Annotated in this window: 72 protein-coding genes and 1 pseudogene; 34 read left to right on the forward strand and 39 right to left on the reverse strand. The window is 52.4% G+C overall.

What is annotated here, in order from left to right:
- The first annotated feature begins 191 nt into the window (after window positions 1-191).
- From FCL42_RS02570 to FCL42_RS02615, 10 genes are all read left to right on the forward strand, one after another.
- A complete protein-coding gene (locus FCL42_RS02570) occupies window positions 192-1,229 on the forward strand; it encodes a DcaP family trimeric outer membrane transporter (protein WP_136861798.1) in 1,038 nt (345 codons plus the stop codon).
- Window positions 1,230-1,306: 77 nt separating this feature from the next.
- Window positions 1,307-2,104: an ABC transporter ATP-binding protein gene (locus FCL42_RS02575; RefSeq protein WP_136861799.1), complete on the forward strand. Its 798-nt coding sequence runs from the start codon at window positions 1,307-1,309 to the stop codon at window positions 2,102-2,104.
- Window positions 2,104-4,074, forward strand: a complete 1,971-nt coding sequence (locus tag FCL42_RS02580) for a long-chain fatty acid--CoA ligase (protein WP_136861800.1) — start codon at window positions 2,104-2,106, stop codon at window positions 4,072-4,074. Before FCL42_RS02575 ends, FCL42_RS02580 begins: the two co-directional genes overlap by 1 nt.
- Complete coding sequence (locus tag FCL42_RS02585) at window positions 4,071-4,964, forward strand: branched-chain amino acid ABC transporter permease (protein ID WP_136861801.1); 894 nt, start codon at window positions 4,071-4,073, stop codon at window positions 4,962-4,964. Before FCL42_RS02580 ends, FCL42_RS02585 begins: the two co-directional genes overlap by 4 nt.
- A gap of 10 nt (window positions 4,965-4,974) precedes the next feature.
- Window positions 4,975-6,048: a branched-chain amino acid ABC transporter permease gene (locus FCL42_RS02590; protein WP_136861802.1), complete on the forward strand. Its 1,074-nt coding sequence runs from the start codon at window positions 4,975-4,977 to the stop codon at window positions 6,046-6,048.
- Between the two features lie 153 nt (window positions 6,049-6,201).
- Window positions 6,202-7,419, forward strand: a complete 1,218-nt coding sequence (locus FCL42_RS02595; protein ID WP_205729212.1) for an ABC transporter substrate-binding protein — start codon at window positions 6,202-6,204, stop codon at window positions 7,417-7,419.
- A 103-nt stretch (window positions 7,420-7,522) separates the two neighbouring features.
- Window positions 7,523-8,338 carry an ABC transporter ATP-binding protein gene (locus tag FCL42_RS02600; protein ID WP_136861804.1) on the forward strand — a complete coding sequence of 272 codons (816 nt, stop codon included), beginning with the start codon at window positions 7,523-7,525 and terminating at the stop codon, window positions 8,336-8,338.
- A 9-nt stretch (window positions 8,339-8,347) separates the two neighbouring features.
- Window positions 8,348-9,571, forward strand: coding sequence for a phenylacetate--CoA ligase family protein (locus tag FCL42_RS02605; protein ID WP_136861805.1), 1,224 nt, complete (start codon window positions 8,348-8,350; stop codon window positions 9,569-9,571).
- Between the two features lie 224 nt (window positions 9,572-9,795).
- Entirely contained in the window at window positions 9,796-10,656 is an 861-nt protein-coding gene (locus FCL42_RS02610) for a hypothetical protein (protein WP_136861806.1), read from the forward strand.
- A gap of 362 nt (window positions 10,657-11,018) precedes the next feature.
- Complete coding sequence (locus FCL42_RS02615; RefSeq protein WP_136861807.1) at window positions 11,019-11,921, forward strand: hypothetical protein; 903 nt, start codon at window positions 11,019-11,021, stop codon at window positions 11,919-11,921.
- Window positions 11,922-12,135: 214 nt separating this feature from the next.
- Here the strand turns inward: FCL42_RS02615 and FCL42_RS02620 are convergent, their stop codons facing one another.
- On the reverse strand, window positions 12,136-12,579 hold the full coding sequence (locus FCL42_RS02620; protein WP_136861808.1) for a phosphate-starvation-inducible PsiE family protein: 444 nt from the start codon (window positions 12,577-12,579) through the stop codon (window positions 12,136-12,138).
- 2 nt (window positions 12,580-12,581) lie between these two features.
- Entirely contained in the window at window positions 12,582-13,523 is a 942-nt protein-coding gene (locus tag FCL42_RS02625) for a universal stress protein (protein ID WP_136861809.1), read from the reverse strand.
- A 109-nt stretch (window positions 13,524-13,632) separates the two neighbouring features.
- Here FCL42_RS02625 and FCL42_RS02630 point away from each other — a divergent pair, with 109 nt between their 5' ends.
- Window positions 13,633-14,574 (forward strand): LysR family transcriptional regulator, encoded by a 942-nt coding sequence (locus FCL42_RS02630; RefSeq protein WP_169308258.1) that lies wholly within the window; start codon window positions 13,633-13,635, stop codon window positions 14,572-14,574.
- 415 nt (window positions 14,575-14,989) lie between these two features.
- Here the strand turns inward: FCL42_RS02630 and FCL42_RS02635 are convergent, their stop codons facing one another.
- On the reverse strand, window positions 14,990-17,038 hold the full coding sequence (locus FCL42_RS02635) for a TonB-dependent receptor (protein ID WP_136861811.1): 2,049 nt from the start codon (window positions 17,036-17,038) through the stop codon (window positions 14,990-14,992).
- Between the two features lie 229 nt (window positions 17,039-17,267).
- On the opposite strand from FCL42_RS02635, the gene FCL42_RS02640 reads away from it, so the two are divergent.
- The 3 genes from FCL42_RS02640 to FCL42_RS02650 are packed head-to-tail and all read left to right on the forward strand — an operon-like array spanning window position 17,268 to window position 19,418.
- Window positions 17,268-17,543: a hypothetical protein gene (locus FCL42_RS02640; protein WP_136861812.1), complete on the forward strand. Its 276-nt coding sequence runs from the start codon at window positions 17,268-17,270 to the stop codon at window positions 17,541-17,543.
- Complete coding sequence (locus FCL42_RS02645) at window positions 17,533-17,817, forward strand: hypothetical protein (RefSeq protein ID WP_136861813.1); 285 nt, start codon at window positions 17,533-17,535, stop codon at window positions 17,815-17,817. The genes FCL42_RS02640 and FCL42_RS02645 overlap by 11 nt, the downstream gene beginning before the upstream one ends.
- Window positions 17,814-19,418, forward strand: coding sequence for a PepSY-associated TM helix domain-containing protein (locus FCL42_RS02650; protein ID WP_136861814.1), 1,605 nt, complete (start codon window positions 17,814-17,816; stop codon window positions 19,416-19,418). Before FCL42_RS02645 ends, FCL42_RS02650 begins: the two co-directional genes overlap by 4 nt.
- Before the next feature lie 83 nt (window positions 19,419-19,501).
- Here FCL42_RS02650 and FCL42_RS02655 read toward each other — a convergent pair whose 3' ends face one another.
- Window positions 19,502-19,981 (reverse strand): GNAT family N-acetyltransferase, encoded by a 480-nt coding sequence (locus tag FCL42_RS02655; protein ID WP_169308259.1) that lies wholly within the window; start codon window positions 19,979-19,981, stop codon window positions 19,502-19,504.
- Window positions 19,982-20,173: 192 nt separating this feature from the next.
- On the opposite strand from FCL42_RS02655, the gene FCL42_RS02660 reads away from it, so the two are divergent.
- Entirely contained in the window at window positions 20,174-20,851 is a 678-nt protein-coding gene (locus FCL42_RS02660) for a sterol desaturase family protein (protein ID WP_169308260.1), read from the forward strand.
- Here the strand turns inward: FCL42_RS02660 and FCL42_RS02665 are convergent.
- The 3 genes from FCL42_RS02665 to FCL42_RS02675 form a co-directional block, all read right to left on the reverse strand.
- Window positions 20,848-21,282, reverse strand: coding sequence for a GNAT family N-acetyltransferase (locus FCL42_RS02665; RefSeq protein WP_136861817.1), 435 nt, complete (start codon window positions 21,280-21,282; stop codon window positions 20,848-20,850). The genes FCL42_RS02660 and FCL42_RS02665 overlap by 4 nt on opposite strands.
- A gap of 66 nt (window positions 21,283-21,348) precedes the next feature.
- Window positions 21,349-21,717 (reverse strand): Cif family virulence factor, encoded by a 369-nt coding sequence (locus FCL42_RS02670; RefSeq protein ID WP_136861818.1) that lies wholly within the window; start codon window positions 21,715-21,717, stop codon window positions 21,349-21,351.
- A gap of 138 nt (window positions 21,718-21,855) precedes the next feature.
- On the reverse strand, window positions 21,856-22,857 hold the full coding sequence (locus tag FCL42_RS02675) for an NADP-dependent oxidoreductase (RefSeq protein ID WP_136861819.1): 1,002 nt from the start codon (window positions 22,855-22,857) through the stop codon (window positions 21,856-21,858).
- A 152-nt stretch (window positions 22,858-23,009) separates the two neighbouring features.
- Between FCL42_RS02675 and FCL42_RS02680 the strand changes: the two genes are divergently transcribed.
- Window positions 23,010-23,453, forward strand: coding sequence for a MarR family winged helix-turn-helix transcriptional regulator (locus FCL42_RS02680; RefSeq protein WP_136861820.1), 444 nt, complete (start codon window positions 23,010-23,012; stop codon window positions 23,451-23,453).
- Entirely contained in the window at window positions 23,450-23,725 is a 276-nt protein-coding gene (locus FCL42_RS02685) for a hypothetical protein (RefSeq protein WP_169308261.1), read from the forward strand. Before FCL42_RS02680 ends, FCL42_RS02685 begins: the two co-directional genes overlap by 4 nt.
- 73 nt (window positions 23,726-23,798) lie before the next feature.
- Here FCL42_RS02685 and FCL42_RS02690 read toward each other — a convergent pair whose 3' ends face one another.
- The gene (locus tag FCL42_RS02690; RefSeq protein ID WP_136861821.1) at window positions 23,799-24,644 is read right to left on the reverse strand and encodes a LysR family transcriptional regulator; all 846 of its coding nucleotides are present in this window, start codon (window positions 24,642-24,644) and stop codon (window positions 23,799-23,801) included.
- Between the two features lie 103 nt (window positions 24,645-24,747).
- On the opposite strand from FCL42_RS02690, the gene FCL42_RS02695 reads away from it, so the two are divergent.
- Complete coding sequence (locus FCL42_RS02695; RefSeq protein ID WP_136861822.1) at window positions 24,748-25,062, forward strand: putative quinol monooxygenase; 315 nt, start codon at window positions 24,748-24,750, stop codon at window positions 25,060-25,062.
- Window positions 25,059-26,048, forward strand: coding sequence for a Gfo/Idh/MocA family protein (locus tag FCL42_RS02700; RefSeq protein WP_205729207.1), 990 nt, complete (start codon window positions 25,059-25,061; stop codon window positions 26,046-26,048). Before FCL42_RS02695 ends, FCL42_RS02700 begins: the two co-directional genes overlap by 4 nt.
- Before the next feature lie 46 nt (window positions 26,049-26,094).
- On the opposite strand, the gene FCL42_RS02705 is transcribed toward FCL42_RS02700, so the two are convergent.
- Both FCL42_RS02705 and nhaC read right to left on the reverse strand, forming a co-directional pair.
- The gene (locus FCL42_RS02705) at window positions 26,095-27,204 is read right to left on the reverse strand and encodes an NADH:flavin oxidoreductase (protein WP_136861823.1); all 1,110 of its coding nucleotides are present in this window, start codon (window positions 27,202-27,204) and stop codon (window positions 26,095-26,097) included.
- A gap of 230 nt (window positions 27,205-27,434) precedes the next feature.
- Window positions 27,435-28,976 (reverse strand): Na+/H+ antiporter NhaC, encoded by a 1,542-nt coding sequence (gene nhaC / locus FCL42_RS02710; RefSeq protein ID WP_136861824.1) that lies wholly within the window; start codon window positions 28,974-28,976, stop codon window positions 27,435-27,437.
- A 334-nt stretch (window positions 28,977-29,310) separates the two neighbouring features.
- On the opposite strand from nhaC, the gene FCL42_RS02715 reads away from it, so the two are divergent.
- From FCL42_RS02715 to FCL42_RS02730, 4 genes are all read left to right on the forward strand, one after another.
- The gene (locus FCL42_RS02715; protein WP_136861894.1) at window positions 29,311-29,853 is read left to right on the forward strand and encodes a hypothetical protein; all 543 of its coding nucleotides are present in this window, start codon (window positions 29,311-29,313) and stop codon (window positions 29,851-29,853) included.
- A 385-nt stretch (window positions 29,854-30,238) separates the two neighbouring features.
- The gene (locus FCL42_RS02720) at window positions 30,239-30,811 is read left to right on the forward strand and encodes a hypothetical protein (protein ID WP_136861825.1); all 573 of its coding nucleotides are present in this window, start codon (window positions 30,239-30,241) and stop codon (window positions 30,809-30,811) included.
- 188 nt (window positions 30,812-30,999) lie between these two features.
- Window positions 31,000-32,517 (forward strand): winged helix-turn-helix domain-containing protein, encoded by a 1,518-nt coding sequence (locus tag FCL42_RS02725; protein ID WP_136861826.1) that lies wholly within the window; start codon window positions 31,000-31,002, stop codon window positions 32,515-32,517.
- A 138-nt stretch (window positions 32,518-32,655) separates the two neighbouring features.
- The gene (locus tag FCL42_RS02730; RefSeq protein WP_136861827.1) at window positions 32,656-33,558 is read left to right on the forward strand and encodes a hypothetical protein; all 903 of its coding nucleotides are present in this window, start codon (window positions 32,656-32,658) and stop codon (window positions 33,556-33,558) included.
- A 59-nt stretch (window positions 33,559-33,617) separates the two neighbouring features.
- On the opposite strand, the gene FCL42_RS02735 is transcribed toward FCL42_RS02730, so the two are convergent.
- The 15 genes from FCL42_RS02735 to FCL42_RS02805 form a co-directional block, all read right to left on the reverse strand.
- On the reverse strand, window positions 33,618-34,793 hold the full coding sequence (locus tag FCL42_RS02735; protein ID WP_136861828.1) for a tetratricopeptide repeat protein: 1,176 nt from the start codon (window positions 34,791-34,793) through the stop codon (window positions 33,618-33,620).
- Window positions 34,794-34,842: 49 nt separating this feature from the next.
- Window positions 34,843-35,475 (reverse strand): energy transducer TonB, encoded by a 633-nt coding sequence (locus tag FCL42_RS02740; protein ID WP_136861829.1) that lies wholly within the window; start codon window positions 35,473-35,475, stop codon window positions 34,843-34,845.
- Window positions 35,472-35,885 (reverse strand): ExbD/TolR family protein, encoded by a 414-nt coding sequence (locus tag FCL42_RS02745; protein WP_136861830.1) that lies wholly within the window; start codon window positions 35,883-35,885, stop codon window positions 35,472-35,474. Before FCL42_RS02745 ends, FCL42_RS02740 begins: the two co-directional genes overlap by 4 nt.
- A complete protein-coding gene (locus tag FCL42_RS02750) occupies window positions 35,875-36,402 on the reverse strand; it encodes a MotA/TolQ/ExbB proton channel family protein (RefSeq protein ID WP_136861831.1) in 528 nt (175 codons plus the stop codon). Before FCL42_RS02750 ends, FCL42_RS02745 begins: the two co-directional genes overlap by 11 nt.
- Window positions 36,399-37,799: a MotA/TolQ/ExbB proton channel family protein gene (locus tag FCL42_RS02755; RefSeq protein WP_169308262.1), complete on the reverse strand. Its 1,401-nt coding sequence runs from the start codon at window positions 37,797-37,799 to the stop codon at window positions 36,399-36,401. Before FCL42_RS02755 ends, FCL42_RS02750 begins: the two co-directional genes overlap by 4 nt.
- Window positions 37,799-38,530 (reverse strand): DUF3450 domain-containing protein, encoded by a 732-nt coding sequence (locus FCL42_RS02760; RefSeq protein WP_136861833.1) that lies wholly within the window; start codon window positions 38,528-38,530, stop codon window positions 37,799-37,801. Before FCL42_RS02760 ends, FCL42_RS02755 begins: the two co-directional genes overlap by 1 nt.
- On the reverse strand, window positions 38,524-39,354 hold the full coding sequence (locus FCL42_RS02765; RefSeq protein ID WP_136861834.1) for a hypothetical protein: 831 nt from the start codon (window positions 39,352-39,354) through the stop codon (window positions 38,524-38,526). Before FCL42_RS02765 ends, FCL42_RS02760 begins: the two co-directional genes overlap by 7 nt.
- On the reverse strand, window positions 39,351-40,061 hold the full coding sequence (locus tag FCL42_RS02770; protein WP_136861835.1) for a hypothetical protein: 711 nt from the start codon (window positions 40,059-40,061) through the stop codon (window positions 39,351-39,353). The genes FCL42_RS02765 and FCL42_RS02770 overlap by 4 nt, the downstream gene beginning before the upstream one ends.
- The gene (locus FCL42_RS02775) at window positions 40,058-41,359 is read right to left on the reverse strand and encodes an ATP-binding cassette domain-containing protein (protein ID WP_136861836.1); all 1,302 of its coding nucleotides are present in this window, start codon (window positions 41,357-41,359) and stop codon (window positions 40,058-40,060) included. Before FCL42_RS02775 ends, FCL42_RS02770 begins: the two co-directional genes overlap by 4 nt.
- Window positions 41,352-42,401 (reverse strand): FecCD family ABC transporter permease, encoded by a 1,050-nt coding sequence (locus FCL42_RS02780; RefSeq protein ID WP_136861837.1) that lies wholly within the window; start codon window positions 42,399-42,401, stop codon window positions 41,352-41,354. Before FCL42_RS02780 ends, FCL42_RS02775 begins: the two co-directional genes overlap by 8 nt.
- The gene (locus tag FCL42_RS02785; RefSeq protein ID WP_136861838.1) at window positions 42,386-43,396 is read right to left on the reverse strand and encodes an ABC transporter substrate-binding protein; all 1,011 of its coding nucleotides are present in this window, start codon (window positions 43,394-43,396) and stop codon (window positions 42,386-42,388) included. The genes FCL42_RS02780 and FCL42_RS02785 overlap by 16 nt, the downstream gene beginning before the upstream one ends.
- A gap of 18 nt (window positions 43,397-43,414) precedes the next feature.
- Complete coding sequence (locus FCL42_RS02790) at window positions 43,415-45,475, reverse strand: TonB-dependent receptor plug domain-containing protein (RefSeq protein WP_136861839.1); 2,061 nt, start codon at window positions 45,473-45,475, stop codon at window positions 43,415-43,417.
- Between the two features lie 320 nt (window positions 45,476-45,795).
- Window positions 45,796-46,425, reverse strand: coding sequence for a hypothetical protein (locus FCL42_RS02795; protein ID WP_136861840.1), 630 nt, complete (start codon window positions 46,423-46,425; stop codon window positions 45,796-45,798).
- Window positions 46,426-46,427: 2 nt separating this feature from the next.
- Window positions 46,428-46,679, reverse strand: coding sequence for a hypothetical protein (locus tag FCL42_RS02800; RefSeq protein WP_136861841.1), 252 nt, complete (start codon window positions 46,677-46,679; stop codon window positions 46,428-46,430).
- Window positions 46,680-46,697: 18 nt separating this feature from the next.
- Window positions 46,698-46,961: a helix-turn-helix domain-containing protein gene (locus FCL42_RS02805; RefSeq protein WP_169308263.1), complete on the reverse strand. Its 264-nt coding sequence runs from the start codon at window positions 46,959-46,961 to the stop codon at window positions 46,698-46,700.
- Window positions 46,962-47,419: 458 nt separating this feature from the next.
- On the opposite strand from FCL42_RS02805, the gene FCL42_RS02810 reads away from it, so the two are divergent.
- Complete coding sequence (locus tag FCL42_RS02810) at window positions 47,420-47,824, forward strand: DUF2057 family protein (protein ID WP_136861843.1); 405 nt, start codon at window positions 47,420-47,422, stop codon at window positions 47,822-47,824.
- Between the two features lie 96 nt (window positions 47,825-47,920).
- Here FCL42_RS02810 and FCL42_RS02815 read toward each other — a convergent pair whose 3' ends face one another.
- Both FCL42_RS02815 and FCL42_RS02820 read right to left on the reverse strand, forming a co-directional pair.
- Window positions 47,921-48,439 carry a YbjN domain-containing protein gene (locus FCL42_RS02815; RefSeq protein ID WP_136861844.1) on the reverse strand — a complete coding sequence of 173 codons (519 nt, stop codon included), beginning with the start codon at window positions 48,437-48,439 and terminating at the stop codon, window positions 47,921-47,923.
- Between the two features lie 105 nt (window positions 48,440-48,544).
- Window positions 48,545-49,588 (reverse strand): Glu/Leu/Phe/Val dehydrogenase dimerization domain-containing protein, encoded by a 1,044-nt coding sequence (locus FCL42_RS02820; RefSeq protein WP_136861845.1) that lies wholly within the window; start codon window positions 49,586-49,588, stop codon window positions 48,545-48,547.
- A 197-nt stretch (window positions 49,589-49,785) separates the two neighbouring features.
- Here FCL42_RS02820 and FCL42_RS02825 point away from each other — a divergent pair, with 197 nt between their 5' ends.
- Window positions 49,786-50,199, forward strand: a complete 414-nt coding sequence (locus FCL42_RS02825) for a DUF4826 family protein (protein WP_136861846.1) — start codon at window positions 49,786-49,788, stop codon at window positions 50,197-50,199.
- Window positions 50,200-50,279: 80 nt separating this feature from the next.
- Here FCL42_RS02825 and FCL42_RS02830 read toward each other — a convergent pair whose 3' ends face one another.
- The 3 genes from FCL42_RS02830 to FCL42_RS02840 form a co-directional block, all read right to left on the reverse strand.
- On the reverse strand, window positions 50,280-51,647 hold the full coding sequence (locus tag FCL42_RS02830; RefSeq protein ID WP_136861847.1) for a sigma-54-dependent transcriptional regulator: 1,368 nt from the start codon (window positions 51,645-51,647) through the stop codon (window positions 50,280-50,282).
- Complete coding sequence (locus FCL42_RS02835; RefSeq protein ID WP_136861848.1) at window positions 51,644-53,611, reverse strand: ATP-binding protein; 1,968 nt, start codon at window positions 53,609-53,611, stop codon at window positions 51,644-51,646. Before FCL42_RS02835 ends, FCL42_RS02830 begins: the two co-directional genes overlap by 4 nt.
- 194 nt (window positions 53,612-53,805) lie before the next feature.
- Window positions 53,806-54,864, reverse strand: a complete 1,059-nt coding sequence (locus FCL42_RS02840; protein ID WP_136861849.1) for a porin — start codon at window positions 54,862-54,864, stop codon at window positions 53,806-53,808.
- Window positions 54,865-55,261: 397 nt separating this feature from the next.
- On the opposite strand from FCL42_RS02840, the gene FCL42_RS02845 reads away from it, so the two are divergent.
- The gene (locus FCL42_RS02845; protein ID WP_136861850.1) at window positions 55,262-57,049 is read left to right on the forward strand and encodes a flavocytochrome c; all 1,788 of its coding nucleotides are present in this window, start codon (window positions 55,262-55,264) and stop codon (window positions 57,047-57,049) included.
- A 302-nt stretch (window positions 57,050-57,351) separates the two neighbouring features.
- On the opposite strand, the gene FCL42_RS21865 is transcribed toward FCL42_RS02845, so the two are convergent.
- Window positions 57,352-59,571 (reverse strand): saccharopine dehydrogenase C-terminal domain-containing protein, encoded by a 2,220-nt coding sequence (locus FCL42_RS21865; protein WP_229359752.1) that lies wholly within the window; start codon window positions 59,569-59,571, stop codon window positions 57,352-57,354.
- A 234-nt stretch (window positions 59,572-59,805) separates the two neighbouring features.
- Between FCL42_RS21865 and FCL42_RS02860 the strand changes: the two genes are divergently transcribed.
- The gene (locus FCL42_RS02860; protein ID WP_136861851.1) at window positions 59,806-62,133 is read left to right on the forward strand and encodes an aminotransferase class III-fold pyridoxal phosphate-dependent enzyme; all 2,328 of its coding nucleotides are present in this window, start codon (window positions 59,806-59,808) and stop codon (window positions 62,131-62,133) included.
- A 66-nt stretch (window positions 62,134-62,199) separates the two neighbouring features.
- On the opposite strand, the gene FCL42_RS02865 is transcribed toward FCL42_RS02860, so the two are convergent.
- From FCL42_RS02865 to acs, 7 genes are all read right to left on the reverse strand, one after another.
- On the reverse strand, window positions 62,200-62,463 hold the full coding sequence (locus FCL42_RS02865) for a GrxA family glutaredoxin (protein ID WP_136861852.1): 264 nt from the start codon (window positions 62,461-62,463) through the stop codon (window positions 62,200-62,202).
- A gap of 533 nt (window positions 62,464-62,996) precedes the next feature.
- Window positions 62,997-64,757: a DEAD/DEAH box helicase gene (locus FCL42_RS02870; protein ID WP_136861853.1), complete on the reverse strand. Its 1,761-nt coding sequence runs from the start codon at window positions 64,755-64,757 to the stop codon at window positions 62,997-62,999.
- Window positions 64,758-64,851: 94 nt separating this feature from the next.
- Window positions 64,852-65,112: a DUF5062 family protein gene (locus tag FCL42_RS02875; RefSeq protein ID WP_136861854.1), complete on the reverse strand. Its 261-nt coding sequence runs from the start codon at window positions 65,110-65,112 to the stop codon at window positions 64,852-64,854.
- 116 nt (window positions 65,113-65,228) lie between these two features.
- The gene (gene chrA, locus FCL42_RS02880) at window positions 65,229-66,392 is read right to left on the reverse strand and encodes a chromate efflux transporter (protein ID WP_136861855.1); all 1,164 of its coding nucleotides are present in this window, start codon (window positions 66,390-66,392) and stop codon (window positions 65,229-65,231) included.
- A 125-nt stretch (window positions 66,393-66,517) separates the two neighbouring features.
- Window positions 66,518-67,768 carry a PepSY-associated TM helix domain-containing protein gene (locus FCL42_RS02885; RefSeq protein ID WP_136861856.1) on the reverse strand — a complete coding sequence of 417 codons (1,251 nt, stop codon included), beginning with the start codon at window positions 67,766-67,768 and terminating at the stop codon, window positions 66,518-66,520.
- A gap of 74 nt (window positions 67,769-67,842) precedes the next feature.
- The gene (locus tag FCL42_RS02890) at window positions 67,843-69,975 is read right to left on the reverse strand and encodes a TonB-dependent siderophore receptor (RefSeq protein WP_407644357.1); all 2,133 of its coding nucleotides are present in this window, start codon (window positions 69,973-69,975) and stop codon (window positions 67,843-67,845) included.
- Between the two features lie 161 nt (window positions 69,976-70,136).
- On the reverse strand, window positions 70,137-72,092 hold the full coding sequence (gene acs, locus FCL42_RS02895) for an acetate--CoA ligase (protein ID WP_136861857.1): 1,956 nt from the start codon (window positions 72,090-72,092) through the stop codon (window positions 70,137-70,139).
- A gap of 430 nt (window positions 72,093-72,522) precedes the next feature.
- Here acs and FCL42_RS02900 point away from each other — a divergent pair, with 430 nt between their 5' ends.
- The 7 genes from FCL42_RS02900 (at window position 72,523) to FCL42_RS02930 (ending at window position 80,677) form a co-directional block, all read left to right on the forward strand.
- Window positions 72,523-72,957, forward strand: a complete 435-nt coding sequence (locus tag FCL42_RS02900) for a hypothetical protein (protein WP_169308264.1) — start codon at window positions 72,523-72,525, stop codon at window positions 72,955-72,957.
- 93 nt (window positions 72,958-73,050) lie between these two features.
- Window positions 73,051-76,461, forward strand: coding sequence for a hybrid sensor histidine kinase/response regulator (locus tag FCL42_RS02905; RefSeq protein WP_136861859.1), 3,411 nt, complete (start codon window positions 73,051-73,053; stop codon window positions 76,459-76,461).
- An 84-nt stretch (window positions 76,462-76,545) separates the two neighbouring features.
- A complete protein-coding gene (locus FCL42_RS02910) occupies window positions 76,546-77,235 on the forward strand; it encodes a DNA-3-methyladenine glycosylase I (RefSeq protein ID WP_136861860.1) in 690 nt (229 codons plus the stop codon).
- Window positions 77,236-77,277: 42 nt separating this feature from the next.
- Window positions 77,278-77,769, forward strand: coding sequence for a GNAT family N-acetyltransferase (locus FCL42_RS02915; RefSeq protein ID WP_229359753.1), 492 nt, complete (start codon window positions 77,278-77,280; stop codon window positions 77,767-77,769).
- Window positions 77,770-78,405: 636 nt separating this feature from the next.
- Window positions 78,406-78,600 (forward strand): hypothetical protein, encoded by a 195-nt coding sequence (locus FCL42_RS02920; protein WP_136861861.1) that lies wholly within the window; start codon window positions 78,406-78,408, stop codon window positions 78,598-78,600.
- 995 nt (window positions 78,601-79,595) lie between these two features.
- On the forward strand, window positions 79,596-80,279 hold the full coding sequence (locus tag FCL42_RS02925) for a hypothetical protein (protein ID WP_136861862.1): 684 nt from the start codon (window positions 79,596-79,598) through the stop codon (window positions 80,277-80,279).
- Between the two features lie 95 nt (window positions 80,280-80,374).
- On the forward strand, window positions 80,375-80,677 hold the full coding sequence (locus tag FCL42_RS02930) for a hypothetical protein (protein WP_136861863.1): 303 nt from the start codon (window positions 80,375-80,377) through the stop codon (window positions 80,675-80,677).
- Between the two features lie 15 nt (window positions 80,678-80,692).
- On the opposite strand, the pseudogene FCL42_RS02935 reads toward FCL42_RS02930, so the two are convergent.
- A pseudogene (locus FCL42_RS02935) lies at window positions 80,693-80,831 on the reverse strand (IS110 family transposase); the annotation flags it as partial.

The raw sequence follows: 80,831 nt of genomic DNA on the forward strand, positions 1-80,831 counted from the left end.
CTTTGTATTCAAGATTTAAGCGTCCTGCTCAAGCCTATAAATACCATAAAAACCGAGTCTTAATCGAAATGGGGACTGCGACTTTAGTATTAACACCAGCGAATTAAGTCAGATTCATTAATACCTATTCCCAATTGAGGCCAGAGGCGCTTTTTCCGATGTTGACCCCACTACTTAACAGGGGACACATCATGCTCAACGCTAAATCTCACTTGGTTGTACTCGCCGGTACATTGCTGTTTTCTGGTTCGGCGCTTTCAGGGTTTGAAATCGATCTCGGGGACGACAAAAAGATCACCTTCGGCGGCTACATCAAGGTGGATGGCCGCTATGTGGATGGCGATATCGCCTACCGTGACTTTTGGATCGGCAATGGCACCCCCATGGAGGAAGATGCCTCTCAGTTCCGAATCTTTGCCAACGAGACCCGCTTCAACACCAAATATCAACACGGGGATCTCACCGGCTTTATCGAGATGGATTTCTACGGCGGTGGCGGTAATGAGGTGATCTCAAACTCCTACCACCCTCGAATTCGCCACGCCTTTATTCGTTATCAAGGGGTAACCGCAGGCCAAACCTGGTCGACGCTGATGAATACCAGCGCCATTCCTGAAACCGCCGATTTTGCTGGGGCGACGGTGGGATTGGCGTTCATTCGTCAAGGGCAGGTTCGTTATGAAAACGGCGGTTTTGCGGTGTCCATCGAAAACCCCGAATCATTTGGCGGCGACACCAGTAACGACGCCATCCCCGATGTGATTGCCAAATACACCTTCAAGCAGGACTGGGGCAACGTCTCGCTGGCGGGAATTGGCCGTGAACTAAACACCAACGGCGGTGACAGCGAAACCGCTTTCGGCTTCTCGCTGGCGGGCAAAATCAATCTGTTTGATAAAGACGATTTCCGGTTTCAGGTGCATCAGGGTGAGCTTGGCCGCTACGTAGGCGTCACGGCTGCGGCGGATCTCGTCGGCGAAGAGGTGGAGACCACCACCGCCTACCTCGCAGCCTATCGCCACTATTGGACGGATACTCTGCGCAGCACCTTCCTTTATGGCCGGGTGGAAACCGATGAAGCCGATACCGACAACAGTCAGTGGAGCGTCAACCTATTCACCAACTTGACTACTGAATTGGCCGTGGGCTTTGAGTTTGGTGAATTTGAGATGCACAGCTCTAACGCCAGCTCCTTCTATGGCCAGTTTTCCGCACGCTATGCCTTGTAATCCCAACCCTTTGGCCGCGCAAGCGGCCTTTTCTGGGCCGACGTTGCCCGCTCGTATTGTGATTTAGGAGTGAGGGTATGACCAAACCCATTTTGCAGGTTGAACAGATCTCCCTGGCCTTTGGCGGGGTGAAAGCGCTCACCGATGTCAGTTTTGAGGTGCCCACCGGTTCGGTGTTCTCCATTATCGGCCCTAACGGTGCCGGCAAAACCTCGATGCTCAACTGCATCTCTGGGCGCTATCGCCCCAACCAAGGTCGCATCCATTTTGATGGCCGTGATGTGACCAAGTTAAAGCCTAATGATCGGGCCGACCTTGGCATCGGCCGTACTTTCCAAAACCTAGCGCTGTTTGGCCACATGTCAGTGCTGGACAACATCATGGTTGGCCGCCATCACCTGATGAAAAATAACTGGCTGACCGGACCGCTGTACTGGGCATCGCCTGCGCAGAAAGAGGAGCTGGCCCATCGCCGAGAGGTGGAGGAGATCATCGATTTTCTCGATATCACCCATGTGCGCAAATCCGTGGCGGGGACCCTCTCTTATGGCCTGCGCAAGCGGGTTGAGTTGGCTCGAGCCATGGCGTTAAAGCCCAAGCTGATTCTGCTGGATGAGCCGATGGCGGGCATGAACTTGGAAGAAAAGGAGGACATGGCCCGCTACATCTGCGACCTCAACGAGGAGTTTGGCATTACCGTGGTGATGATTGAGCACGACATGGGGGTGGTAATGGACATCTCCCATCAGGTGATGGTGCTGGATTTTGGCAAGAAGTTGATCACAGGTTTGCCTGAGCAGGTGATGCAGGATGAGCACGTGAAGCGCGCCTATTTAGGGTTGGAAGAGGACGACATCATGCAGGAGGCCGGCTAATGGAACAGCCTTGGATCGCCGCCGAAAACGGCTTTGAGATGGGCGCACTGGATACCTTTCCAAAGATATTGCGCCATAACGCCCAGCATTGGCCCGGCGAGGTGTCGATGCGAGAGAAGGAGTTTGGCATCTGGAATGAGTTCAGCTGGCTGGATTACTTCAACCGGGTGAAGTGGTTATCGCTGTCGCTGACCAAACTTGGCATCAAGGGGGAGGACACCATTGCCCTACTGGGGGACAACCGACCCGAGTGGGTATGGGGTGAAGTTGCCGCCCATGCCATGGGCTGCTACTCCCTTGGGGTTTATCAAGACTCGCTTCATGAGGAGGTGGCTTATCTGCTTAATTTAAGCGGCGCCTCTGTGGTGATCGCCGAAGATGAGGAGCAGTGCGATAAGCTGCTGGAGCTAGAAGACGCCATTCCTAGCGTCAAATACATCATCTACTGCGACCCTCGGGGCATGCGTAAGTACAGCGACTCTCGACTAATCTGCGTCGACACCCTGTATGAGATGGGCCAAGAGATCGACCGAGCCGAGCCACAGCTGTTTGATGTCATGGTGGACGCCGGCTCACCAGATAAAGTGGCCATCTACTGCACCACCTCAGGAACCACCTCCAAGCCAAAAATTGCCCTACTTAAAGGGGGCAATTTCATCAGCCACTGCAGCGCCTATCTGCGCGCTGACCCTCGCATTCCGGGAGACAATTACGTTTCGGTGTTGCCGCTGCCGTGGATCATGGAGCAGGTCTATGCGGTGGGCCAAGCGCTGATCGCCCGCTTGGTGGTCAACTTTGTCGAAGAGCAGGAGACCATGATGGCCGACCTGCGAGAGATTGGCCCCAGCTTCGTGTTGCTGGCACCTCGGGTGTGGGAAGGGATTCTGGCAGACGTTCAAGCTCGGATGATGGACTCCTCACCTCTTAAACAGAAGTTATTCAACTTCGCCATGGACCGAGCCCAGCAGGCGCTGGATAACGGCAAGCAGTCAACGCTGGCGGATTATCTGTTGATGAAAGCACTGCGGGACCGCTTAGGGTTTTCCTTCCTGAAATCCGCCGCCACTGGTGGCGCAGCCATGGGGCCGGATACTTTCCGATTCTTCCAAGCCATCGGCGTGCCGCTACGTCAGCTCTATGGCCAGACCGAGATGGGCGGTGCTTACACCATCCACCATGCCGAGGACGTAGATTACGACAGCGTTGGCGTGGCTTTCGACAATGCCAAGGTCAAGGTGATCAACGCCGATTCTGAAGGCTTAGGGGAGGTGGTGGCGCAGACACAAGGGATGTTCTGCGGTTATCTGGGCAATCAGGCCGCCTATGACGAAGATGTGCAAGATGGCTGGATGCACACCGGGGATGCGGGCTACTTCAAGCCTTCAGGCCATCTGGTGGTGATCGACCGAATAAAGGATCTGGCCCACACCAGCGGCGGCATTCAGTACTCGCCTCAATACATCGAAAACAAGCTGAAGTTCTCCTCCTTCGTGGGCGAGGCGGTGGTGCTTGGTAAAGACCGGCCCTATCTGGCAGCGCTGCTGTGCATCCGCTTCAGCATCGTGGCTAAGTGGGCGGAGCAGCGAGGGCTGGCGTTTACCAACTACACCAATTTGGCAACCCTGCCTGAGGTGTACGCCAAGTTGGCCGAGGAGGTGGAGAAGGTCAATGCCAGCTTGCCATTGGCTCAGCGTATCCATCAGTTCGTGCTGCTCTACAAGGAGCTTGATGCCGACGACGGCGAACTGACCCGAACTCGCAAGGTGCGTCGCGGCGTCATTGCAGATAAGTACGGCGACATCATCGATGCCATCTACGACGGCGATGAGCAGGTGGATATCGACACTGTCATCACCTTCCAAGATGGCAGTAACTCTCGGGTTCAGACCCAACTTAAGGTGGCAACGCTGATTGAACCGGAGGCGACCAAGGGGTCAGCTTCGCCACAGACGCAACGGAGAGCATCATGAATTTCGAACTGCTGCTGCAACTGATCGTTAACGGCCTGATTGTGGGCCTTCTCTATGGGGTGGTGGGCATGTGCTTCGTGCTGGTCTACAAGTCCACCCAGATCGTTAACTTTGCCCAAGGTGAGTTTTTGCTGGTGGGGGCTTGGGTGTGCTGGGCGCTGCTGGTGTATCTGCAACTGCCATTCTTTGTGGGCTTTTTAATGAGTCTCGCCTTCATGGCCCTGTTCGGGGTGGCGCTGCAGATGATTGTGCTAAGGCCGATGATTGGCGAGCCGATCATCTCGGTGATCATGGTGACTATCGGCCTGTCGATGTTCTTCCAGTCATTGACCAAGTGGATCTTCGGTGTAGCACCGGAGAGCTATCCGGCGGTGTTTGATAACCAGAGCCTGTCAATCTTCGGCCTTAACATCGAGCTGGCGTATCTGATGAGTACGGTGATTGCGCTGATCATCATGGTGGGTTTCTACCTGTTCTTTAAACACTCCAAACATGGACTGGCTATGCGAGCCACCGCCTTCGACCAACAGGTGGCTCAGAGCTTGGGAATTTCCGTAAAGCAGGTGTTTGCCATGAGTTGGGGCATTGCCGCTACGGTATCGGCCACCGCCGGTGTGGTGATTGGCATGGTCAACGGCGTATCCGATTCACTGTCGGCCATCGGCATTAAGGTGTTCCCTGCGGTGATTCTGGGGGGACTTGATTCCATCGTTGGCGCCATTGTGGGCGGCATCACCATCGGCGTACTGGAAAATCTGGCGGAGTTTTTCGATAGCCAGTATCTGCATTTCGGCAACATGTATGACATTGCGCCATTTTACGTCCTGCTGATCATCCTGTGGTTTAAGCCATACGGGTTGTTCGGGACAAAAGACATTGAACGGATCTAAGGAGTAGACCATGTCCAGTTTGTCTATGCGTCCCTGCGGCGACTTTCGTACCAGCTATAAGCAGGACAACACCATCTATGAAACCAAGACCATCCGCCGTTTCGCCATAGTCGTGATTGCGCTGGCCTGCGGCGCACCTTGGGTGCTCGATGCTTACTATTTGACGCTGTTTATTCAGATCTCCTATCTGGGAATTGCCGCCTTGGGTTTGAACATCTTGGTGGGTTTTACCGGCCAGATCTCCCTTGGTCACGGTGCGTTTTTCGGTTTTGGCGCCTTTGCCTCGGCGTGGATGAATCAAAGCTTTGGCATTCCGGTGTTTCTCTGCATTCCGTTGGCGGGCTTTCTGACCATGGCGGTCGGCATGATGTTCGGCATGCCGGCGGCGCGGATTAAGGGGCTCTATCTGGCCATCGCCACCTTGGCGGCTCAGTTCATTATTGAGGATTTCTTCGGCCGTGCAGAATGGTTCTCCGGTGGCAGCGCCGGCTCAATGGCTGAGCCCATCAGCCTGTTTGGGCTGGTGTTCGACACCGACGAGAAGTTCTATTTCATTGCGCTGTTTGCACTGGTGTTCATGTACATCTGGGGCTGCAACCTGATGCGCAGCCGTGACGGCCGCGCCTTCGTGGCGGTGCGAGATCACTACCTGTCAGCGGAGATCATGGGGGTGAAGCTCAATAAATATCGTTTGCTCTCCTTTGGGATCTCCTCGTTTTATGCGGGCATCGGTGGAGCCCTGTACGCCCACTATCTGGGTTACGTCTCCGCCGAGGGCTTCACCATCTTCATGTCGGTGCAGTTTCTGGCCATGGTGATCATCGGCGGTTTGGGCTCCATCAAGGGCACCCTGATGGGCGTGGTTTTTATGGTGCTGTTGCCTGAGGCGCTGGAAGGGGGCGTTGGCCTAATGAAAGCCACCGATTGGGGCAACATCCCCATGGTGGTGGACGGCCTGGCTTACATCAAAGAGATGGCCATTGGCCTGGTGATCATCCTGTTTCTGATCTTTGAACCTCAAGGGCTGGCGCACCGTTGGCAGCAGATCAAAAACTACTGGAAGTTTTACCCATTTTCTTACTAACGGGTCAGCTGTAAGGCCTAGGGCTTGAGTGCGCTGTTACTAGAGCTGTTTGCGGCGCCGAGCCTGACTTTTATCGCAAAGGAACCGAGGCATCTGGCCTCATATAAGGAGAATTCCATGTTTACGACTCGTTTAAAGACGTTAACTGCTGCCATGGCACTTACCACCACTGCGTCGTTTGGTGTCAGTGCCGGTGAAGATTCGGTGTTTGTTGGCCATCTGGCAGACATGTCCGGGCCAACCGCCTTTGTTGGTAAGGTGTACGCCGATGGCGTTCGCGATTCACTGGCGTACATCAATGCCAACGGTGGCATTAATGGCACCAATTTGGAGTTTGAAACCATCGATTACGCCTACAAGGTGCCTCAGGCGATCGCCTCCTACAAAAAGTGGAAGTCCCGCAAGGGCATGGTGGCCATGCAGGGCTGGGGCACCGCCGATACCGAAGCGCTGATCTCCTTTGTGGCCAAGGACAAGATGCCGCTGTTCTCCGCTTCCTATTCTGGCCATTTGACCGACCCTCAGGGCAAAAACCCGAAAACCAAAAAACCGGCGCCCTATAACTTCTTCTACGGCGCATCCTACTCCGATTCGTGCCGAGGTCTGGTGCAGTGGGCCGCCGAGGATTGGAAGGCCAAAGGCAAATCGGGCAAGCCAAAATTTACCCACATCGGTGCCAACCATCCCTATCCCAATGCCCCAAAAGCCGCCTGCGCCGCCTATGCCAAGGAGCTTGGGTTTGAGGTGATGCCGCCGGTGGTGATCTCCATGAAACCTGGGGATTTTAAGGCGCAGTGCTTAACCCTTAAGAGCTCCGGCAGCAACTATGGCTACATCGGCAATTTGGGCGGCTCGGTGCTCTCGTTGGTGAAGTCTTGCAACACCGTCGGCACCGACATTCAGTTTATGTCCAACATCTGGGGCGGCGATAAGAAGGTGTTTGAGGCTGCCGGTGAGGGGATCAAAGATTACATCTTCCCAACCATGACACCGTTCTGGAGTGATGAAGCACCGGGCATGAAGCTGGTGCGTGAAGTCTCCAAGATGTCCGATCCTAGCGGCGAGCAGCCACGACTGCACCATTACATCCGTGGGGTGTGCTCTGCGTTCTTTATGAAAGAGGCGATGGAGTGGGCGAAGGACAATGGCGGCATCACCGGTGAGAACATCAAAAAAGGCATGTATGTGAAAGACAACTGGGTGCCACAAGGACTGGAAGGGGTGTGTTTGGCCGCCAACTGGAAGGCCGACGATCACCGGGGCGTCAATCAGGTCAATATCTATAAAGGCAATTACAACAATGGCGACGTGCAGATTGAGCGTGTTAGCCAGATGACTCTGGAGCGCCGTTCCGATTGGCTGGGTTTTTGATGGAAAGTTTAAGTTAGCCACTTGTTGGGGCCGCTGTGCCCCTTTTTTTCAGTTTCCTCCGCTTTGTCGTTACCAAGGCGATTATAGATAACAGGGAGTTAGTATGACCCAAGCGGCGTTAAAGACGGCAGAGCCTCTGCTGGCCATTAATAACATTGAAGTGGTGTACGACGAAGTGATTCAGGTGCTTCGAGGGGTGAGCATTGAGGTGCCCGAGGGGCAGATTGTGACTCTGCTTGGGCCTAATGGTGCCGGTAAGTCCACCACCTTAAAGGCGATCTCTGGATTGTTAAAAAGTGAAGATGGTGAAGTGACCCGAGGGGACATCCACTTTGGTACCCAGCGCATCGATACCCAATCGCCGGAGCAGATTGTGCGCAGTGGCCTGTTTCAGGTGATGGAGGGGCGACGCATTGTTGAAGACATGACGGTGATTGAAAACCTCAAACTGGGCGCCTACACCCGCAGTGACAATGAGATCAACGACGACATCGAGATGGTGTTTCGCTACTTCCCCCGCTTGAAAGAGCGCACCGGATTGGCGGGCTATCTTTCTGGCGGCGAGCAGCAGATGTTGGCCATCGGCCGCGCATTGATGGCTCGGCCGAAGATGATCTGTCTGGATGAGCCCTCCATGGGGCTGTCGCCGCTGCTGGTGAAAGAGGTGTTTGCCATCATCGATAAGATCAACAAGGAGCAGGGGATCACCATGCTGCTGGTGGAGCAAAATGCCAACTATGCCCTAAAGGCGGCAGATTACGGATACATTCTGGAATCGGGAAAAATCGTGCTGGATGGCACTCGAGAACAGCTGCTGAACAACGAGGACGTTAAGGAGTTCTATTTGGGGGGCGGCAGTGACGAGCGCAAGAGCTTTAAAAACCTCAAATCCTATAAACGTCGTAAGCGTTGGCTGTAGGAGGGTGGAATGAGCGCTTTTGTTGAATACTACTTTGACCATCTCGAAACCCAGCCCAATGATGAGCGAGAAGCCAATCTGTTTGAGCAGCTTCCCCATCTGTTAACCCACGTGGCCCAGACTAGCCCCTATTATCGACAGGCACTCGCTGGCATTGAGTTTGGCGGCATCTCCAACCGTCAGGCACTGACGCAGTTGCCGGTGCTGAGAAAGTCGGATCTGATGTCGCTGCAAACCGATGATTCGGTGTTGGCTGGGATTGAGCCTAGCTTTGACGAGATAGACCGCCTGTTTGTCTCCCCTGGGCCAATTTGTGAGCCGGAGAGCAATCAGGAGGATTGGTGGAGGATGGGACGGGCGTTTCATGCTGCCGGTTTCGAAGCTGGGGATCGGGTGCAAAACTGCTTTTCCTATCACATGACCCCCGGCGGATTGATGATGGACTCAGGCGCAAGAGCCTGCGGCTGCGTGGTCATTCCTGCAGGCCCTGGCAGTACTGAGCAGCAGTTGGCGGTTAATGCTCGGCTGCGGCCTCGAGGCTATTGCGGCACGCCGTCGTTTCTAAAGATCCTTATTGATAAAGCCAAAGCCTGCGGCCAGAGCTTGTCGTTTGAGGTGGCACTGGTCAGTGGTGAAGCGGTGACCGAGCCACTAAAACAGGCCTTTGCTGAGGCGGGCATTCGGGTGCATCAAGCCTACGCCACCGCCGATCTTGGTCTTATCGCCTATGAAAGTGAGCCGGGGCAGGGATTGGTGGTTGCCGAACATATTCTGGTGGAGGTATTGCGCCCAGGCAGCGGCGAGCCGGTGGCCGAGGGGGAAGTTGGTGAAGTGGTGGTCACCAATTTTAATTTGGAGTATCCGCTGATTCGCTTTGCAACTGGGGATCTGTCTTCGGTTCTGCCGCAAGCGAGCCTGTGTGGCCGCACCAATGTTCGCCTTCGAGGCTGGCAGGGCAGGGCGGATCAAAGCACTAAGGTTAAAGGGCTATTTGTGCATCCGCAGCAGCTTGAACAGATAAGGCGTCGTCATCCCGAGCTGACTAAGCTTCGCCTGATTGTTACCCATGAAGGTGGCAACGATAAGATGCTGCTTAGGTGCCAGCACTCGGGGGCTGGATTTGATGCCAGCGCCATTGCCGAGACGCTCAAGGCCGTAACTAAGTTGTCTGGTGAGGTGATAAGCACCACCGATATTGCCGATGATGGCGTGGTAATTGAGGACAGACGTTAGCTGTAGCGGCTATTGTGACGTTGACCTACATCTGACACAGAAAGCGAGGCAATGCCTCGCTTTTGTGCAGTTAGCTGCAATATTTATGCTTAGTTGGTTCTGTTGTGGATATATAGCTGTGAAAAATCGCAAATGTGTCGATATCTCTCTGGATTATTTTTTTCTATTTGATTAGCTTAATCAGATAGATACGAAAATAAATCACCAATCATTAAGGGAAGTCAATGGAAGACTCGAACAGTAAGAAAAATACCGTATTAATTGCAGTGGCTGCGGTTCTCGTTGCCAGCGTTGGTGTCGATATTTACGCGGATAGCGTTGCAGAAGAAAAGGTTGATCAGTTCATTGCCGAGAAGGGTTTAAACATTACCTATGATGGTGTGGAAGCGAATATTGTGGGCAGTGGCATCACCCTTGAAGAGGTCCGTATTGATGATTCGCTTTATATTGAATCTGTGAGCATCAATGGTTATGACTCCAGTCTTGGCAATCTACAAACCGAGTTGGAATTTGCTATCGAAGGTGCAGAGATCCCGTCAGAGGAGCTGCCTCGCGATTATCGCCGGATGTACGATCAACTGGGATTCGACAGTCCGGTTAAGCTGAACGCGACTGCGGCTTATCACTATGATGAGTCCAACCGCACGTTGTTTTTAGATGAGCTGTCAGCCAGTGCTGATGACGTCGGTGGCGTTAGCCTTTCATTTGCGGTGGCAGATATGGACTTCTCTGAAGCGGGGCTGTCGTCTCTGCTGTTTACTTGGCAGCAGTTGAAGTTGGCTGAGGCGGAGGTGGTTTTTGACAACGATGAGCTGATGGAGCGAACTTATGAGCTGATTGGCCGTGAGCAAGGAATCTCAGCCGATGAAGCCAAAGACGCGCTGATCGCTCAGGTAAAAAGTCAGGGTAATCCGCAAACAGATTTCCAGGAAGATGCTTTTGAGGAGCTGATCGATTTCATCGACAGTCCGGGGGAGTTATCTATTGAAGTTTCCCCGAAAGAACCGGTTTCTTTCGGTCAACTGATGCGTATTAATCGCCCGGCAGAGATGGTTGAGTTGCTGCAACTGGAAGTTGACGGTTAAGGTTTAGCTTCAAGCAAATTGGCGTAAGGCAGTGCCTTAACGCCAATTTGAAATACGATACCTTTGGGAGTAGTTGGTGCCTCTCGGATTTTGGCACCTTGAGTTACGGCTCCCTGTTTTCCCCTACCATTTGGCCTGTCACCACCTCTTTGCAATTATGAATTCAGGGCTCACTTAAACTTTGCTTTTGTCAGAGGCTTGTGAGACTCCGGGCGCCAGAGTAGGCTTCGTTTTAGTGGGGCTGGTAATGGCGAAAACGATGACACAAGCTCTAGTTCAAATCGTGGCTGGCAGTGAATCAACTCCATTGATAAGCTGCAAAGTAAAATCCTTTCCAATAACAATAAAACGGATCGTATTACATGGGTGTGTTAACCGAGAAACCCTCAGTTTGGCAGAGGTTTAAGACTGGGGTACGGACATTTTTCGCCGCATTAACCCTTCCTGAGAAGCTGTATGTCACCGCGCCTCTAATTTGGATTTTGGCTGGAGGCGATCCACTCTGGCCTAGTTTAATGACCCTAGTGGCACTGCTGCTGGAGTTTTGGCCTCGTTTTACCCATTGGTGGGAATCCCTGGCGGGGAAAGCGGTCATTCTGTTGTTCTATGGCGTGATTACTAATTTTGCCTTAGCCAGTGCCGCCGGCGTCGTGAATGAGGTGACAGGGGTTTCTGCGAGCCATTTTAACTATACCCACAACTTTGCGTTGATGATGCTTTTGCCAATCTGGTTTGCGGTTTCCAGTGGAATAGCACTGCTGATGTTCCAAGTGGTGGCCCCGTTTTATCTGTTGCTTATTCTGCTTCTTAAGCCGTTCGGAGTGAAACTGGTTCGTCATGTGTCCAAAAGCGCATACCCGTTTACCACCAATGCGCTGAGGTTTTGCTTGTCGGTATTGCTGTTGGTTCAATGTTTGACCTTACTTGACTCCCAAAGCTCAGGCTTGGCGACTGAGTTCGTTAATGGCGAGGTGGCTCAGATAGATGTGGGTAATGGTGAGGTTTCCGCACAGGTGCTGGTTGATGAGCTGTTACTAGAGGATTACGAGAAGAACATCCGTATCGCCGTGGCGCAGTTTGCTTTTAACCAAGAGGCGGACACCCGTTCTCGTTGTCAGTTGGAGGCGCATACTCGGGCGGTTGAACTGAATGACTATGAAATCTTAACCATCTCACACAATGATCAAGCCGATTTTGGTTTTGACTTTGTGGTCAAGCGCTGCGTATCGCCAGCATTTCCAGCGGTGGAGGAAAAAGCCCTGTGACAAAGTTAAAGGATTTTGAGTCACGAAGTTTTTGATGCATCGGCATTTTAAATGCAAAGGGCGTGATGCAGGTTATCTAGGAGCAGCGTGAAGTTAGCAATGGCGATAGTGCATGCCTTAGCCTAGGAGCGACAGAGAGCCAGTTGCTACAGCAACTGGCGTCACTCAACAGGGTTGGTCCATTTCAAAAGAGACCCTACAGCGAGTGTAAACATTACTCCTCCATGTGACTCTCTCTGGGTAACTGGTGAATTAGCCAGTAGCCAATACTCATTGCCACCACCACCACTCCTATCGCGAATACGTAAGTGGCTTCAGTTGTCTCCATATCGATGATGATGACTTTTCGAGCGATGGCCATCAGTGCCGTGGCCATGACGATTTTGACGTGGATAACATTGTCACGGAGGTAGATGGTGATATTGATGAAGATCTCTATCGCGATCAGTACCGCCATGAAGGCGCCAAATGTGGCCAGCATGTCTGAAATAGTGAGAATAAATCGTGGCGGAGTCAGTAGCCGCTCATATAGAGTCCACGCCACATCGAGCACGCCCATTACGATAACGAATAGCATCAACAGAGAGAGCGCTCGAACTGACCAGTGAATCACCCGTTGTAGCTCTGCCTGCATTCTGTCGCTTGGGTCGATTTTCATTGCTATTCCCTTCCTATTACTGGTGAATGGAATCCATCGGGTTTAAGGGTTACGACAGAGCAATGCAGCGCGTCGAGCAGTCGTTCCGCGGTGTTGCCGATAATGAATCCGGCGATGCCACTGCGGCATAAGGTACCCATAACCAATTGGTCGACCCCTTCCTGCTCCACCAGTTCCGGTACGACGGTGTCGGTGTTTCCTTCAAGCTGCTCAACTCGAACTTTGTCGGACGGGATACCTGATTGGGTTATTAGAGATTCCAAGCGTTGCAGTCGTTGCTGACGTTCGCTCTGTGCGGCTTTGGCGATTTCGGTGTCATTCCAGCGAGCCCAGTTACGCAGGTAGCCTTCTGCCTCTAGTCGCCAGGCGTGGCAGAGGATCAGTTCAGCGTCCATGACCTGTGCTATTTGAGACGCTCGCTGCAGAATGTGTTTGTTCAAACGCTGAGTTTCCGGCTCGGAACTGGCCACATCGACGGCGGCCACCACTCGACGAACTCGATGTTGGGGTTGAGGTTGCAGTGACCAAACTGGAATTGCCGACTTACGCATTAAATGTCTGGTGGTGCTGCCGTACTGACAGGATGAGTCTTTGTGTGCTCGGCGTGCGTCGATGCCAATCAGATCGCAGCTGATGTTTTCAGCGTATTTGACGATTTCGATAAAAGGCGTGCCACTTACCACGTCGGTGGATGGGATTAGGCTGGGGTAGCTTTTGTTGATCTCTTGAGACAGCGTTGCCAACTGCTGCCGCTGTTGTTCAATAGTGCGTTCCAATATCGTTAAGGGCGTGTAGTTGGCTCGCCAGGCCATATCGAGTTTCTCTACGACAGATAGCAGAATCAGCTTAGATCGAGACCGCTCGGCATAGTTGAGTAAAGGAGCCATAACCGGTTCAATCTGTTGCCCCGGTGCTACTGGAACTAAGATGGTTTCGTTACGCATGATTACCTCCGGATTCTTGGGATTCCGCAAATACTTTGCCCAGTTGCTATCATTTACAGAACTAAATTTTTGTTATGTGGTTTATAGCCATTTGGCTATGGAGGCGTACATGCCTTTGAAACTGAGAGCGGCAACTCTACGGCAGTTGGAAGTATTTCTTGAGGTTTATCAAAGTGGTTCTTTAACCCAGGCGGCGCAGAGAATGCACCTGAGCCAGCCAACGGTTTCCATTCAACTTAAGAGGTTATCCGAAGCTCTGGGAGTAACGCTCTACCATTTTCGAGGGCGACAACTGCTGTTTACCGAAAGTGCACGTTTGTTGGCTCAATGTGCTTCTGAAGTGCTGCGCTGTGGGGAACGCTTTGAGATGGCTTTGGCTGATCTGCATCAATTAAAAAGCGGAACACTGCGCATAGCCGTGGTTACCAGTGCAAAATACTTTGTGCCTCATATTATTGGCCCCTTTTGTCGACAATACCCCCTGATCGACATTCGTCTTAAAATTGGCAACCGAGCTCAAATTCGTCAGCGTCTTCAGCAAGGTCTTGATGATATTTATGTGTTCAGCCAGATCCCAGACCATCCACCTGTTCACAGTCGACCACTGCTGGATAATCCGTTGGTGGTGGTTGCTGCGAGCGATGATTCGTTGTTTCAGCAAAGTAAACTGACGTTGGCCAAACTGGCATCGCGCCCTTTTTTGATGCGAGAGCGTGACTCTGGCACTCGACAGGCTATAGAACGCCATCTGCGCGCGCATAACATTGAACTGAATGTGCGGATGGAGATAGAGAGTAACGAAGCGATTAAACACTGTGTGGCGGAAGGCTTGGGGTTGTCTATTTTGTCGCAGCATACGTTGACCCTCGATCCGGTTCCCGCCATTGGTGTGCTGCCCGTTGATGGATTACCGATTCAGACTCAGTGGCATACACTCTGGTTAGCGGATCAAGCGTTGTCGGTGGCGGCGAAAGCATTTCTCGAGTACACCGAAAACCACCCTCTAGTCCTGCCGTCGGCTGGATGGGGAAGTGGTGAAGGTGTGCATTAAGTGAAAGGTGAGCAATCCCTTTACTCGTTTTAGCCGCTGAACCATCAATACTTTGAGCCCAAAGAGTGAGTTAATCAGCCTGAAACCAACAAGAAAAGCCCCATGACATTGCAATCATGAGGCTTTGACAGCGGCCCTTTTCGGCAGCAATAGGATAGTGGGCATTACGAGTGTTGGCTAAGGCAACTTAACATTGAAGTTAAGCCCATAGCGTTTGGATAGGTGCCTCAACCGCCATCCACTTAGCCCTTGGGGGCATCTTGCTGCTGCCAGATAGGACCATCCACTGCTTAGCGATGTCTTAGTCTGCTTTGATTTCGATGTGATGGAAAGGCGGCAAAACCCTGCATCGTCATTCAAGGCAATCTGTGACTTATACCCTAAGCAGTTGGATTCCTAAGGTGCAGTTTCACCGTTAAAAACGGTAGATCACATTGGCACCGAAGTTCTGTGGGTCGATAACCGCCACGTAGCCGTGTTCATAGCTTCTCCCTGGTGGTTCATTAACCGTCAGACCACGCTCATCAAACAGGTTGTTGGCGTAAACCGACACTCGCCACGCATCGTATTGATAATCCAGGGTCAGACCAGCCACGGTGTAGTCGCCGGCTTTACGGCTATCGGAGTTATTGATATCACCGTAGTACTCGCCAACGTAGTTGCCGTTGATGCCCACGGTAAACTCATTGGTCAGCCAGTATTTGAAGCCCAGATTGGCGGTTAGGTTTGGCGCAGAGTTGAGCTCGTTGCCCACGATGTCACCAAAGCTGACATCGGCTTTGTCGATTTCTGAGCTGAGTAAACCTAGGCCCGCCATCATCTGCAGATCATTTGAGAGCATGGCATCCACTTCCACCTCAAGACCGTAGGTGGTGGCCTGTTCGATGTTGGTGATGGTGCGTGTGGCGTCACTGCCTTGATAGTCTTTGTAATCGTTGTAGAACAGGTTGGCGGCAAGGTTGAGATCGCCGTCCATCAGGCCACTACGTACGCTGAATTCGTAGGCGTTTACGTACTCGGCGTCATAGGTGTAATACTCTTGAGCGTTAAAGGAGATGGTACCGCCACCGGAGTTGTAGCCTTGACGTGCGCTAAGACCCAAGGTGGTGGTGTCGGTAATCATGTACTGAAGCACCAATTTCGGCAGGGCGATGGTATCGTCGTTGTCTAAGCGTTCGCTTAACGTGCTGCCGCCGAACAGCATATTAAAGTCTCGTACCTGCTCCTCTTTTTGGATACGGCCGCCAGCGGTAAGCTTAATTTTATCTGTGATGGCATAGGTCATTTCGCCGTAGGTGGCATAGGACTTACTGCTATCGACACCGTCGTAGACAGAGCCGCCAACACTGTTGAAATCCTGATCGCGTTCGAAGTACGCCAACGCGATGAAACCGTTGAATGTATCGGAATCAAGGCCGAAACTGAACTTGGCATCCAAGGTCAGATCTTCCTCTAGCATGGTTACATCGGCGTCCATGGCTGGGTTGGCTTCAAAGCTCAGCATCTTCCAGTCGTAGTCGACGAAAGCTGCAAGAAAATCAAACGCGTAGGAGCTGCTTGGTTTGTAGTGAGCTTCAAAGGAACTGGTGTTGGACTTGGTGTCCATAAAGCGGTCAAACAGGGAGTCGAAGGCGTCGTGATCTTTGCCGACGTAGTAGTTACGGCCGGAGTCACCCTCTTCGTTGTTGTGGGAGAAGTTCAGTTGGAACTTCAGATCGCTGTCGCCGGTGGGTTGCCATAGCAGCTTTCCCCGTAGACGCTGGGTGGTGAGGTCGTTTTGGTCAAATCGAGGCTCTCGTCCAGCTTGGGTGATGCCCTTATTAAAGGTTTCCCCATCAAGATATTGGCCACTTAAACGAAATGCCAGTACGTCATCGATCAGCGGGCCAGTCAATGCAAAGGCGGTGTCTACAAAGTTATCTTCGGTGCGATAGCCCGCCATGGCGGCGCCTTCCCAGTCAAAGCTAGGGTCCTTGGTATTGATGACCAAGGCCCCACCAATGCTGTTTCGGCCATTACTGGTGGATTGCGGGCCACGAAATACTTCAATCTGCTCGATATCCCACAGGCCGGTATTACCAGTGAGGTCGGCGACGAAGGGTTCGGCAACGCCGTCGGTAATGGTGGCCACTCGGGTGTTGGCTCCGCCGGCAAAGGAGTGGAAACCGGTTGCTGCACCGTTACCGGATACCCCGCGGATGTCGGGCACGGCACCGGTCAGGGTAACGACATTAGGGATGTCATCAATGGCGCCATTCACCGATTGGTGAATGCCACTTTCCAGCTCCTCTGAATCGACAACCGACACCGACGAGGTGGTGTCTTTTAGGCTTCGTTCGAATTTTTCTCCAGTCACGGTGATCACTTCGATGGAGGTCAGTTCGCCCTTGTCATCATCGGCGACCGCAGCACCGGCGGAGAACAGCCCCATCAACACAACAGTGATAGCGTTGAACTTGTACATCTTTTTTCCCTGTTTTTATCATCTCAAAGTACGGAATGATCGACCCATTTTGTAAATGATAACCATTCCTATTTATAGGTTTTACGAAATGATAATATTTTTCAACAACTTTCTTCGAAACTGAGTCAGTTGTGTAACCGATGTCAAATTTGATGCACTTGCGAATTACAATGATTCTCATTTGGTGTATTATCCCGCCCCTGACCGAGAAGTAATTACAAGGGAAGGTATGTTGGTTCAATTCGTCGCCTTAGCGCTCACCTTGCTAGGCTGCTGTCTCATCTATCTGTGCTCGAAGCATCAGAAGCCGCTTAAGCGTCCGCTGTCTCCGGTCGCAGGTTATATGGGGTCAGGGATGATCTTGATGGCGCTATTTGGATTCAGTTTTCGATTGGCACCTCTGTCGGCGTTCTACGTTTGGTTGGCACTGCTGATGGTGCTAATGACCTCGATTCCATTTCTGTTCGCGGTGTATGCCGGTAGAGGAGCAAAACATGGCGGTTAATGTGGCAAACCATTGGGGAAGAAAGGTGTTTGCCGGCTTAGTGTTGGGATTGACCCTAGGGTTTGGCGTCGTCGCCAGCTTCGCTTGGTTTACCCCTGGTGACATGACCGAACAGGGCAAAGTGATGTTGACCATCTGGGTGGTGGCCTTGGTTTGGTTAGTAAGTCTGTCGACCTGTTTTAGCTTTGCCAATGGCAACCGAGCCATTGGCATGATGTTGGCGGCAAATCTGGTGGTTTACGCTCTGTTCTTTGGTTTGAAGGCGGTTGTATGAGAGTGTCTCCGCGAATTCTTCGCAGTTATCAGTCGGTGCATACGTGGACCGGCATCCTCGCGGGATTGTTGCTGTTCATCGGTTTTTTTGCCGGAGCATTAAGCCTGTTTAAACCCGCGTTCAATGATTGGGCTACACCAAGCCAACATACGCTCGAGCCGGTTGCTGCGGATAAGCGTCAGCAATTAGTGGATCGGGTGCTGTCTGAATTTCCTGCGGCAAACGACGGCTTTAGGCTCTCCTATGAGCCAGGCGCAGCCCCCATCTCTTGGCACCCCAGTGGACCTGGGCCGCGCCAGAAAAGCGTTAACCTCAATGAAGTGATCAGTTATGCCACCCTTACCGCAGATGATCAGCTGCAGATCGAGCAAGGGCAGAAGAACCAGCTCGGAGGGCTAATTGATCAGCTTCATCGTACGGCGGGCATCCCCGGCAATCTTGGTCATGAGCAGATCGGCGTTTTGGTGATGGGAGTGGCGTCCACACTCTATTTTATCGCGTTGGTGTCTGGGCTGATTTTACTGCTTCCAACCCTAAAAAAGACTCTGTTTGCGCTGCGAACTCATAAAGGGTCGGCTCGATTCTGGCTGGACAGCCACAACCTCTCTGGCGTATTCAGCCTGCCGTATCATCTGATTATCGCGTGGACCGTGGTGATCTTTGCCTTTCATGATGTGCTCTATGGCGGCATGAAACTGGTGTATCAAGACAAGCCACTTTTCGATTTTCCTAAGCCTGCGGCGGCGGAGTTTCAGATTGAACAGCTGCCTAAAATTGAAACCTTTGAGGCGTTGGCGCAGCGTCTGGCTCCGGGCCATGAGCTGATGTCTTTGGAGTTTGGCCGCCTACATTCTAAGTCGCCCACGCTGGTGATGGAGCTTAATAACCCTAACGGCATGATGCGCGGTGCCTATTTTGATGTGATCTACCTAAACCCCTATACACAGGAAGTGGCCTTTGGCAGTGTGCAGCAAACGGTCTACGGAGAGGTGGTTAAGAACCTCTTTGCCTTCCATTTCGGGAATTTTGGTGGCGATTTTGGACGCTGGATCTTCTTTGTATTAGGCGTAGGCGGTGCGTTCCTGTTTTATAGCGGCAACCTGTTATGGCTGGAGAAACGCCGCCAGAAAGTGGGGCCACAGCGTAAAGATGTGCGGGTGTTAGCGGGGTTAACCGTAGGCGTTAGCTTTGGTGCAATGCTTGGCGCTGCGGTGGCTATTGCGGCGACTAAGTGGCTGTACCTATTCGATATCTCTATTAACCACGCTTATTTATGGATCTACTACGGTTGCTTTGGTGGGGCGCTTTTCAGTTGCGTTTTACTGGGTGCGGCAAGAGCGGCGGTATTGCTGCAAGCCGGTTTGGCGTTGGCGTGCTTAATGATTCCAGCCACGACGGTGATTGCTGGAGCACTGCCATCACTAGGTTTGGACTTTAAGTGGTCCGGCGCCACCTTGATTTTGGAGGCTGTGGCGCTGCTGATGGGGCTGGTTTTTGCTGTCACCGCCAAACGCACTTTAGCGCGAGGCCGCCACGGCGATGCCAACAGTGTGTGGGCGTTTCCCCAAACTGCCCCTAAGGCTGAGCAGGTATCTGCGTAGTCGGCAGGGGGCGCACTTTAATCAAATCTTAAGGGCTTCGAAACCTGGGGAGGCGTCGAGGCCCTTTTCTTTATCCGCTTCAGCTAATGGTTGAGTACTCTTTCCATCAACTGTGCCCCGCTACCATAGCAGGTCGGCGCTGATTTGAGCCGAATAAATTGGTGTTTTTGCCAGTAACTGCTGGCATTTTGCACCGCAATCAATTGCATTTTTGAGAACTCATCAGCCGCGTTAAGTAGCGCTGCAAACAGCGCCTTTCCTGCGCCCTGGCCTTTAAGTGTTGGGCTAACCGCCAAATCGTGCAGATAGAGGCAATCGCCCTTTACCAACTCTGTAGATAGGGTTTGGTCTAGGTGGGGTGGGGAGTCTCCCTGCCACGGATGGCTGAGCAGATAGGCTAGGGCTTGTCCCAACTCATTTCGAACCACAAAACAGGTCTCTGGGCTTAGTTGCCACTTTTGTTGTAAGACGCAAAGCCGCTCTGGTTCGAATTCGGTGTAGACCTGAGCTTGGATGGCAACAATGTGTGGCCAGTCGTCACTGCGGATGGAATCGATAAACATGCCAAAAACTAATGTTAAAAAACGCCTAGCCATTATCTCACAAGAATTGAATATCGGCGCTTAACTTGAGGCGATAAGTTGTGAATGACCATCAATTGCTGAGGTTGAAATCATCTTCGACTTGAATTGAGCGGGGGAGACCGATAACTTGAACCTAAATCAGTTGGTTGAAAAATGATCAGGGCAGGCTCAATGGACAGATTAGTGCAGCAGCGTCAGTTTCAGCAACGGTATCGTCAAGGGATTGGTCCTCATTATCACGGCTATGGTCATGGGATTTGTGTCTTGGCCATTGGCCTTGGGATCATCGGTTATTGTGTGTGGAAGTTGGAGCTGACCAATTGCCAGCCGTTGCTGACGGTGGTAGCTGCGCTGATCATTGCCAATGGTTTGGAGTATTTTGCCCATCGCCAGCTTGGACACAAACGAACTCGAATATTGCCGCTGTTTTATGAACGTCACAGTGGCGAACATCATCGATTTTTTACTCACCTCGATCCCCTGTGGCGAGATCATCGCGACTGGCGGGTGGTGCTGTTTCCCCTGTATCTGATCGTGGCGGTAGCGACCGCCAATGGTGCAGTGGCGTGGGGGTTGTCACTGCTGTTCGGTCCTGCGGTGGGGTATTTGTGGCTGATGACAACGGTGGCCGCCTACTTGTGGTATGAGGTGGCTCATTTCTGCTGGCACCTGCCTGAGCAGAGCTGGGTGTTTCGAATTGGTTTTTTACGCAGGATGCGGTTGCGGCACCTGATTCATCACCACCCATCGATGATGAATCGAGTCAATTTTAATATCACCTGGCCGCTATTTGACTACTTGTTAGGTACCGACAGTTTGAATTCGCAGATGATGAACACCAAGGGCTAGACCTCGGCGTGCAGCTCCTTTTTCAGGAAAAAGCTGGTGTAGCCAGGGGGCATGTCATCGAGCTGAGCAAACTTGTGATAGCTCATCTGTTGGTAGAACTCTAAAGCGAGGTAATTGGTGGTTTTGATGAAGATGCCGTGGGCACCTCTGGCATCGGCGAAGGCTTCAAGTTGCGCCAGCAGCCGCGCTCCGACGCCTTGACGACGAAGATGCTCCAACACCCAGATGCCGTCGATATGTAACCAGCCAAGCTTGAGCTCGCCAGCGATACCGCCACAGATCTGCCCTTGTTCATCTTTGACGAAACAGGAGATGGTTTCGTGTTGAAGGCTGCCTGCAACGGCGTCATTAAAGCCGATAAGTCCCTGCTTTAGTGCATCGACTTCATCGGTGTTTGGCGGAGCAACCGGAGTAAACTGCAAACAATCCATGTGGCTTCTTATCGTAGCTATCCAAAGCTCTAAACTAACCACAGTCGCCCAAGGTTGCAAATCTGGTCAGTTTGTCTGCAATGAAAATTGGTCGTAAATCAGTTTCCAATGGCCATCATTTTGCCGTTGCCAATGTTCCAAGGTGATGACGCCGTAGCCGATATTCATTTGCCAATTGGCACCCAGATGAGCGTTATCGTCATCGATCAATTTAATCCAAGTTTGCTGGTAGTGAAGGTCGTAGGCACCGGAATCCAGAATGCCTTGCCAAAAGTCATGAATGGCCTGACGTCCTTGAAATTCTCCCAGTGGCGTTACTTTTAAGATGGCGTTTTCGGTGTAGCTGGCAGCGCAGTAGCTGATATTTTGATGATTGAATTGATTGATCCAGTTCTGGCTGGCCTTGATGACGTTGAGCAGGGCGTGATGATGCATAACCCACTCCAGAGATGACGAAGTTTGAGTTAATTGTAGAACTTTGGCGGGCGGTGTGGTGGAAGGGACAAGGGGACCAGTCACTCAGGCCGGGAAGGAAGGAGCAGCCCGAGTGACCAGTCGATAACTCAATGCAATTTATGGATTCAGTTGTACCAGCATTTTGCCGGTGTTTTTACCGGAAAACAGGCCAATGAAAGCCTCTGCGGCGTTTTCCAAACCCTGATAAACGGTCTCTTCGCTTTTTACTTTACCTTCGGCCAACCATTGACCCATCTGGGCGGCAAATTCGCCATAGTGCTGCCAATGGTCGAAGACAATGAAGCCCTCAATTTTTAGCTTTTTGATGATGAGGTTAGCCAGGTTGGTCGGGCCAGCTTGAGGCTCCATGGCGTTGTAGTGGGCAATCATGCCGCACAGGGCAATGCGGCCATAATCGTTCATGTGGTTTAGCGCCGCTTCTAGATGCTCGCCACCCACATTCTCAAAGTAGACGTCGATGCCGTTTGGGGCCGCTTCACCAAGGGCGACATTGAGATCCTCTACCTGCTTGTAGTTGATTACCTTATCAACACCCAGGGACTTCAGCAGTTCTACTTTATCAGCTGAGCCGGTAGATCCGATGACCGTGGCACCTTGGAGTTTGGCGATTTGACACACGGCGCTGCCAACGGCGCCGGAAGCGGCAGATACAAATACGGTATCGCCAGCTTTTAGCTCGGCAATCTTATTCAGGCCGACCCAAGCGGTCATGCCTGGCATGCCCATGATGCCAAGGAAATACTGCAGCGGCAGGCCGGTTTCTGGCACTTTGGTGAGGCCTTCGCCGTCGCTGATAAAGTGGTTACGCCAGCCCAGCATGCTGCTGACCTTGTCGCCAACGGCAAAATCGCTGTGGTTCGAGGCGATCACTTCACCGATGGCACCGCCCTCTAAGGCTTCGCCGATGGCGAATGGGGCGATGTAGCTTTTACGGTCGATCATGCGGCCGCGCATGTAAGGGTCAACGGACATCCACAGGTTTTTTACCAGTAATTGACCGTCAGCCAGCTCAGGTAGTGATTGGGATTGCAGTTCGAAGTGCTCTGAATTTGGCAGGCCTTGTGGGCGCTGTTTAAGGGTAACCACTTGAGTTTGCATCGAATATCCTTATCAGAAATTAAATGTTTTGTGCGCTAATTAATTGAGAGCATCCTAAGTCAATTTAGGTTTGCGATCAAATGGTTTGTGCGCTAACTATTTTGTTTGCCCGATGAATTTGGTTACACTGTGGCGCCAATCAAGGAGAGCTCATGAAACCGAAACTGTCTGATAACCTCTGTTTTGCTATCTACAGCGCCAGCAATGCCATCACTCGAGCCTACCGCCCCCTTCTGGAGCAGTTTGATCTAACCTACTCCCAGTATCTGGTGCTGCAAAGCTTGTGGTTGGAAGATGGGGTTAGCCTCAAGTCTTTATCGGAACAGGTGATGCTTGACCCTGGCAGTTTGACGCCGGTGGTGAAACGCCTCGAAGCCAAAGGCATGCTATCGCGCCGAATCAGTGAGCAGGATGAGCGGCGTAAGGTGATCGCGTTGACTGAGTCGGGCAGAGCACTAAAACAGCAAGCCTGCCAATTGAAATCTCAGTTGGAAGCCAAAGCGGGAATTGAATCTGCTCAGCTGGATCAGTTACGGGATCAATGTTGGATGGTGGTTGAGCGATTGAACCGAGCTGGCAATGAGGGGGATGCGTGAGCAAGCAGGTAGATAAGATGCTGGCCAGTCACAAGCAGTTGGTTCACAGCGCGTTTCAAAAAGTTAGCTCCCACGTTCAGCGCCAGCAGGATGAGTGGTACCTCAATACCTTAATGATTGAGGGCCACAACGTGCCCTTTAAGTACAAGCGCAAGCAGCCCTATCAAAGCCTCAAAGGGGCGCGGATGAATTTGACCTATTATCCCACCACCGAGTCGGTTGCCGGAATGGAGATCGAAGTGATGAAAGTGGTGCGCCTTAAGCGCAGCTGATTGGCGAGTTGTCTGTTCTCATCATTCGTTGTCACTCTCTAGTCATTTAGGCTCAGAGCAGGGAAGTCTTGGCTCAGTGATTGCCTAAACGGTCCATCAAAAACTCGATAACGGTAAGGTTTTTTAGGGGCTGCTGCCCCGGTTGATACAACAGATTTATCGGCATCGGAGCCGGTGCATAATCGCTAAGAATCTCCACCAGTTCGCCACTGTCCAGTGCATCCTGAAGCAGTAACTTAGGCTGAAGGATTACGCCGCCCCCTGCTAATGCCGCTTGTTTTAAGACATTGCCACTGTTGGTGGTGAGTCGAGGCCGAGGTAACAAACGCTGGCCGCTGCCGCCATCGAAGCCAAGGCAGTGATGCTCCACAAGCATTTTGGTGTGGCTCGGTACGCCGTGTTGTTTGAGGTACTGTGGCGATGCGCAATAGCAAAGTGGGTAGTAGCCTAGAGGTCGAGCAATAAGGGCGGTTTCCCCTAACTCACCGATGCGAATCAATAGGTCAACCTGTTCATCGAACTTGATGCGGGCATTATCCAGTTGCAGCTCGATATCAATCTTTGGATGCTGAGCCAGTAAGTCGGCCATCAGCGGGGCAATCACCAAGTTGCCATAGGTAACTGGGGCGTTCAGTCGGACTAGGCCCCTAGGCTGTTTGGTAATGCGCTGCAGTTCCTCTTCCACCTGTTGCATCTTTTCCAACATCTGTCGACACTCAGCAAGGTAGAATTGACCCGCTTCCGTTAAGGTTTGTCGCCGTGTTGTACGGCTAATCAAGCTGGTGCCAAGGCGCTGTTCTAGGCTGCGGATGTGTTTGCCAACCATGGTGGCACTGAGGTTGAACTGCTCGGCAACGCGAGCAAAGTTGCGCTGCTCGGCCACCGCCACAAACACCTTCATACTGTGGATCTTATCCATGATTAAACACTATTGGTTTATAAAGTTGGTAACCAATAATGGTTTTTCTACTGGGGGCAGTCAATTAATCTGGTGCTATTGAGCCATCAGTGAGAGTCAAATCATGTCCAATCCCATCAGTCTGACCGCAAAATTGCGGTTATTGCCCGAGGTTGACCTTCAGCAAGGCCTTGAAGCCATTAGTCAGTTTTGCGCTGATATGCGCAGCGAACTCGGCTGTGGTTTTGCTCATGCCATGCAAGAGGCCAGTGACCCCAGATCGGTGATTCTTTGGGAGCAGTATCGAGATGCTGAGGCGCAGCAAGCTCATTTTGCTGCAGAGCACACCCAAGCCTTTATCGAGTCTGGCATTACCGAGCTGGTGTCGGTGTCAGAAGGCACGCTGATCAGTACGGACTATTTAGGAGCACAGTCATGAGTCAATCACTGCGCTGGGGCCTAGTGGGCACCAGTTTTATCTCCGGTGTGATGGCCGATGCCATCCGCCTAGAGGGACGAAGCGAGATCACCGCAGTCGCTGGCCGCAATGAGGAGCGCTTGACTGAGTTCGCCAATCAGCATCAGATTGCAGGGCGCTACACCGATTATGAGGCGCTTATTCGCAGTGATGAGGTCGACATTGTTTACATCGCGCTGCCCAATCACCTGCATACTGACTACGTCATCATGGCGGCCAATGCGGGCAAGGCGATTGTGTGCGAAAAGTCATTGTCTGTGGATGTGGTTAGCGCCAAGGCGGCTCTGGCTGCGGTGGAACAGGCTCAGGTATTTTTCGCCGAGGGCTTGATGTATCTAAATCATCCGCTGGTGGCAGAGCTGCTCAATCAGTTAGATTCTGGAGTCATTGGTGAACTTAAGAGCGTTCAAGCCAGTTACAGCGCGGCGATCTCTCAGTTCACCAACCCCGGCAGTAAAGGCGCGCTGTTTAACCTTGGTTGTTACCCATTGTCGCTGCTGCACCGAGTTCTGAGTCACCTCAACGTGACCACCAAAGCGCTACCAGAGCTAACGGGATTTGGTCGAATTGGTGAGGATGGCAATGTGGTCGAGTCCAATGTGGCGCTGCAGTTTGATTGCGGCGTGGTCGCCCAGCTTCACACCGCCGAAGACTACGGCCTTAAGCATCAGTTTGAGCTGCTCGGTAGCAAAGGGTACCTGCGCTGTGACAGCAATCCGTGGTTGCCGGCGGCAAACAATCGCTTAGTGGTGGCTGAGTATGAACAGCCAGAGCGAGTCGTAGAGGTGGATGCACAGGGCGATGCGTTTTTGTATCAGGTTCGTCACGTCATTGATGCCCTTGAGGGGGGCGAGATTGAACTCTGCTACCCAGCGGCCAACCGTGACGATTCCATGGCGATCATGAAGATGTTGTGTCGCTGGCATGAGAGGGTAGAAACGGAATAGCAAAACGGCCGCATGATGCGGCCGTTGGTTTAGTTAGCGGGGGAACTCAGCCAAACAGCGCCTTTTTGCGGGCTTTATTGACGATGCAGAAGTTGCCCCGTTTGGTACGGCATTTAGAGCAGCGCTCGCACTCAATGGCAGAGAAATCCCCTTGTTGCCAGCGCTGAATCAGTTTGGGCTCAGATAGCAGTGGCCGCGATAGGGCAAACATCTGAATGTTAGAGCTTGTTGCCAACTGTTCGATGGCATTGAAGTCTTTTAGACCGCCGACGGTGACCACCGGAATGGTCAACTCCTGACTGACTACTTCGCCATATTCTCGGAAATAACCTTCGCCTTGCAGGGTATGGCCATCGAATTTTTGGCCCACCATGGTGTCTGCTTTGCCGTGAATGTTACCGGAGAGCACAATGGCGTCGACGCCGACCTGCTCCAACTTTCTGCAGATAATTCGAGTTTCCTCAAAGGTGAGGCCGCCATCAAAGAATTCGCTGGCGGTCAGTTTCACCAGAATTGGGAACCTGTTGCCAACCAGTTTGCGGGATTCTTGGTAGATCTCCATCAGAAAACGCATGCGGTTTTCTAAGCTGCCGCCATACTCATCTTGTCTGCGATTGTAGTAGGGGCTGAGAAACTGGTTGATAAGATAGGTATGAGCCCCGTGGATCTCGACACCATCAAACCCCGCGTCTTTGGCACGTTTACAGGCATTGGCAAAGGCGGTCACAATGTAGTGAATCTCCTCTTTGGTCATCGCCTTCCCTTGGGTTTGGGTGCCGCGCTCAGGGACGTCACTTGGGGCGAAAATGGTGCGCTCGCCAACCTCAAAGGTGGTTTTGGTGCCACCATAAGCGATCTGCTTGACGATCTTGGTACCATATTGGTGCACCAAGTCGGTCAACTTTTTATAGCCCTCTATGAAGGAGTCATCGTAGATCCCCATCATGCCTGCATTGGGCTTTTCCTCTTTGACCACATTGGCGTAACCGGTGACGATCAGGCCCACTTCCCCTTGGGCCAACTCTTCATAGATGTCATACAGGGTGTCGGTCATGTGACCGTCCTCTGTCGCCATATTTTCCCAGGTTGCACTGCGGACAAAACGGTTCTTCAGCGTCATGTTGCCGATGCGAGTTTCTGAAAACAAAATGCTCAAGGTGGTGTTCTCACTGGTTGCTGGAGGAAGGGCGCCGTTATCGAATCGGCGAGGGCGGCGAGTCTACCCTAAAGCATGAAAAAATGCGGCAAAGATAGGGGCGTCAATGGTGCCATAAGCAGCTGAGATGCCAATTTTGAGTGGAAGGGCGCTTTTTGGAATTCATTCCTATGGACTTTAACACTCACCACGCCATTAGGTTGTGGCGTGGTGAGCAACAGGGCAAAGGGTTAGGCGGAGGCGGGATTTTGGTTGCCAGTCGAGCGCTGCTGTAACTGCTCAAGGCCAGCTTTGGCTTGAGGCAGTTTAAGCACTTTCCAGCCAAACAGGGCGCAGACAATGCCCACCAGCGGGCTTAGCCAGTTAAAGAACGCGTAGAGCGCATACTCCAGCGGCCCCACCCCCAATACCGAATGCATGTAGGCACCACAGGTATTCCACGGGATCAGCGCTGAGGTGACGGTGCCGCCATCTTCAATAGCACGGGAGAGGTTCTCTGGCGCTAAGTCGCGCTCCCCATAAGCCCCTTTGAACATGCGTGCTGGCATGACTACCGAGATGTACTGATCCGCAGAGATAACATTGACCCCAAAGGCGGTGAAGATGGTGGTGACGATCAGTCGGCCGCCACTGTGTGCTGCGGCAATCAGCCCCTCAACTAAGCGCTTAAGCAGCCCAGTGGTCTCCATCACTGAGCCAAAATACATGGCGGTCATGATAAGCCACACGGTGCCGAGCATGGAGCCCATGCCACCGCCACTGACCAGATCGTTCAGATCGCTATTACCAGTATCAATGCTGACACCTTGATAGAGAGCCTGCCAGATCACCATCACGTTCTGTTGCCATGTTGGGCCCTCGGCAGCCAAGTTTGCGATCAGCTGCTGCTGAAACAGCAGAGCCCAGAAGCCACCGACGATGGCACCGATGCTGATGGCAGCAAAGGCAGGTACCTTGGCCAGAGCCAGCCCTAAGGTGATCACCAGTGGTAGCAGCAGATGCCAACCCAGGGCAAAGTGTTGCTCTAACCCCTGAGTCAGTTGATTAAGGCGCTCTGGAGAGAAGTCGCCACCGTCTTGCAGACCAAGCAGGGTAAACAGCAGCAGACTGACCAGAAAAGCCGGAACCGTGCTCCAAAGCATGTGACGAATGTGGCTGAACAGATCGGCGCCGGCAATGGCGGGGGCAAGGTTGGTGGTATCGGAAAGCGGTGACAGCTTATCGCCAAAGTACGCGCCGCTGACGATGGCACCTGCGGTAATCACCGGTGAAAGGTTCATGCCGGTAGCCACGCCTATTAGGGCGACACCAATGGTGGCGGCCACGGTCCAGCTGCTGCCGATGCACAGCGCGACCACGGCGCATAGAATGCAGCTGGAGACATAAAACAGATCCGGATTAAGTAGCTGCAGGCCGAAGTAGATCATGCTGGGTACGGTGCCCGCCAGTAGCCAGGTTCCAATTAATGCGCCAATGGAGAACAGAATTAAAAACGCCCCTAGAGTCAGGCTCATGCCCTTAGTGACACCGGCTTCAATATCGGCCCAGCGGTAGCCATTTTTAAGACCAATCAGGGTGGCTAAACCGCCACCTAGCATCAGAGCAATCTGGTTCGCGCCAGAGGAGGAGTCGTCGCCAAATAGGTATACCGACAGTGCCAATAAGAGAATCAACACCACAACTGGCAGTAGGGCATCGATTAGGCTTGCGGATTTGCGGGTGGATGCTGTCGAGCCGACCGGGCTTGGCGATGGGGAATCGTTGCGGGTCATATCAATCCTTTACGTTCAGGGGCCGCCATTGACGCTTGCTTGCGTGATGTAGGCTGCCGTCGGCAGAATTTCCCTCTGCCGTGTTTTCGTTATTGTTATCAGTTTGTTGCTTCACAACACTCTACGGTAATTGTTGGGTTGAAGAAACCTTTTGCTGGGAGTTGGCTCAGGCCCAGTTGGAAACTTAATTGCGCAGCTGACTGGGTAACTTCCATATTTTCATTGGCTTATGCTAAGTTAGCGCTTCACTTATCAGGGCCTGTTCGCCCAAGGATGGAGAATAACAATAATGACAATCCAAGCTTTTCCTGCGCTTTGTAGCGCCATTATTGGTATGGCAATGGTGAGCTCTGCGGCGGCCACCACCAGTGAGCAAAACCAGTTTTTTGAGGCGTTATCGGCCCATTGTGGTAACGCCTATGAAGGCGTGGTAACCGCTGGCAACAGTCATGATTCCGCTTTCAGCAGTCAAGTGTTGGTGATGCACGTGCGCGAATGCAGTGATGAAGTGATTAAGGTGCCATTTCACGTGGGAGAGGATCACTCTCGAACCTGGGTAATCAGTAAAACGCCCTATGGCTTACATTTGGCCCACGACCATCGACATCAAGATGGCAGTGAAGACAAGGTGACGATGTATGGCGGCATGACCGCAACCATGGGCAGCGCCAACGAACAGTCGTTTCCAGTTGATGCACATTCGATTAATAACTTTCGCGAAAACGGCCTTGAGGCCTCCATCACCAATGTGTGGCACCTGTATCTGACCAACGATGAGTTTAGCTATCGCCTAACCAGAGAAAACCGATACTTTCGGGTCGACTTTGATCTGACGAAACCGGTTGCGCTGCCGCCGGTACCATGGGGGCACCAATAACCAGCGTCACTTACGTAAACCTTTTTCACACCCGACCCCTAGTCGGGTGTTTTATTCTCTGCGCCCAGTATTGCTGCTCTCTGAATTTCCCTTCGCCTCCCTCGTGAAGGACGTCGGTGCTCTCGCTTGCACTTTGCTTTAACAGCGACTTATGTGCCTACTTTGACTCAACGCCAGTGACACCGGCTCGATTGCAACCTGGCACCAGTGATGAGTCATGCCCTGTTCCATTAACGCAATTCGATTTCGAACGTGATTCTCAGTATTAGGTGGAGAACCATTTCTGAGGGGTTGATCACCTTTAGTGATTTGATGATCTGGAAATGGTTGCAATTTGAGTTGCTGGCAACTAAGTTGTTCGCAATCTAATTAAAAGGAACGTTTTATGAAATCGCTAATGACCTTGGCTTTAGGTGCCCTTATCAGTGTCAGTGGGGTAGCGGCCGAACTTGAGGTTAATGCAGAAGACTTTCAGTGCATTACCGATATGACACCGGTTCGTGGCTTTTACGTTGATAACCTCATTGAGGGCAAGTTGGCCGATACCGTGGCCATCGCCGAGGCGGAGCAGGGCGTTTATCCTCCTGGCTCTGTGGTGCAGCTGGTTCCTACTGAGGTGATGGTTAAGCACCCCAAGGGCTTTAGTGCAGCAACTAACGATTGGGAATTTTTTGAGCTAAATGTCTCTCCAGAAGGCTCCGTTATTCATAAGCGCGGCTTTGTTGACGTGGAAAATCGCTTTGGCGGCAACTGCTTCGCTTGCCATATTAAGGCCGAGCCTAAATACGATTTCGTATGTGAAAGTGACCATGGCTGTGACCCGATTCCGCTGTCGCTGGAGGTCAAACGCCTGCTGCAAAAACTCGATCCACGCTGTGAAATCAAATATCAGCCAACCCCTGAAGAGATGGACGCACTGCAGAAGTTTCGAGCTTCATTGACCGCCAATCGCGGATAAATGCCATTTCGGGTACTGGCTACACACTATCGCGGTGGGCAATCAGGCCTGCGGCGCGTGGGGTACCAAAATAAGCTGGTACCCCATGTTTTTCATCTAAGTTTTGTGAGGCGATTAAAGACGGCCTCAAGATTTTTGCAGGCAATCGCTTTATACTGTGCCGTCACGTTTAACTCTCCAGTGATGGCATGCACAACCTCCTCGAACAAGCAAAATCCAGCGGCAGCTCAATTGCGATTGCCCAACTGATCTATCACCCGAAAACGCAAACGTTGTCAAAACAGGGGCAGCCCATTGATCTGGAGCCGCGCACCCTTGAGTTGCTTGAGTTGCTGCTCACTAGCGTTGGCCAGCCCATGGCCTCCAGTGACATTATTGATGCCATCTGGCAGAGTAAGTACATCTCTAAGAATGTACTCACCAACCGCATCAGTACTTTAAGAGCGATCTTTCAAGAGCAGATGCCCGATGAAGATGCCGCTAAATTGCTGGTTACCTATCCCCGTAAGGGTTACTTTCTCAATCCTGCCAGTGTTGGCCTTAATCAATCCTTGCCTCAGAAAACGCCAGCGGCAGAGCCTGTGGCCGAAAGCCAAACTGAACCTTCTCGTCGCCAGCTTAAGTTGGCGTACGGTTGCTGCCTCGCGTTACTTTGCTGTGTGGTAGCACTTTTAGCCGTGGTGTGGCAGCAGCAAGGGGTCTCCTCACAAGAGGCGAGAACTCAGTCCCTCATTCCTAAGGTGGAGCTGCTGCTAAATCGCATAGATGTGCTTGGACCTACGGCAACGGCATATCGTACTGCTGTGAAAGCCATCTTGCTTCAGCAACAGGTGGAATACCCGTACACAGACATCGCCAACCAGGATGCGCCCAGCTACTTTTTGGATCCGTTAACACAAACACCGTTTTTCCCCGGTGCTCGAAATATGCGAACCAGCGATTACCTGGTGAATCTGGAGCTGAAAGATGGCTCGGAGGCTGGAATCTTAAAAGCGCAGCTTAGCGTGATAAACCCGTCATCGGACAAACTGGCATTTCGCCATCAGTATCGAATTCGAGTGGCAGAATTGCAGTCGGATCTATTTCGGATTCACGCAGATATGGTCGCCTACTTTAATTTGCCGAAGCCATCTAAGAGTCATTGGCAGTTATCTGAGAAGCATACTGATTTGCTGATGAGAGGAGAGGTGTCACTGGATCAAATCTCGACAATGGATGAGTTTACCGCCAATACATTGGCTCGCCATTTGGCCCTGTTTGAGCGTGATGATGCGGTCATTGAAACGTTCATTGATAAAACGCAATTGGCGTTTGATATTTTGCCAGATGAACTCAGCTTATGGATGGGATTATTGCATTATAAAGTGGGTAAGTTGGATAAGGCGAAGGCTCTGCTGACGACGCCTCTTGGGGATTCATTAATCCAAAATGCGCTCATCTACACCTTTGTTTCCCATATTGCATTTAAGCAAAATAAACTGGACCAGTTTCGCCTTAATTATATGGAGTCCTTGGTGGCTTTACTTCGGGTGATGCCGTCCGAGGCGCTGTTTGAGCGTTTGTCTCAGCCGGAGTCGAAACAAACCTGTTTGAAGCCATGGACCGAGCTTAAGATAAGCGTTAAAGATGAGGTGTTGGTACGACGCTGGCGCAGCCTGATTGAGGAGCATTGCTCCAATGTGGGGTCGATAACCAACCCTAATTAAATCAGTGGTATAAGTACAAAATTAGGCTTTTGTTACTCCCCGTTTGTTTTTGTTTTTTGCCCTGATTGAGATGGCGACCCTAAGATGCGTGCAAACGTCAATTCCCCGCCTAGGGGACTCAATTAGGATTGCCACACTATGCGAAAAACGCTCTCGATTCTTGCCATTGCCACCCTAACTTTATACGGCTGTGGCGGAGGCTCCTCCGGTTCCTCCGGTTCCTCCGGTGGGGATAAAGGCACAAAGGTGACGGTTGATTACCCAATAAAAAATGCCAAGTTTGCGCCAACTCTTACTGAGAAATGGAGTTATGAGCTGAGTCGCAATAAAGCGACACCCAATAAGTTTGACATTGCATATAAGGTATTAACCAGCGAACAACTGCTCGAAGTTCTAGAGCAGTCTGAAGATGCCAAGCTGTTTATCCCCATCGTTAATGATCTCGTGAATTTCGGTGTTAAAAAGTTCTACTTTAGCGATGAGAACAACGGCGGTGAGATTAGCCATTCACTGTATTTCGCAGGGACCGATGGCGCGCTGCATGAAATCGATGACGCTTATGTTGCTGGTCGAAATGCGTTTAAGATGGTCGATTTGATGAAGACCAGCCCGTTATTTCGCTTGAGCGGTGATGACGTCAAAGAGAATGATCCAAACATCTCAATCGGTGGTGATACCATTTCAGAATCTCTGACATTGAGCGGTGGGCTAATTAAAGTGATGCTGGAAGATTTTGAAGGCTACGAATGGCTGGACAATCTCCCTGATACTGCGGTGTGCAAAACCCACTGGCAGCAAAGCATTAATGAAACTGGGGTTCGTAAAACCCTTAGCGTGTCTGGTAAGAAGGTTGAAACGGCCTATCTGGAAGAGAAAAATACCTACAATTTGCGTTGTGATGAGATGGACTCCATGGAGTTCTCCAGCAAGGCTACCCGTTGGTTTAATCCTCGTTTAGGCATCGTTGAGCAGTCGGAAACCTTCGATGCCAATCAGGTAACCATCGAAGCTCAAGAGTTGACGCTTTCTGCGTTTAAGTAAACGAGGCAGATAATAAGATTGGGCCGCAGAGGCAACTCTGCGGCCTTTTTCCGTTGTGGCTATTGCGGCTGAGTGTAGTAGTTCAGCGCGCGAATCAGGCTGGTGGCGGTACTGTGGTAACCGCTGAGTTGGCCTAGCTCTCGGTAGCTCAGCTCAGCTTCAGGCCATTGGCCGCTAAGCCAATGACTTTGGGCGATGGCCAGCAGCGCTTGAGCACGGTGTCGTAGCCGTTGCTGACGCTGAGTTTTTAAGGTGTTAGCGTCTCGCCCAGACAAGGTGCCAATGCCTACCTGTTGCCATTTGGCTCGCGCTTGTGTGGCTTTGCCTAATGCCGCCAGTAATTGCCCTTGCAGCAGTGTGAGTTGATCTTGCTCTGTTGACGTTAATTCCTGCCCCTTTGCCATGCGTTCGCTGGCATCAAAGCTTTGCTGGTAATGACCAGACCACAGCCCAAAGTAGAGGCAGTTGAGGCTCAGAGCGTCACCAGAAAGGGCTAAGCATTCTGATGCTAGGTCAAAAGCGTGCAGTTGTCCGTAGAGTGGAAACAGCGCCTTTTGATGAAGTTGAGAGTGTGGCTGCAGCAGGCGTACGGTTTCCAGCGCCGCCGCCGCTTGAGTGAAATGCTGCTGTTGCAGATGGCTTTGAGCCAGCAATTGCCAAGCCTGAAGCTCATCACTGTGGCTCAAATTGGGCTGCGACAACCATGCCTTAAGTAGTTGATTAAGCCCTTGCCAACGCTCCAGTGCCAATAGGGCGTAGGCTTTGATGGGCCACCAATGGTAAGGCTGCTGGGTCTTGCCTTGGGGGTTATTGTCCAGAGTCAGCACCGATAGGGTTTTGGCGTACTCGTTGAGTTGATATAGGGCATAGCCATGCAGGTAACGCAGGGCCAGATCCTGTTTCGCCCTGGGTACCCTAGACAGCAGCTTGGCCACCTCGGCAAAGCGTTGCTGGCCAAGCCAAAGTTCGGCTAGCGATTGAATGATCAGTGGGTCATGAGGATGATGCCTATGCCCCTGTTGCCAGCAGCGACTAGCACTGTCTCGGTTGTTCGCTTCTTGATAGGCGCGGCAGCCATAGTGAAACAGAGGGGCGGGCACCGAGGCCTTATCCAAGTGCGGGGCGATAAGCTCTGCAGCCAGTAGAGGCTCTCCTTGCTCGAGCAGCTTTGACGCCTGTTTTACCACTTGATATTGAAGCCCTGACAGACCTTGGGGAGTGGCAACGACAGGCAAGCACCACCCAAGTAAGGCTGCGCTTATCCATGCCCTGATCCAGCGAGCATTAGTTAAGTTGAAAATTGATGGGCACATCTACATACACCGATACGGCTTGTTGATTGATCTCCGCCGGCTTAAATCGCCAGCGTTTGGCGGCGGTGAGCGCCGCTTGGTCGAATAGGTGCTCAGGCTCAGCGGCTTGCACTTCTGCCTCCATCACCTCTCCGGTTTCGCTGACGACCAACCTTAAGGTGACTTTGCCAGCAATGCCTTGGCTGCGAGCGGCCACAGGCATTTGCGGTGCCACGTAATGAAGCAACTTGGGTGGACTGTCCACATCCTGAAGGCTGGCCAATCCCTGTGTTAACGGCGGGGCAGTGAGCTGAGTTAACCTCGGTTCAATCAGGGCAATGGGGGCCATTTCAACGACCACGGTCGACGTTTGGGTCAAGGTTGGGCTTAACGCCAGTGGCTGCGGCTTAGTATTGATTTTTACCTGCTTGGGCGTGACCGGTTTGGGCTTTTGCTTCGGTGCTGGCGGCGGCAATGTGATGGGGGTAATCGATCTACTTGTCGCGGCTTGCGGCGCGACCTGCTGGCTGTGGTTGAGCGCTTGGGGCAGATAGATGACCAGCAAATAGCACAGGGGCAGCGCCAACATTAATCGGCCCAAGACATTGACCAGCTTAGAGATCATGGACGGCTACCTACAGGCTCTGTGGCCACCGAGCTGTTGCTAATGCCCGCTTGCTTGGCGATGTCCAGCGCCTTGATGGTGACGCCAGTTGGTGTGCGGCTGTCTGCCACAATCAGCAGCTGTGCATGGCTGGTGGTGACTGCGACCTGTTTTAGAGTGGCGGGCAAATAGTAGATGTCCAGCTCCTGCTGTTGCCAATAGAGGCGGCCACTGGCATCGATGGTTAATATCAGCGGCGTGCCCGGTGTCGCTTCACTGCTGCTCGCTTTGGGACGGTCAATGTCAATGTTGTGCAGGCGGACAAAACTGGTGGAGACGATAAAAAAGATCAGCAAGATAAACACCACATCCAGCATCGGGGTCATGTTTATCTCGTTATCACTGTTTTGAGTAAAGCGGTTACTTAACATGATGTGGCTCCGAAGTGGTTGGGCAACTGAGTCTGGCCCATTGGCTGCGGGTCTTGGCCAAGCGCCGACGCCACAAAAACGCCATCAAAAGCCCAGGGGCACCAATAAGCAGGCCGGTCTGAGTGGTGATCATCGCCATGGCGATGCCATCGGACAGGGCTTTTCCATCGTGCAGACCGGTGTAGGAGAGGGCACTGAACATGGTGATCATGCCATTGACTGTGCCCAGCAGCCCCAACAGCGGCGCGGTTGTTGCCAGCAAGGTAATGGCCTGCAGTTGTCCCTGTTGGTGCCACAGTGCCGACTCGAGATTGAGCTTATCAAGGCGCTGCTCCAACCAACCCAATTCACCATTTGTTGTGTGGCTGGGAAGCTTGTCGGCGCTTTGGGAAAACAACATGTCGGCGGCCAGGTAGAGCATGGCAAAACAGCACAGCAGCAGCGGCCACATGACCGGGCCGCCTTGCTGCAAGTAAGACAGTAGCGCCGCCGATTGATGATGGAGCCAGTGATTCATCTGCGAGGTCCCTCAGCCGCTGCTGCGCGGGCTTCTGGTTCGGCCAGCCCTTTGGCCCGCTGAGCCAGCAACCACGCGCAGTGGCGCTCCATGTCCAGGGTCAGTCGCTGGGCTCGGCGCTTGAGTGGGTGCAGCAGCAGTAGCAGGGGAATTGCCACCACCAAACCGACTTCAGTGGTAATCAGCGCCTTACTGATGCCGCTGGACAGCAGTTTAGGTTCGCTGTTACCAAACTGAGTTAGGCTTTGAAAGGTCTCTATCATGCCGCTAACGGTGCCTAAAAGCCCCAACATGGGCGCCAATGCGGCGAGCAGGCCAATTAAGCCTAGCCCTCGCTCAAATCGACCTACCTGATGCAACATCCCCTGTTTAAGGGCGTAGTCCATCCCCTGAAGCTCCTGATGACAGGCTCCCTGTGCCAGCACCCATTTGGCCGGGGTTCGTCTGTCATGATTCTCTGTCAGAACCTGTGGTTCATGTTGCTCTTCTTTGTCGCCGATGGGGCGCCAATAGAACAGCCGTGCCGCGCACCACATTAGCGTCAGCATGCCAGCGGCAGCTACCGCGAGCAGTGGCCACAGCAGTTCGCCCCCCTGTTTGATGGTGTGCAGCAGCCCTTGAGGCTCAGCCAGAAATGGCAGCAGTGCCCCTTGGCTGATGTCCATCATGAGGGTGTCGCCACCACCTAGCCACTGGTGGTTTATGGCGGCGGCATCACCATCGATGGCGATAAATCGGTTTTCGTTATCCACCAGACCAATGTCACTGCCTTGGGTAGCCATAATCATGGCGGTGCCCAGCAAGGTCAGTGTGGCATTGGCGCTTTGACCATTACGGTTAATTACTGTGGCGTCTTGCGTTTCGATGGCTGCGCTGGCGCGAATGTCTGCCATGGCGTAGTCGATTAAGGTGCTGAGCTCGTTGATGGCGGGGAAGTGAGGGGCTGCCAGTTGTTGCGTCAACCAAGGCTGTCTTTGAGGCATCAGCTGGGCGGTGGTGCTGTGTTGCCAACGTTGACCTAGGCCAGAAAGGGCCTGCTGATAGCTACTTTGGACCAACTCAAGATCCGCTTCGGCCTGCTGTTTTTTCTGCTTTAGCTGCTGTTTTTGTTGCTGCAGCTGTGCAAGCGTATTCTGCAGTTGCTTGAGCTTGGCTTGTTTACTCGCTAGGTCGGTTTTCAGAGAGGCTGTGGTGGCTTGAGTTTGTTGCTGCTCTTGGGTTAACCGCTGTTGCCACTGTTGGTTACTCGCCCGCATGTTTAAGGCTTTAGCGTTGACCTGCGCTTCCAGAGAGGGCTCTTCTGGCTGTTTTGGGGCGGAGCCAGTTTGACCATGGCTGGCAGTGGCAACCACAGTGAAGACTGCTGCAATCAAACAGAAGCGGTAATTTGAGCTCATCATTGCTCCCCTTTATGTGGCAGCGGAAGGGCCAGCAATTCGGCGCGCTGCTGGTTTTTGCTGATGGCGATGGCGTCCTTGATGGCGCTGGCGTAACGAGGATCTAGGGTTTTCCAGCCGCCGAATGCAGTATCGAAATAGGCATTCACACTGCCATCTTGGCTTTGAGCTAACCACAGCAGGCGACCCAAGCGGAAACTGGTGACCTGAATGTTTTGCCCTTGCAATTGGATGGGGTGATTGGCCACTACGCTGCCATAGCCCTGATCCACTTCTATTTGGATCACCTCCATGAGGCGACGAAATCGCTCCGCCTGAGGGATGTCGGCGTTATCGAGACTTTGGCGGAAAAAGCGTAAGCGGCGCTGGCGCTCCTCGGTAAGAAACGGCATGTCTGCGGCCACCAGCCGCTCTAGCTCGGCGTACCACACCTCCAAACTCGGCTCCAACTGCTGAGCAATGGCATCAATGTTGTTGAGCTCGTCGGTTAGCGTTGCAATTTGCTGTTGCTGCTCGGTGACTTGACGTTCCAGTTTGGCGATTTGAAACTCGGTCCAATACAGCTCGGCCAGCGCCTGCTGCTGTTCGCTGTGTTCAATCGCTTTTTGTTGTTGCCACTGTTTGGCTTTAACGCCGATGGCGGCAGATTCAGCAATCGGTGCACTGAGGGTGTCGGTGATGGTATCCACATTAACGCCAGTGGCGGCGCAAAAAATGAGAGCCGTTAACATCTGGCTTTCTCCGAGGGTGAGGAAAACAGGACTAAATGGGCTAGATGCAAAATCAGGCTAATAAGCAGCGCCAGATAACAACCTAGAAACCAGCCACTGAGGGGATTGTTGGTCAGAGTTAGGCTAACCGTGAGAGCATCATCTTCTTGGCCAAATGGCACGTAGAAATCGGTCAGCGTGATGCTGCGATTGCCAAAGGTCAGTGGCGTCAAAAAGCCCGCTTGACCATGAATGGGTCGAATGGAGCCTTCTTGGATAATGCGCAAAAATGCCCAATTGAGGTTGGGATCAAACTGCTCTAGGCTTCGACGGGTGATTCGCCCCGCGGCGGTGTGCCCGGATTGGTCTTGACGAATCAAGGCCAGATCGTTGCCATACTCAATTTGGGTTAGCTCAATTTGATGGCCTTCAAACCGGGCCGATTCTCCCACCTTGAGCTGCACGTGTTGCGGATGGTGAGCCCAGAGGATATCCAAGCCGTGGCAGGCAAACACCAGCAGCGTGAACAGATGAATGGGCAGCAGCATGAAGTGGCGATGACGCAGCTTCTTTCGGCGCCACAATGGCCACAGCGTTTTGTAGCTGCAGACCAAGGTGTTGATGCCCAGCAGGGCAAACAGTGACACTAGGCTTAGTAACCAGAGAAGCAAAACCGGATTGTCCTGCATCAACGGCCCCCACTGGATCAGTGGCATCTGATTCAGCTGTTTTAATGGCCAGCGATAGCCCCAAAGATCGGCAAGCCCCATCCCAAGGGCAAACCAGAGGGCGGCCAACACCAGCAGCGCGCAACCAAGGCGCATCGAACTAAAAAGGCGCATCATAGTAATCGATATCCCAGCTGCAGCAGGGCGATGAAGCTCAGTAGCATCGCCTTAGCTCGGTTTTGTTGCTGCTGGGTTCGCATCCAACGAGTCGGAAAATGAAACACCAAAATCAGTAACAGGTAGAACAGGGCGGAGAAGAAGAAGTGACTGCTCCAGCTCCAGCTGTGTCCCCAACCTTGCATGGCCCAGTAGCTTCCGGCGATCTCACCTGCCAGGAACAGCGTGCCGGAGAGCAGCGCCAGTAAGTGACAGTTAAAACTCAGCTCTGAATCCGGGTGACTTTGCAGCAGCCAATAGCCGACGGCGCTGGCGATAACGCAGCCCAGAGTCAGTGGCCGAGATAGGAAAAACAACTGAGCCCACAGATAATCGCCCATGGCGCTGGTCTCTGAAGGAGTGGTAAAGCTGGCAGCGATGACCAGCAGTGCCAAGGCGACTCCTGCGGTTACCATCAGAAACTTTCGGTGTGCTCGGCCTCCAGCTAAGGGCAGTACACTCAGTGCGCACAGCAAGCCTGCTGAGATCAGCAGCAGGCATTGGGTGCTGCTGACGGGAAATTGCGGCAGCGTGAGCGCTAAGTGCAGCAGCCAGATGCCAGAAAACAGAGCCAGTAGAACATTGACAGTCCAAGGCCAGTATCTCGCCAGAGGCAGCGCTCGGGTCAAGCGAGCCCGTTGATTAGGATGGGCGTGGTGTGGGCTCATGAGCGGCAAAACTCCTGCAATAAGGCATAGGCATTGGGATCGCTCGCTTCGACGACGCTGGGGTTGCCCAACTGCCAATACTCAATGGCTTTTTCGATCAGTGATGGGCGAACCACCCAGATCTGCTTGCGTTTTGGCTCCGAGAGTAGGGCGGCGATGGCTTTGGCAAAACCGCCGTTTTTAAACTCCATCGGCCCAATTTCATCCACTAACCACACCCCCATATGGGAGGCACTTTGCGGTGTTAAGGCATCCAGACCCAGCTCAAGTCCGGCTTTCGAAAATTGAAACCGGGTGTTGGTGGTGGGGTCGAATTGGTCGCGGCGCTGGCCAAATTGGGTTCTGGCGAGAGTGCGAACATTGATGATGTCGCTACTGAAACGGCGGCCATCCCGCATCTCTCCAGGGCAGATGATGCCGTTAAGGTCGAGGTCGCCATCGACGTTTTCAGTAATAAGCTTTTCAAGCAGCGTGGTTTTTCCGCTGCCCGATTCACCGGTCAATAGCAGCAAGTTTGGCGCTTCTGAACAGAGCAGATGTTGGGGCATGAAGACCTCCTGATGAGCAATGGCGGCGGATGCGGTGGTTAGGCCATAGAGGCGACTAAGGTTGTAGGGCGTCATTACGTCGCTGGTGTTGCCGAACGCCAATGGAGAGCCGTGGTCCATCATCAGCACCTTGTCAGCAAACAGCTGAGCCAGGTTGGGATCGTGCAGGATGGCCACCACGCAGGTCTGCTTCTTCAGACAAGCCTGTTTGACAAGATTCAGCATGCGGTAGCGGTTGCGATAATCCAGATGGTTGGTGGGCTCATCCAGCAGCAGCAATTGCTGACTTTGCACCATGGCCCTGGCAAGCAGTAACAGCTGGCGCTCGCCGCCGCTGAGTTGGTTGTATTGACGCTTTGCCAGATGGGAAATGCCAAGTTCGGCCATCTGCGTTCGCGCGTGAGCGTGATGGGCAGAGTTGGGGCTTGCGAAGGCACTAAGATAGGGAGTGACGCCCATCAGCACCATATCCAGCCCGCTAAAGGCAAACGCCGTGTCTTGCTGCTGGGGCACTAAGGCAACCCGTTTTGCCAGCTCTCTTGGTGCCAGCTCCTTAAGGCTTTGCTTGCCGATGCGGATTTCGCCACAGGCGATGTCGCGCTGGCCTAACAGGCAGTCAAACAGGGTGGATTTGCCGACACCATTGGCGCCGAGGATAGCAACAAACTCTCCGGGCTTGGCTGAGAAGCTCAGCGCATTAAGCAGAAGCTTGTCTTCCACGTGGCACTGTAGGTTTGACACATCAAGCATGATGACCTCGATGCCAAGAGGTGCGATACAGCAGATAGGCGAACAGGGGCGCGCCAATAATTGAGGTTACAATGCCGACGGGCAGCTCCATGCTGAAGCTGCTACGAGCAATGCCGTCAGCCACCACCATAAAACAGGCGCCGGTTAGCGTGCTAAGGGGCAACAGTTTGAGGTGATCCGCACCGGTGAGGGTTCGAACCATGTGGGGTACCACCAGTCCGATCCACGCCACTTGGCCTACCACGCTGACGCAAGCCGCCACCACAAATGAACTGATCACCGTCAGTATCAGCCTTAACCTCGCGGGAGACAGGCCTAAACTTTGGCTCTGTTTGTCGCCCAAGCAGAGCACATTGAGCTGATAGCGCAGCAGATGGGCGATTAGGTAACCGATGATGATGGCGGGTAGCAATTTGCCAACGCTACCCCAGCTGCTGGTGGAGAGCGAGCCCATCAGCCAAAAGACGATGGCGGGCAGTTGGCCGTAGGGATCCGCCAGTATTTTTAGAATCATCAACGCGGCCCCGAACAGGGAGCCAACGATGATGCCGGTCATGATCATCACCAGCAGGCTGTTATTGCCCACTTTTTTTGCCATGGTGATGGCGATGGCCGCCGCCGCCAAACCGAAACCAAAGGCCAAAACTTGTACCGTTAACCAGCTGCTAAAGGGCAACAATAAGCCGAGGGCGGCACCAAACATGCAGCCGGAGGTAACACCGAGAATGTCTGGTGACACCAGTGGGTTACGAAACACACCTTGATACAAGGTGCCAGCCATGGCCAATCCGGCGCCGATAAGCAGCGCCATTAGCAACCTAGGTAGACGAACCAGTAGGATCACCTGTTGCTCTGGGCTGAGGTCAACCGGCAGAGGCGAACCGGTAATCAGCGCCCAAAGTACCTCTGGCAGTCGGCTTAAGGTCGACAGAGAGTCCGCAGCCGTCACGCCAAATCGACCACAAAGCAGCGCCGCGATGGCGATGATCGTGGTTAACAGCAATAAACTCGACAGCTGGCTGAGCTTTAATCGTGCTTGCATGGTGCTCCGGTGGCCGGGTCTTTGGTATCTGGTAGCGGCGATAGGCAGGCCTGACCCAATAGCTGCTGGTAGAAGTCCGCAACAACGGCGCTGACGTCGGTGTCGTTAAATTGCTGAGGGTGTACCTGACTGGCGAGGTAGTAGGCTCCGGCAACGGCCACCGGCGAGGGCATGTGCCACAGTGCACCGGAGGGGAGGGTGACTCGGGGAAGCTTGGACAGGTAGGCCAGCTCGGTGGCGTTAAGCTGCTGTGCTAGGCGGCCATTCTTGCCCTGTTCCAAAACCAGCATCTCTGGCTGCCAGCGCAGCAGTTGCTCAAGGTTAATTTTGGGGTAAAAGCCGGGAACGTCGGCGGCAACGTTGGTGATGCCGGCCAGCTCCAGCAGCTGATGTTGATACATCTGGGCATTGACGCTGCGATACAGGTCGCCGCCATTGCCATAGTACCCACGAACTGGGGTTGTGGAGGCGAGTTTGCGAGTTAGCTCATCAATGAGTTGGCCGCTGAGCTGCTGATAGCGCAGTGCCTGGGCTTGATGGCCGGTGGCTTTGGCGATAAGGTCCATCGCTTGTTGCACCTGCTCTAACGACTCGGCTTTGATCAGCAGCGCGGCAATGCCAAGTTGTTGCAGCTGTTCGGCCAGACGAGCGCCGTCCTTTTTGTCGTTAATCAGCACCAGATCCGGTTTTAAACCGATGATGGTTTCAAGGTTGATGCCAGCGGAGCGACTGCCTACCTGAACTGGCGAGCGGCCAGCAAGTAACCCTTTGACCAGCGACTGACGTTGATCCTGATTGGAGATCCCCACCAACTGATCCTGAAGGCCAAGGCTTAGGGTAAAGATGGTGGCGGGCATGTAGGTGGTGACTAGGCGCTTGGCTGGAGCAGACAGGACGACGGTGCGTCCTGTCATGTCGGTAAGCTGGAGCGGCGCTGCCGCTCCAGTGGATACCAGACTCCATAGGCAAAGCCCAATAAGGAGTGTTTTGTTCATGATGCTCAATTGGCAATATTAGAAGCGATAGGTCAGGCCCACTTCGAAGTTACGGCCTTCGTTAGCTTGGCCATCACCTTCGTAGAAGTTTTCATCCAGCAGATTGTTCACGTTGAAGTACGCGGTAAGTTGCTGGTTGTAGAAATCTTTACGGGCGCCGATGTCCATGGTGAATACATCTTTTTCCCATAAGGTGTCCTCACCGTCCCAGTACACCATGAACTTATCTTTGTAGTTCATGCGTAGGTTGGCACTGATGCCGGTTACGGCTTCGTCCCAGATCAGAATGGCGGTGAACTCGTTACGTGGCAGATCGCGCAGGTACTCGGTTTCCGCGTCATCAGACTTATCACGAGCGTGGGTATAGGTGTGATCTAGGCTGTAACGAAGGGCATCGGTTAGATCGCCCGAGAGTGAGATCTCGCTGCCGTAGTATTCTGCGGTGCCGATGTTCACCGGAGTGGCGATGTAGCAGTAGCCATCATCTGGGTCGCGGTCGATGCATAGCTCACCGATACGGTCATCAACGTCATGGTAGAAACCGCTGATGTTCAGCTGATTAAGCCAGCCCTTACCCAGATCGGCTTCCCAACCGGCGGCGTAACTTAGGCTGCGTTCTGGATCCAGTTTGTACAGCTTGCCATCGTCGGCTTTCATGTCTTGGAAGGTGGCAAAGCGGGTCTTTTTCGCAACCGAGGCAAATACGCGGCTGCCGTTGTTGAGGGCGTAGCTTGCGCCAAGCATTGGATCTAGGGTGTCGGACTCATCGGCATTGCCATTGCCTAGGGTATCTCCTGCGGATTGGCCCTGGAAGTCGATAACGGTTTGCTGGTGCCAGGCTAGGCCAGCGACGACTGTCAGTCTGCCAAAGCGCATGGTGTCTTCCATGGCCAGACTGTAGGTTTCCAGCTCAGAGCGCTCGGTCGGCGAAGACAGAGAGGAGTCCAGTGCGTGATCGACCCACTTCTTGTGCACGTCAGACTTGTAGTTGGCGGATACGCTCAGATCGTTCCAGTCATTGATGCTAATGTCACCAAACAGCGCGCCACCAAAAGTGTAGTCGTCGTAGGAGCTGTCGCCCATTTTTACGGCTTGCTCTGGGGTTTCATAGAAACTCAGGGTGTCCGTGTGGGTGTGGTAGTAGGCCAGTGCCCGCAGGGTCACTCGGTCATTCAGCTTATGGCTGGCGTTCAGGTCGATACCTTGGTCTTTGTACTCTGAGATATCAGAGAAGGTAGAGTAGGTATCGAAGACCTTGTTGTAGCTGTCGTGGAATGGCAGGCCCCGCTCGGTATCGAAGTGGTACACGCTGGCGTACACCTCGGTGGTGTCGTTGCTGTAACCGGCACGCAGGCGCGCGTTGATGCTTTCCAGATCGGAGTTTACGCGCTTGCCACCATCTTCCACTTCCATGAACTTCGGCAAATCGCCCCAGCGGTCCTTGACGTAAGACTCCACCGGTTTGTAATCGTCAGACAGGCTAAACGCATCGCGGCCGGTGTGTTCAACGGTGCCAAACAGGGTGAATCCACCTTGGCCGTAGCTCAGAGACGCGGATTGATGGTTCTGACCGTATTCGCCGAAATTGGCATCCAGTTTTCCGGAGATTCCCTGCTGACCCTTATGGGTGATGATGTTGATCACACCGCCCATGCCGTTGGGGCCGTAAAGGACCGATGAGGCACCTTTTGATACTTCGACTTTGGCGATGATGTTGGCTGGGATCTGGTTCAGGTCCAGCTGGCCATAGTTGGTTTCGTAGTAAGGAACGCCGTCCAGAAGAATCAGGATTTTATCCTGCTCGAAGCCCTGCATTGTCAGGAACTTTTCGCCCTTGTTGGATTGGGTGATGTGAACGCCGGGAATGTACTCTAAGGCATCGGCGGCGGTTCTGGCGCCGATCATCTCGATGGTTTCTTCTGTGAGCACGTTGTGGATGGCGATGTCACGGACACCGGTGGTTTCCGCCACCACAATCTCACCTAGGGAAAAGACCTCTTTGTCATCCGCTTGAGCAGATGGAGCCGATAGAGTGGCAGCAACCATTAGGGCTACTGGGGTTAGACGCAAAGCGTTCACGATGCTCTCCTAAACTAAGGTTTTGTTGTTGAGCTGCCATAGGCAGTCTTATGATTAGGACAGCAAGGCTATCAAAGCTTTGGTTGTAATATTGGCGATAAAGTTGGGATTTAAGGAGGTGATCACGGTCAAAATACCCCATTCGCACTTAACAGAGAAAAAATGACTGCGATTTAGGACAGTTTGTCTTTTTGGTTCAAATTGTCTGTTTACTGCGAAAAGCCACAGAAGGCGATGGTGACGAGGCTCACAAATCAAGGGGGATTGGCAAGTAAATGGGGTTCAATTTGTTGCTGGTGTGTTGCGCTGGCCTAGCTGAGTTAGACCTTCAGCACCTGCTTAACGTGCTCAGGATCGGCAACGAACGACCAAGTGGCGATGGCACCTAAAAAGAAGATTGTGTGCTTTACTAGAGGGAACATATCGTAGAGCGGATAAACGGTTATTACACCGTAGTATTCAAGCCACGTTTCGAAGATCACAAATAGATTGTAGATAACACTGGCCTTAGATAGCCAGATTAGAAGCCACTCCTGAGGCAGCAGTCGATACTCGGCTACCGCCTTATTCAGATAGGGTTTGATGAACAGCTTATCAGGGCAGACGGAGGCCAGTTTGTGGGTGATGGTTAACCGATACTGAATGGTTTTAAGCCAGGCAATGTCGCACAGGGATACGCAAAGAAGGTAATTGACGAGTTTAAATTCAAAAGCGATGGGTACAATGAAAAAGCTAGCAATTCGCCAAAAAGCCCACACGGCCAGAAAGCCATAGATGTTGCTGTGGCGTGGAGCAAATACCAATACCGCTGCCCACAGGCACAGATCCACGTAGGCATGTGAGCCGGAGAATAGCTCTCGGGCTGCTGGCACCACTGCAAGGGCGCCCATTACAAGAAATATAGGGACAATCGTAAGTGCAGTGCGATATTGGCTGACTTGGTAGAGCATTTTTACTTTCTTGGGGGCAATCTTACCCCTGCATCAAAAACATTTTGAGCTTCGACTGTCGACCCATAGGCGCTAACACCAGTTTTCTTACCGCTAGATACCGCGCTTTCGGTGCTGTTCAGGGTTACGGTATCGCTGGAGCTGCTGGGCTTGACCTCAGCGGTGGATTCCGCTTTTGCGGTGGTGTTACTGCTGGTCACTGTAGCAGTAGCGCTGCCCTGATTTAGGTTTATTAGGCTGTTGTTAACGTCCATGTTTTTTATCCCTAGTATTTATCGTTTCCACGCACTCAATTCACCCAGAAACTGGGGAAACAAGATACTTAGGAAGCTCTTTAGGTTGGGTTCGGTGGCGTCGAGCCACTTCTGAGCCGCTTCAATGGTCAGTGAGGCGGTGCCATCTTCGATGTAGTAGATTTGGCGCTTACTGACGCCCACGATTTCGGCCATCTCTGCCGGAGTGATTTTTGCTCTGAGCCTAAGGCGCTTGAGATACTCGGCGTTGTTGATGACCGGATGATCTATCTCTGTGCTCACAGGATTCACTCCGTCGATCGGTTTTACGTTCCATGTTGGCAAACTCCATTGCCGTAGCACCATGGTAATGATCTGGATGAAGAGGTATGCAAAACAAGCTCTCGCTGATGTGTGCGAGATCTGCCATTACTGGTGTAAGTCGCTGAAATTTTGTTGGTAAATTCTAGGATTTGCTCTACCGCCGCAGTGAGTGTCATTAGGAAGCGAGCCAGAGCGCGTTCTAATAGTGGATTTTTCTTTGAGTAGGGAGAGGTCTGAACTCTGTTTTTCTATTGCGGTTTTAGTGACTTTGATCGGTTTCAAACACCGCAAACTGAGAGGATCGTTGGCTGGGTTGTTGCTTCACCCTATCTTTCGCTTATGTTAAAAATACTCAGTGTGATCTTGGTCACAAATGGTGTTAAAACTTAATAATGAAATAGATGATTAAAACACTAGGTTATTAAGGAGAAGAGCCAATGTATAAGATCGTTTCTGCACTTGCACTGCTGGGCTTGAGCTCGATGGCTTCGGCTCAAACCTTGGAGCTTCCAAAGGGATTTACCGTACACAACGTTAATGGCAACGTGGTTACTCAACAGGGCAACACCGTTGAGCTAACTGAAGGCCGTCAGGTGGTGACCGTAAGCTACCATAACCCCTACATCAACCATCCTCAGGGTGATGACCACTACTATTCCAAGCCAATCTACGTGGTGTTTGATGCGAAAGATGGCATTCACTACAGCATCGAGTTGGATAACCACAAGGGCTTTGAACCTTACACTAAGGATCTGCAGTTCTCGGTAACCTCTCAGGGTCAGTCCGTGGAGCACAAGGTATTTGATCGCAGCGGTGCCATTGCCGCCATGCTAGCGGGCTAATTGGCCGGCTGTTTAAGCCACATCGAATGCCGTCATTGCCAATTGCTCTCCATCACGTTGGTGTTGGAGAGCATTGTTTTTTGAGGGGTATAGCAGTTAGTGCAGCAGGTGTTGGTCTGCCATCTCGAAAATCAGTTCCGATCCCTCTTCAGCGTCGTCACTTATCTCAGATTGAATCTCATCGGTCATCGCATACTGCTTCTCTTCGATCCATTTGAGCAGGGCTAAGGTTTGCCCCTGGTGATGGCCCAAAAATTCGGTGAACTGGGCTTCGGTAAGCCCGGCACCGATTAAGCAGTGGCAGCTGATGATAAGCTTTGGCAGGGTGTCATCGACCACGTCGATGTAGAGCTTGAGTTCGGTAAACTGCTGGCTTAGCTCATTCATCTGCGAATGCAGTGTTAGCAATGCGGTGGGGCGCAACTCAACTGAGGTACTAAAGGCCAGCAGGCCCTGAGGTTCCATCAATTCCAATTTACTGTCAAATACACCTTGGCACTGTTGCAGGTGAGCGAGGTGGTAGCCGTCGCACGCACCGCACAGGTAAAAATCGATGTCCAAGGTTTCTAGCCAGCGCTTCAGATCTTCTTGGCTGGGACGAGCAAGTTGGGGCATGGTGATGGGTCTATTGCGAATTTGGGGGCCAAGCATAACAAAGGCCGCCCTAGCAAACCAGTGGCGGCCTTAGAAATGCGGGTTAACGCCGCAGTGCGGGGCGAATTAGGCTTTCGCCTGACGCGCTTTGATGATGATCTCGCGAGCCATCTCATCCGCCACTTCGCCGGTGGTGCGATCTTCTTGTTCTGCTTTACGGAAGATGGTCAGTAGGGTGTCGTAGATCTTACGCACTTTGGCTTCCGATTTGGCTGCATCGTAGTCTTTTTCGAAGGACACATTGATGATGCCACCAGCATTGATGACGTAATCTGGAGCGTACAGAATGCCTTTCTGCTTCAGGATCTCACCGTGACGAGCTTCTGCCAACTGGTTGTTCGCGCAACCGGCAACAATGGTGGCTTTCAGCTGAGGAATGGTGTTGTCATTGATGGTCGCACCCAGAGCGCATGGGCAGTACACGTCAACCGCTTGGCTGTAGATCTCATCTAGGCCGACCACGGTGGCACCAAATTCGGTGGCGGCGCGGTCAAGCTGCTCGGCACTGAGATCGCATACGATCAGTTTCGCGCCCGCTTCGTGCAGATAACGACAGGTATCAAAGCCCACGTGACCTAACCCTTGCACCGCAACGGTAATGCCTTCCAGTGAGTCCAGATCGCGCTGGTGCTTCACCGCAGCCTTAATGCCAAGGAAAGTACCTAGGGCGGTAAATGGCGATGGATCACCACTTTGACCTTCAAGACCACACATGTAAGGGGTTACTTCGTGGGCGGTCATGATGTCAGAGGTGTTGATGCCCACATCTTCAGCGGAGTAGTAACGGCCACCTAATGAGTCAACAGCGCGACCGAAGGCGTGGAACAGCGCTTCGGATTTGTCTGATTTTGGGTCGCCAATGATGACCGATTTACCACCACCGAACTCTAGGCCGGCGAGGGCATTTTTGTAGGTCATACCGCGAGATAGACGCAGTACGTCGTTAACGGCGTCTGCTTCGCTGTCGTAGGGCCACATGCGGCAGCCGCCAACAGCTGGACCAAGAGTCGTATCATGCACGGCGATGATCGCTTTGAGTCCGGATTCTTTATCGTGACAGAACATAACGTGCTCATGTTCGTCAAAAGACAGGTGTTCAAAAATAGCCACTTGCTTGCTCCCTGTGCGGTTAGGCCTTTATTTCCGGCCTTTTTATATGTGATTATGGACGCAACCATACCAGTGACGATTAGGTGCGCCAAGTCGTACCAGCCTCAGGGAGGCCCCTGAATGGCAACCAAAGTTGACATAGATCACTTTCCACTGGGGTTTTGTGATAATAAAAACGAACAATCAAGGAAGTAAGAATGACTAAAGAACGACAGCAGGCGGAGCAGCAGTGGGTTCGCGAACAATTTCAGAAGGCGAATAAATTCTTAGCTGAGAAAGGCGTAGTACCAGGAAAGGTATTGGATAAAGAGAGCCGCATTCTTCCTCCTTTTTTGACTCTGTGGTTGATTCAGGAAAATACCCCGCGTAAGCGCCAGTACTGGGTGATCACCGGCGATCTGCCTAGTGATATGGTGGAGGCCAGCCAGATCAAAGATGCCCGTGAGGCGCTGCGTCAATTTTCGTTGACATGGCAGCTTAAAGCGGAAGGGATCCTGCTTAATAACCCAGATAAAACCCAAACAGATTTCGCCAAGTTGATGATCTCTCGCGCTGAATCCATGGCGAGTATGCACATGAAAGACGATCTTTGGGGCGAGATGACGGTTTAATATCAAACTGATTCAGTCACCGCTCAAGTTTAAAAAAGCCCCCTTGGCATTGCCAAGGGGGCTTTTTATATTGGGCTTCTTTACTGCTTGGCTAAGCGTCGACTTAGAGCGCTTTGGCTGATCCCCAGCAGCGCCGCGGCGGCGGTTTGGTTGTTGGCGGTTCGGCTCATGGCCTCATCCACGAGGGCCTTACTCGCTTGTGCTAGGGTGGGTAACTCTGCAGGGAATTGCAGGGTTTGACTTGGGGTTGGTGTAACCACCATGTCTTTTACCGCTTCTAGGAAGGGGGCGGTGTTCAGTTGGGCGTCACTGCTGCGGCTTACCGCATCGAGCACCATCCCTTTAAGCTCAATCAGGTTGCCTGGGAAAGGGTAGTCCTTTAGCGCATTGACCAAGCTGTGGGGTAACTGGGGCGCGGAGCACTCCAACTGCTCTGCGGCTCTGGCGATAAAGTGATTGAGTAGCAGCGGCAAGTCGAGCTGTCGCTCCCTGAGTGGAGGCAGATGGATGCGATGGGTTTTCAGCCTAAATAACAGGTCGTTGCGGAATCGCCCCTCTTTGGCCAGCGCCACCAGATCGTGCTGACTGGACGCTACAATGCGGCAGTGGGCGTGGATAGGGCGGTCGCTGCCCACGGGAAAATAGTGGCCGTGATCCAGAAGGTGCAGCAGTTTAGATTGCATCGCCAGTGGCAGCTCGCCAATTTCGTCCAGATAGAGGGTGCCTCCATGGGCTTGATGGACCAAGCCGACGCAGGCGGGTTTGTCGCCTTGGGCCACCTCACCAAATAGGGTGGCGTCAAACGCTTGCTCGGTCAGTGTGGTGAGCTGAGCGGTGATCATCGGCGCATTGGGATGACACAGTTGATGCAGGGCTTTCGCGAAGGCATCTTTACCCGTACCACTTTCCCCTTGGATCAAGACGGGAGCGGGGCTGTCGGTGAGCGCTTCCAGATAGCGCAGCCTGTCCAGCATCGCTGGCTCACAGGTTAGAATGTGGCCGAAAGCGTCTGGCTGATCCAGATCTTTGGAGAGAAATCGCTGTTTCACCCGCTCTAGGCTGCGCTCTAACCCCACCACCTCTAAGGCACGGCGAACGCTGATGCTGAGCTCTTCAACCGCCCCGGTCTTAATAAAGTAGTCGTAGGCACCTTGTTTGATGCAGCGTACAGCGGTTTCCACCTCATTGACGCCGGTGACGATGATCACTCGGGTATTGGGGTGGTGCTGGCGGATTTGCGCCAATATCTCTTCGCCGGAGTGAAACGGCATGGTCAGATCCAGCAGCACCAGCGCATAGTCGGTGCCTGACATGCGCTGCAGCACCTGCCTGCTGTCCAAGCAGCTGTCTACCTTCGCCTCTGGAACCAAGCGATTCAGCGTGACTCCAAGGGTGCGGAGCCATTGGGCTTCGTCATCGACCAGTAGGATGTTTCTTGCCAGTTTCATGAATGCGTTACCTTCGGAAATCTAAGGGTGACCTGGGTGCCAATATTGGGAACAGATTGCAGCTGCCAGCTGCCTCTGTGTTGATTGATGATGCGGTTGCAGACCGACAGTCCCAGACCGGTTCCTCCCTGACGGCGGCGGGTGGTAAAGAACGGCTCTTTGACCCGATCCAGGGTCGCCGAGTCCATGCCACAGCCGTTGTCGGAAACCATTAGGGATACCTGATTGGCGTCCTGCTCGGTGCGAATGCGCAGTTGTCCTTGAACCGATTCCATGGCGTGACAGGCGTTTTGAATTAGGTTGACCAAAACCTGATGCAGTTGTCCGGGATCGCCCTCGATGTTTGCCAGCTCAGGTAACAGATCAAGGTTTACCTCGAAGCGTTTATGCTGATTGGTGGTTAGGCGCAACGCCACTTGCACCACCTCATTGAGGTTGATCGCCTGATTGTTTTGACAGGGCTCCTCCTGAGCGTACTGTTTGAGGTCTTTGACAATGCGGCCAATGCGACCGGCGGCATCGTCAATCACTTCGCTGGCGTGACTCATCTCATCTTGAGCCCGCTCTGGAGACAGCCCTGCTATTTGCCAGAAAGGGTCGTGCTTACTATAGAGCGCGATCGCCGGAGTCAAATCGATGATCGCCTGCTCAAATAGGGCACTGGCGTGGATGATAAGCCCGGTGGGGTTGTTTATTTCATGGGCGACCCCTGCGGAAAGCTCACCAAGGGAGGCGAGGCGGCTGGCTTGCTCGTTCGCCTGACGCAGTTGATGTTGCTCGGTAATGTCTTCCAGGGTGACTACCGCATGGCCCTGGCTGATGGGGTTTACTTGCATCTGATAATAGCGCTGCTGAATGTGCAGTTCATAGACGCCGGATTGCTCTTTGCGCTGGTGACGCTCCACCAGTTTGTGCAGGTCGATTTGGCGTTTCTGGGCGTTGAGCAGTTCGTTGGAATCAAACAGCTCTAAATACTTACCGTTACTCCACAGACGGTTGAGGTTACCGTCAAACAGATACACCCCATGGGGCAGGCCATCGAGTACCGACTGAAATTGATCCGATACTTGCGATAACCATTGCTCGGTTCTGCGGCGCTGTTCTAGCTCGGTGTCCAGCTCAACGGTGCGTCGATGCAAGCGTTGGCTGACGTTCCAGGTGTAAAACATCCCTAGAATCGACATCATTGCGACCACGATCGCCCACCACATCACCGTGCGCTGGGTGGACAGCAGGTCAACTTTTTCACGACCGGTGCCAAACCATTTGTTGACGAGGAGGTCGTAACTGCCAGAGAGCTTCATCTGCCGTAGCGCTGAGTTTATGCGGTCCATCAGCTGGACGTCGGTTTTGTGGCTGACGAAGTTAAACGTACCAAAAATGAGCGGGTCACTGGCGCTGCGTACATAGGGGTAGTGGGGTTGCAGACGACGGGCGACAAAGTTCTCTGCCAGCACCACATCAACCTCATCTCTGGCCAGTTGTTGAAAGCCGGTTTCGTAGAGGTCTACGTTCTTGCGGATGAATTTTTGAGGGTGACCTTGTAAGTAGACGTCCACAAAGGAGCCCACTTTGATGGCAACGCGTTTGCCTTCCAGATCATGCCAGTTGTCGATAAAGCCATGCCCTTTCAGGGTGTAGGCTTTGGCATGGGTGGCGTAAATGGGATCGGATTGTTGGGCGTCACGGTTGATGCCTACGGGGGAGACCACGGCAATCACATCGATGCCACGATCCGCTCGGCCTATCTCATGCACCAAGGTTTGAAAGCTCTTACGACGAACCCGAATCTCCATGTCGGTGAGCTTGCCAATTTCATTAAGCAGCTCAACGTTGAAGCCTTGATCGACCCCTTTGTCCCGCCACTCTAATGGTGCGGTATTGGAGTGCACGCCAAAGATTAAGGTCTCTTTAGCTGCACTAATCAAGGGGAAAACCAACAGTAATAGGGATAGATATTTCATGAAGCAAATTCTACCGATTTGGGGGTAACAATAGTGGGCGGTGGGTCGCGAATTTAACTCGCCTTTATTTGGGAATGTCTATGGCGATCAAATTTCTCACTCAAGGCGGTGAGGGCGGGCTAAAACAGACATTTACAATGCAAAAAAAGGAGCCGTGAGGCTCCTTTACGTGTGGGTTGAGATAAGTGTTGTTCTTAGAACTTGTAGTGCATGCCGACGGTGAAGATGTTGTCGCCGTCGTCATACAGGGTTTCAGTGGTCGCAACTTCGGCGTCGAAACGGCTGTAGTGGGCGAACATCTTCGCTGACTTGCTCAGTTTGTAGTCAGCACCGATGGCGTAGTTGGTCACTTCAGCCTTGGTGATGTCACCTTTGGCAGCGCTTACGCTCTTGATGACGTTACCGGCGTATTTACCGTTACCGGAATCATCTTGAGCGTAACGAGCTTTCAAGCTGATGTTTTTGGTGATTGGGTAGGCCAGATCAACAGTGAAACCGTTACCGTCTAGGTTGTCGTATTGCAGATCTTGAGTGTCCTGGAAGATGGCACCGATTTTCAGATCGCCCAGCTTGGTTTGACCGGTAATACGGAACGCTTCGTCACCGCCCATGCCTGCGTTGTAACCTGCTGCCAAGAAGTAGTTGCTCTTCTTCAGCTTTTTGTCACCGAACAGAATGGCTGCGGAGTACAGGTCACCCTGCTTGTCCCAATCTTTGTCGTAGTCTTTGGCTTTGGCATCGTCTTCCAACTGGTAGCTCGCCATGAAGGTGGCGCCACCGATGGTTGGGCTTTGGTACATGATGGAGTCACCGTAACGGCTGTTACCGGAGAAGATGCGACCGATATCGGTGTTGGTCAGGTTGAACTGGTCAACGCCACCTTCCGCTTTCCAGAACGCTTGACCGATGCGGCCAAACTTAATGGAACCGAACTGGCCTTGCAGACCCAGCCAGGTGTCACGGCTTTTGAAAGGCTCAGAGCCGTTGCTGTCGTCTTCGGCTTGAACCAGTACTTCCGCTTGGTAGATCAGGTTCAGAGCGCTGTTTAGCTCAACCGCACCCTTGATGCCCACCATGGTCATGTCGTTTTCCAAGGTGGTGCCTTCGCCGCCGCCTGGGTTAGATGCAAAGCCGGTATCGGCGTCGGTCACGGACATGCGCATTGCGCCGTAGAAGTTTACCGCATCGTTCGCCATGGCGGTGCCAGACAGCAGAGCTAATAAGATGGATGAAGCAACAACATGCTTTTTCATAAATAAACCTTTATTTATTTGTTTTCCCGAATTTGGGCGAAAGATTAATTAATGGATAACAATATTTTCGTGATCTCTGTTCTGTTTGAAAATATTTAATTAAATTCCATTTTATCTTTTTGCGTTGACTCAAAATTACCCCCCGATCTTTGCGCCGGATTGTGTAGCGCTATGCATTTTTGCATAGACGCGATTGTGGTTATGCAATCTGGAATAGGCCAAAAAACCTATTGTGACAGGGTTATAAGAAGCGAGTCTTGGCTGTTGCTGGTGGCGAGAACGGTGCTCATACTGCAGGCATCTCTTAATTGAGTTGGCAAGATAATAAATATTATCCATCTCGATGTTTGTATTAACACCTGAAGCTTAATGTGCATTAACTGCACTGGAGAGTAGAATGAAAAATCGTAAAATGATGATTTCATCAACAGCATTAGTTGTTGCTGGAATATTATCTTTACCTGTATTCGCTGCAGATAACTTGGCTGATTTTCACGCTGAAAATATGGAGTGTGATAGCTGCCACACCGCAGAGATGACTCTGTCTGATGACAACCTGAGCCACGAAAATGCTCAGTGTGTTAGCTGCCACGGCGACATGAGCGAAGTTGCAGAGTCTACCGTTCACGAGCACTACAACGCTCACGACTCCCACTTCCCAGGTGATCTTGCTTGTACCGCTTGCCACTCTGGCCACAAAGAGTCTTTGAACTACTGTGATTCTTGCCACAGCTTCGATTTCGACATGCCTTTCCAAGGCAAGTGGGAACGCCATGAGCCAAGCATTGCAGAACTGGCTAAAGATAAAGAAGAGCGTAAAGCGGCGTTGGCTGCCGATCCTCGCGCTACCGTTGATGTACTGGTAGTGGGTTCCGGCGGTGCTGGTTTCGCTGCGGCGGTATCTGCATTCGATAACGGCGCCAAAGTGATGCTGATCGAGAAAGAGCCGGTTATCGGTGGTAACGCTAAGCTGGCTGCTGGTGGTATGAACGCCGCCATGACCAAGCAACAAGCCGCTAAGGGCATCAAAGATAGCCTAGAGCTGATGACCGAAGACACCATGAAAGGCGGTCGCAACATCAACGATCCTGCCCTGGTTAAAGTTCTGGTTGAAGACTCTGCGGGTTCCGTTGATTGGATGACCGGCATGGGCGCGGATCTGAGCGACGTTGGCCGTATGGGCGGCGCATCCGTTAACCGTACTCACCGTCCTACTGGTGGTGCTGGTGTGGGTGCTCACGTAGTACAGGTTCTGTACGATAACGCCAAGAAGCGCAACATAGACATGCGCATGAACACCCGTGGTGTTGAAGTGCTGAAAGACGACAGCGGTAAAGTAACCGGCATGCTGGTTAAAGGTCAGTACACTGGCTACTACTGGGTGAAAGCTGACGCCGTGGTTCTGGCCACCGGTGGTTTCGGTAAGAACAACGAGCGTGTTGCTAAGCTGGATCCTAAATTGAAAGGCTTCCGCGCAACCAACCACCCTGGTGCAACCGGTGACGGTCTGGACGTGGCTGAGAACGCTGGCGCAGCCATGCAAGATCTTAAGTACATCCAAGCCCACCCAACTCTGTCTACCAAAGGCGGCGTGATGGTAACCGAAGCGGTTCGTGGTAACGGTGCGATTCTGGTTAACCGCGAAGGTAAGCGTTTCGTAAACGAAATCACCACTCGTGACAAAGCCGCTGCAGCGATTCTGAAACAAACTGGCGGTACTGCCTTCTTGGTATTCGATGATTCAGTACGTAAGTCTCTGAAGAAAATTGAGAAGTACATCGGTCTGGGCGTAGTTCCTAGCAACGCTTCTGCGGTTGAACTGGGCAAGGTAATGGGCATCGACGGTAACAACCTGAAAGCCACCATCGCTCACTACAACGATATGGTAGCTGCCGGTAAAGACAGCGACTTCGAACGTCCACAGCTGCCACGTGCTCTGAACGAAGGCAACTACTACGCCATCGAAGTTAACCCAGGTGTACACCACACCATGGGTGGTGTGAAGATTGACAACCAATCTGAAATTCTGAACCAGCAAGGTCAAACCATTCCAGGTCTGTACGGTGCCGGTGAAGTGACTGGTGGGGTGCATGGAGCTAACCGCCTAGGTGGCAACGCCATCTCTGACATCATTACCTTCGGTCGTCTGGCGGGTAAAAATGCCGCTGAGTACGCTACCAAATAAGGTATGACGTTTCTTGTGTGATTCAAAGGCAGCCTCGGCTGCCTTTTTTTGGTTCTGGGTTCTAGCTAGGTTTTGAGTTGGCAAGTCACTCTGAAGGCAGAATCGGTTATGGCTGACTGTCTGTTTAAAGCTCAGATAGCTGCGGCCACCCCTTGCCTGCCGCAGGCATAGTCGTATCTAAGGCATCTTTTAGATAATTACGCCTAGAAACTTCTTATTGATTACAGTCACCCCTTTCGGCCAAAGAAAATGCCCACCAATGTTGGTGGGCATTTTGCGTGATCGGTTAGGTTACAACGGCATTAGCCGTCGAGGTGATCCTTGTGATGCACGGTTTCACCCAGTTCAGCCAAGGCATTAAGCCAGCGGCGAACGGTAGCGTTATCCTTCGGAGCAGGGCTTACGCCTGCGGGCAGCTCGCCAGCGACAACCGCTTCAATGGCTAAGCTAACTGGCAAAGATACCAGCCGTGCCATGGCTGAGCCGTTATCATTACCGCAGGCATCGATGTTATAGCTTTGATGCCAGAGGGTTTCGCCAGCGGATTTTACCTGCAGCTCAACACAGAGCACCACTCGGTCGGGCTCGCCAGCGTCGTAGCTGTATTTGGTTTCCAGCTCTTGGCTAAGCTCACGCAAGCGGGATTCCCCTTGTTCACCGGACAGGCTGCCCACCTCATCAAACAGCGGTTGCCAAGCCGTAGACCAGCCATCGAGGCGCAGGGTGCCACGCACAAACTGCTGCAGATCCCAGTCATCGCCAAAACCATACTCTGAGGCAAACGGCAATGAGTCGCGGTTTGGGTAGGCCTGGAAGCATTCATTCCCTTGTGGCAATTGGGCGTGGTACTCACTAAGGGCATCCCAAGGGGCGCTGGAGTTGGCCACTTGGCCCTCTTGCAGCCACTGAGCTGGGGATTTCAAGGCGCGCAATACGCCCAGAGGTGACCAGCTGAATTTGTACTTAAAGTCATTGGCCACTTTGGGGAAGCCACCGCAATAGGAGCGGAAGTAGTGTTGGTGGCTGGGGTTAAATTTGTCGCTGCTTTGATAATCGTGCATCAAGGCGTGTGCCAGCAGGTGGTCAATGCCTGGATCCAGACCCACTTCATTAATAAAGGTTAAATTGGCGGCTTTGGCTTTGTCATCTAGGGCTGCCATCTCCGGCGCCACATAACTGCTAGAGACAAAGTGGCACTGTTGTTCCAAACACAAATTGGCCACCTTTAGGTGTTCGGTGGCGGGCAGCATGGAGACCAGAACGTCGCCGGGCTTAATGGTGTTAACTAAGGTATCCCAATCCAGCTGTTTTAAGGTGAGCGCCTTAGTTAACTGGCCAAGAGCTTGCTCGGCTTTAGATAGGGTGCGGTTCCAAACCGTCAGTGGCAGCGTGCCTTTGGCTAGGCGGGCAATGCCGGGAATGGAGGAGAGGCCGGCACCCAGCCAGTGAATCTGTGGCATAGTTAATTTCGCTTGTTGTTGTTTTTGATAGTAAAGGGCTTCGGCTTTGGTCCAAACCCCGCTGTCGGCAGAATCTAAGGTTAACAGGTAAGGCAACAGTTGGCTGACGTAATCGTCGCTGCTCTCTCTCGGTAGCATTGACGGCAGATGGTCAATGGCGATGAGATCCAAAGGGCGATCGCCATCGATAAGTCGCAGCTGCGGCTTCACAAAATTGGTGCAGCGGTCGTAGATAGGCAGAGGGTTATAGTCGCCGTACGGATCGCAGCTGACGTCAGCAATGACACTGAGCTGACGCAGAGGGTCATTCAACATCTCTCGGGTGACAAATGGCGGCAGATCCTGATTGACCAGCACGCAGTTCACCAGAATGTCTGCTTGGTTAATGGCCGGGAATGGGCCACCGCTTTGAGTTTCAGCCAGATCCCACTCAATGATCTTGGCTCCTACCGCGTTGGCCATGGTAACGGCGCCGCGGCCGCTGCGTCCTTTAGCGCCGATCACCAACAGTGTGGGTTTGCGCTCACACAGACTAAGCTCGGTTGCCACTTCATCGACCAATTGCGATTGGTGATCATAGGCATTCACTGCACCAAGAGAGCGACGTTGTTGTTGCAGCGCCCAGCTTTTTAGCGCTAAGGCGGCTCCTGCAAAACCGGCCCAGTGGCCAAATGCGGCGATGCGGCGGTGGTTGTCATCCACCAGATACTCCAGATCCCAAAGTAGGGCACCGGGTTGGAACCGATTGAGGAACGACTGCCAGCCGCGCTGCTCTTTATAGACGTGGGCAAAATGGATATGGCGATGGGTGAGTGGGGTGTTGGCGCTACTGAGCTCTTTTAGCCCTAGGATGATGGCGTCTGCGGGTGCCGATGGCCATTGATGGCTGTCGGCGATTTGGGCGCCCACTTGTTGATAGTCGCTGATGGGGAAGATGCGCTGCTGACAACGCTCCACCGTGACTTGATATCCTGCGTCAATCAGTGCCTTAGCCGCCGTGGGCGTGAGGGCGCTGCGGCGTTCATTGGGCTTGGATTCTGCCCTTAACCAGATGTGTGTCATGCCAATTCCATTTAGTCTTGTGAGATAGCGCTGTTACTTGATTCGCGCTTTAAGTATATTGTATCCATTGTTGATTGAGGGTAAAGCAAAATTGCCCAAGTCTGACGTTGCTGAGGGAAAGCGGGTCAGTGAGTGCCGATGAACATCATCAAACTTTGAAACCAACAGGCACAACTGAACGGCTAGACCGTCATCGATTCAGGTTTAACTTACTCTGTTTTAAGGAAGAATCACATGAGTCGTCATCTGCCTCAATTTACTGAGTCGCAGCTGCTTTTGGCGCTAGAGAAACACTATCAGCTGAGTGGGAGCTTGAAAGTTTTAGATGGCTACCTAGATCAAAATCTGCTGCTGACCACTGATTCGGGGACGCAGTTTGTGGTCAAGGTGGCCAACTCAGCTGAGCCGATACCGTCGCTGTTGATGCAAAACCTGGCCATGGCCCGATTAATGCGCCAAGGGCTGCCGGTTCCCCATGCTCTGAAGGTTCGCGGTAGCCGTGATGACTTTTTTGTTCTCAAAGACGACGGCGGCAATGAGTTTGTGCTGCGGGTACTGAGCTTTTTAACTGGACAGTTTTATGCCGAGGCGGAAAAGCACTGCATGCCTCTGTGGCAAAGTCTTGGCCAGTTGCTGGGACGTATCGATACCGAACTGGCGGAGTTTGATCATCCGGGGGCGCATCGTGAGCTAGAGTGGGATTTGGCCTTGGGCGCGCCCATGGTGGAGCGCTCTCTGCCGCTGTTGGGTGAGGCGGATTTGGCATTACTGCAACCGATACTGGACTGCTATCATCGAGATGTGGCCCCTAAGCTCAAGAGCTTGCCTCAGCAGGTGATTCACAACGATGCCAATGACTTCAACCTGTTGGTGGACGACCCGCAGATCCCCGTTGCCATTACAGGTCTTATCGATTTTGGCGACATGGTGTACAGCCATCGAATCAATGAGCTGGCCATCGCCTGCGCTTACGCCATCATGAAGCAGGACAACCCACTGAAGGTGATCTGTGCCGTAACCAGTGCCTACCATCGCCAGTTGCCTCTGGAAGCTGAGGAGCTGGAGGTGCTGTTGCCGCTGATTCAATTGCGCCTTTGCACCAGCATTGCTAACGCTCATTGGGAAGCCAAAGCGCAGCCGGATAATGAGTACCTGTCGGTTTCTGTGGCTCCGGCTCGTGCATCACTGAGCCAACTCGCTCACCTAAATGGCGCGGATGCGCTCGAGCAGCTTCGCCTTGCCTGCCATCTGCCTCGACGAGTCGGGCGAGATCTCGAGCAGATTGTTCAGTTTCGTCAAAGCCACTTGAGTAAAAATCTCAGCGTCAGTTATCAGCAGCCGCTTAAGATCGTTCGAGGTCGCGGTGCTTACCTGTTTGATGAGCAAGGCAAGGCCTATCTGGATATGGTGAACAACGTCTGCCATGTGGGCCATTGTCATCCCCATGTCGTGGCGGCCGGTCAGGCGCAAATGGCGCAGCTTAATACCAATACTCGCTACCTTCATGACAACATCATTGGTTACGCGGAAAAGTTGTTGGCGACCTTCCCCGAGCCACTGTCGGTGCTGATGTTGGTTAACTCAGGCAGTGAAGCTAACGAGCTGGCGTTCCGCTTGGCGCGGGCTTATACCGGCTCAGAACAGTTGTTGGTGGTGGACGGCGCCTATCATGGCAATACCAGCGGCTGCATCGATGCCAGTAGCTACAAGTTTGATGGTCCAGGTGGCGAGGGGGCTAAGCCTCATGTGATGAAAGTCGCCCTGCCCGATCCCTTCCGTGGCCCTCACAAAGGGATGGGCCGAGATTGTGGCGGCCAGTATGCCCAAGATGTGGCACGAGCAGTGGCCGAGCTTACCGAACAGGGCTTAAAGCCCGGAGCATTTATCTGCGAATCCCTACAAGGGGTTGCGGGCCAGATCATCATGCCCGAGGGGTACTTAGAGCAAGCTTACCAAAGCGTTCGTGAAGCGGGGGGCGTCTGCATTGCCGACGAAGTTCAAGTTGGCTTTGGCCGTGTTGGCACCCACATGTGGGCGTTTGAAACGCAAAATGTGGTACCGGACATCGTCACTCTGGGTAAGCCCATCGGCAATGGTCACCCGATGGCGGCGGTGGTGACCACACCTGAAATCGCGAAGGCGTTTGAAACCGGCATGGAGTACTTCAATACCTTTGGGGGCAATCCTGTCTCATGCGCCATTGGCACCGCGGTGCTCGAAGTCATCGAGCAAGAGCAGTTGATGGCTCATGCCCACAAGGTTGGACAGCAGCTTCAGCAGGGCTTTAAAGATTTAGCGAATCGCTTCCAGTGCATTGGTGATGTGCGAGGGTTAGGGCTGTTTATTGGCGTTGAACTGGTGGAGGACAGAGACAGCTTGTTGCCCGCGACTCAGTTAACCGGCGAGTTGGTGGAGAGGTTGAAGCAGAAGCATCAGATCTTGCTCTCAACGGAAGGCAAGTACTACAACGTCCTCAAGATCAAACCGCCTATGGCGTTTTCCAGTGAGGATGCTGAACGAGTGCTGGCGGCCGTTGCCCAAGAGCTTACTGAGCTGTGTTAGCCATTTCGATAAACACAAAAAAACGGCTCCATTAGGAGCCGTTTTTATATCAAAGCCTTGGGCGAGTTAGGCGTACAGACCCAAGTTGTCTTTGGCGTAAGCTTCAAACTCAGTGCAGCCGCCGATGTGCTCTTGATCTACAAAGATCTGAGGCACGGTTGCCACTGGCTTACCAATGGTCTTTTCCAAATCTTCTTTGGTGACGCCTTCTGACGGCATGTCTACGTAACGGAACTTAAAGTCTTCACGAGATTCAGTTAGGGTTTCGGCAATCTGCTTAGCACGAACACAGTATGGGCAGCCCGGGCGGCCAAAAATAACAACTAGCATGTCAGCAACAGCTCCAATTTGAATGTATGGGCACATGATGCCACAAAAGTGGCAATCAGGCGCTGAGAAAAATCAGATTAACGCAATGTACCGTCTCAATAAGCCGCTCTTAGGCGGCGTCTGTCAGTTGTGTGCGTTTCGCCGAGGAATTCTAGGGCTAGGTGCTTTATGGTTACGGGCCAGTTGGAAACCATTAGATTTAACATAGAGTAAAGATGAGCGCTGAATATCGAGACTATATCCGCATAAAGCGTGGCAACCGCAAATTGGTGCTGCAAGTATTGGTAGTTGAATGGTCAGGGCCTCATGAACCGGTATCACACTGGAAAACAGTAAAAACTCTGGAACCATCGGTTTCGCTAAGTCAGCTGGATGATGAGGTCGCTGGTCTTTTGAAGGATCCAAGCCACTTTGGTTTTTGCACTCAATGCAATGACCATTTCGTTAATGGCCATATGCATGGTGAGGAGTACTGCCAGAGTTGTGCTGAGCAATACTTGGGAATTTGTCACTGATTTTTAAACTTACTGAAGCTAGTAGGCACTATCTGCTTTTCGATAACGCCCTTGGTAGTCGAACAGGCAATCGATCACTTTCCAGCCCCATTTCTCTTTGCGGCCGACGACGAAATCAGGATGGCGGAAGAGGTTGGCATTGTTAACCACATCGTTTGCGTCTTTAAGGCGCAAAGGTTGGCCCGGAGCCTTCAGATGCATGCGCACAAAGTTATGATAAAAAGCCCCTTTTTGACCGGGAGTGGCGAAGCCGTAGCGCTGAGATAACTCGGCGCCATCCTCATCGTGCCAGGTTACATTGATCGCTTCCTGTCCCGACTTTAGTTGGCTAAGGCTTAAGGAGAGGCCGCTGCAGCGCAGCACCATATAGTCTTTAAGCTTGAGCACCTCTTTGAGTCGCTTGTCTGGGTCGACCAAGGGTTTATTGCATTGGTGGCAATTTCTGGCGGCAATGTCGTTTTCGGCTAAGCAGTCTGGGCACTCCTTGAAGCGGAAGCGAAAATCGCACTGCTGTTGCTGGGTGGAGGGGGGAGATACTTCTTCACTGTCCAAGTCGTCAAACTGATCCACCAAACCTTGGCAGCGCCGACCAAAGTGTTCCAGCAGGCAGCCGTTTTCATCCATCTTGCCCCAAAAATGGTTGGTATGACCGCATTTGGGGCAGGGCACGTCCACCACCTGTGAGTCACTTTTGGGTTTGGGCTCGCCCACTTCCGGCGCAAACAGTGAGTAGCCATTACCAGCGTAATCCAGCACCAGACACTCCTCTTTGCCGTCGGCAAGGCGCAGGCCTCGGCCCACCATCTGTTGGTACAGCGCCACGGAATCGGTGCGGCGCAAGATGGCGATTAGGTCGATGTGGGGCGCATCAAAGCCGGTGGTCAGCACCGATACGTTGACTAAGAACTTCAGCTTCTTGGCCTTAAAGTCATTGATGATCGCTTCGCGATCCCGACTTTTGGTTTCACCGGTAATCAGTGCCGCTTCTTCAGAGGGCAGTCGAGACAAAATCTCGTTACCGTGGGCCACTGAGGCGGCAAAGATCAAGATGCCGTTAAAATCTGGGCTTAGCCTTACTAAGTGCTCACAAATTAAGGTGGTAGCGCGTCCTTGGGCGATGGTGAAGCTTTCGGACTCCTCTCCCTCTGCGGGCAGCAGCAAGGAGGCCACCGCGCCATCGACAATGTTGGCGGGAGTGAGGAATTTTTGTTTAATCAACTGGCCAATGGGCAGCTCAAAGATGCAGTGCTCAAAGGGTTTTGGCTCGGCACTGCGTAGGGTGCCGTTGGCGTGTTTTTGATAGATCCAGCCTTTATCCAGCCGATAGGGGGTTGCGGTGAGCCCTAGGGTTTTGACCTTAGGGTTTGCCGTCGTTAGGGCATCGAACACCTGCTTGTACTGGCTGTCGCCATCGAGGTTGATGCGATGGCATTCATCCACCACCACCATGGAAAACGCCTGATGCTTGGCGTCAGTGGAAGCCGCCAGTGACTGAATGGAGGCAAACACCACTTTGGCGCTGGCTTGCTTGAGGCCTAGACCCGCCGAGTAGATGTCGGCCTGTTGCCCCATGGCGACAAATTTGGCGTGATTTTGCTCCACCAGCTCCTGAACGTGAGTCAAAACCAGCACTCGGCCTCGGGCGATACGCGCCAATTCGGCAATGATGACACTTTTGCCTGCACCGGTTGGCAACACCAATAGTGCGGGGCTCTGGTGATGACGAAAGTGTTTGATGACCGCCGAAACGGCGTCTTTTTGGTAGGGGCGAAGCTGCATTAAGAGGCGGTATTAGTGATTGAAGGGATCATGCTAATGGGCTCATCAAGGAATGAAAAGCCCATCTGAAAAATTAGTTTTAGTTGGCGGGGTATTACTGCAGCAGAGGGTGATCTGCGGGTAGCTTGCCCATGATCCATTTCACCAGTCGGTGCTTCATATTGAGGCGATTTTCCTGATCTTCCGGCAGCGGTGTTAGCAGTTGATGGTGGCAAAGAAGGCGGTAGATCGCTTCCATCTTATCGTCGGCAGAGTCCGTGGCTTTGAAGGCGTGGTAGCCGCTTTTGACCGCATAGGCTTCGCCAATCTGCATCGCTTTTTTAAGCAGGGCTTTTTCGTTCTTAATTTTGGACATGCTGCGCTTCCTCGGTGTTGAGCGTTGCTTACAAGCTACCACTTCTTTTCGATTCGTCCAGTGACCCAGCCCCCTCAATCCAAAAAGCCAAAGTAACTGCTGATTTTATCATCAGATTAGTAGCCAACCATCACCTTAGATAGGGTTGTGGTCACCACGAATAGCAAGATCAGCAATGAAATCGGCGGCTTAGCCAGTCTGAGCAGGGCAAAGCCGAGTAACACCATCGCCATGTCTGTCGCTGAAACCACCGCCGAGCTGAAGACAGGTTGGTATAAGGCGCTCAATAAGATGCCGGTGACCGCCGCGTTGATGGCCGCGGATGCACCGACAAATTTGGGTTGGCTGGCCAGAGACTGCCAGCTGTTGAGCAGACCAAGCAGCAGCAAAAAGCCGGGCAGGAAGATGGCGACGGTGGCCACAACCGCGCCCAGCGCGGGCGCATCTGATGGGAGAAACCAACCCAAATAGGTGGCCAAGGCAAACATCGGTCCCGGCACCGCTTGTGCCGCCGCATAACCGGTTAGAAACGAATCTGAACTGAGATGTTCGCCCACCAAGGATTGCAATAAAGGCAGTACCACATGGCCGCCACCAAAGACCAAGCTGCCCGCGTGATAGAACTGACTAAACAGCGTTGAGATGGGCGCCGCGCTGACCAACGGCAATAACCACAACGCCGCAAACAGCGCCAGAGGAAGCCAATTGGGCTTCGCTGTGGCGGCTGGTTCGACCGAGGCTTTGGTATTGTCTGAAGCGCCGCCTGACAAGCCCATGCCAATGAGGCCTGCCATTAGAATGAGGCCAATTTGAGTGGTCAGGCTTGGCAGCAGTAACAAGGACGCCGCGCTGATGACACACAGCCAGCGATGACGGTTGCTGCGACAAAAGTTAGCAAACATGCCCAGAACCGCATCGGCCACCACCACCACGGCCAGCAGCTTAAGCCCATGGATGATGCCTTGGGCGTAGGGGTTGCCCATTATATCTTGGCTTAACCAGGCCAGCGCCATCATCAGCAGCACAGAGGGCAGGGTGAAGCCGACAAAAGCCGCGATGGCGCCCGCCAGACCGCCACGGCCGTGACCGATGGCGAAGCCAAGTTGGCTCGAGCCCGGTCCCGGCAGAAACTGGCTTAGGGCGACCAGATTGGCAAATTCGTGTTCAGACAGCCAGCGGCGCTGCTCAACGAAGGCTTTGCGAAAGTAACCGATGTGAGCGGCAGGGCCACCAAAGCTGACGCAGCCGAGGAGAAAAAAAGTTTTTAGAATCTGGAACATGGATAGGGTTATGACGAGAGCTCTGTTTGTACCGAATCATAAAAGTGTAATGTGACAGTTTTATGGCCCACAAGATAAGGATGTTTCACATCTCAAAGCCGGTGGGCACCGCGGTTGGTTCACGGTCAAAGAAACAGATACACCGACGCCACAATAAGGTAGGGGATGAGCGCTGCACAGGGCCATTTGAGGGGCCCCATTTGGGAGAAACAGGTATAAAACCAGCTTTTGGCCGTGAGCTGCTGCGGCTCACGCATAAAGGCTTTGGTTGCGAACAGGTGGCAACCGCTGATCGACAGCGTCGATAACATGATGCCAAACACGCACCACAGCCAACGGGCCCAGCTAAAGCCCTCACTGCCTTTAAGCCAGCCAAAGTGGAGTGGATCGGCCGCTTCTGAGATTCGAGCGTGCAGCGACAGATCTTGAGGCTGGCGGCGCTGCAACAGTGCGCCGCTTGTCGGGTCAAAGGCAAAGTGATTGGCACGGTCACGCACCAGCCAGGTTTGAGCTTGCCCTTGAATCACTAGCGGCCGCTCTGCGCTGGTTGGCCATACAATCCGTTTAACTTGAAACTCCGGTTGTCGCTGCGCGATCTGAGCCAGCATAGTGGTCAGGTTCGCTGCTTCGACTGGCGCTGATGTGTGTTCAATTTCAGTGAGTTGAGGCAGCTGTGGGTAATCGGCTCGGCCTCCTAGGCTCTCGATAAAATACCAGATGCCGGTGATCACCATCAGCAGTACAAACGGCAGTGACCACAGCCCTAAGAGGCGATGCCAGTCGCCCCAATAGCGATAGCTGCGCCGAACCCGCTGTGCGGCCTGTTTCGGTTTTGGCAACTCCGACAGGGGCGTTTTGGCCTTGGTAGGCCAGTGCAGCCAGCCTTTGTACCAGCCCTTATAGATCACCAATCCGCTGATCAGCAGCGCCAACAGGAGAAAAGCGGTGGCGCTGACGATGGGCACGCCATATTGAGTTGGCATCATTAGGTGGCGATGCGTAAGGCGAAAAAAGCGCTGCCAATTAAGCCAGCGACCCTCCCCGGTGATCTGGCCACTTTTTGGATCAAGATAAACGCGAAACCGCTCGCCCTGTGGGTTTCTTAATACTGCCTGGGCGTTGAATTGGTGGTCGAAGGGGGCCAGCAGTTGCAGCAGTGTGGATTCTGGGTAGTGCTGGTTGGCCTGCTTTGCAAATTCAGGCCAAGGTAGGTAGTTGGGCGTTACGCTGTGCTGAGCGCGAATGGCAGGGTTGGCCAACCAATCAATCTCGTTGGAGATGGTCGCAAAAGTGCCGGTAATCAGCACGAAGCTCAGCAGTAGGCAAGCTCCCATGCCGGACAGGGTATGGACGCGGGTCCACAGACGTCGGCTCACAATGAGTCTCTTATGTTGTTGAAAAATGGGCTGCCCAGCAACGAATTGGAGGGCAGCCCACTAGGGAGAGTGAATTACAACTGGTAGCTGTAGGAGACAATGATCTCTCTTGGCGCACCTGGGAAGTGGCCATTGCGCTCACTGAAACCGCTGATTGCATACTCCTCATCAAACAGATTGGAGATGTTGACTCTAATGCTGGAGTGGGCGTCGATGTCGGTGGTCCAACTGGCGTCGAAAACGGTATACGCTTTCACCTTTTGGCCATCAAAGCTTATCTGCTCGCTGACGTAGTCGGCACCGAAGGCGATGGCGGAATCGATGCTGCCCAGATCGTAACGGGTCCACAAACCGGCTTGGTGTTCAGGGGCGTTCACGAAGCGGGAGCCGTCGCCGTAGGTGTTGCCAACGCTGTCTCCTTCCACACCATCGACCACCTTAGTGTCGTTGTAGGCGTAGTTGGCTGTGATGGTCCAGTCGTTACTCAGATCGCCGGTAATGGTGGCTTCAAACCCCTTACTTTCGACTTTGCCTAAGTTGACCAACTCTGGAATGCCATCCCCTTCACCAGTGTCGGCCGGGTTGGTCATCGCCATGTTTTCTTTGGTGATCTGGTAGATAGCAAAGGTGGTGACAAAGGCGCCGTCCATCCATTTGTTTTTCATTCCCAGTTCAATTTGGTCGCCGGTTTCCGGATCCAGATTACCCTCGCCATCTTCGCTGAATTGGTCGCCAACGCTTTGTGGATTGAAGCTTTCGGAGTAGTTCAGGTAGATGGAGGTGTCACTGGTAGGCTGATACACAATGCCCGCGCGTGGCAGTACGTTGCTGTCACTGTAGCTGTTGCCTGAGGCTTTATCTTCGATGTCGAAGTGATCGTAACGGAAGCCAAGTAACAATTTCCATTGTTCGCTGATGGCGTAGATGTCTTGCAGGTACGCGCTGTAACGGGTGCTCTTTTCGCCGTCGCGATTTTGGTCAGTCAGGTTGTAGGTTGAAGGATCCGCCACGCCGTAAACTGGGTCAAAGATGTTAAGGTTGGGCACGCCGTCGGCTTCGTAGCGAGCACGGAGGTAGTCGTATTTGGTATCGACATTGTGGTAGTCACCGCCAAATAGCAACTGATGCTGCTGCCACTGGTAGACAAAGTCAGTGGTTAGGCTGTACTCGGTATTGGCGCGGTATTGTTTGCGGTATTCACGACGAATCACTTGATCGTCTGCGTTTTTTTGACCATCGCCATTGGCATCAATCCAGCTGCGAGACTCGTGATACTGCTGATTGCGCTCGTTATCCAGATAACGCAGGGTGGTGTTATTGGTAAACACGTCGCTAAACTCGTGCTCTAACGTGGCTTGTAGCACAAGGGCTTCAAGTTTTTGGAAGTCACTCTTTTCGTTGGCGTTGTAGGATGGATCGACTAAGAAATTGCCGTCATCATCAACGGGCACACCGCGCAGTCGGGCGCCACCTAGGTCCTGATCGATGTATTCAAAGGTGGTGTATAAGTCGGTGGCTTCCCCTAAGGCAAACAGCAGGCCGCCGGCGATGTCGGTGTTCTGTTCATCGGCATTATTTCTGAAACTGTCCGCTTGCTCGTAGAACGCCCCAAAGCGGTAGGCGATGGTGTCGGTCAGCTCGCCGGTGCTGTCGATGGAGCCGCCGTAGCGCTCTTCACTGCCCACAGTGACGTTAAATTCATGGTTTTCGGCAAAGCTTGGGCGTTTGGAGACGTAGTTGATCATGCCGCCTGGCTCACCGGCACCATACAGGGCGCCGGATGGGCCTTTTAGAACCTCGACGCGCTCGATGTTAAACAGCTGGGGAATGCCAAAACCTGAGAATGGGTCGCCTCGAACGCCATCGTAAAAAACGTTCTCATCATCGCGGAAACCGCGGAAGGTTACCCCTGAATAACTGAAGCTGCTGACGCCTGCAATAGAGCGGTACAGATCGGTGATCTCTCGCGCCGCCTGATCCTCCATCAACTCTTCCGTAAGCACCTGTACAGACTGAGGAATGTCCATGATGTCTGCGTCAACTTTGGTGCCCACCTTGGTGTCTGTCTGCAGATAAAACTGCTGGGCACGACCTTTAACTTCAATGACTTCGATGTCGTCTTCGGTAGTGTTCGCCATAGCAATGCTTGGTAAAGCCAGAGCGATAGCCAGTGTGAGCTTGGATAGAGAGAAGGGGCGCTGCATCATGAATGTCCATCTTTGTGTGAGAAATGGGATTCGTCATGATAATCATTATCAATTGCAATTTCTCGACAGAGATCACAAAAATATTGATTTAGTTGAACTAAAAAAGCCCCGCATGAAGCGGGGCAAAGCTAAGGGTAAAGGTATAGCAAGGAAGGTAGGGGTTAGTCGCCGCTGCGATTGAGGCGAGTCTGAATTAGATCGTCGATTACCGCAGGATCGGCCAAGGTTGAAGAATCACCTAAGCTGCCCACCTCGTTAGCGGCAATTTTGCGTAGGAAGCGGCGCATGATCTTACCGGAGCGCGTTTTCGGCAGGCCCGGCGCCCACTGAATCAGATCCGGTGTTGCCAATGCGCCAATTTCACTGCGCACCCATTGGCGTAGGCTTTGGCGCAGGGCTTCGGTTTCTTCGATGCCCTTGTTCAAGGTGACGTAGGCGTAAATACCCTGACCTTTGATGTCGTGGGGATAGCCCACCACCGCGGCTTCGGCAACATCAGGGTGAGCAACCAGCGCGCTTTCAATCTCGGCGGTGCCTAAACGGTGACCGGACACGTTAATTACGTCGTCCACACGGCCAGTGATCCAGTAGTAGCCATCTTCGTCACGACGGGCGCCATCACCGGTGAAGTACATGCCGCGGAAGGTTTTAAAGTAGGTCAACACAAAGCGCTCGTGATCGCCGTAGACGCTGCGCATCTGCCCAGGCCAGGAGTCCAGCATCACCAGGTTGCCTTCACCAGCGCCTTCGATCAGGTTGCCCATGTTATCGACCAGAGCGGGCTGGACGCCAAAGAATGGGCGGGTGGCACTGCCCGGTTTTAGGTCGGTCGCGCCTGGAAGCGGCGTGATCAAAATACCACCGGTTTCGGTCTGCCACCAGGTGTCGACAATGGGGCTCTGCTCTTTACCGATAACGTCGTAATACCAACGCCACGCTTCTGGGTTGATGGGTTCACCCACCGAGCCCATGACTCGCAGGCTGCTGCCATCAAAATCGTTAAAGTGATCGGCACCTTCGGCCATCAGGGCGCGAATAAGGGTTGGGGCGGTATAGAGAATGTTCACCTTGTGGCGGTCGATCATCTCGCCCATGCGTGCTGGACTTGGGTAGTTGGGCACCCCTTCGTGCATCAGCAGGGTCGCGCCGTTGGCCAGCGGGCCGTAAACCATGTAGGAGTGGCCGGTGATCCAGCCCACATCGGCGGTACACCAGTAGATCTCGCCATCACGATAATCAAACACATACTCGTGAGTCATGGAGGCGTACACCATGTAGCCACCGGTGGTGTGCAGTACCCCTTTGGGGGTGCCGGTGGACCCTGAGGTGTAGAGGATAAACAGCGGGTCTTCGGCGTTCATCTCCTCGGCTGGGCAGTGGGGAGAGCTGACCGCCATCAGATCGCTCCACCAGATGTCGCGATCGTCCTGCCAGTCGATGTCGCCGCCGGTACGCTTGAGCACAATGACGCGCTCAACGCAGTTGACGTCAGGGTTTGCCAACGCGGCATCCACGTTGGCCTTAAGCGGAATGGTGCGTCCAGCACGAACGCCTTGATCGGCGGTGATCACCACTTTGGACTTGCCGTCGATGATGCGGCTGGCAATGGAGTCCGGTGAGAAGCCACCAAAAATAACTGAGTGGATGGCGCCGATGCGAGCGCAGGCCAGCATGGCCACGGCCGCTTCTGGCACCATTGGCATATACAGAGTGACCACATCGCCCCGTTGCACCCCTTGGCCGCGCAGCGCGTTGGCAAAGGCGCACACTTTTTCATGCAGTTGGCTGTAAGTGAGGGTGAGCTGCTCGCTGGCGTCGTCCCCTTCCCAAATAATGGCGGGCTGGTCGCCACGGGTTTCTAGGTGGCGATCCAAGCAGTTGTAGGAGGCATTAAGGGTGCCGTCATAGAACCAGTTGATGTAGAGGTTGTGATCGTCGAAGGAGACCTTGCGGATTTTGCTGTAATCCTTGAACCAGGTGATGCGCTTGCCATGTTCACGCCAGAAGCCTTCAGGGTTGACCACCGACTCTTGGTACATGCGACGGTACTGTTCGTCATTAATTTTTGATTGTGCGGCCAGCTCAGGGGTGACCGGAAACAGTGACTGGTTGCTCATCGAGGAGTCCTTCTTTGCTCGAGTTAGGGTTCTGAGTGTTGCAATTGAACTGCGGCTCAACCATTAGACATTGGTCTAGGACTCCATGAGCAAACTCTAGCTTATCAGTGATAAGGCAGCGGCGCTGTATAGTTTTGCGCCAAATTATGACGGTCTTACTCCTGTAATTAGGCGCAGTTGATCTTTTGCGGTTATTTGGGCGCGGAAAATTGGTTGTGGTGGTTCTTAGATTCAATAAGTGGGTGGAACTAAAAACAGAGGTTTTCGAGGCAATTACAGGGGGCAGGTTGAATCTTCGCTTGATAGAGGGGAGAACGATGAGAAACGTTCAGTTACATACAAATTGTAGGGATGCTGGTGATTTAAAGTTACTAAAGACTCGCATGTGTTAGATTGTTTGCTCTATTTGTTACCTATCAAGAGGTTAGGTGTGAAAAGGATTTTGATTTCTCTCGTTGGCGCAGCCATGGCGTTTTCTGCAACCGCGCAGGAGCAAACCGATTATTTTGGTGTTGCCATTGGCGCACCGGGGATGCTCAATTTGGTTTACAAGAGCGACGCCCATCCGTTTCAGGCGTCTGCGGGCTACTTAGATCGAGATATCTGGGGCGCTGAAGTTGGTTATCAGTTCTACAAAGACAAGGGCAGTACTTTATCGTCAGCCCAAGTCATTGCTGGGCATATGCGGCTGGATCTGTTTGATTTCTTCAATGATGGCCATATAGAGTGGAACTACATTGGCGTATCCACCACCTTCAAAACGGGTGGCTTCTATTTTGAACCAAGCGTGGTGATTGGCGATGATGACATAGCGTCCAGTAACCCGGCGTTTTGGTTTCAGGCGGGATACCTGTTCAGTTTCTAGCCAAGCGCTTGTCAGCGATTGCTGAGGATTAGCACTTTCTCCTAAAAACGACTGCTGGCATGATATGGGCATAATAAATAGAAGCTTATGCCCATGACCTCTACCTTACTGATCGGCGTTTCGGCGCTCATTTACCTTAGTTTGCTGTTTGCCGTTGCCTGGGGCGGAGAGCGCTTTATTGGCAAGATGTCCCCTCGCAGCAAGCGCTGGGTCTACGGTTTATCGCTGGCGGTGTACTGCTCTTCGTGGAGCTTTCTTGGCACCGTGGGGCAGGCCAGTCGCGATCCTTGGGGATTTTTGCCCATCTACATCGGCCCCATTTTGCTGTTCAGTTTTGGCTTTGGGGTGATTCGAAAGCTGATTCTGGTCTCCAAGCAGCAAAACATTACCTCGGTGGCGGATTTTATCGCCGCCCGTTACGGAAAATCCCAGCTGCTTGCCGCTTTAGTGACGCTCATCGCCGTGGTGGGGATCATGCCCTACATCGCCTTGCAGCTGAAAGCCATGGTGATGGGCTTTGGCCTATTTCAACCCCAAAACGCGGCCGACGACAGCGCCAATTTGGCCCTGGTGATCACCTTGGCGCTGGCGGTGTTTTCCATCTTGTTTGGTACCCGCAAGCTGGATGCGACAGAGCATAATCCCGGCCTAATGCTGGCCATCGCCTTTGAATCGGTGCTAAAACTGGTGGCGTTTGTGGTTGTGGGGGCGTTCGTGGTTTTTGGCCTATTTGATGGCCCTTGGGATCTGTTGCAACAGGGGATGGACTATGGCGTTGTCAGCGCCGATTCCCATCAGCTTTCACCGGTAAAATTGCTGCCGGAAACCCTACTGACATTGGCCGCGTTTCTTTGTTTGCCGCGCATGTTCCACGTCATGGTGGTGGAATGTCAGGACACCGAAGCCGTAGAGCGCACCCGTTGGACTTTCCCCATCTACCTGCTGGTGCTGTCTCTGTTTGTACTGCCCATCGCCATCGCGGGAGGCATACTGTTGCCCACGGGGGTGACGCCAGATTCTCTGGTGATCACTTTGCCCCTTTACACGGAACATTTTTGGATAGCGGCGGTGGCGCTGCTTGGCATGGTCTCGGCGGCCACCGGTATGGTGGTGGTGGCGGTGGTTACTCTATCTATCATGGTCTCCAACGAGTGGCTGGTGCCATTGCTGCTGCGCTCTGGCAAGATTCGCAGCCAGAATTTCTCCCAGTTCTCGAGCCTGCTGCTCAACGCTCGACGCATCACCATCGTGTTGCTGCTGTTAGCGGGTCTGTTGGTGTATCAGGGAATTACCTCTCAAGAGTCTCTGGCACGTTTGGGGATTTTGGCCTTTGGTGCCTTTGCTCAGCTGTCTCCGGCGTTGATTGGCGGCTTGTATTGGAAGCGAGGCAACCGAGGCGGCGTGTTATTGGGACTGGCCGTTGGTTTTACTTTGTGGTTCTACGTGGTGCTAAACCCACAGCTTGCGCAGATGATGGGGGCCTTTGGCATCAATCAAGATGTGTGGGGGCTGCTACTGGCGCTGTTGGGTAACGGGCTGTGTTACTGGACGGGGTCGCTGTCGTTTCGAGCCAGTGTGGCCGAGCGAATTCAGACCAGTGCCTTCGTGCAGCTGCCTGAAGAGCGGCGCATGAGCAGCAAACTACTTGGGGTGGTGACTCAGCAAGACCTGCTGCTGCTGGCGTCACGGTTTGTGGGCCCGAAAAGAGCCTATGACAGCCTAGCGCTGTTTGACCCAACCAGTGTGGATGCCCGCCACTGGGGCAAAAGCGCCAGCCTCGAACTGATTGCTCATACGGAAAAGCTGCTCTCCAGTGTGCTCGGGGCATCCTCGGCGGATCTGGTGATGGACAGCGTGCTTCGCGGCCGCGATCTTGCGCTGGATGAGGTGTTCTCGTTAATGGATGAGGCCAGTGCCAAGATTGTGTTGTCTCAGGACATGCTTCGCGGCGCCATTGAAAATGCTTACGAGGGCATCAGTGTTATTGACGGCGACCTGAAACTGGTGGCTTGGAATAAGCGCTATCAGCAGCTCTATGGCTATCCGGAAGGGTTCTTAGAGGTGGGGATGGAGGTGGCTAAGATCATCCGCTTTAACGCAGAGCGCGGTTTTTGCGGCCCTGGCGACATCGAATCTCACGTACAGCGACGGGTGCAGTTTATGCGCCAAGGCAGTGCTCATAGCTCTGAACGCCAGCGCAGTGATGGTCGAGTGGTCAGCCTTCGAGGTAACCCCATGCCAGGTGGTGGCTTCGTGATGACCTTTACCGACATCACCGATTATCGCCATCAACAGGAGCAGTTGGAGTCGATGAATGCCACCTTGGAGGCCCGAGTGGAAGCGCGAACCCAAGAGCTGGAAACGCTTAACGCCAAGTTGATGGAAGCCAAAGAGGCGGAGCAACAAGCCAATCAGAGTAAAAGCCGATTTTTGGCGGCCATTGGTCATGACTTGATGCAGCCGCTCAACGCTGCTCGCTTGTTTACGGCGGCGCTTGGTCAAGATCAGCAGCTCAGTGACGTGCAGCAGCAAGCGGTGAGCAATATCTCTGGCTCGCTGCATACCGCCGGTGATCTGCTGTCGGATCTGCTGGATATCTCTAAGCTGGAGTCTGGCACCATGGACGTGAATCGCGAGCTGGTTGATCTCAGTGAGGTGCTAACGCCGCTGATCACCGAGTTCAGCGCCATCGCCGACAATGGCGATCAGCAGTTTAAGACCCGTCTTCAGGGGGGCGCGGTGTTTACCGATGCCAGCTTACTGCGCCGCATCGTGCAGAACTTTCTTACCAATGCGCTGAAGTTTGCCCCTCAAGGCAAAGTGCTGCTGGCCACCCGAGTTCGCGCTAACGAGGTGGAAATTCAGGTGTGGGATAACGGCTGTGGCATCGCGGAAGATAAACTGGATGAGGTGTTCTACGAGTTTAAACAGCTGAATCTGCATGCCCGAGTTGGCGGGGTTGGATTGGGGCTGGCGATTGTGGATCGCATCAGCAAGGTGCTAGGAGCGACCTTAAAAGTGCGGTCCATTTTGGGGGCTGGTTCGGTGTTCTCGGTTACCTTACCTCGCTGCCATCAACCCGCCAAAGTGGTGGTCAAGCCGGTGGCAAAGATGGCCACAGAGCTCAATGGCATTCGAGTGCTTTGCATTGATAACGAAGTGTCGATTTTAACCGGGTTAACGGCACTGCTCGAGCGCTGGCGTTGCCAGGTGGTTGCCGCAGAAAGCTTGGAACAAGCGGTGGTTAAGATGGGGCTTGAGGGCTTTAAACCAGACATCATTCTGGCGGATTATCACCTTGATGATCATAAAAATGGCTTGGATGCCATGGATGAAATTCGCCGCCGTTTTGGTGACAACCTACCTGGGGTGCTCATTAGTGCCGACAACCGTGAGTCTCTCAAACATGAAGCCCAAGCCCGTGGTTATCGTTATATGGCGAAGATGGTCAAACCTGCCGCCCTCAGAGCCATGGTGTCGGCGCTGATTGTGTCTCAAGAATAGCCCGTGATAGCGGCAAGATTTGCATTAGATGCCAGAGAATTTGATAGAGTAGGGCGCATTGTTATCGCCCGATGAAGAATTACCATGAAATTAGAGTCTTTTGACGCCATCTGGCAGCGCGCCGCCGAGCGAAAAGGCGGAGAAAAAGTGCTGTCGATGTTGATGCCCGACACCACTAGCTATCTGGATAAACTGACCGATGCTCAATTGCTGTCGGCGATGAGTGAGCAAATTTTCAAGTCGGGATTCGTTTGGAAGGTGGTGGAGAATAAGTGGCCCTACTTCGAGCAACAGTTTTGGGGATTTGACCCAGAGAAACTGCTGATGATGTCGCCGGATCAACAAGATAAGCGTTTAAGCGATGCTGGGTTGATTCGCCATGGCAAAAAGATTCAGTCGATCTTTGAAAACGCTCAGTTTGTGTTAGACATCGCCGCGGAACATGGCAGCTTTGGTAAATGGATTCGCGACTGGCCCAGTGATGACATTGTGAGCCTGTGGCTAGAGCTTAAGAAGCGTGGCAGTCGGCTTGGGGGCAATACCGGCCCTTACTTCCTGCGCTTTGTGGGCAAAGACAGCTTTATTCTGGCCAGTGATACCGTCGCTTACCTTAAAGCCCATCAAGTATTGGACGCTTCTCCAACTTCGAAGCGAGGCTTGATGCAAGCGCAAGCGGCGTTCAACCAGTGGCAGCAAGAGTCTGGTTTGAGTTTTGCTGAAGTTAGCCGAGTGGTCGCCATGTCCACTGGTGACAATCGCCTCGGGGTTGATTGAGCTGATGAAGGTTAACGAAACCCCTGATAGGGGCGATAAAGCGTGACGTCGCAGCCCAGAGCGGTCGATTACGTTGAGCTGGCGCCATCGCAATTGCCGATGGCGCTGCTGCTTGAAGCGGATCCTGACGAGGCTCAGGTGCATCAATACCTTGAGGGAGCTTGGGGCTTTGCTGCACAAAAGGGCAATCAAATTGTTGCAGCCTGCGTGGTGAAATTGAGCCCGAACTGTCAAAGCCAAGCAGAGCTCCACAACATTGGCGTTCTGCCCGAATACCAACAGCAGGGCATCGGGTCTGGTTTACTTCGCTTTGTTATTGAGCGCCTTAGGCAAAAGTCACTTCAGCGCATTGAGCTTGGCACAGGCAGTTTTGGCCATCAATTGGGATTTTACCAACGCCATGGCTTTCGGGTTGAAGCCATTTGGCGTGACCATTTCCTTAATAACTACTCAGAGCCTATTTATGAAAACGGCATCCAACATAAAGATATGTTGCGCTTGGGGTTAACGTTGTCGGTTGTTCCTGAGCGATAACGTGCCTTTGCTGATAGGAGCAAGGCGCGAAACGGTGCTCTTTACCTTCTTTCCTCCTGAGTTGTCTTCGTGAGAGATCTCGCACGTCCACGTGCGTGATTTGATATTGCCAGTGAATCGGCGTTAACTCGATAATAATTCCTTATAAATTAGACATTTCCATTGATGCCAACCGCAGCCAGAGCGATGGGCGGAGCTGTACTCTAAATCTGAGCCGCAATTTTTGAAATCGTTATTTAATGGGCTTTTGCGGGTTAGCGGTTGTTTGCATCAATGCGCAGAACGCCTGTGAATGACTCATCGAACATCCACCCAATCTGGTGTTTTTGATGGATACACGACTCTGTGGGCTACTTTCAGTTTGCTCAAAGCCATCATGTGTCGGAATTTTAACGCCTGTATAAACATACAGTTTTTGGCGAATCCGCCTTTGCGCAAAGTAGGTGTCGCTTTTACTGTAAAAGGCGGAATCAAGGAAACTTCGAGAGCGAATTATGGTGGGTTTTCTGGCAGTTAGCCGGAGTGTCCAAAAGCGGAATTGCATGAAAAGCGGATTTTTAAGATTTTGAAAGGCGGATTTGTTCCGCATAATAAGCTGTTAAATTGAAGCGAAGATTCATATAGGGAATTTAGGGTATGTGGGAATTAGTATCGTTCATGATCGCCTTTGGGATCTTAATGTTAGTAATGAACTATTTTGTAGATCCTCGGCAGCTCATTGAAGACGTAAGGGAACTCAAGGGAGCCGACAAGCGAATTGAGGTTTTAGAAGAGCGAGTAGCTAGGTTAGAAGCCGAACTTCAGAAACAAAATAATAGTGCTTCAAGTTAACAAGGCACTGCAGGCGGATTTCAACCAGGCTGGCTCTTGCTCGTGCCTCGCAGATTGTAGCCAGCCAAGTTGCTCCCGTTGAGTGGAGCGTTATATACACATGGAGCTTTAGTGAAAAATTTGCTTTGCCCACATTGTCAGAAAATTGCATTTTCAAAGCGTAGAAAATTGTTTTTAGGTCCTCTTCAATGCAGGCGCTGTCAGCATTGCCATAAAGCTCTTTCTGTTCCGTATTGGTCGCTGGCTATCACAATTCCTTTTGCATTGTTATTTTGGCACTTTTTTAGCTCAGATTGGGTTGTGCTGTGTAGCTTAGGCCTAATTAGCTCAATAGCTGTGGCGGCTTTTCATACTTGGGCTGTTCCGCTAGTTGAATTCAAATAGCAAGCACTCGAAAAGGTGTACATAACAATGCACTATAGGCGGATTCCAGCCAGGCCGGCTCTGCTCGTACCTCGCAAAGATTAGCCGGCCAGCCTGTTCCCGCTAAGTGGAGCGTTATATGCCAAGGGATGTATGGAAGTAATCAACTGGTTTTTATCGAGCAAATGGAATCAGCTACTTTTCTTTATGGTAGCGGATGCTGTTCCTGCTTCGGCAGTTCAGTATCGAATTTGGTATCACTACCATTCGTTTTATAGGAAGCACATTGATTCTGATAGCGTCGCCTTTAGGCAGTTTAGTATTCCATATTCTCTTCTTAAGGTAATGGTTAAAGGCAGTTACAAGGAGCTAGGTGATTCTGCAATTAACGTATCAGCGACTACATTTAAGCTCTTTGTCGTCTTAGAGTTTGTATATTTAGGACTAATCATGTTTGGCATATAACAAGACACTGCAGGCGGATTTCAACTAGGCTGGCTCTTGCTCGTGCCTCGCAGATTGTAGCCAGCCAAGTTGCTCCCGCTGAGTGGAGCGTTATGCCTACATGTGTTCAAATCAGCATATGTCGGTGATAGAATATGTTTATTGTATTCCTATTCTGTAAGAAGTTAATGTCCGAGCAAACTAAGACTCAAGAGTCAGAAACGAACAAAGAACAAGTCGAATTAAAGGCAGTTGAGTCCTCAAACACCGAAAGAACAGAGAGTTGGGAAAAACGCTATTATTCCAAAGAAGCAATTAAAGAACGTGCTAAAGCGGAAGAAATACAAAAGCAAGAAAAGGCTGAACTTAGGCGAATGCTAAGCGTTGCGGTGGTGTTCTGTTTCGCATTTTTTGTACTATATTTCCTGTCTATAAACAACCCAGACCTATATACAATCAACTCAGAAACATTAACTATTGTTAATGAAGCATTCAATGCTTTAGTTTTATTAATGGTTCCTTTCTTCTTAGGATCGCTCGGAGCTATTGCTAGAGTTTTATTGGCAGGAATGAAGGTAACTCATAGTCTGACACTAATTGTATCATCAGGAATGATGGGGATGTTTTCATGGGTTGGGATTAAAAGTGGAATCTTGGTAGCATTACTTACACCGTATATCCAACCAGGCAATAACAATGTACAAAGTACGGTAGACCTCGTGGGTGATGCAGGGTCGCACAACTTTTACTCTATGGCTCTAGTTGCAATCATCATTGGTATGTTTTCTTCGAATATCTATATTTTTGTAAATCAGAAAGTAGAGAGATTAACAAAAGAAGAAGTTAAGCGCTCATCTGAAACTAAGGCATAACAAAGCATTTAAGAGTGATTCGCAACGCTTGGCAGTTTCGCTTCGCTCAAGTATAGCCAAGCGTTGCTCACACCTTAATGCGGCGTTAGGTGTCTATGATAGATCTGCAAAACAAAGTTCTATTGGTGTCTCTTCGGCATGTCGATGAAAATGAGAAAATTGAGTTTGAAACATTTTTCGGGCTAGTTAATAGATTTAATGACAATACGGTTGTTGTTGAGAAAGCTGGAGGTGGCCAGATCAATCTACCTTATGCTGATAGTCATTTTGAGCCGGCTATTGACGAGTGGTATGAGCTTAAGAGTGGTGAATGGTATGATGAAGTTGATTTCATTGTTCAAATGGATGTTTTTGCTAATGAATTAGCTTATGAAAAATTCGGTAGAGAAGACACCTAACAAGAGACTATGGCGTCAATAGCTAAATTTGCTGTTGTTGGAGTCCCATTCTACGCCGTCCCTGAGCATGGAGTTCAGGATGACGACCATCTTTCGTATGCACGCAATGATGGCGACTTTTTTGGGTTTTCCTGCTTCGAGTAATCGTTGATAA

Origin of the sequence: Ferrimonas aestuarii (assembly GCF_005116665.1) — a bacterium.
Classification (GTDB): Bacteria; Pseudomonadota; Gammaproteobacteria; order Enterobacterales; family Shewanellaceae; genus Ferrimonas; species Ferrimonas aestuarii.

Excerpts from the sequence above, each read along its gene's own strand:
- FCL42_RS02755 (WP_169308262.1), bottom strand. The coding sequence starts at position 37,799 with ATGAGCTCAAATTACCGCTTCTGTTTGATTGCAGCAGTCTTCACTGTG.
- FCL42_RS02635 (WP_136861811.1), bottom strand. The coding sequence starts at position 17,038 with ATGTACAAGTTCAACGCTATCACTGTTGTGTTGATGGGGCTGTTCTCC.
- FCL42_RS02795 (WP_136861840.1), bottom strand. The coding sequence starts at position 46,425 with ATGCTCTACCAAGTCAGCCAATATCGCACTGCACTTACGATTGTCCCT.
- FCL42_RS02575 (WP_136861799.1), top strand. The coding sequence starts at position 1,307 with ATGACCAAACCCATTTTGCAGGTTGAACAGATCTCCCTGGCCTTTGGC.
- FCL42_RS02610 (WP_136861806.1), top strand. The coding sequence starts at position 9,796 with ATGGAAGACTCGAACAGTAAGAAAAATACCGTATTAATTGCAGTGGCT.
- FCL42_RS02720 (WP_136861825.1), top strand. The coding sequence starts at position 30,239 with ATGAAATCGCTAATGACCTTGGCTTTAGGTGCCCTTATCAGTGTCAGT.
- FCL42_RS02815 (WP_136861844.1), bottom strand. The coding sequence starts at position 48,439 with ATGCCCCAACTTGCTCGTCCCAGCCAAGAAGATCTGAAGCGCTGGCTA.
- FCL42_RS02910 (WP_136861860.1), top strand. The coding sequence starts at position 76,546 with ATGAAATTAGAGTCTTTTGACGCCATCTGGCAGCGCGCCGCCGAGCGA.
- FCL42_RS02605 (WP_136861805.1), top strand. The coding sequence starts at position 8,348 with ATGAGCGCTTTTGTTGAATACTACTTTGACCATCTCGAAACCCAGCCC.
- FCL42_RS02750 (WP_136861831.1), bottom strand. The coding sequence starts at position 36,402 with ATGAATCACTGGCTCCATCATCAATCGGCGGCGCTACTGTCTTACTTG.
- FCL42_RS02835 (WP_136861848.1), bottom strand. The coding sequence starts at position 53,611 with ATGAAATATCTATCCCTATTACTGTTGGTTTTCCCCTTGATTAGTGCA.
- FCL42_RS02770 (WP_136861835.1), bottom strand. The coding sequence starts at position 40,061 with ATGAGCCCACACCACGCCCATCCTAATCAACGGGCTCGCTTGACCCGA.
- FCL42_RS02655 (WP_169308259.1), bottom strand. The coding sequence starts at position 19,981 with ATGTTTATCGATTCCATCCGCAGTGACGACTGGCCACACATTGTTGCC.
- FCL42_RS02775 (WP_136861836.1), bottom strand. The coding sequence starts at position 41,359 with ATGCTTGATGTGTCAAACCTACAGTGCCACGTGGAAGACAAGCTTCTG.
- FCL42_RS02590 (WP_136861802.1), top strand. The coding sequence starts at position 4,975 with ATGTCCAGTTTGTCTATGCGTCCCTGCGGCGACTTTCGTACCAGCTAT.
- FCL42_RS02740 (WP_136861829.1), bottom strand. The coding sequence starts at position 35,475 with ATGATCTCTAAGCTGGTCAATGTCTTGGGCCGATTAATGTTGGCGCTG.
- FCL42_RS02785 (WP_136861838.1), bottom strand. The coding sequence starts at position 43,396 with ATGAACAAAACACTCCTTATTGGGCTTTGCCTATGGAGTCTGGTATCC.
- FCL42_RS02905 (WP_136861859.1), top strand. The coding sequence starts at position 73,051 with ATGACCTCTACCTTACTGATCGGCGTTTCGGCGCTCATTTACCTTAGT.
- FCL42_RS02810 (WP_136861843.1), top strand. The coding sequence starts at position 47,420 with ATGTATAAGATCGTTTCTGCACTTGCACTGCTGGGCTTGAGCTCGATG.
- FCL42_RS02925 (WP_136861862.1), top strand. The coding sequence starts at position 79,596 with ATGTCCGAGCAAACTAAGACTCAAGAGTCAGAAACGAACAAAGAACAA.
- FCL42_RS02690 (WP_136861821.1), bottom strand. The coding sequence starts at position 24,644 with ATGGATAAGATCCACAGTATGAAGGTGTTTGTGGCGGTGGCCGAGCAG.
- nhaC (WP_136861824.1), bottom strand. The coding sequence starts at position 28,976 with ATGACCCGCAACGATTCCCCATCGCCAAGCCCGGTCGGCTCGACAGCA.
- FCL42_RS02680 (WP_136861820.1), top strand. The coding sequence starts at position 23,010 with ATGAAACCGAAACTGTCTGATAACCTCTGTTTTGCTATCTACAGCGCC.
- FCL42_RS02715 (WP_136861894.1), top strand. The coding sequence starts at position 29,311 with ATGGCAATGGTGAGCTCTGCGGCGGCCACCACCAGTGAGCAAAACCAG.
- FCL42_RS02920 (WP_136861861.1), top strand. The coding sequence starts at position 78,406 with ATGTGGGAATTAGTATCGTTCATGATCGCCTTTGGGATCTTAATGTTA.
- FCL42_RS02745 (WP_136861830.1), bottom strand. The coding sequence starts at position 35,885 with ATGTTAAGTAACCGCTTTACTCAAAACAGTGATAACGAGATAAACATG.
- FCL42_RS02760 (WP_136861833.1), bottom strand. The coding sequence starts at position 38,530 with ATGTTAACGGCTCTCATTTTTTGCGCCGCCACTGGCGTTAATGTGGAT.
- FCL42_RS02890 (WP_407644357.1), bottom strand. The coding sequence starts at position 69,975 with ATGATGCAGCGCCCCTTCTCTCTATCCAAGCTCACACTGGCTATCGCT.
- FCL42_RS02640 (WP_136861812.1), top strand. The coding sequence starts at position 17,268 with ATGTTGGTTCAATTCGTCGCCTTAGCGCTCACCTTGCTAGGCTGCTGT.
- FCL42_RS02580 (WP_136861800.1), top strand. The coding sequence starts at position 2,104 with ATGGAACAGCCTTGGATCGCCGCCGAAAACGGCTTTGAGATGGGCGCA.
- FCL42_RS02700 (WP_205729207.1), top strand. The coding sequence starts at position 25,059 with ATGAGTCAATCACTGCGCTGGGGCCTAGTGGGCACCAGTTTTATCTCC.
- FCL42_RS02930 (WP_136861863.1), top strand. The coding sequence starts at position 80,375 with ATGATAGATCTGCAAAACAAAGTTCTATTGGTGTCTCTTCGGCATGTC.
- FCL42_RS02585 (WP_136861801.1), top strand. The coding sequence starts at position 4,071 with ATGAATTTCGAACTGCTGCTGCAACTGATCGTTAACGGCCTGATTGTG.
- FCL42_RS02620 (WP_136861808.1), bottom strand. The coding sequence starts at position 12,579 with ATGAAAATCGACCCAAGCGACAGAATGCAGGCAGAGCTACAACGGGTG.
- FCL42_RS02600 (WP_136861804.1), top strand. The coding sequence starts at position 7,523 with ATGACCCAAGCGGCGTTAAAGACGGCAGAGCCTCTGCTGGCCATTAAT.
- FCL42_RS02830 (WP_136861847.1), bottom strand. The coding sequence starts at position 51,647 with ATGAAACTGGCAAGAAACATCCTACTGGTCGATGACGAAGCCCAATGG.
- FCL42_RS02615 (WP_136861807.1), top strand. The coding sequence starts at position 11,019 with ATGGGTGTGTTAACCGAGAAACCCTCAGTTTGGCAGAGGTTTAAGACT.
- FCL42_RS02570 (WP_136861798.1), top strand. The coding sequence starts at position 192 with ATGCTCAACGCTAAATCTCACTTGGTTGTACTCGCCGGTACATTGCTG.
- FCL42_RS02860 (WP_136861851.1), top strand. The coding sequence starts at position 59,806 with ATGAGTCGTCATCTGCCTCAATTTACTGAGTCGCAGCTGCTTTTGGCG.
- FCL42_RS02675 (WP_136861819.1), bottom strand. The coding sequence starts at position 22,857 with ATGCAAACTCAAGTGGTTACCCTTAAACAGCGCCCACAAGGCCTGCCA.
- FCL42_RS02730 (WP_136861827.1), top strand. The coding sequence starts at position 32,656 with ATGCGAAAAACGCTCTCGATTCTTGCCATTGCCACCCTAACTTTATAC.
- FCL42_RS02825 (WP_136861846.1), top strand. The coding sequence starts at position 49,786 with ATGACTAAAGAACGACAGCAGGCGGAGCAGCAGTGGGTTCGCGAACAA.
- FCL42_RS02645 (WP_136861813.1), top strand. The coding sequence starts at position 17,533 with ATGGCGGTTAATGTGGCAAACCATTGGGGAAGAAAGGTGTTTGCCGGC.
- FCL42_RS21865 (WP_229359752.1), bottom strand. The coding sequence starts at position 59,571 with ATGACACACATCTGGTTAAGGGCAGAATCCAAGCCCAATGAACGCCGC.
- FCL42_RS02665 (WP_136861817.1), bottom strand. The coding sequence starts at position 21,282 with ATGGATTGTTTGCAGTTTACTCCGGTTGCTCCGCCAAACACCGATGAA.
- FCL42_RS02660 (WP_169308260.1), top strand. The coding sequence starts at position 20,174 with ATGGACAGATTAGTGCAGCAGCGTCAGTTTCAGCAACGGTATCGTCAA.
- FCL42_RS02840 (WP_136861849.1), bottom strand. The coding sequence starts at position 54,864 with ATGAAAAAGCATGTTGTTGCTTCATCCATCTTATTAGCTCTGCTGTCT.
- FCL42_RS02725 (WP_136861826.1), top strand. The coding sequence starts at position 31,000 with ATGCACAACCTCCTCGAACAAGCAAAATCCAGCGGCAGCTCAATTGCG.
- FCL42_RS02595 (WP_205729212.1), top strand. The coding sequence starts at position 6,202 with ATGGCACTTACCACCACTGCGTCGTTTGGTGTCAGTGCCGGTGAAGAT.
- FCL42_RS02875 (WP_136861854.1), bottom strand. The coding sequence starts at position 65,112 with ATGTCCAAAATTAAGAACGAAAAAGCCCTGCTTAAAAAAGCGATGCAG.
- FCL42_RS02845 (WP_136861850.1), top strand. The coding sequence starts at position 55,262 with ATGAAAAATCGTAAAATGATGATTTCATCAACAGCATTAGTTGTTGCT.
- FCL42_RS02780 (WP_136861837.1), bottom strand. The coding sequence starts at position 42,401 with ATGCAAGCACGATTAAAGCTCAGCCAGCTGTCGAGTTTATTGCTGTTA.
- FCL42_RS02865 (WP_136861852.1), bottom strand. The coding sequence starts at position 62,463 with ATGCTAGTTGTTATTTTTGGCCGCCCGGGCTGCCCATACTGTGTTCGT.
- FCL42_RS02765 (WP_136861834.1), bottom strand. The coding sequence starts at position 39,354 with ATGATGCGCCTTTTTAGTTCGATGCGCCTTGGTTGCGCGCTGCTGGTG.
- FCL42_RS02800 (WP_136861841.1), bottom strand. The coding sequence starts at position 46,679 with ATGGACGTTAACAACAGCCTAATAAACCTAAATCAGGGCAGCGCTACT.
- FCL42_RS02630 (WP_169308258.1), top strand. The coding sequence starts at position 13,633 with ATGCCTTTGAAACTGAGAGCGGCAACTCTACGGCAGTTGGAAGTATTT.
- FCL42_RS02670 (WP_136861818.1), bottom strand. The coding sequence starts at position 21,717 with ATGCATCATCACGCCCTGCTCAACGTCATCAAGGCCAGCCAGAACTGG.
- FCL42_RS02625 (WP_136861809.1), bottom strand. The coding sequence starts at position 13,523 with ATGCGTAACGAAACCATCTTAGTTCCAGTAGCACCGGGGCAACAGATT.
- FCL42_RS02870 (WP_136861853.1), bottom strand. The coding sequence starts at position 64,757 with ATGCAGCTTCGCCCCTACCAAAAAGACGCCGTTTCGGCGGTCATCAAA.
- FCL42_RS02695 (WP_136861822.1), top strand. The coding sequence starts at position 24,748 with ATGTCCAATCCCATCAGTCTGACCGCAAAATTGCGGTTATTGCCCGAG.
- acs (WP_136861857.1), bottom strand. The coding sequence starts at position 72,092 with ATGAGCAACCAGTCACTGTTTCCGGTCACCCCTGAGCTGGCCGCACAA.
- chrA (WP_136861855.1), bottom strand. The coding sequence starts at position 66,392 with ATGTTCCAGATTCTAAAAACTTTTTTTCTCCTCGGCTGCGTCAGCTTT.
- FCL42_RS02650 (WP_136861814.1), top strand. The coding sequence starts at position 17,814 with ATGAGAGTGTCTCCGCGAATTCTTCGCAGTTATCAGTCGGTGCATACG.